Here is a 114,396-nt window from a genome sequence, read left to right on the forward strand (position 1 = left end):
GGCCTCGGCTACGCGATCCGTGAGGGTGGCCGCACCGTCGGCGCCGGCACGGTCACGAAGATCCTCAAGTAAGTCTCACGACTGCTTCCAGAACGCCCCCCGGCTCCGGCCGGGGGGCGTTCTGTCGTCGATGGCGATTCCTCCCGGCCGCCGCTGAGGCGCTCTCCGAGAAGTGGTCAGGCCGGCTTACGGATTGCGACACGTCCGCGATGATCCGCGCCGCTCGACGAGCCCTGTTCTCAGCGATCGCATAGGAATGACGAGGGAACGGCAACGACGAACCATCTGGGGAGATGGGCAGGAGGATGAGCAGGCGACACGTCGCGGATGGTCGCGACGCGGCGGCACGTCATGCTCGGCGGTCACGCCGCGCGGGGCGCGTTCCGCGAACCCTCGCCCTCACTCTGGCGGCGGTGCTGGCCGTGACGACGCTGCTCCCGACCGCCGCCGTCGCCGACGCCACGAGCGCCCCGTCGCCCACTCCGAGCGCAGCGGCGACCGCGACGCCGACGCCCACGCCGACTCCCGAACCCGCGCCCCCGCCGAGCGCTTCCGACCCGGCGCCCAGCCCGGCCCCGGCTCCCACCGCGACGGCGACTCCTGCGCCGGGTGACGACGCGGTCGACGAGCCCGTCGCGGACGGCCCAGGCGACGACGCCGCCGACGAACCGGTCGCCACCGACCCGCTGGAAGTCGGAGCGCCCGCGGACGATCCCGCGGAGGCCGAGGACGGTTCCGTGGAGAAGCTGGACACGACCTCTCCCGATCAAGTGGAGCCGCGTGCGCCGCCGCGCGTGGGAGCCCGTCTGCTCGCCGACATCGGCATCCTCGCGGCTGGTGTGCCCGACGCTCCCGTCGAGGTGTGGACGGAGACGTTTGAGCAGGGGCTGAACACCACGACCCCGAGCGGCTTGACGGGCTACGCGAGCGGTCGCTACACCGGGTCGACCGGATGGACCACCGGAACCAACTGCACCGGCGTGCTCGTGAACTACTCCGCGCCGGTGGCGAACAGCTCGTTCTGCCCTTACGTGGCGATCATCGGCGGCGTCGGCGGAAACGACACGACCGGACCGCGCGAGACGCGTCGCATGGCCGATGTCCTCGGGCAGGTGTCCGCGGGCGTCACATCGGGGACGTCCGGTGCTCCGGCGGTGGGGTCCACCAACACGACGCGCGGCAACCACGCCCTGACCAACGCTCCGTACGCCACCATCGCGGGCGGCAGCGTGGTCCTGCAGCACGCGCCGGGCAATACCATCGGCGTCTCTGCGCCGACGTCTCGCTACTACACGATGCGCCTGGATGCGGTCGGCGACGAATGCGGCACGAACAACGCGAACCTCACCCCTTCGCTCGTTTCCGGTGCCACCACGTTCTCGCCGTTCCCCGCCGCGATCGTCCCGTGCGCGGACGGCGGCTATTACGCCAGCACGCCCGCGCTCACCGCTCCGGGCGGCATCCTTGATCCGGCCCTCACCACCTCCGCCCGCGCGGCGACGTACACGGGCATCGCACCTGTGCTCATGACCCCCGCGCAGATCGCGGCCGCGCAGGTGCGCGTCACGAACGCCGGCACGTCGGCCTCGGGCAACGCCTTCGCGATCGACAACCTGCGGGTGCTCGATGTCACCCCCGCGCTGGATGCGGCCTTCAGCCCCTCCCCGGCCACGGCGACCGTGCCCACGACGCTGACCTACACGATCACCAACCGCAGCGACCTCCTCGCGAAGTCCGACTGGGGCTTCTCAGCGACGCTCCCGTCCGGTCTCGTCGTGGCCCCCACGCCGTCGATCGGGGGAACCTGCGTCAACGTGACCGGCACGGCCTTCGCGGTGACCGCGGCATCCGGCAGCTCCTCGATCACCGCGGTGGGCGGCGACCTCGCGGCCGGAGCCACGAGCTGCACGATCACGGTCAACGTCCTGGCCGCGGCTCCCGGCACCTTCTCGAGCGGCACCGTCACCGCTACGGGTCTCGTCGCCTCGGCGGCCGCGAGCCTGACCGTGGTGCCCCCGAGCACCCTCACGGTCCGCAAGAACATCACGTCGCGCACGGCAACCACCGACCAGTTCACCCTCTCGGTCCGCAGCGGGACGACGGTGCTGGGAACCGCCACCACGAGCGGCACCGCGAACGGCCTCCAGTCGGCACAGGCCGGGCCCGTGGTCGTCCAGCCCAACGGGGTGTACACGATCCACGAGACCATCACCTCCGGCGCGGGTCTCGGTTACGGGGCGACGTACGAGTGCCTGCGCGGCACGACCGTCGTGGCCGGGGGCAATTCGCCCGCGGGCAGCCTCACCATGCCGTCCGAGCAGGGCGCCGAGGTCGTCTGCACCTTCACGAACACGCCTCAGGCGACTCGCCTGGCGTGCGACGTGAACCACTACTACTCGGTGTCGCCGGCGGGCGGGCTCGTCCAGGGCGACGCCGTCACGGGGGCCACCGCGTCCGTCGGCACCTGGGGGTCCGCGACATCGGCCAACGCCCTCGGCGTCGGCTCAGGCGGCACGTCGGCGTACGCGTTGGACCGGACCACCGACGGCACCGGTGTGACCTCGATACTCAAGTGGACTCCGTCCGGGGGCTTCCAGACGCTCACCGGGACGGGCTACACGACGGTCGCGGCGGGCACTACCATCGCGGGCAGCATCGTCGCGGGCGCCGTCGAGCCCTCGACCGGTCGTTATCTCTTCGGCAAGTTCGTCAACTCGCAGTTCTACGTCTGGAGCTTCACCGAGACGAACCCCACGAACCTCCGCTACGCGTTCCTGGGCTCCTTCCCGACCGGCGCGACGCCGAACGGCAACGGCGACATGGGCTTCGACGCGCGGGGCAACCTGTACGTGGTCGGCGCCTCGACGACCAACAACGTCTCAAGCGCGGCGATCTTCACCGTCACGGCGGAGAGCCTCGCGGCCGCCAACGGCACCACGCTCGCCGTCAATACCTCCACGACGAAGACGCTCGGCAACCTCGACGCCACCCCGGCGTTCGGCAACGTCAACGGCATCGCCTTCTCCCCGCGCGGCACGGTCTACCTCTCCAGCAGCACCAGCGTCTACGAGTTCGACGCGACGACCTGGACGAGGGTCCCGGGCACCCCCCGCGCGACGGTGGACTCGACGGACCTCGCGGGCTGCAGCTCGCCGGCGACCGCGACCGTGCTCAAGAACGTGGTCGGCCGGGCGGCGGCGGCCGACCAGTTCGCCCTGACGCTCACCAACGACACGACGGTGGTCGCGACGGCGACCACCTCTGGCTCGGTGACCGGACGGCAGGCCGCGCAGATCGGCCCGGTCCCCGTGCCCGTCGGCACGACGCTCACGTTCGGCGAGACGATGGCCGCGGGCTCGACCTCCGCGCTGACCGCCTACACCTCCGTCTACGAGTGCTGGGCGGACGGGGTGCGGCTGAGCACGGGCGCGGCCGTGAACGGCTCCGTGACCATGCCGAACCGGCTGAGCGTCAACGTCGTGTGCACCTACTTCAACTCGCCGCGCCCGGCATCCACCATCACCGTGACCAAACAGGTGCTCGACCCCGCGACGGGCACACCCCAGCCGGCTGCCGGCTGGACGCTCGGCGTCACCGGCAGCGCCACGGCCGGAACGGTGAGCGTCTTGCCCGGCGATTCATCGCAGCAGGTCACGAACGCGTCGGGCACGGCGACGTGGACGGCGCTGTTCGGCACGCTCGCGTCCCGTGCGACCCTCGTCGTCTCCGAGGTGCAGCAGACCGGCTTCGTCTTCGTCAGCGGCGCCTGCACCGTCAACGGCGCCGGGGTCCCGGCGACCTTCAGCACGGTGGGCACGGTGATCAGCGCGAGTATCACCAACGTCGCGTCGGCCTCCACCGTGGCCTGCACGATCGTGAACCGCGCCGCGGCCACGCTGACACTGGTGAAGCGGGTCGATCTGGGTTCGGCGCTGCCGACGGACTGGACCCTCACTGCCGGAGCCCCGGCGGGCGCGCTCCCCGGGCCGACCGGAATGAGCGGAACGGCGGCGACGACCTCCGTCACCGTCACCCCGGGTGTGCCCTACCGCCTGTCGGAGTCGGGCGGCACCACCCTCTACGTGCAGAACGGCCCGTGGCAGTGCGTCTCGTCGACCGGAAATCCCGTGACCGTCACCGGCGCAAGCGACGTCACGCTCACGCAGGGGTCGCAGGTCACGTGCACGGTGGCCAATGCGACGGCCCGCATCACGCTGTTGGTGTCGGTAGCCGATCCGCAGCCGGGGTTCCAGGCGTCCACATGGACGGTCACCGCCACCCCCGGCGGTTTCGCCGGCGGCACGCTTCCGACGGCGTCCCGACCCGGAACCGACCCCGCCGGCAATCAGTCGGCGGCCGTGATCGACGTCCGGCCGGGTCAGTCGTACACGCTGACCGAAGCGCCCGCGGCGGTCGGCAGCCGGCTCGCCTACGCCCAGCAGCTGCAACGCCAGGTGGGTGCCGGGTGGGTCGATGTCTCGTCGGCGACCATCACCGCCCCCGCCGCGGGGCAGACGGCGGTCTACCGATTCGTCAACACCCGCGTGCAGCCGACCGTTCTCCCCCTCACCGGCGGACTAGGAGCCGACGGCTTCCTGTTCGCGGGCGGTGGGGTCCTCGCCCTCGCCCTCGTCCTCGCCGTGCTCCACGGGCGACGCACCAGAAGGAGCACAGCATGATCCCCCTTCGCTCCCTCCACGGCCCGCCCGGCCGCGGAGGGCCTCCGACCCCCCACCGAACCCCCATCCCCACCACACACACAAACACCTCTTCACGAACGGGAGCACCCCTCATGTCCACCTCATTCCCTAGGCGCGCAGGTGCCGTCGTCGGCGTGCTCACGCTCGCCCTCGTCGGTGCCTTCGCGGCTGCCGTGCCCGCCACCGCGGTCACGCTGCCCGGAAACATCGACCCCGATCAGGCCCGCAGCCTGACCGTCCACAAGTACGAGCTCAGCCCGACCAGCCCGCAGGCCGGTGGCACCGGTCAGCTCATCCCTGGCGGAATCCCGGGTGCCGTGCCCATCGAGGGCGTGGAGTTCACCGCGACGCTCGTCCCGTCCGTCAATCTGCTGACTCCGGCGGGTTGGAGCACCGCCTCGAGCCTGACCCCGGCCTCCGCCCAGTCTCAGGCGACCGGTGCCTCCTTCACAGTGACCACGAACGCAGCAGGTGAGGGAACCTTCCCGGCGAACATGCCGCTCGGTCTGTACCTCGTGACGGAGACCGCTGCACCAGCGACCGTCACGGACCGGACCGCCCCCTTCCTGGTCACGTTGCCGTTCCCGACGGGGCCGACCGGGAGTCCCTCGAACCAGTGGATCTACGACGTCCACGTCTACCCGAAGAACTCGGTGACCGCGCTGGTCAAGACCCGCGTGGTTCCCGCGCCGAATACGGCCGAGGCGCGCAACCCCGACCTCGTCCGCTGGTCGATTCGTGCCAGCATCCCCACCCTCGCCGGGACCCCGCTCAGCCAATTCACCGTGTCCGACAGGATCGACACGGGGCTCCAGTTCGTCGCCACCCCGCCTGCGGGAGTGACGCCGACCAGTGTGACCGTCACGAATGCGGTCGGCGCCGCGCAGGTCTTCGTCGACGGCACCGACTACTCCCTCACGACCACGGGCAACACCCAGACGCTGACCTTCACCCCCGCCGGACGTACGCGCTTGTCGAGCCTGGGTGGCGGCACCGTCGACTTCACTGTGCTGACGCGCGCGGTGAGCGTTCCCGCGGGCGGTCAGATCACGAACACGGCAACCAGCGTCGTCAACGGCGCGACCGAGACGGTCTCGGCAGTCACCCCGATCGGTGAGCTCACCGTGTTCGCCTACGCGCCGACTGCCGGAGGTGTGAAGACGCCGCTCGCCGGTGCCGTGTTCCAGGCCTTCGCGAATGAAGCGGATGCCCGTGCGTTCACCAACCCGCTGACGGTCAACGGCGTGGACCGCTGGACGACCGACGCGAACGGCATCGCCAACATCCCGGCGCTTGTGCCGGGTGTCTACTGGGGCCGGGAGATCGTTCCTCCGGCCGGCTACCAGGTTCCCTCCATCGGCCCCACCTCCGTTCAGGTCGTCGCGGGACCGACGTCGCGGACGCAGCCGATTCAGAACTACATCGAGATTCCGCACACCCAGGTCCCGGCATGGGCGCTGCCTCTCACCGGTGGTGACGGCGCCCTGTGGTTCGGCATCGGCGGTGGCGCGCTCGTGGTCGTCGCGATCGGCGCCGCGGTACTCGTTGCACGCCGTCGCGCGGGCGCAGACCGCGTAACCGTGTGACGATCGACAAGTGAACGAAGCGAAGGCGGGGCGTCGGCGCGACGCCTCGCCTTCGCGCACTTCCGGGGCGGCGTCCGACCTCGACTCCCTGAGCCGCCGGGAACAGCGTCGAAGGCGGCGCTGGCGATGGTCGATCACGCCCTCGATCATCGCCCTGCTGTGCGTGGCTGGGGCGGGCCTGTTGATCTACCCCTCGGCCGCGGCATGGTTCAGCCAGCTCGAGCAGTCCCAGCGCATCGGTGAGCTGTCGGATGAGATCGTCGACCTCGGTGCGCAGACCTTGCGCGAGCGGCTCGCCGAGGCCAGGGAATACAACTCCGACCTCTCCGGCGCCGGCGCCGCCGTCGCCGCCAACGAGCGACTCCCGCTCGCGGACGACCCCGATCAGCGGGGAACGTACGACTACTCCACCGTCCTGCGCGGCGACTCCGAGGGCTTGATGGCCCGGCTCAAGATCCCGGCCATCCAGGCCGACCTCCCGATCTACCACGGCACCGGCACGGACGTGCTGGAGCACGGTGTCGGCCACCTCGAGGGCACCGCTCTGCCCGTGGGCGGCGCATCCACCCATTCAGTGCTCACGGCCCATCGCGGTCTCGCTACCGCGGAGCTCTTCACCCACCTCGACCGCGTGCAGGTCGGCGACACGTTCACCATCGAGGTGTTCGGAGAGGTGCTCGTCTACGCCGTCACCGACACCCGGGTCGTCGATCCCGCCGACACGGAGTCGCTGCAGCCGGTCACGGGCAAGGACCTGGTGACGCTGGTGACCTGCACGCCGCTCGGCGTCAACAGCCACCGCATCCTCGTGACGGGGGAGCGCGTCATCCCGACCCCCGCGGAGGACCTCGCCGACGCCGGCAAGCGTCCCGAGATCCCCACCTTCCCCTGGTGGATCGTGTGGATCGCAGGCGTGCTGGCGGTCGTGACCGTCTACATCTGGCTGTCGGGTCGCCCGCCCCGCGCCATCCGCAGAGCGACGGCCTCCGTGCCGGCCGCGTCGCCGGCCGACGGCGCCACGCCCGCGCCGGACGATGGAGAGCAGCCACGGCCCGACTCCGCGCCGGACGGTCCGCGACCGGGTGGCGCCCAGCCGCCGGGATAGTGTGACCTCGTGACCCCCGCCGCACGTGTCCTCGGCACCCTGGCCATCCTCCTCTCGCTGGCGGCCGCCGCGGTGCCGCTGGCTTCGGGAGCGCTGTTCGTCCTGGACGGTGAGGCGCCCTCCTTCGCGGACGGGGCGGTCAACATCGGCGGAGTGCTCGCGCTCGTCGGCCTCGTGGCGGGCGGCGTCGGCGTCTTCCTCAGCCGCCCCCGGCCTTCCGCCGTCGCGGTCGTCGGGACGATGATCGCCGCGTTCGCGCTCCTCGGCTTCGTCGTCGCCTTCGTCATCACGAGTCTCTGACCCGCCGGCTTGCAACCGCGCGCCGCAGCGGCGCGCCGCAGCCGCGCGCCGCAGCCGCGCGCCGTGACCCCGGCCGCTCGGCGTTCGCCCAGCACCCCCGTCGGTAGGATCGCCGCATGGTGAACACGGCGGATGAGACGAGCGAGCGTCGGTCCGGCCGATCAGCGGGGGAGCGCCCGCGTCGCTGGCCCTGGGTCCTCGGGGGAGTGCTCGGCCTCCTCACCGCCGGCGTCGTCGTCGCCGGTGTGCTCGGCACGGTGCTCGCCCGCGAGGCCTTCGAGGTGCGCGACGACCTCGTGGCCGCCCGCGCGAGCATCGAGACGCTCGGCGATGCCGTGAAGACGAAGGATGCCGCGGCGATCCAGATCTCGGCCGACGAGCTCACCGCGCGCACGTCCCGGGCGGCCGACATCGTCGCCGGCCCCGTCTGGGATCTCGCGGCGGCCGTTCCCCAGGTCGGAGCGAACATCGACGCGGTCCAGCGCGTCACCCTGTCGGCGAAGACCCTCGTGGACGGCGCGCTCGACCCCGGGCTGCAGATCATGTCCGCGATCAACGTGGAGAACCTCGCTCTCGAGGGCGGCGGAATCGACCTCGAGCCGTTCCGCGGCGCCGCGGGGTCGCTGCCCGCCATCGCCGACGCGTTCGCCGCGGCGAAGGCGCAGACCGACCCGATCGACGTCGACGCACTGCTGCCCGCGGTCGCGGAGCCCGTGTCGCAGGTGCGCACCGTCATCGATCAGACCGCGCCGACGCTCGACGTCGTCAACCGGTACCTGCCGACGCTGCTCGGCATGGCGGGCGCGGACGGGCCGCGCACCTACCTGCTCGTCTTCCAGAACAACGCCGAGATCCGTGCGACGGGCGGAAACCCCGCCGCGAGCATCATCATGACCGTCGACAACGGCCGCTTCACCCTCGCGGATCAGACGAGCTCGGCCACCTTCAAGGCCACCGGCACCGCCGGTGTGACCTTCACGACCCTGCCGCCCGAGACGCTGTCGCTCTACCCGGAGACCCTGACCCGCTATTCGCAGGACTACTCCATGACGCCGGACTTCCCGACGACGGCGCAGCTGTTCCAGGACCTCTTCAACGCCAGCTACGGCGACCGGTTCGACGGGGTCATCTCGATCGACCCGGTCGTGCTGTCCAACATGCTCGCGGTCGCGGGTCCCGTCACCGTGGACGGCGAGGAGATCAACGCCGACAACGCGGTGCGACTCCTGCTGAGCGACGCGTACGAGCGCTTCCCGCGCGGGCGCGACTCCGACGCCTTCTTCGCCGCCGTCTCGCAGGCGGTGTTCGAGCACCTCACCGCCGGGAAGTGGGATCCGGCGAAGATGCTCGACGCGCTGACCGAGTCCGCACGCCAGCAGCGCGTGTACCTCGCCTTCACCGACCCGACCGCGCAGGCGCTCGCCGTGGAGCTCAACGTCGACGGCGCGCTGCCGGAGGACACCGCGAAGACGAGCCAGCTGGGCATCTATCTGAACGACTGGGGCGTCGGCAAGATGGAGTACCACCTCGCCACGGTGATGGATGCGCGCTGCGACGCGGACGCCCGCACGATGAGCGTCAGCCAGACGATGACCAATTCGATCCCCGACAGCATCCAGAGCCCCTACACGCTGAGCGTCAAGACCGAGTGGTACGGGATGCCGAACACCACGATGCTCATCGACACCCTCTTCTTCGCGCCGCCCGGGGCCACCATCGTCTCCGTCGACCCCGGCGACGGAGACGTGCCCGGACTCGACCGCGCCGGCACCGAGAAGGGCAGCACGGCTGTGAGCAAACTCGTGGCACTCGCCCAGGACGAGACCCGCACCGTCTCGTACACGGTCCAGTTCCCCGCGGGCGAGCTCGGACCGCTCGATCTGCGGCACACGCCGACGGCCTCGGCCACGCCGGTCAACATCGACGCCTCGTGCGCCGCGATGTTCCCCTCCTCCTGAACCGCTCGCTTCCGTCGGCTGCAGGCGCGCATTGTCGTCGACACGACGATCCGGGCATGATGGCCTCAGACGCCCACCCGGGGCCGGAAGGAGTTGTGATGGGTATCGAGGATCTCGTCAATCAGGGCAAGCAGTTCCTGGACCAGAACAAGGACAAGATCGACGGAGCGCTCAAGAGCGACAAGGCCGAGGAGGTCAGCGACAGGGTGCTGGACGCCGCTGCCGAGTTCGTCAAGAAGGTCGCTCCCGACAGCGTCGACGAGAAGGTCGACGGCGTCCGCGACAGCATCGACAAGTCGATCGGCAACCAGTAGCCGACTCCGACCGTTCGGACGACCCGGGAGCACACGCCCCCGGGTCGTTCCGCGTCCGGGGGAGTGGACCGTCGCGGATGTCGCGACACGCCCGAGTTTGCGACACGCCCGGGGTGCACGTAGACTAACGAGGTTCCACATTCCGGTGGTCCTTGTGCTGCACAAGCGCGAGAGCGACCGGTCACTGTCAGGGCAGTGCATAGGCGGCGCGTAGCGCAGGGTCCTAGGCCGCGGGCAGCAGAACAACACATCCACACTCCCATCCCCTTCGCCGGGGAAGCGCACGCGTGCGCGGGAGGGGAGCCGGATGCCGCGGCATCCGGTTTGACATAAGAACAGCGGTGCAGCAGCGCCCGTGAGAACGGGCCGAAGTGCCATGGCGCGAGAGCGCCACCGTGCGTCCAATGCCCCTGGGACCTCCAGGACGGTAAGACGCGAGAAAGAGAGTGAGCAGACAATGGCGGGACAGAAGATCCGCATTCGCCTGAAGTCGTACGACCACGAAGTCATCGACTCGTCGGCGCGCAAGATCGTCGACACCGTGACCCGTGCGGGCGCGACGGTCGTGGGCCCCGTGCCCCTTCCGACCGAGAAGAACGTGATCGCCGTGATCCGTTCCCCCCACAAGTACAAGGACAGCCGCGAGCACTTCGAGATGCGCACCCACAAGCGCCTCATCGACATCATCGACCCGACGCCCAAGGCCGTCGACTCGCTGATGCGTCTCGACCTCCCGGCCGACGTCAACATCGAGATCAAGCTCTGAGGATCGACATGGCTGACATCAACTCCAAGGTTTCCAAGGGACTGCTGGGCACCAAGCTCGGCATGACCCAGGTCTGGAACGAGCAGGGCAAGCTCGTCCCCGTCACCGTCATCGAGATCGCGCCGAACCTGGTCACCCAGGTGCGCACGCCCGAGAAGGACGGCTACAACGCCGTCCAGATCGCGTACGGCCAGATCGACCCCCGCAAGGTGAACAAGCCGCAGACGGCCCACTTCGAGGCCGCCGGCGTGACCCCGCGTCGCCACCTCACGGAGATCCGCACCGCGGATGCTGCTGACTACTCACTCGGTCAGGAGCTCACCGTGGACGGCGTCTTCGAGGCCGGCCAGCTGGTCGACGTCGTCGGCACCAGCAAGGGCAAGGGCTTCGCCGGTGTCATGAAGCGTCACAACTTCAAGGGCGTCTCCGCTTCGCACGGTTCGCACCGCAACCACCGCAAGCCCGGCTCCATCGGCGCGTCCTCGACCCCGAGCCGCGTCTTCAAGGGAATGCGCATGGCCGGCCGTATGGGTGGCGAGCGCGTGACCGTCCTCAACCTCACGGTGCACGCCGTCGACGCCGAGAGGGGTCTGCTGCTCGTCAAGGGCGCCGTCCCCGGCGCGCGCGGCCGCATCGTCTACGTCCGCAACGCAGTGAAGGGTGCCTGAACTCATGGCTGACTCGACCCTCGCGCTCGACGTCCTGAAGGCCGACGGCCAGAAGGTCGGCTCCGTGGAGCTGCCCGCCGCCATCTTCGACGTCAAGACGAACATCCCCCTCATCCACCAGGTCGTCGTCGCGCAGCGCGCGGCGGCTCGCCAGGGAACCCACTCGACCAAGCGTCGCGGTGAGGTCTCCGGCGCCGGCCGCAAGCCCTTCAAGCAGAAGGGCACCGGTAACGCCCGTCAGGGCTCGATCCGTGCGCCGCACATGACCGGCGGTGGCATCGTCCACGGGCCCAAGCCGCGCGACTACTCGCAGCGCACGCCCAAGAAGATGATCTCCGCAGCGCTCCTCGGCGCGCTGAGCGACCGCGCCCGCGGCTCGCGTCTGCACGTCGTGGACTCGTTCGCGATCGAGGGTGCGCCCTCGACCCGCGCCGCCGCCGCCGTGCTGGCGGCGCTCGCGCCGACCAAGAACGTGCTGGTCGTCATCTCGCGTGACGACGACCTCAGCGCGCTGAGCGTCCGCAACCTCGCGTACGTGCACGTGCTGTATTCCGACCAGCTCAACGCCTACGACGTGCTCGTCTCCGACGACATCGTCTTCACCAAGCCCGCCTTCGACTCGTTCGTCGCCTCCAAGGCCGGCGCTTCGACGGAGCTCGGCACGAGCACCGAGGAGGTCTCGGCATGACCGGTATCAATGCAACCGACCAGAGCGGTCGCTCGCTGCAGGTGAACAAGGACCCGCGCGACATCATCCTGAAGCCGGTCGTCTCCGAGAAGAGCTACGGGCTCATCGACGAGGGCAAGTACACGTTCCTCGTGGACCCCCGCGCCTCCAAGACCGAGATCAAGCTCGCCATCGAGAAGATCTTCGGCGTCAAGGTCGCGTCGGTGAACACCATCAACCGCGTGGGCAAGACCCGTCGCACCCGCTTCGGCACCGGCAAGCGCAAGGACACCAAGCGCGCCATCGTGAGCCTGAAGTCGGGCACCATCGACATCTTCACGGCAGTCGGCTGACGGTCGGGATAGAGGACTAGAGAACATGGCTATTCGCAAGTACAAGCCCACGACCCCGGGTCGCCGCGGCTCGTCGGTGGCAGACTTCGCCGAGATCACCCGATCGACGCCCGAGAAGTCGCTGCTGCGCCCGCTCGCCAAGACCGGTGGTCGCAACAACCAGGGCCGCATCACCACCCGCCACATCGGCGGCGGTCACAAGCGCCAGTACCGTCTCATCGACTTCCGTCGCAACGACAAGGACGGCATCGACGCGAAGGTCGCTCACATCGAGTACGACCCGAACCGCACCGCGCGCATCGCGCTGCTGCACTACGCGGACGGCGAGAAGCGCTACATCATCGCGCCGAACAAGCTGTCGCAGGGTGACGTCGTCGAGTCCGGTGCCGGCGCCGACATCAAGCCCGGCAACAACCTGCCGCTGCGCAACATCCCCACCGGTACGGTCATCCACGCCATCGAGCTCCGCCCCGGCGGCGGCGCGAAGATGGCCCGGTCGGCAGGCACCTCCGTGCGCCTCGTCGCCAAGGACGGCCCCTACGCCCAGCTGCGTCTGCCCTCGGGCGAGATCCGCAACGTCGATGCGCGCTGCCGCGCGACCATCGGCGAGGTCGGCAACGCCGAGCAGTCGAACATCAACTGGGGCAAGGCCGGCCGCAACCGCTGGAAGGGAATCCGCCCGACCGTGCGCGGTGTCGCGATGAACCCGGTCGACCACCCCCACGGTGGTGGTGAGGGCAAGACCTCCGGTGGTCGTCACCCCGTTTCCCCTTGGGGCCAGGCTGAGGGTCGCACCCGCCACGCCAACAAGGAGAGCGACAAGTACATCGTCCGCCGTCGCAACGCCGGCAAGAAGCGCAAGTAGGAGTAGAGGAAGATGCCTCGTAGCCTTAAGAAGGGCCCCTTCGTCGACGAGCACCTGCTTCGCAAGGTCGTCGTCCAGAACGAAGCCGGTTCCAAGAACGTCATCAAGACCTGGTCCCGTCGCTCGATGATCGTGCCGGCCATGCTCGGCCACACGATCGCCGTGCACGACGGTCGCAAGCACATCCCCGTGTTCGTGACCGAGACCATGGTCGGTCACAAACTGGGCGAGTTCGCGCCCACCCGCACCTTCCGCGGCCACGTGAAGGACGACAAGAAGGGCCGTCGCCGCTGACGCGGCGGCAGAGGAGAGAGAAATGGTGGAGTCCATCGCACGCGTGCGACACATCCGCGTGACCCCTCAGAAGGCTCGTCGTGTCGTTGCGCTCATCAAGGGCAAGCAGGCCGAAGAGGCCCTCGCCATCCTGAAGTTCGCGCCCCAGAGCGCGAGCGAGCCGATCTACAAGCTCGTGGCAGCAGCCATGGCGAACGCCCGCGTCACCGCGGACAAGACGAACGAGTTCCTGGATGACCAGGACCTCTACGTGAAGAACGCCTACGTGGACGAGGGCACGACGCTCAAGCGCTTCCAGCCCCGCGCCCAGGGTCGCGCATTCCAGATCAAGAAGCGCACGAGCCACATCACGGTCGTGCTCGCAACCCCCGAGGTCGCCGACGCGGCCCCGGCCGCCCAGAAGAAGGCGAGCAAGTAATGGGCCAGAAGGTAAACCCGTACGGCTTCCGCCTCGGCATCACCACCGACCACGTGTCGCGCTGGTTCTCCGACTCGACGAAGCCCGGACAGCGCTACGCCGACTACGTCGCCGAGGACATCCGTATCCGCAAGCTGCTGCAGTCGAACCTCGACCGCGCCGGCGTCAGCAACATCGAGATCGAGCGCACGCGTGACCGCGTCCGCGTCGACATCCACACCGCCCGCCCGGGCATCGTGATCGGTCGCCGCGGCGCCGAGGCCGAGCGCATCCGCGCCGACCTCGAGAAGCTCACCGGCAAGCAGATCCAGCTGAACATTCTCGAGGTCAAGAACCCCGAGGCCGATGCTCAGCTCGTCGCGCAGGGTGTCGCCGAGCAGCTCTCCGCACGTGTGGCCTTCCGCCGCGCGATGCGCAAGGGTCTGCAGGGTGCACAGCGCGCCGGCGCCAAGGGCGTCCGCATCCAGGTCTCCGGCCGCCTCGGCGGCGCGGAGATGAGCCGCTCCGAGTTCTACCGCGAGGGTCGCGTGCCGCTGCACACGCTCCGCGCGAACATCGACTACGGCTTCTACGAGGCGAAGACCACCTTCGGCCGCATCGGCGTGAAGGTCTGGATCTACAAGGGCGACCTCACCAACAAGGAGCTCGCTCGCGAGCAGGCCAACGCACCGAAGGCACCCCGTGGTCGCGACGACCGCGGTGGCGACCGTCGTCGTGGTCCCCGCAACGATGCCCCCGTGGCAGAAGGAGCGTCGGCGTAATGCTCATCCCCCGCAAGGTCAAGTACCGCAAGCAGCACCACCCGGGTCGCTCGGGCCAGGCCACCGGCGGCACCAAGGTGTCGTTCGGCGAGTTCGGCATCCAGGCGCTCACGCCCGCTTACGTGACGAACCGTCAGATCGAGTCCGCGCGTATCGCCATGACGCGTCACATCAAGCGTGGTGGAAAGGTGTGGATCAACATCTACCCCGACCGTCCGCTCACGAAGAAGCCCGCTGAGACCCGCATGGGATCCGGTAAGGGTTCGCCGGAGTGGTGGGTCGCCAACGTCAAGCCGGGTCGCGTCCTGTTCGAGGTCGCCGGTGTCAACGAGGAGCTCGCTCGCGAGGCCCTGACCCGTGCCATTCACAAGCTGCCGCTCAAGGCACGCATCATCAAGCGCGAGGAGGGCGACGCGTAATGGCGATCGGCACCAAGCAGCTCGCTCCGAGCGAGCTCGACACGTTCGAAGACCAGCGCCTCGTCGAGGAGCTGCGCAAGGCCAAGGAGGAGCTGTTCAACCTGCGCTTCCAGTCGGCCACCGGCCAGCTCGAGAGCCACGGCCGCATCCGCGCCGTGAAGCGCGACATCGCGCGGCTCTACACCGTCATCCGTGAGCGCGAGCTCGGCATCCGTGCCACGCCCGCTCCCGTGGAGGCGGCGACCAAGGCGAAGAAGACGAAGGCCAAGAAGGCGGATGCCGCCGACGAGGCCGTGAAGGAAGAGGCCGAGTGATGGCTGAGACCACTGAGAAGAAGGCCGCCCCCAAGAAGGCGGCCCCCAAGAAGACCGCCGCCGCCGAGGTCGAGACCCCCGTGGTCGAGGTCGCCGGACACGAGGGTGCCGAGCACGACGTGCGCGACGCCGACGCCCGTGGCTACCGCAAGTCGCGTCGCGGCTATGTCGTGAGCGACAAGATGGACAAGACGATCGTCGTCGAGGTCGAGGACCGCGTGAAGCACCCCCTCTACGGCAAGGTCATCCGTCGCACCTCCAAGGTGAAGGCGCACGACGAGGCCAACTCGGCCGGCATCGGCGACCTGGTCCTCATCAACGAGACCCGTCCGCTGAGCGCCACCAAGCGCTGGCGCCTGGTCGAGATCCTCGAGAAGGCCAAGTAGGCCTCCGGCCCGCTTGGAACCCAAGGAGTAAAAAGTGATCCAGCAGGAATCCCGCGTCAAGGTCGCGGACAACACCGGTGCGAAGGAGCTGCTCACCATCCGTGTGCTCGGCGGCTCGCAGCGTCGGTACGCCGGTCTGGGCGACACCATCGTCGCCACCGTCAAGGACGCGATCCCGGGCGGCAACGTCAAGAAGGGCGATGTGGTCAAGGCCGTCATCGTCCGCACCGTCAAGGAGACCCGTCGTCCCGACGGCTCGTACATCAAGTTCGACGAGAACGCCGCCGTCATCCTGAAGAGCGACGGGGAGCCCCGCGGCACCCGCATCTTCGGGCCGGTCGGCCGTGAGCTTCGCGACAAGAAGTTCATGAAGATCGTCTCGCTCGCACCGGAGGTCATCTGATCATGGCGAAGATCAAGAAGGGCGACCTGGTTCAGGTCATCTCGGGCGCCAAGCCCGAGCGCGGCGGAGACCGCGGCAAGCAGGGCAAGGTCCTCGAGGTCCTCGTCGAGCAGAACCGCGTGATCGTCGAAGGCGTGAACTACGTCACGAAGCACAACCGCGTCGGCCAGACCCAGCGCGGCACCAAGACGGGCGGCATCGAGACCTTCGAGGCCCCCATCCACATCTCCAACGTCGCCGTCGTCGACCCCTCGACCAAGAAGCCGACCCGCGTCGGCCGCCGGGTCGAGGAGCAGGTCAAGGACGGCGTCAAGCGCACCGTCCGCGTGCGCTTCGCGAAGAAGTCAGGCAAGGACCTCTGATGAGCACCGCAACTGCCGCGCAGGCTGGCAAGACCCAGCCGCGCCTGAAGCAGAAGTACAACACCGAGATCAAGAAGGCCCTGCAGGAGGAGTTCGGCTACGCGAACGTCATGCAGACGCCCGGACTGGTCAAGGTCGTCGTGAACACCGGCGTCGGCGAGGCGGCTCGCGACAGCAAGGTGATCGATGGCGCGGTCGACGACCTCACCAAGATCACCGGCCAGAAGCCGATCGTGACCAAGGCCCGCAAGTCCATCGCCCAGTTCAAGCTGCGCGAGGGTCAGGCCATCGGCGCGCACGTCACCCTCCGCGGTGACCGTGCGTGGGAGTTCATCGACCGTCTCGTCTCGCTGGCCCTGCCCCGCATCCGCGACTTCCGCGGTCTGTCGGGCGCCCAGTTCGACGGCAACGGCAACTACACGTTCGGCCTGCAGGAGCAGTCGGTCTTCCACGAGATCGACCAGGACAAGATCGATCGCGTCCGCGGCTTCGACATCACCGTCGTCACCACCGCGAAGACGGATGCCGAGGGCCGGGCGCTGCTGCGTCACCTGGGCTTCCCGTTCCGCACCGAGGATAACCAGTCCTGAAACCATCTGGTCCCGGAGACTCCGGGACCACCACCACAGGTCGACGCCCGCGTAACGGGCGCCGAAACCTGGTGAACGAAGGAAAAAACCCATGACAATGACAGACCCGGTCGCAGACATGCTGACCCGTCTGCGCAACGCGAACTCGGCGCACCACGACTCCGTCGCGCTGCCGAGCTCCAAGCTCAAGACCCACATCGCCGAGATCCTCAAGCAGGAGGGCTACATCTCGGAGTGGACCGTTGAGGACGCCCGCGTCGGCCAGACGCTGACCCTCACGCTCAAGTACGGCCCGAACCGCGAGCGGTCGATCGCCGGCATCAAGCGCGTCTCCAAGCCCGGCCTGCGCGTCTACGCACGCTCGACCGAGATCCCCACCGTCCTCGGTGGCCTCGGCGTTGCCATCCTGTCCACCTCCTCCGGTCTCCTCACCGACCGTCAGGCCGAGCAGAAGGGCGTGGGCGGAGAAGTTCTCGCCTACGTGTGGTGACCCCCGCATGTCTCGTATCGGACGTCTTCCCATCGACATCCCCGCCGAGGTGACCATCACGGTCGACGGCCAGGATGTCAACGTCAAGGGCCCCAAGGGCGAGCTGACGCTCACCGTGGCGCGCCCCATCGAGGTTCGCCTCGAGGAGAACCAGATCCTGGTCTCCCGCCCCGACGACGAGCGCGAGTCGCGTTCGCTGCACGGTCTGACCCGCACGCTGATCAGCAACAACATCGTGGGCGTCACCCAGGGCTACACCAAGGGCCTCGAGGTCGTCGGCACCGGCTACCGCGTCGCCCAGAAGGGCGGCTCGATCGAGTTCGCCCTCGGCTTCTCGCACCCCGTGCTCGTCGAGCCCCCCGCGGGCATCACGCTCACGGTCGAGGGCAACAACAAGGTGACCGTCAGCGGCATCGACAAGCAGGCCGTCGGCGAGGCGGCCGCCAACATCCGCAAGATCCGCAAGCCCGAGCCGTACAAGGGCAAGGGTGTGCGGTACGCCGGCGAGGTCGTTCGGCGCAAGGCCGGAAAGAGCGGTAAGTAATCATGGCTATCAAGAGCAAGTCCGACGCCCGCGCGCGTCGTCACGCCCGCCTTCGCAAGAAGGTCATCGGCACCCCCGAGCGTCCGCGCCTGGTGGTCAACCGCTCCGCCCGCCACATCTTCGTGCAGCTCGTCGACGACAGCAAGGGTCACACCGTGGCCTCCGCGTCGACGATGGAGGCAGACCTCCGCACGTTCGAGGGTGACAAGACGGCCAAGGCGCGCAAGGTCGGCGAGCTCGTCGCCGACCGCGCGAAGGCCGCAGGCGTCGTGGACGTCGTCTTCGACCGTGGTGGCAACCGCTACGCCGGTCGCGTCGCCGCCATCGCGGACGGCGCCCGTGAGGGAGGCCTGAACCTGTGAGTGACAACAAGGAGAACACCGTGACCGAGCAGCCCGTCGCTGCCGCCACCACCGAGGCTCCGGCCGAGGTCGTCGCCGAGCGCGAGCCCCGCCGGGGCGGGCGCGAGCGCAACCCCAACCGCGACCGCGGTGGACGCGACCGCGAGCAGAGCCAGTTCCTGGAGCGCGTCGTCACCATCAACCGCGTGTCCAAGGTCGTCAAGGGCGGTCGCCGCTTCAGCTTCACGGCGCTCGTCGTCGTGGGCGACGGCAACGGCGTCGTGGGCGTCGGATACGGAAAGGCCCGCGAGGTGCCCCTGGCCATCTCGAAGGGTGTCGAAGAGGCCAAGCGCAACTTCTTCCGCGTCCCGCGCGTCGGCGTCACCATCCCGCACCCCGTGCAGGGTGAGGCCGCTGCCGGCGTGGTGCTGCTGCGTCCGGCGTCCGCCGGTACCGGTGTCATCGCCGGTGGTCCGGTCCGCGCCGTGCTCGAGTGCGCCGGCATCCACGATGTCCTGTCCAAGTCGCTGGGCTCGTCGAACACGATCAACATCGTGCACGCGACGGTCGCCGCGCTGAAGCAGCTCGAGGAGCCTCGTGCGGTCGCCGCGCGTCGCGGACTCGAGTTCGACCAGGTCGCGCCCGCGCGTCTGGTCCGTGCCGAGGCCGACGCCCTGGCCGGCTCGAAGGCAGGTGCCTGATGGCCGCCCGTCTGAAAGTGACCCAGGTGAAGTCCAAGGTGAGCGAGAAGCAGAACCAGCGCGACACGCTGCGTTCGCTCGGTCTGAAGCGGATCGGCGACTCCGTCGTCCGTCCCGACGACGCGCAGACGCGCGGGTACGTCAAGACCGTCGCGCACCTCGTCAAGGTTGAGGAGATCGACTGATGGCTGAGAAGGCCGAGAAGAACGACGCCGTCGAGGCGGAGACCGTGAAGGCCCCCGCCAAGAAGACGGCCAAGGCAGCCGACAAGCCGGCCGCCAAGAAGGCGTCCTCCGCGAACGCCGCGGCGAACGCGTCGGAGAAGGGCGCTCCCAAGGCCGCCAAGAAGGCGGATGCTGCGGCATCCCGCCCCGGCGTCCTGAAGGTGCACCACCTCCGCCCCGTCCCCGGATCCAACACCGCCAAGACCCGCGTGGGTCGCGGTGAGGGCTCCAAGGGCAAGACGGCCGGCCGTGGCACCAAGGGCCAGAAGGCGCGCTACCAGGTCAAGGCCGGCTTCGAGGGTGGGCAGATGCCGCTGCACATGCGCACCCCGAAGCTCCGCGGGTTCAAGAACCCGTTCCGGGTCGAGTACCAGGTCGTCAACCTCGACAAGCTCTCCGAGCTGTACCCCGCCGGCGGAGAGGTCACCATCAGCGACCTCGTCGCCAAGGGCGCGGTGCGCAAGAACGAGAAGGTCAAGGTGCTGGGCACCGGCGACATCGCCGTGAAGCTCGACGTCTCCGTGGACAAGGTCTCCGGCTCCGCCGAGCAGAAGATCGTCGCCGCGGGCGGCACCGTCAAGTAGTTCCTCGCAGCAGGGGCCGGAGCATCGCTCCGGCCCCTGCTGGGTTACCCTGGATGCGGTGCGCCTCGGGCGTCCCGGCATCCCTTCTGGAGGCAGCCTCTTGTTCAGCGCCATCGCGCGGGTCTTCCGCACCCCTGATCTGCGGCGGAAGATCGCATTCACCCTGGCGATCATCGCCATCTATCGCCTCGGTGCGCACGTGCCGTCCCCGTTCGTGGACTTCCCGAACGTGCAGTCGTGCCTCGCAGCGAGCTCCGGAACCGAAGGACTCCTGTCCCTCGTCAACCTCTTCTCGGGCGGCGCGCTCCTGCAGCTGTCCATCTTCGCGCTCGGCGTGATGCCGTACATCACGGCCACGATCATCGTGCAGCTCCTGCGCGTCGTGATCCCGCACTTCGAGACGCTGTACAAGGAGGGTCAGTCCGGTCAGGCCCGGCTCACCCAGTACACCCGCTACCTCACGATCGCGCTGGCGCTCCTGCAGTCCACGACGCTGGTCACGGTCGCGCGCAGCGGTCAGCTGTTCGGCAACACCGGCATCCCGGAGTGCACGAACCTCCTCACGAACGACGTGTGGTGGGCGCAGCTGCTCATGATCATCACGATGACCGCCGGCACCGGCCTCATCATGTGGTTCGCCGAGCTCGTCACGGAGAAGGGCGTCGGCAACGGCATGTCGATCCTCATCTTCACGTCGATCGCCGCCGCGTTCCCCGCGTCGATGTGGGCCATCGCCCAGACCCAGGGCTTCGAGATCTTCCTGCTGGTCCTCGCCGTCGGCATCCTCGTCGTCGCCCTCGTGGTGTTCGTCGAGCAGTCGCAGCGGCGCGTTCCGGTGCAGTACGCCAAGCGCATGGTCGGACGCCGCACCTACGGCGGCACGAACACCTACATCCCGATCAAGGTGAACATGGCCGGCGTCGTGCCCGTCATCTTCGCCTCGTCGCTGCTGTACATCCCCGCCCTCATCGCGCAGTTCAACCAGCCGCAGGCAGGTCAGACCGCGCCGGAGTGGGTGGTGTGGATCACGAACTACCTCACCAAGGGCGACCACCCGCTGTACATGGTGCTGTACTTCCTCCTCATCGTCGGCTTCACCTACTTCTACGTGGCGATCACCTTCAACCCCGTCGAGGTCGCCGACAACATGAAGAAGTACGGCGGGTTCATCCCCGGCATCCGTGCTGGCCGCCCGACGGCCGAGTACCTCGACTACGTCCTGACGCGCATCACCCTGCCGGGCGCGATCTACCTCGGCCTCATCGCGCTCCTGCCGCTCATCGCGCTGGCCACCGTCGGCGCCAACCAGAACTTCCCGTTCGGCGGCGCCTCGATCCTGATCATCGTCGGTGTCGGTCTCGAGACGGTGAAGCAGATCGACGCGCAGCTCCAGCAGCGCCACTACGAAGGACTCCTGCGATGACGGCCCGTCTGCTGATCGTCGGCCCGCAGGGCTCCGGCAAGGGCACGCAGGGCGTCCGCGTCGCCGAGAGCTTCAGCGTCCCGGCCATCTCGACCGGCGACATGTTCCGCGCCGCCGTCGCGAGTGGATCCGAGCTCGGCACGCAGGTGCGCGAGATCATCCAGGCCGGCAACCTCGTGCCCGACCAGCTCACCAGCAAGGTCGTGCAGGAGAGGCTGTCGCAGGACGACGCGGCGCAGGGCTTCCTGCTCGACGGCTACCCGCGCAACCTGGGACAGGTCGAGGACCTCGACGCCTTCCTCTCCTCCCGTGACGAGAAGCTCGACGCAGTGCTCGAGCTCGTCGTCCCGCGCGACGAGAGCATCTCGCGTCTCACGCGCCGCGCGCAGGAGCAGGGTCGTACCGACGACACCGAAGAGGTCATCGCCAACCGTCTCGCGATCTACGAGCGGGAGACGGCACCGATCCTCGAGGTGTACTCCGCCCGCGGAGTCGTCGACACCATCGACGGCGTCGGCACGCTGGACGAGATCACCGATCGCATCGTCGCGGCGCTCCAGGCGCGCGGACTGACGCGTCCGGCCGCCGTCTGACGTGGCCTCGCTCCGTCGATCGATCTACAAGTCGCCCGCCCAGCTGCGGGCGATGGTGGAACCCGGTCTCATCACCGCAGCGGCGCTCAGCGCCGCCCGCGAGCTCATCGTGCCCGGCAGGACGACCGCGCAACTGGATGCCGCGGCATCCGCCGTCATCGTCGCCCGGGGTGCGAAGTCGAACTTCCAGATGGTGCGCGGCTACCGCCACACCGTCTGCACCTCGGTGAACGAGCAGGTGGTGCACGGCATCCCCGGACCGCGGGTGCTCCAGCCCGGTGACATCGTCTCCGTCGACGCCGGTGCGGAGTACCAGGGCTGGAACGGCGACTCCGCCCTCACCGTGGTCATCCCCGACGACTCGCGCCCCGACGTCGTCGCCGAGCGCGCCGAGCTCTCGCGGGTGACCGAGGGGTCGCTCTGGGCCGGCATCGCAGCACTGGCGACGGCACGTCGGCTCGGCGAGGTCGGCGCGGCCATCCAGGGCTACATCGAGGACACCGGACACGACTACGGCATCCTCCGGGAGTACGTCGGACACGGCATCGGCCGCAAGATGCACGAGGCGCCGTCGATCTTCAACTACCGGACGTCCGACCTCGGACCCGAGGTGCGCCCGGGGCTGGCGGTCGCCATCGAGCCCATGGTCGTCATCGGCGACCAGGCCACCCTCGTCGAGGACGACGACTGGACGGTCTCCACTGTGGACGGCACAGCGGGCTCACACTGGGAGCACAGCGTGGCCGTGCACGATAACGGTATCTGGGTGCTCACCGCGCCCGACGGTGGAGCAGCGGGTCTGGCGCCTTTCGGCGTGGTCCCGACTGCCATTCAGTAGAAGGCGGAAGAAGAAGATGGCAACGGCCGTGCGGAAGAAGAACTGGTTCGCGATCTGGATCACCATCGGCGTGGTGGTCGTGCTCGCGGCCGTGGGCGGAACGGTCGTGTGGATGAACTCCCTCGCCACCGGTCCCGGCACCACCCCGCAGGCGGCCAACATCAACACCGACACCGGCGCGATCGCGATCGGCGACGGGTCGGAGTCGATGGACACCTACGTGGACTTCATGTGCCCGGTCTGCGGGCAGTTCGAGTCGGTCTACGGACAGTCGATCCAGGGGCTCGTCGACGACGGCACCATCACGCTCAACGTGCACCCGATCTCGATCCTCGACCGCCAGTCGCAGGGCACGCAGTTCTCCACCCGCGCCGCCAGCGCGATGTACTGCGTGGCGGAGAACGATCCGTCCGCCGCGCTGCCGTTCCTGCAGGCCATGTTCGCCGGACAGCCGTCGGAGGGATCGACGGGACTCACCGATGACGAGATCGCAGCCGTCGCCGAGCAGGCGGGCGCGACCAACTCCGCGTCGTGCATCGCCGACGGCACGTACCGCAAGTACGTCGCATCGATGACGCCGAAGACGCCGGTGGCCCCCGGGTCGCAGGGCATCGGCACGCCGACCATCGCGATCAACGGCGAGACGATCGCCAACTCGTCGCTGCCGCAGCCCGACCAGCTGGCCACGCTCTTCCAGTAGGAGCCGGCGCGGGGGACCGCGACACGCCCGAGTTGCCGAGGCTGCGACTACCACGTACACTTGATCTTTGGTGCTTTGCGCCTGTTTCGGCGTGTCCGACGGCAATCCCGAGGAAGCCGGCACCACCCACCCCACCACCGCAGACCGACCGGTCTGCATGAGCGTTAGCGAGTGTATGGCGAAGAAAGACGGTGTCATCGAGATCGAAGGCGTGATCTCCGAGGCGCTGCCCAACGCGATGTTCCGCGTTGAGCTGAGCAACGGGCACAAGGTACTCGCCACGATCTCGGGCAAGATGCGGCAGAACTACATCCGCATCATCCCCGAGGACCGCGTCGTCGTGGAGCTCAGCCCCTACGACCTCACCCGCGGCCGCATCGTCTACCGCTACCGCTAGACCGGTCGAGAAGTAACGCCCCAGGCTCCGGCCTGCCCGGCGAAGACAGCGAACAGGAAAAAACATGAAGGTCAACCCGAGCGTCAAGCCGATCTGCGATCACTGCAAGGTGATCCGCCGCCACGGCAACGTCATGGTCATCTGCAAGTCCAACCCGCGCCACAAGCAGCGCCAGGGCTAGCGATTCCAACGGATGCCGCGGCTGCGGCATCCGTCATCCACAACTGAACACACCTCTACGGCAGCACCAGAACCTCGCAAGAGGGGACACCCCGGGCTGGAGGCCCGGGCACCGGCACTGCTCCACACCTCCACGACACTCCTAGGAGAGCCGCATGGCACGTCTCGCCGGCGTCGACATCCCGCGCGACAAGCGCGTGGTCATCGCCCTGACCTACATCTACGGCATCGGCCGTACCCGTTCCGAGGAGATCCTCACCGCGACCGGCGTCAGCCCGGACATCCGCGTGAAGGACCTCTCGGATGACCAGCTCATCGCCCTCCGCGACTTCATCGAAGCGACCTTCAAGGTCGAGGGCGACCTCCGCCGCGAGGTGGCCGCCGACATCCGCCGCAAGGTCGAGATCGGCTCCTACCAGGGCATCCGCCACCGCCGCGGCCTGCCCGTGCGCGGCCAGCGCACCAAGACCAACGCCCGCACGCGCAAGGGTCCCAAGCGCACCGTCGCCGGCAAGAAGAAGGCGCGCTAACGCGCGGCCAAGGTTCAGGAGAACACGCACATGGCACAGGCCAAGACCGCCGCGCGCAAGCCGCGCCGCAAGGAGAAGAAGAACATCGCCGTGGGCCAGGCCCACATCAAGTCGACGTTCAACAACACGATCGTCTCGATCACCGACCCGACCGGCGCTGTCATCAGCTGGGCGTCCTCGGGCGGCGTGGGCTTCAAGGGCTCGCGCAAGTCCACCCCGTACGCCGCCGGAATGGCCGCCGAGTCCGCTGCGCGTCAGGCGCAGGAGCACGGCGTCAAGAAGGTCGACGTCTTCGTCAAGGGTCCCGGCTCCGGCCGTGAGACCGCGATCCGCTCGCTGCAGGCCGCCGGCCTCGAGGTCGGCTCGATCAACGACGTGACGCCGCAGGCGCACAACGGCTGCCGTCCGCCGAAGCGCCGCCGCGTCTGACGAACCGTCGTCCGGCAGGCTCGGGGATCCGTCCCCGGGCCTGCCGAGACCGGTCCGCTGAGCCCGCCGCGGCTCGTCACGCTTCGCGGCTGCCGGACCACCGGCATCCGCTCGAGTAAGACTCAACACCTCATTCACCGCACGTGTCATATAGCGGGCACGTGATCGAAAGGAACACATAGTGCTCATCGCACAGCGTCCCACCCTGACCGAGGAAAAGGTCGGGGAGTTCCGCAGCCGCTTCATCATCGAGCCGCTCGAGCCCGGCTTCGGCTACACGATCGGCAACGCGCTCCGTCGCAGCCTCCTGTCGTCGATCCCCGGCGCCGCAGTGACGTCGATCCGCATCGACGGCGTCCTCCACGAGTTCAGCACCATTCCCGGTGTCAAGGAGGATGTCACCGAGATCATCCTCAACATCAAGCAGCTGGTCGTCTCCAGCGAGCGCGACGAGCCCATCACGGCGTACCTGCGCAAGACCGGATCGGGCGAGGTCACGGCCGCCGACATCTCGGCTCCCGCCGGCGTCGAGGTCCACAACCCCGAGCTCGTCATCGCGACGCTCAACGACACCGCGAAGTTCGAGCTCGAGCTGACGATCGAGCGTGGCCGCGGCTACGTCTCGGCGACCCAGAACCGCAACGAGTACGCCGAGGCCGGTCAGGTCCCGATCGACTCGATCTACTCGCCCGTCCTCAAGGTCTCGTACCGCGTGGAGGCGACGCGTGCCGGTGAGCGCACCGACTTCGACAAGCTCGTGCTGGACGTCGAGACGAAGAACTCGATCGCCCCGCGCGACGCCGTGGCCTCCGCCGGTCGCACGCTGACCGAGCTGTTCGGCCTCGCCCGCGAGCTGAACGTCGAGGCCGAGGGCATCGAGATCGGCCCCGCGCCGGTCGAGACCGTCCTGTCGAACGAGCTGTCGATGCCGATCGAGGACCTCGACCTGTCGGTGCGTTCGTACAACTGCCTCAAGCGCGAGGGCATCAACACCGTCAGCGAGCTCGTGGCCCTCTCCGAGACGCAGCTCATGAACATCCGCAACTTCGGTCAGAAGTCGGTCGACGAGGTGCGCGACAAGCTCATCTCGCTGGGCCTGTCGCTGAAGGACTCGGTTCCCGGGTTCGACGGCGCGCACTTCTACGGCGGCTACGACGACGAGACCGCCTGAGTTTCGGCTTCCGACCTTTAAGACACTGGAGTAACTGAGAATGCCTAAGCCCACCAAGGGTCCCCGCCTCGGCGGAGGTCCCGCCCACGAGCGCCTCATGCTGGCGAACCTCGCGGCCGCCCTCTTCACCCACAAGGCGATCACGACGACCGAGACGAAGGCCAAGCGCGTCCGTCCCCTCGCCGAGCGTCTCGTGACCTTCGCGAAGCGCGGCGACCTGCACGCCCGTCGTCGTGTGCTCTCGGTCATCGGCGACAAGTCCGTCGTGCACGAGCTCTTCACCGAGATCGCGCCGCTGGTCGCCGACCGCGAGGGCGGCTACACGCGCATCACGAAGATCGGCAACCGCAAGGGCGACAACGCTCCCATGGCCCGCATCGAGCTCGTCCTCGAGCCCGTGTCGCCGAAGCCGAAGTCGGCGAAGAAGTCCGCCGCCGCGTCTGCAGCGCCCGCCGCCGCTGACGAGACCGTCGAGGCCGAGCCCGCCGCCGACGAGACCGTCGAGGCGCCCGCCGCCGACGAGACCGTCGTCGACGAGACCGTCGCCGAGGAGACTCCCGCCACCGAGGCCCCCGAGGCCGAGGCCGCGACGGAGAAGTCCGCGTAACTCGGACACCCTGCGCACCGCGGAGCCCGCGACCCTTCGGGGTCGCGGGCTCCGCTGCGTTGTGGGCGGATGGTTTCAGGTGCTGAATCGCGGAGATGTGCGGGATCGCGGATGCTTCTGGGACGAAGCATCCGTGATCCTGCACATCTCCGACTTCGCGCTCCGCCGCGTGGCGCGTGCGGGCGTCGTGCACCCGTCAGCGCTCCACCTTCGAGTAAGCCCGCGGCCGCCGCGGCTACGCTGAACTCGTGCGGATCCGTCTCGACATCGCCTACGACGGGACCCATTTCCGCGGCTGGGCCCGGCAGCCCGGACTCCGCACGGTGCAGGGCACGCTCGAGGACGGCCTCGCCCGCATCGTCGGCGGCTCCGTCCGGCTGGTCGTCGCCGGACGGACGGATGCCGGGGTGCACGCCGCCGGACAGGTCGCCCACGTCGACCTCGACGACGAGCAGAGCGAGCGCGTGCTCGCCCGTCAGGGCCGGGGCGGGGCATCCGATCCTGTCGAGGCGCTCTCACGGCGGATCCAGGGGGTGCTCGGCGCGTACTCCGACGTCGCCGTCCTGCGCACGTCGCGCGCACCCGAGGGCTTCGACGCCCGCTTCTCCGCGGTCTGGCGGCGCTACTCCTATCGACTCGCCGACCAGGCGGCCGGGTACGACCCGCTCGAGCGTCACCGCACGACGACCGTGCGCGGGGAGCTGGACGTCGAGGTGATGGATGCCGCGGCCCGCTCGCTGCGCGGACTCCATGACTTCGCGGCCTACTGCAAGCCCCGTGACGAGGCGACCACCATCCGCACGCTGCTGGAGTTCGACTGGCATCGCGACCCCGAGGGGGTGCTGGTGGCCCATGTGCGGGCGGACGCCTTCTGCCACAGCATGGTGCGCGCCCTCGTCGGCGCGTGCGTGGCCGTGGGGGAGGGGCGCCTCGGACCGGACGACCTCGTCAGGATCCGGGATGCCGCAGCCCGTGTGCCGGAGGTCAAGGTGCTGGCCGCACGCGGACTCACGCTCGCCGAGGTCGGCTATCCCGCCGACGACCTGCTCGCCGTCCGCGCGGAGCAGACGAGGAACCGGCGCGACGGCGAGTGAGCCGACCGCGCGGCGGAGCATGCGTCGTGCGTCTGTCAAGACATCGTGGCGCCCACCTCGGAGTTCTAGGCTGGGCGTCGTGAAGGTCATCTCGTACAACCTCCGCAAGCACCGCGCCGCGGTCGAGCTCGAGGAGCTCGTGGAACGGCACGGGGCCGACGTCCTGTGCGTCCAGGAATGCGACACGACGGACATCCCCGAGCGGATCGGCGGTCTGGTGCTGGCCGATTCGACCAACCGCAACCGCCTGGGTCTCGCGGTCTACTACCGCGAGAACACGTACCGTGCGGTCGAGGTCCGGGCGCTGGCGCTCAAGAAATCGCTCCATGACTACGTGCTCAAGCCGGCGGAGGAGCGTCTCCTCGGCGTACGCCTCCACGACATCGACGACGGCCGCGAGGTGATCGTCGCCTCTTTCCACGCCGCCCCCCTCACGGCGCTGAACTCCCTCCGGCGCCACCAGATCCGCACGGCGCTCACCGAGCTCTCGGCTCTCGGCGAGGGTCTGCCGGCGCTGATGGTCGGCGACTACAACTACCCGGTCTTCAAGGAGAACCTCGGGCAGAAGGTGCGCGAGCAGGGCTACGAGCTGAGCCTGAGCGACGCCCGCACGTACACGCGCTACCGGTTCTTCCGCGGGCACTACGACTTCGCCACCTCGGTGGGGTTCACGATCGAACAGGTGCGGACCCTGCCGCAGGGCCTCAGCGATCATCTTCCGATCCTCGTGACGGCTCGTCTCCCCGGAGTGTCCGCCGCCGCAGACGCCGCGGGCAGCGCCGCCTGACGCCCGAGCGTCCCGCGGGCCGGACCGGGCCTCCACAGCGGGCTCAGAGGCGGCCGACCTAGCGTCGAGGGCATGACGCCGCCCCCGGACGAGCCGACTCAGCCGCCGCAGACGACCCCACCGCCGCAGATGCTCGGTTCCGCCGGCGAAGAGACCTTCTCGGCGACGCTCGCCGAGATGCGCGCGCTGCGCGACGAGCTCCAGCGCTTCCTCCTCGAGTACCAGTTCGCACTCAAGGAGGTGGAGACGAAGATCGCCATCCTCCGCGACGAGTTCCTCCACATGCACGACTACAACCCGATCGAGCACGTCTCCAGTCGAGTGAAGACGGCGGACAGCCTGGTGGAGAAGGTCACCAGGAAGGGCGTGGATCCGGACTTCCCCTCCATCCGCGCGCACATCCACGACGTCGCCGGCATCCGCGTCACGGTCAGCTTCGTGGCCGACGCGTACCTGCTGTTCGACCTGCTCACGGCGCAGGACGACGTGACCGTGCGCGTGGTCAAGGACTACATCGCCGAACCGAAGGAGAACGGCTACAAGAGCCTGCACGTGATCATCGACGTGCCGGTGTTCCTCTCCACGGGCCGCGTGGACATCCCCGTCGAGGTGCAGTTCCGTACGATCGCCATGGACTTCTGGGCGAGCCTCGAGCACAAGATCTACTACAAGTTCGACCGCCAGGTGCCGAGCACCCTTCTCGAGAGCCTGAAGGATGCCGCGGACACCGCCGCCGAACTCGACGAGCGGATGGAGCGGCTCCATCGTGAGGTGCGTGCACCCGTTCCGGTCGCGGCCCGACAGCTGGACGCGTGACGTCTCGGCGACATCCGGCGACACTCCGCACGCCATCCCGCGACAGGCCTGGCCCCACGTCGCGCCGAGCATCCCGCCAGGAGCCCGCAGCAGCGGAGGAGACCGCCGGGCCGTCCTAGGCTGTGCCTGATCGGCGCTCGCGGGATGCGCCCGACCGCACCGGGAGGCGCACCATGGCTCGTACTGTCCGCCGCACGTCGGCGCTCGGCGCCGTGGTCGTCGCCGCCGCCCTCGCGCTCGCCGGCTGCAGCACCCCGCCATGGCTCGAGCCCGGAGCATCCTCCTCCGCCGCCCCCGACCCGGTCACCAGCCCGAGCGCGACCGCGACCGAGGCGCCCCAGCCGACGCCGAACGACCTGTCCACGGGCGCCACCGCGCGCAGCCTCACCGCCGGTCCGCTCAGCGTCTCGCTGAACTACTGGTCGAGCCTCGCGATGGACAAGTGGACGCCGGGCGTGCTCAAGCCCGTCAGCCTCTCGCTCATCAGCTCGATCACCCCGAATGACGGTCAGAAGGTGTACCTGCAGCGCGCCACGATGACCGCCACGCCCGGTTCCCCGACCGAGACGTACGATCCGCTGACCGCGCAGGTCGATGCGGCGACGACGTCGCCCGGCTATCTGGTGCTCGACCCGTACAGCTACTCCCAGACCTTCACCGTGGGGCCGACCCCGGAGGGGGCCACCTTCGTCACGCTCGAGTTCTCGTACGAATTCCTCGTGCAGACGACGCCGACGTCCACCGACTACGCGAAGCAGACCGCCACGGACACCCTGACGGTCGCCGTCACGCCGTAGCCGGCGCGGGGCCGACCCGCACCCAGCGGTCGCCTCCCTGCAGCTGCGCGTCCTCCACGGCTGCCGCGGCGCGCGCGGCGAGTGCGGTGTAGGAGTCGACCGCCGCGTCGACGGCGATGACTCCCGCGCTCGCGGTGATGCCGAGGGTCACCGGTGCGTCGTCCTCCCGCGCGGACGTCTCGTTGAGCACCGTCCGCACGAGCTCGCGGACCGCCGCGAAGGACTGCGACACCAGGACGGTCACGTGTCCCGGCGCCACCCGGCAGATGTCGGCGTCGGCGGGGAAGGTGGCCGACACGATGCGCTCGAAGCGGGCGACCGTCGAGGCGTGGGCCGCCTCTCCCGTGGCGTCGCGGAGATCCTCGTCGTCGTCGAGGCGGATGTCGATGAACGACCACGTCTGCTCATGCCGGATGGCCGCGCGCCGGAGTCGCTCCTGCGTGAGGGACCTCATGACCGGCACCGGAAGCAGCGTGTCGAGCGCCTTCAGGACGTCGCTCGCACCGGCACGCCGGTCGGCCACGAAGAGCAGGCTCACCGTCACGCAGATGACGTAGACGGTCATGATCATGACGAACGCACGGACGAAGAGGACCTCGGATGCTGCGCTCGTGCCGGCGGCGCTTCCGGCGAGCCCCACCGTGGCCACCAGGAGGATGGCGCACGAGGCGACGACCAGCGGCAGGCTGTGACGAGAGGCGCGGGCGCCGTCGCGGATCGACTCGATCGCGCCCAGGGCGGCGCCCAGAGCCGCCCCGAGCACGAGCACCCGGAAGACGAGCGAGCCGTACGGGCCCTGGGTCGTGGCGAGGAGGGCGAGGAACGACCCGACGGACTGCAGCACGCCGATCCAGGCGTGCGGGCGCAGTCTCGCCGTCGCGCGGAGGCCCGACCACACCAGCGCCGGCACGCCGCACAGCAGACCGAACGACACCGGGTGACGGAGCACGTCGATGCCCATCGCCACCGAGGCGAGCGATCCGTACGACCCGAGGAGCGCGAGGATCATCGCGAGTGTCCAGATCAGCGTCGCCCGACTAGGCCGCGCGAGCAGACCCATCCAGATCATCAGCGCGACGCACACCGTCACCACCGTGGTCTGGCCGATGATGAGCCCGTTCGGGGGAGCGACGACAGCGACCTCGCCCACGCCCATGAGGATGTCAGGAGACACGGGATCCGCCTTCCGCCGAGGCGCCGGCGCTCAGCCCGGACGCGAAGGAGCCTGCGCCGTCGACCGCCGGAGAGTCGTCCAGCGGCAGCCGCACCGTCACCGTGGTGCCACGTCCGGGGGAGCTCTCCACCACGACGGTGCCGCCGTGCTGCGTCACGAGCGATTGCACGATGCCCATGCCGAGCCCCGTGCCGACGATGGTGCTCTGCTCGGCGGCGGCGGAGCGGAAGTAGGGCTCGAACACGCGCGCCACCTCGTCCTGCTCCATGCCGATGCCGGTGTCGGTGATGCGCAGGACGGCGAACTCCGGCGCGGACGCTCCTGCCCGATCGATCGCAGCCTCAGAGATGTGGACGTCCACGAGCACGCGGCCGCCCTTGGGGGTGTACTTGATCGCATTGCTGAGGAGGTTGTCCCCGACCTGACGGAGGCGGAACGCGTCGCCCCGGACGATGACGCCCTCCGACGCGGCGAAGTCGACCACGACACCGGCGCCCAGCGCCGTCGGGGCCAGCGACTCCACCGACTCCGCCACGACCTCGGCGAGGTCAGTGCTCGTCACCGCCGACTCGGTCATGCGCGCCTGCCGGCCGGATTGGAGGATCTGGTTCGCGAGCCTCATCATGCGCTCGGCGGCGGAGTTGATCGCCTCGATGCGCTCGCGCACCTTCGGGTCGAGCGACTCGTCCTCGAGCACGAGGTCCGAGTAGCCCAGGACCGTGGTCAGGGGATTGCGCAGCTCGTGCGACACCCGGGTGGCCAGGCTGTCGCGTGCGCGCTCGGCGCTCACCATCGGAGTGATGTCGTGGACGACGAGGAGCGACTCCCCGGCGGCGAGGTCGCGGTCATCAGGCAGGCGGAGCGCCGTCTGCGACAGCGCGCGCCACGAGCCGTCGGCGGTGAACAGCCAGGTGCGCAGGTCCTCGAACTGCTCACCGGACCGCGAGCGGACGAGCGGCCGGTCGGCACGCGCGAGCGGTCGCCCCTGATAGTCGTCGTACTCCACGGAGCGGGCGACGAGCTCGGGGTCGAGCGGCGCGACGTCGTAGAGCTGGCGATAGGTGAGGTTCGCCTCGACGATGTCCCCCTCGGCGGACAGACGCACCACACCGACGTCGATGGAGCCGAGCACGCGCGACACCTCGCGCTCCTGGCGCTTCGAGCGCCCGAGCGTCTCGGAGAGCCGGTTCGCCTCGCGCCGCAGCAGACGTTTGAACGCCCGCGTCTGCCGCGAGGCGCTGTGCGTGCTGATCGCGATGAACGTGAGCGACAGCGTGACGACGACGAGGCGGAGCGTCCCTGCCGCGTTCTCCTCGCGCTGCGCCTCCTCGATCAGCACCATCACGCCGATGCCGCCGAGGCCGATCCCCGTGGCCCACAGCGGGAAGTACGTCGCGATCCAGATCACCGGGAACACCCATAGGAAGGCGAAGTCGACCGACGTCTCCCGGGTCATGATGCCGACCGCCAGGATGTCCAGGAAGGGGATGCTGAGCACGGTCACCGGCGGGAACCGCTGCCAGGGCACAGCCAGGGCGATGCCGGTGAGCACGACGACGAGGGACACGCCCACCGTGAACGTCCACAGATCGACGGTCTCGGGCGACACGGACTGCACAAGGAGGACGACCACCACGACGACGATCGCGAGCAGGAGCTGCGACAGCCAGATCGAGGTGGTCCTCGTGGCGACCGGGTGGGTGGAGGCGCCGATGTCGGGCACGGTCACATCCCTTCGAAGGACGCCGCGCGGCGCGCGGTGGCGCGGGCGGCACGGGCGAAGCGGCGCAGGTCCGCAGATTCTGTGATGTCGAGCACCTCGATCTTCACTTCCGGTGGGTCCGTCGGTCCGGCCGGGGGCAGCATCCGCTCGTACGCGGTCTGCAGTCGCTCGCGGATGGCATCGGTGTCGGCGCCGGAGCCGAAGCGCAGCGACACCAGCACGCCCGCGGTCACCTCGCCGACCACGCTTCCGGTCGGCATCGACGCGGTCGTGGCGCGGGAGAGGGCCGACGAGACGCTGTGCGCCCATGCGCGCCCGAACGCCGTGCGGTGCAGGGCCAGATCCGGCACCGTCACCGACAGGGCCGACACCTCCCCGCGCTGCTGCAGCAGCGCATCGACCCAGTCCGCGAGCGTGTCGGCGTTGACGGTGTCCTTGTCGTCGACGCCCGCTTCGCTGCGGATGATCATGACCGTGCCGACGGCGGTCACTCCGATGGCCAGGGCGGACACGAGCGAGCTGGGTCCGGACGAGAGGTAGAGCTGCACCGCGTCGGAATCCGGACCGAGAAGCAGCGGGCCCGCGATGCGGGCCAGCGCGTAGGCGCCGTACACACCCGAAGCGATGCCGATCAGCCGCGCCCCCAGGGGCGGAAGGGGGCCGCGCGCGCAGGTCCAGACGGTGACGGCGGTGAACGCGGCCAGCGTGAGGAGCTTCGCGACCTGCCCGGCTTCGGCGGAGACGAGGAGAGTGGTGAGGCCCACTCCCACCGAGATGATGAGGAAGACCGCCGCATGGTGATGGCGGCGGCCGGCGGCCCGGCGCACGCCCGCCGCCAGCAGGCCGACAGCGAGCGGCATCGAGATGTCGCCGATGATGAGGGGGATGAGATTCCCGGCCTCGTCGCCCGCGAGCGCGTACGCGAGTGTCGAGAGCGTCGCGCAGCACGCGGCGAGGACGGCGAAGTTCGACAGCGTCAGCCAGCTCTGCTGGTCGCCGCGGCGGCGCTCCGCGAGGATCGCCACTCCCACCGCGACGCAGCAGACGATCGTCAACGTGACGGTGTACAGCGTGACCATCGGCCGCTCCTGCACGTCGGTCGAGCCTCGGACCCGAGGGTTGCGCGAATCTTGAGGATTCGTTGAGTTCATCTCCGCCAAGCAGGGGTGCTTTGCGGAGGTCAGCATACCAAGCTGGGTCTTACCGGCCAGGGAGTGGATTCGCCGCCCGAAGGCCGACGGGGATTCCCCCGGGACCCCCGCTGACGAAAGCCGAGAAATGACCGACACCCCTTACCGCCGCAACGAGATCGCCCTGCGATCCGCGACCGTCGGTCCCGTGACGCCGCCCCTGGAGGACCTGCTCTCGCACGCCTTCCCCGCCGACTTCGACTCGGTCTTCGAGGGCTCGTCGACGCAGCGCTCCACCATCGGATGCATCATCCCCGCTTACAACGAGGAGGAGTCGATCGCGCAGGTGATCGAGGGCCTGCTCACGCAGACGCGCATCCCCGACGTCATCCACGTGGTCGTCAACAACACGAGCGACCAGACGGTCGCGCTCGCCTCGCAGTACGCCGGTCCGCACGAGATCACCACCGAGCTCGGCGAGCAGTTCACCGAGGTGTTCGTGCACGACATCGGCAAGAACCCCGACAAGAAGGTCGGCGCCCTCAACTACGGCTACTCGCTCGTCGAGGGCTACGACTACCTGCTCGGGGTCGACGGCGACACCATCGCCGAGGCCCGCGCGGTGGAGTACCTCGAGACGGAGATCATCAACGACAGCCGCATCGGCGGCATCTCGGCGATCTACTCGATCGACAACAAGCCCTTCAAGGGCCTCGCCTCGTTCCTCATCAGCGGACAGCGCTCGCAGTTCGCCGCCTTCAACCTCCAGAACCTGCTGCGCGGCAGGAACATGGCGGTGCTCGGCGGTCAGTTCTCGATCTTCTCCACTCACGCTCTGCGCGAGGTCATGGAGCAGAACCACCAGACGACCCCCTGGGTCAAGGACAGCGAGGTCGAGGACTCGCTGCTGTCGCTGCAGATCAAGAGCGCCGGCTACCTCACCAAGATCAGCCCGTTCGCCCGCGCCGACGTGGGCGGCATGACCACGCTCAGCGGTCTCGACGCGCAGCAGGTCAAGTGGACCTACGGCGCCATCGAGCTCATGTGGCCCGGCCAGCGCGGCGACACCAAGGGCCAGCCGCTGCACCCGAACCTGCGCATCCGGTGGTTCGAGAACTTCGGCATGCTCACCAACCTCTTCGTCCGCATCGCGTTCCTGCTGCTGCTGGCCGGGTCGCTGTCGCTCAACGCCTTCGTGTTCTCGCCGTGGTGGCTGATCCCGATCGGCATGGCCGTTCTGCTCAACCTGCGGATGGCGCTGACCATGCAGTCGCGGACCCGCAAGGACGTCCTGTTCGCCGTCCTGATCGTGCCGGCCGAGATCTACATGTGGATCCGGCTGTCGCACTTCGCCCGCGCCTGGACCCGCTTCCTCTCCAAGAAGAAGGTCGACAACTGGGCCATGCAGGCGAAGGCGGAGAAGGGCGGTGGCTTCGGCCACTGGACTCCCGCGATCGTCACGCTCGCGGTGCTCGTCGCCGTGGCGGTCATCTGGATGATGCTCGGCCCGGTGGTGCAGTCCAGCATCCTGTGGGTCGGCTGGCCCATCGTCGGCGTCGTCACGGTCCTTCAGACCCTGATGATGTTCACCAAGCTCTTCCGTCGTCAGCACGGATACAAGGTCTGAGTTCGGGGGGACTCAGAACGCTCACGTCACGCGGTTCCTCACCTGGGGAGGTGGAGCCGGACGGTCAGGCAGAGGGAGCCGACTGATCGGACGTGAGACGGTAACCGACGCCCCGCACGGTCTCGATGAATCGAGGCTGTGCGGGGCTGTCGCCGATCTTGCGGCGAAGGTTCGTCATGTGCGCCTCGATCGCCCGCTTGTCGGCCTCGCCGACGAAGTAGGTCGTCACGTACGACTCGCCGCGCAGCACCAGCGTGAGATCAGCCTTGCTGCGCACCCGCCGGCGCGACTCCATGAGGGCCGCGAGCAGGTCGAACTCCGTCCGCGTGAGGTCGACCTCGGCGCCGTCGATCAGCACGATGCGGCTGTCGAGGTCGAGGCGGAGGTTGCGGTGCGCGAGCCAGGAGCCCTCGGCGTCAAGCTGCGTCGTGGCGACCGCTCCCGCGTCCCGCTGCACGAGCACGCCGGAGCCCGTCGCCATCGGCACGGTCGCGCCCGACGGCGCGGAGGCGAGGATCGGGATCTGCGTCGGCTCGGTGGATGCCGCGGGCACGCGCACCTCGGCGGTGGAGGCCACCTGCGGACGTGCGCCGGGGAAGGAGGGGCCGGCGCTCTCCTGGGTCCGCACGGGTGTCTGCGCCGTCGCGGACCGCGGGCGGCGGAGCATCGCCTCGACGCGAGCGCGGAACTCCCGAGGGCGGAACGGCTTGGTGATGTACTCGTCCGCTCCGGCGCTCAGCCCGAGGACGACGTCCGCCTCTTCGCCCATCGCGGTGATCATGATGATGTAGGTGTCGCTCTGGGCGCGGATGCGCCGCGCGGCCTCGATCCCGTCGAGGCCGGGCATGTTCACGTCGAGCGTGGTGATGAGCGGCTGGTAGGACAGCACCGCCTGGATGCCGTCGATGCCGTTGCCGACCGAGACGGTCGAGAAACCGGCCGCCTCGAGGACGTCCACCAGCAGGTGGCGGAGGTCGGCGTCGTCCTCCACGATCACGGCCGTGCGACCTGCAGGCGTCGTCTCGGTCATGGGAATGCTCCAATCGAACTGTCAAGGGGCCGGTGCGGCATCTGTCGAACCCCTCGGGCGAGCGGGATGGAGTGCTGGATTCGCATCCTCCCACACCGCGCGCGACGCCTCTTCGATGGTCCGGCGTGACACGTGCCGTCGATCCTCGGCCGCGAGAAGACGTGGCGCGTGAGGGATGTCAGCTGGCGCGTGAGCGGCGGTTCGTCACCGCACCTCGCGCGTGAGGCTCACGGCCGACTCCGGCCACCACGTGCCCGCCGCCGGACCGCCGTTGCACGTCCCGTCGCTCTCGCCGGCACTTTGACCCACAGGTTCGTGTCGACCACATCATCGCCGACGGTTCCGCCCCGCTCGCCGACGAGGCGGTCGGGCGGATTGCACCACTGCCCGTCCGACCCGCGGCCGTTGCGCGAGGTGTCGATGACGGCGTGCGCACCCGGAAGCAGCCCGGCGAGACGGTGCGCGTAGTCGATCTCCCGGTCGGTGGCGTTGTAGTTCGAGACGTTGGTGACGAAGCCGCGCACGCCCTCGACACCGGCCCCCCGCAGGAGGTCCGCCATCTGCTGCGCGGGCAGCCAGTTCGAGTGGCCGCCGTCCAGGTAGATGTAGGTGCCCGGCGAGGCGAGTGCATCGGCTGCGGCGCGCAGCTGGGAGAAGCGCGCGGCCTCGTTGCCGCACTCGGGTGCGAGGGCGAGGCTGTCGGGTTCCAAGATGAGGATCGCGCGTCCCCCGCCGTCGGCGCGGAGCTCGTCGCCGATCTCGGCGGTCCATTCGGGATACTCGACGGGGCTGAGGCCACCCGCGGAGAAGCTGCCGCAATCGCGCTCGGGAAGACCGTAGACGACAATCGTCGTCGTGGCGTTCTGGGCGTGGGCCTCGTCGAGAAGGGCACGCACGCGCGGCCCGACGGAGCCGATCGGGTAGGCCTCGGGCGTCAGCCAGACCGCTGTGGGCTGCAGCGCGAGGTAGGCCGCGGCCGCGTTCTCCGCGGATCCCTCGGCCGTCGAGTCCGCCGCGTGGACGGCCGCCGTGTCGGTGTCGACGGCGAGGCGGATCCCCGGCGTCGGAGCCTGGTCGGCGGGGGAGAAGGTCAGCGCGATCACGATCACTCCTGCCACGGCGAGCGTCAGCACGCTTCCCACGATCGCCGTGACGAGCACGGTGAGCCGCGAAGGCGATCGCTCCCAGCGCCTCTCCGCACCCGCCGACGGGCGGGTTCCCCTCGCGCTGGGGCGCTTCTCTGCCACGGCCCGACTCTACCCAGCGCCTCCGGAAGCCAGTGGGCGCAGCATCCGACTCAGCTGCGTGCGGGAAGAACCGCGGGGTCGCTCTGCCGCCACTTCTCGACGGTCTGCACGAGCCAGAACGCGCTGAACAGGGCGAGCGCAGCGGACTCCGCGAACAGCAGCGACGGGGCGGCGGCATCGCCGGCTCCGACGGCCGAGACGACGTAGACCACGAGCACGAGGAGGAGAAGGCCGGCGATCAGCGAGTAGGCCACGCGGTAGCGCCGTCGCGGCGGAGAGAGACGCGACGGGAACGAGTTGCGGATCGCCACCAGCGCGAACAGGGCGAAGAAGACGACCGTGGCGACGAAGTGCCCCTGCGCGAGGAAGGCGTCTCGGGCGGCGAGCCAGCAGACGGCGACGACGACGAGCACCCCTGCGGATCCGATGAGGCTGACGCGCACGCCGGCGGCGGGAACCTGGCCCCTGACGATGAGGATGAGGGCCGTCAGTACGACGAGCGCGCCGACGATGAGGTAGGTGATGACGCCGTCGGCGGCGGCCTCGATCGCCTCGGGAGGAAGGCAGCGCGACGCGCACGCGACGTCCACTCCCGGGATCGTCCCGGGCACCACGGTGGTGGGAACGAGGGCGATGAGCGGGCCGAAGACGGCGGCGCCGTCGAGCAGGGCGCGATCCACGCCGCGGCCCGACAGCACGAGCAGAGCGAGGGACACCGCGATGAGCGCGCCGACGAAGGCGTTGCGCGCGGGCGTGTAGTAGTAGTCGCTCAGTGCGGTGAGCCACCCGACCCGACCCGCAGCCACCAGTACGGCGACGAAGATGACGACGACGGTCGCCACGACGCCGAGCCGAAGATAGCGGTAGGTCCTCTCGGGAGACGTCGAGGACGCAGCCGCCATTTCCTCAGGGTAATGCGAAGAAGCGACATCGCGTCGGACATGGGGCGACGATCCGGTCGTCGAGATCGATGGCACCGCTCCCGTGGGCGCGCGATTGTCCTACCCTGGGTCGCGTGGAGCGATATATCGTCGTCAGCGCCCTGGGGGCCCCGGTGCGGATCGACGTGTCCGCGCTCGACGAAGACGCGGTGACAGCCGTTCGCGATGCCTGGGCCGACGCGACGATCCCCGGCGACGGCGAGGGGGCGCCCACGGTCACGGCGAGCGCCACCGCCTCCACGACGGAGATGCTCAGCGACCTGTCTCAGAGGGTCACGCTCGCCGCCATCGACAACGCCCGCGCGCGCCGGTGGATGCTGCATGCGGCGGGTCTCGCGCGCGAGGACGGTCGGGTCGCCGCGCTCATCGGCCCGTCCGGCCGCGGGAAGACCACCGCATCCCGCACACTCGGACGCCGCTTCGGCTACGTCTCGGACGAGACGGTCGCCGTCGACGATGACGGCACCGTCCACCCGTATCGCAAGCCGCTGTCGATCATCGAGAACGGCGTGCCGCATCCGAAGGCGCAGCGGGCCCCGCACACCCTCGGTCTCGGCGACCTCCCCGATGTGACGCTGCGGCTCGGCGCGATCGTGCTGCTGGAGCGTCGGCCTGATGGACCCGATGAGCCCGAGGTGGAGGACGTCGACCTGGGCGACGCCCTCGCCGAGCTCGTCGCGCAGACGAGCTTCCTCGCGGCCCTCCCGCGCCCGCTGCAGACGGTTGCGAGTCACGCGGCGGCCGTCGGCGGGATCCGGCGGGTGACGTATCGCGAAGCCGAGACGCTCGACCGGGCGATCCGCACGATCCTCGACGCCGCGCATCCGGGGCCCGCTCCCGTCGCCGTCGCGCCGGCGCCGCTCCCGGAACCCGTGGACCGGGCGCCGGGCGCGCGGTACACGCGCACGGACGCCGTGGATGCGGTGCAGCTCGACGATCCGGATCGGCTCGTCGTGCTGCACACCGACGAGGCCGGACAGGGCGTCGTCCGCGTGCTGTCGGGCCTCGCCCCCGCGATCTGGCGTGCCGCCGCGGACGCCACCCTCGAGGAGCTGGTCTACGCCGCCGTCGAGAGGTACGGGGAGCCGGAGGGGATGGATGCCGCGGCCGCCGTGTCGACGGCGGTGGAGGACCTTCTGGCCGAGGGGGTGCTCCGCCGCGCCGACGCCGTGCGCTGGGCCGTGGCCGATGACGTCGCCTGGGTGGACGAGCCCGACCGGTCCGTGGTGCTGCGCCTGTCTGCGGAGGCGGCTGAGCCGGTGACGCTCGAGGGCTCGGCAGCCGTGATCTGGGACGCCCTCGTCGCCGGCGGTCCGTCGGGAGACGACGTCGCGGCGATCACATCGCGGACGGCGGAGGCCGCCGGGGTGGATGCGCCCGATGACATCGCGGCCGACGTCGCGGACTTCCTCGCCCACCTGCTCGACGGCGGCTTCATCGAGGCGCGGCCGATCTCCTGACGTCTCAGCTCCGGGCTGATCGCAGGCCGGGTCGGCCCGATCGTCTGAGTGGCGCGCTCACAGGCCTGCCCACCGTGGGATCGGCCAGATGACGGCAGCCGCCCTGCCGACCAGACCATCGCGGGCGGCCCACCGCCAGCATCCGTCGTCCGCCTCCGGCGCGCGGCAGAACGCAGCGGAATCCGACGAGTTACCCCTGTTGTCGCCGAGCACGAGATAGGAGTCGGCGGGCACCACCACCTCGTCGAAGCAGCGGGGCGAGCGGGTCTCGGTCGTGCAGTCGAGCGAGCCGGGGAGGAACGGAAGGTCGTTGCTGACGTAGTCCTCCACGAGGGCTTCGCCGTCGACCACCACGGCCCCGTCGGCGGAGCAGCAGGCCACCGTCTGGCCGGGGAGGCCGATGATGCGCTTGACGAGGGTGTGCGGGCCGGTCGGTCCGAACCCCGTCACCTCGCCGATCCATCGTGCAGCGTCTTTCAGGGGGCCGCCGGAGGGCTGCTCGCCGCCGTCCCAGGCGGCCCCGGCGTCGAAGACGACCACATCACCTGTGCCCGGCGTCGCTCCGACGTATGCCAGCCGGTTCACGAGGATACGGTCGCCGCTCTGCAGCGTCTCGTTCATCGAGGCGGACGGCACGGCGTAGGGCTTCGCGACGAAGGTGAGGATGAGTCCGAACACCGCGAAGGCGGCGAGAAGGTGGAACCACGCACTGCCGCCGATGCGCCTCCACAGAGGTCGGGGCGCGGCATCCGTCACGTTCCGAGGGTATCGACGCGGCGTGTCGAGGACGCCCGCCGGTCCCTTACGCGCCACCGGGCGTCCCCCACGCGCCGAATCCCGACAGATCCCCGTGCGAAGCGGTCCGACCCCTGGTGCGCGGAGTGCCGACGGCTATAGTCAAGGTGTCGTCGACCGGTGAGAGGTCGTGGCGAGAGGTTTGGGGACCGATCGTCGCGATGCCGGCAGGCGCGCGATTACGTGACTGGGGAGTCGTATGGTCAATTCTGCTGTGCAGGAGAGCGCCCTTTCGAAGGGGGCGGGTCTCGTGGATCTCGTCGTCGAGGACGGAAGCGCCATCGTGCTGCGCAACCATTCCTTGCACGACCTCACCGTGCTGGTGTCGTTCGTGACGAACGCCCGCGGACGGAGTCCGGAAGATGCGCGCGCCCGCGTGGAGAGCGCCACGGGCGGCGGTCCGAACGGTGAGGGCTCCGTGCCGCGGATCTCGTCGGACGACGACGAGCGCGATGCATACCGCACCGTCTGGCGCGACGAATTTGGGATGCGCACGGCGATCTCGGGCGACTATATCTGCACGCGCTTCGGCAGCGTGACGGTGGAACTCTCCGGCGGGTCGCAGTTCGCGTTCCCCGTCGGCGTCGGACCGACGACCGTCGTGGCCGGTGTGGCGGCCCTCGGCCTCGGCACCGATGATGACGTCGCGCTGTCGCCGATCTCCGACGGCCCCGTCGCGGTCATCCCCGCGGCGATCGAGCCCTTCTCGCACTGAGGCCTCCGTCAGCGATCGCGCCGGTGGGCGCGGATCGCGCGGACGGCGCGAGGCAGCGAGCGGATGCCGCGGCCCCAGCGGGCCACGCGTGCGACGGTCATCGACCGCAGGTCGGTGCCGACATGGGGGAGCGCGAGTCGGAGGTCCGCGGCGCTCGGCCAGACGGCGGCGCGAAGGATCTGCCACCGCTCGGGGACGGATGCACGCCGGAAGGCGGAGATCCAGAAGTAGGCCCCGGAGTGGGCATCGACGCGTTCGCGCCAGGCACGGAGCTGGGCGGGGTCGACGGCTGAGGCGTCGTCACCGGGGGAGATTCCGAGGGACGACAGCACGGGGGCGAGCGTCTGCGCGCTGCCCGTGAGGCGTGCGAGCTCGGCGATGTCCTCCCGCTCGCCCGATGTCAGGTCGATGCGCAGGAGGTTCGCGAGCTCCTGCTCGTGACGCTGCTGGCGGTCCGTTCCGCGCATCGAGTGGAGCGCGAGGATGAGGAACGAGCCGGTCCTGTCGGGGACGGCGCAGTCGCGATGCGCGAAGTCCATCAGGGTGCGCCGCGACCAGAGGGGGTCGAACGTGACCTCGGGTGGTGCCAGCATCCCGGGATAGAAGCGGTGGACGTCGATGTCGCAAGGCCAGCGGTCGTGGAGGAACGTGCGGGAGTGCTTAGCCATGTGGCGCCCGAGAACTGTGGAGTCTCGTTCGCGCCAGCCGGCGCTCATCACCGCCTCGCACAGCTCGTCGAACGCGGCGGGGTCGACGAGGACGTCGATGTCGCCTGACGTCCGAGGCGGACGGAGTCCGTGGCGATGCAGCGCGGGGCCTTTGATGAGGAGTGCGCGGATGCCCGCACGATCGGCGGCGGCTTGCAGCCACGCATGACCCAGTTCGACGGCGGCGGCGAGGGACAGCTCCGCGACGGGCGTCGCGGTGCCTCCCGCGGATCGGACGTCGACGACGCCGGCCCCGTCGGGCATCCGGCTCAGAGCGTGCCCGTGCGAGGCGGGACCGTGATCGACGTGGTGACCCGGAGCGAACGACCTGCGACGGTGAGCACAGCGGCGACCGGGAACACGACGCTCTCCGCGTCCGTCGCGGCCGAGCCGACACCTACGGTCCCGAACTCGACCGGGAGGGTGACCGTCTCGTGGGCTGCGACGTCGAGGACGGAGGTGGTCGTGAATGTCGTCGCCGGGAAGCCGTGCCGTCCGATGACCGGGGCGCTGCGGTAGGCGACCGTGCGGGCGGATGCCGCCACGCGCTCGCCGTTCCAGCGCTCTACGGCGAAGCCGCGCGCTGCACCGACGCCCGGAGCGGACGTCACAGGACGGGATACGGTCACCTGGAGGAGGGCTATCTCCTTCACGATGGGCCGTGACCCGTTGGTGAGCACGAGCTCGAGCGGCATGACGACGCCACCGGGCGTGCTCGCAATGCCGTGGTCCCCGTCGCCCATCGTCCAGTGAAGGATCGGACGGTGCACGGCCGTTGACCGCACGCGGCTCTTCACGAGCCGCGTGGCTCCGCCCAGAAGCGAGCGCGTCAAGGACACCTGACCGCGTCGGTCCGCATCGAGTTCGAGCATCGGCAATCCAGCTCCTGGGGTGAGTGAACCCCCTCACTCTCTCCCGAACCCTCCGAAAGGCGTCCGCCCGCGGCGGGGATCGTCGCGTCGGTGTCGCGAAACGAACCAAAAGGGCCCTCGTCGACGCGATCCTGGGGAGATCGGGTGACGAGGGCCGCGCCTCGAGGAGTGACCGGGATGCTGGGGACACCGCCGGTGCGGGCTGGAACGCCTACCGCGAGGAGTTGGGGGGTGGGTGGTTCAGAGGATGCCGGCGCCCACGGGGACGGAGATGAGGGCCGGAGCGGTCAGAGTGCGTCCACCGACCGTGATCGTGGTCGTGACGGAGAACGTCGTGAGAGCCCCGATGTTGACCAGGCTCGTCCGGTCACCCGCGATCCCGAACTCGACCGGAATGTTCAGGGACGCACCGGACAGCAGCGACACGGGAACGGTCGAGGAGAAGGTCGTCACGGGATATCCGACATTGTTCGTGTAGTTGATCGTGCGCGTGCCCGACGTGCTTCCGTTGAAGGTGCGGACGCCGAAGCCCTTGACCCGGCCGAGCGCCACGTTGACGCCAGATGCCTGCTGGACGACGATCGTCACGGATGCGGACTCACCGCTGATCGGTCCGCTGCCGTTCGCGAGCGTGAGCGTCGTCGGGACGGTGATCGCCACTGCCGCCGTGACGGTGGAGGCGCTGCCGACGACTCCCACCGAGAGGAGCGTTGTCTGCGCTGTCCAGGATGCCGACAGGTTGCCGATGGAGGCCACCGCCATCGGCACGGCGGCGGAGGCGACGATGACCGGAACCGACCACGCGGCGCCCTTCATCACGGAGCGGCGGCTGAGCCCGCGGGCGGGGTCGGCAGGGTTGCGGGTGTCGAGGTCGGTCATTCCAGCTCCAGGTTCGGGAAGAGTGAGTGGGTTGTGCAGTCACTTTGTCCCGAATCCCGCGGATCGGTCGATCGTCCTGGCGTCGATCAACACGGCGGTGGCGCGGAATTCACCTGTCGCTCTCAACCCGTCGCGTCGGGGCGGATACGTCGTCGCGCCGGGTGTGATCGCCGGAACCGTCGTGGTCGCGTGGCGTATCGGTGCCTGTCGCGACCCGAGCGGTCAGCGCGAGCGCAGCTCCGCCGGCGACTTCGCGCCGTGCGCCTGGAACGCCCGACGCATCGCCGCGGTGTTGCTGAACCCGGAGTGCCGGGCGATCTCCGTGATCGAGAGGGCGTCGTACTGCGTGTCGCCGAGCAGCGACTGCGCGAGCTCGAGGCGCAGTGCACGGAGCGCGGCCGCCGGCGACGTCCCCTCGCGGGCGAAGAGGCGCTGCAGATTACGCATCGACATGTGAAGGTCGCGCGCGAGGTCCTCCACGCCGTAGTCCGGATCGGCGCGGTTCAGCAGCAGCAGCATGCGCGCCCGATGGCTGGGCCGCCCGGACTGCAACGATGGCGGCTCGGTCTCGACTCGCTCCAGGAGCACCCCGTAGGCCATCTCCACCAGAAGTCGTTCCACCAGGTACGACGACACTCTGGTCTGCACCTCAGCGCGGCGGGCGACGGAGCTGGCGAACGTCAGCATCCCGTGGTTGAGCGGGGTGCCCGCGAGCGCGAAGGGCGTCGGCGCCTCCGGCACGCTCGCGTCGACGACATTGTCGGTGTCCAGCCACACCACGGTCGCGCGGGCGTCTTCGGTCCAGTGGATCTCCGCCTCGTGCGTGCTGTGGATGAGGACGCCGACGGCGGACTCATCCGCGTGGAGCAGGTCTGGGCTCAGCGCGACGCGACCCTCCGTCGCGAAGATCATGACCGTGGTGCGGGCGACATCCGTGCGCGGTGACCAGTGCCAGCGCGGACTGCGCGGACGGTGGGCGCTGACGATGGCCGACCGGTACTCCTGCACCGTGAGCAGCCCGCTGGCCGGCGCGTCCATATTCAGACACGCTGCCATTGCTCGTCGTAGTGCTCCGTTGGGCATGTTGTCCGATCGAATGTCTGGGAACGGGCGACCGCGCCCCGTCGCGGCGATCTGGGAGAAGTCTATGACTTTGTCGCGAAAAGCAAGGACCGCTGTCGCGCGGTTCGCATCCGGATCGAATTGTGCCAATCTTGCGCTCCCGTCGCGGGGCCCTTGTGGATCGGGCTTCTAACGTGGAGTCATCGCCCGGTGAACCCGAAGCACCGGGCGACGTCGCCGCCGAGGGATCGGCGGTCGGCAACGGGCCTCGCGCGTGCCCTGCAGCGCGCGCGGGGCCTCTTCCGGCTACTGGGGAGCTGACGGAGGGGGCCGGTCCGCACTGGGAACACAGCACGGGGCCGGCGCGATCAGATCGCGCCGGCCCCGACTGGTTCGGTCGTGACGCCCGCGTTTAGGGGCGACCCATGCCGTAGTAGGTCCATCCCGCGGCGCGCCAGGCCTCGGCATCGAGGCAGTTGCGGCCGTCGACGACGATCCGTCCTGCGGCAAGGGTGGCTGCATGCTCCGGAGAGAGCTCGCGGCGGTACTCGTCCCACTCGGTCACCACGATGACGGCGTCCGCCGCCCGGAGCGCCTCGTCGCGGTCCTCCACGTACGTCAGCTGCGGGTGGACCCGCTGTGCGTTCGCGATGGCCTCGGGATCGGTGACGGCGACGTGGGCGCCGAGTCCATGGAGCTTCACGGCCACATCGAGGGCGGGCGAGTCACGGATGTCGTCGCTGTGCGGCTTGAACGCTGCGCCGAGCACGGTGATGTTCTTCTTGAACGCCGAACCGCCGAGGGCCTCCACGACGAGCTCCACGGCTCGATCCCTGCGACGGAGGTTGATGGCGTCGATCTCGCGGAGGAACGCGACGGACTCGCCGCGGCCGAGTTCTTCGGCTCGAGCGGAGAAGGCGCGGATGTCCTTCGGGAGGCACCCGCCCCCGAAACCGATGCCGGCCCCGAGGAAGCGCCGCCCGATGCGGGCGTCGTGACCGATCGCCTCCGCCAACTGCGTCACGTCAGCGCCGGTCACCTCGGCGATCTCCGCCATCGCGTTGATGAACGAGATCTTGGTGGCCAGGAAGGCGTTGGCAGCCACTTTGACCAGCTCGGCGGTCGCGAGGTCGGTGACGATGAAGGGCGTGCCCTTACCGACGGCGGGGTGGTAAACCTCGCGCAGGACGTCTGCTGCGCGTTCACCGCCTGCGCCGCCGGGCACGCCGGCCACCAGCCGGTCGGGGTCGATCGTGTCCTGAACCGCCCACCCCTCGCGCAGGAATTCCGGGTTCCAGACGAGGGTCGCGCCAGTGGCCTCGACGCGAGGCGCGAGCCCGGCTGCGGTGCCGACCGGCACCGTCGACTTGCCTGCGACGACGTCGCCTTCGCGCAAGTAGGGGAGAAGGCCGTCGACCGCCGCGTTGACGTACGTCAGGTCGGCTGCGTAGCCACCCGCCTGCTGCGGCGTTCCGACGCCGATGAAGTGCACCGAGGCATCCTCCGCCGCCGCCATGTCGGTAGTGAAGCGCAGGCGTCCCGACTCGATACCTGCAGCGAGGATCTCCTGCAGCCCGGGCTCGAAGAACGGCGCCTCACCCTTGGACAGCGACTCGATCTTGCGAGTGTCGACGTCGATTCCGACGACGTCGTGGCCGATGGATGCCATGGCCGCGGCGTGCACTGCACCCAGGTAGCCGCAGCCGATCACAGATAAACGCATAGGACTTCCTTCGTTCGGGTCCGTGGTCAAAGGGGAGCGAGGTCGACACGCGCCCGCCGACGGATGGCACCCCGCGAGCGTGTCACATGAGTAAGGCGCTGGAGAAATTCCTCCACGCGTGCGTCCCACGAATGGTGCGCCGCGACGGATTCACGCTGTGCGCGTATGCGAGGCTCATCATCGCTCGTCGCCCGTGCGAGGGCGGCTCGCAATGCCGCAGGCAGTGCGCTTTGATCAGTGAAGATGTGGACGTCGGACCCAGACGATTGCAGCGCGGCCGCGTCCCCCGAGGGCGTGCAGACCACGCTCAGACCCAGTGCGGCGTACTCGTAGATCTTGAGCGGTGAGTGGTACATCTCACTACTGGAGGACTTGGTGTGCCCCGCGAACCCGACGTGCCACCTGGCGATCCGCTCGACGGCCTCCGAATGACTCAGACGTCCGAGGAACGCGATGTTCTCCCAGCCTTCCTCTCGACATAGAGACTGGAGTCGTTCGAGGTCTCCGCCCTCGCCGACGATCTCGACCGAAATCCGAGAACCCGTCTCCCGCAAGATCTGTGCCTCACAAGCCTTGACGGCCGCAAAGAAGACATCGAGATGCTGCCAGGCGACGACTGATCCCACGAAGCCGATCACGACTTGGCCAGGAACGCGTGGGGTTCGCGGCACGCGGGTGAGTGACTTCCTCACACCATTAGGGAGCACGAGAATCTTGGAGGGCTCGACCGCGGCGAAACGGACGATCTCTTCCGCAAGGGGCTGGCTCACTGAGACGACGAGATCAGCGCGCCGAAGAACGTGACGCTCGATAGATGCCGCCAGCTTCTCGGCGCGGAGAACTTTACGGTCGTGCGCAGTCTCCCGGGAGAGGATCCCATTGGCTTCCACCACTCGGATCGTGGAACGCTTCCAGCGGTGAAAGCTCGTCAGGCTTTGGAGGACTGCCGCGCGTTCGTAGATGAAGTGCGGGCGCGGGCTGCGCGCCGTCCGGACGAACGTGCAACAGCCTGACCACAGACCGGCGGTGACGCGGACCGCGTCGGCGACGCGGACCTTCGCAGCGGACACCCCGCCGTAGTCCGATTGGCGCACTCTGGCGAACCGACCCAGGAAGGGTAGGGAGGACGCCAGAGTAAGGGTGACGTCGATCCCGGCGGTTTCCAACGCTTCGACGAAGTTGACTATGTGTGTACGTGGCCCAGGGGTGTTGCTGTCCGACCCGATCGAGATACGGAAGCCGCCGACTAAGTAGTCGGCGCGCCCACCGGCCGTCAAACCGCTGTCCGCTTCCGCACAGGTGACACTCTCATCGTTGAAGCCCGATGCACGAGGCCCGCTGTCAGGTCCCCCGGCATCGATGAGATCGCTATGCCACCTTCCGAGACGACGCGCGCGATCTGGTGCTGGTGGTCATCGACGTGCTCCCCGGAGCGCCGACTTCTCGGCACGACGATCGGATAGATGCCCGCGTCGAGGAGCTGCAGAATGGTCCCCACGCCCGAGTGGGTGATGACGACATCAGCGTCTACCGCGGCTGAATGAAACTCCGACGCACTCATCTCCGACCGGACCTCGCCCGGAAGGTCATGCCGGTCGGTGACACCGACCTGCCATACGGTCCGATCATCAGCAAGTCCCGTGGCGAGGACAGCGTCGATCATCGCGTCGAACCGGAAGCCCTCGATGGTCCCTAGGGTGACGAACAGGCGAGGACTGATCGCCTCGGGGCGTGCGACATGAGCCTCGAAATCGTTGAGGACGCCGGGAATAACGCGCCATCGGCGATCCGACCAGGCGGCGTGCTGCGTGTGGAGATCCGCCGCCCGCAGTGCCTTGAGAATCTTTCCTGACTGCGACGGCCCGTCCACACGGGAGACACTCTCGATGTATGTCGACTCGATGCCCGCCATCCGTGCTGCGGGGAGAACGGCGACGGCGAGGGCGGCGCCGGTGCTGACGGCTTGGTCGAATCTTTCCGCGCGCAACAGACGCCGTATTTGTCTGTAGACGGAGAATGTGGTTCGTGAATCGCGTGGTCGGATGTACGGCACATGCAGGACATTCCGACCTTCGAGCAGAGACTCGCTCTGCGGCGTGCGGAACGTGACCCATAGTGAATCTTCTGCGGGCTCGAAACGATCGGACAGCCTCACCAGCTGCGCCAGGTGGCCCCCGGTCGAGGCGGCGAACAGCATTCTGCGGCTCATGTGGCCACTTCCTTCCGGCCCCAGCGCGGATTGCTCGCGCTGAAGAGATCGATGGGAAAAGCCTCGAGGAGCGGATCGCCGGACCATTCGAGTGCAGGAGAAGCCTGCATTCGTATCGCTGCTTCCGCGTCGTCCGCCAGAGCGGGTAGGTCTTGCCCGACCCCGGAGAAATAGTCCTCGTACTTGAAAAGCGACTCACTCCGTGGACGAAGCATGACGGTCGGAACCCCGAAGGAATGAGCCACGATCAGACCGTGAAGTGAGGAGGCGACGACCAGGTCGCTCCAGCGGATGCGGGCGAGAATCTCGTCGAGGGGACCGCGCGGATCCACCACCCGAGGGTCGCTCTCGTTGAAATACGGAAGATCGTTGAGGTTGGGAACGATTGCCACGGGCGGCGACTCGGTCCGGTGCGCAAGCAACTCATCGTCCCGCCACAGACGCCGGACGAGGAGCCCAGGATCACCGAAGACCGGTGGGACGTGTATACCGCGTTGTTGCAGGAATTGCCGGGTTCGTGGGCCGCGCACGGCCCGTACGTCGAGATCGGAGAACGTGTGCAAGCGCGGGTCCATCTTGCCGTTCACGCCGGTGCCCCACACGGTCGCCCCCGTGCGTGCGAAATGCATGATCGAGCCGATGGCAAGCAGATCGTTCGAGGGATTGGCGAGGGTGTCGACGCCGAGCAGCCGAGCTGACCTGGAAACGACCTCGGGGCCGAGCAGATCGCCGAAGTTGTTCACTCGCGGTCCCAATCGCAGGATCTTGCCGAGCGGGCCCGGCAGGATCCGCTTCCGAGGATTCCAATGGACGATGCGACCGCGGCTCACGACAGCGACCCGCCAGAGCTTGGTGCGGACATTCGATGCCCGGTCAGCTTCTTGAACTTGCTGCTTCGCTGCAGGCGTGCACGGTAGCCGTTCGCCGATATCAGGATCTTCCGCGCCATGCTCGGCGACTCTGGAAGCCTGTCCCATTCGATATTGAAGAGAGGTGAGCGATCGGCTAGACGCGGAAGGCCGACCTGGGTCTGCACCGTGTTGCTCGCGTGCATGGCCCTGATCCATGAAGGTGGGCGGCGGACATTGACGACCTTCTCGGTCTTCTTGACGAGGTGGTGCTGGCGGAAGTAGACGCACCGGAAGGCCCCGTCCGCTGGCGGCCGCTCAATCAGAGACATGAAGGGGTTGGAATGCCAATAACCGGTGAACAGGGCGCCGTCGCAGGCCCGCAGCCCCCAGGGGAAGTTGATGAAGACACGATCTTGACCGGCATACTCCGACTGGACAGCTTCGATGAAGTCGATCGCGAGCGCATCGTCGTTGTCCACTCGGGTCGTAATGAGCGGTCGCGCTCCGGTGTATCGGCGATCGCGGAGGAGTGCTCCCATCGTCGCGTTCGTCATTCCTGACACGAAGACAGGCTCCACAAGCGGTCCGTAAGACGCCATCCGCTCCTTGAACCAGCGGGGGCTTTCGTCGTCGCAGAAAATGAGCCACCTGAATGCCTTTGTCGACTGACTCTTCAGTGAGGGCAGCGAGAAGGTCTCGAACTCCGCCAGCCGACGCTCAAGCCAGGCGTCCTCGAGACGTCTCCCGGCCGGACCGTACTCCGGCGTCGTCAAGATGTTGAATTTCGTGAGTACCAGGTGGTCGAACTCCGCAGCCACAATCCCCGCCCGTTCACATCGGCTCCACACATCAGCAAAACGATGAAAGCCTATGGGGGGTATGTTTCACATAGGCTACGGGAGCAGCCGCGGTCAACACGATGGCGCTGAATGCGCCTTAGATGTCGCGGCGTAGTCCACCTCCGATCTCGGCTTCGCAGGAAGCCTTCAGCGCTCGGTATGATCGTCGCTCGTGCGGTTCTGAACCCGCACCTGGGAGCCGTCGCGAATGGGTGAATTGCAACTGTCGGCACCGGAGGAACGGCCCTCCGTTGTCGTCCTACAGTCCGTGAGCGCCCCGTCGCGCGGCATCGACTTCATCTCGGAACTAGAGCGCCACGCGACTGTCGAGACCTGCTTCCGTTACTTCTCCTGGCCGCGAGCGCTCCTTGCCGAGTACGACGTACTTCATATGCACTGGCCGGAATATTGGATCCGCAATACGAACGTCTGGAAGCGTTCGGCCCAGTACGTCCTGTTCCCTCTGCTTCTCGTGAGGCTGCGCCTCCGAAGAGCGGCTGTCGTACGGACGATGCACAATGTGGCCCCTCACGAGGGTGGCTCGCGCCTCGAGTCTCTCTATCTTCGGTGGTTGGACCAGATAACAACGCTGCGGATAAAATTGATTCCGTCCACGGTCGCCCCCGAGGGTGCAACTTTCGCGACTATCCCCCACGGCGACTTTCGAGCATTTGCAGAACTGGTCGCACCGGACACGACCCGTGTCGACGGTCGTGTCCTGTTTTTCGGCCACATACGCGCCTACAAGGCTGTACCTCAGCTGCTCGAGGCGTTCTCGGCGATCTCGGACCCGACTCTGTCACTGCATGTGGCCGGCGGGGTCAAGGATGCCGAACTGCGCGCACAGATCGAATCGCTCGCATCGTCGGATCGACGCATCGCCACGACGCTCGCCTTCGTCGAGGATGAGGATCTCGCACGAGAGGTCGCGGAGTCGACACTCGTCGCGCTGCCGTACTCGGAAATGAACAATTCCGGTGCTGTCTTCGTTGCGCTGTCCCTGAGACGCCCCGTTCTCGTGCCTCGATCCGAGGCAACGGACGAGCTCGCCAGAGAGGTGGGGGAGGAATGGGTCATCCGGTTCGACGGTTCGTTGAACAGGGAGGTCCTGGCGCGTGCGACGTCTGCGGCGCGGGATCTTCTCTTATCGCCATCAAACGCACCGCGTCTGCACGAGCGCGACTGGGCGCGCCTCGACGAGCTTCACTATCGGGCATATGTCGCCGCCATGGCGCTGGTCCGTCCCTCTCGGAAGGAATCCAGTTGAGCGGCCTCATCTTCACCATCGCCCAGAACGGGTACGACACAGCGTTCCTGCAGTGCATCGCTTCTCAGCGAGCGTACGCGCGCCGTATCGGCGTCGAATTCGTCGCTGTCACCAAGCCTTCTCGTGTGGAGGACACGGCGCTCAGCGCATGGCTGAAGTTGCCTTTGGCTCAAGCTGGGCTTGAGTCTGGATACGACTGGGTGATGTACATCGACGCGGATTGCCAGGTGAGTGGGCTCGCTCCGGACTTCAGGGACGATCGGGACCCGAGCGGCAGCGTCTTCATGGCGGACGGGCGAAGCGGCCGGGTCAATTCCGGTGTCATCATGTGTCGGAATACACAGGCCGCCCGCGCTTTCCTCAGCCTCGTCATCGATAGCGCGACGAGCGTAGTTCCTCCGGAGGACCGGCTGCATCTCAAATATGAGAATGGGAACGTGATCTACATAGATCGCATCCATGGAGGCGTGTCTCCTCTCCCGCAGGAATGGAACAACGCATCCGACCCGGGGCTCAAGGATTACGTCCGTCACTACACGGGAGATATGCGACCGTTGCTGAAGCGCACCCTGTGGCGGGAACTGCAGTATCGGGTACTCAAGCGGTTCCGCTCACGCCAGCTGTCGAAGTTCCAGAGTCAACCCGAAAGTAGAGGCGAGGAATTCGTGACCGCGTTGATGCGGCTCCGCGACGAGGTGCTCGAAGCGCATCCCGAGATCACGCTAGCTGTGAGCCACAGGCGCTGACGATGGGCCGCATGCTGCCGACCTGGGGTTTCTTTTCGATTGCGGCCGTGGCGACGGTGGCCGTCACCTGGCTGACCCTGGTGATCTCGAATCAGCCGGGTTTGAGCGCTTTCACCCTGGTCCCGCTTGCCGCGGCAGCGTGCATCGCACTCCTCCTTGTGCCCACCGACGCGCTACTGGCGATCGCCCTGGTCGTCTATCTGTTCATTCCCCGGACAGTACTGTCCCTCAACGAACTGCTGAGCACAGTCACTCCATCGCTCGTGGTGGTGGTGGTTTGGGCGATCCGAACGGTGACCGGAAAAGATCGATCTCGCCTGGCCGCCGTCGGAGGGGGCACTCAGAGCCTCGTTGCCCTGTCAGTGCTGTGGCTTGTCGTGAGTTTGGTGACTCACCGCGCACAGGAGAGCATGATCGCCTGGTCGTTGGACTTCTGCATCCTTCTGCTTCTTCTCATCGTCGTCCCCGCGAGCCCGAAGGCTCGGTCGAATCTGGAGAAGGCGTTTCTCTGGTCCTCGGTCGTCATGGTGGTGCTCTGCGCCGTCGAGTTCGCGGCGGGAGCGAACATCCTCCTCGATCCGCTCTATAGAGCGCTGGGTCTCCCGGAGGTGCAGCACTGGTCCGTGTATCGCGCGACCGGCACGCTCGGACATCCGCTTTACGCCGGCCTCTTCTTCTCCATGGCATTCGGTCTGGCGCTCGGCAAACGATTCGAGGTGGGAGACAACAGGTATCTCTGGTTCGCGGCGGCGAACATACTCGGGGTACTTCTCACGGTGTCGCGCAACAGCCTCGGCGCCATTGCGGTGGCTGTCGCTGTCATCGTCATTCCGAGCGTCTTTTCGCGATCGACGGCCTTGCGCAGCGGCAGCAAGGTGTTGATCGCCGCTGCGGTCGCCGTCGCTGCGCTCGCCGTGACGCAGGCCCCGGTGTTCCAAGATCGCCTGACTTCCGACGAGGCACAAGGGTCCACAAACGCGCGGGATTACATTCTCGGAGTCGCTCTGCAGGCCGCTGCTGACCATTCTTGGCTGGGCGCCGGACCTTCGACGTCAATCGTCGCGGCGGCTCCCTTCAACCCTCGCGGCGCGATCATGGAGAGTGCTTACCTGCAGACACTGATCAGCTTGGGCGTGCCGGGTCTGATCCTCCTCGGTCTTCTCATCGCCGGCGGTACGATCCGGGCGATTCGGACGCATTCGTACGGGCCGCTCGGACTCCTGGCCGCCTACGCATTTTCGGTCGCATTCTTCAACATCCTCGAATCGAGCAGACCGTCGCTTCTTCTTGGGGGCGTTGCGCTGATGCTCACATGGCAGAGCGCTAAACCGGCTTCGCCATCGATGCTTCCGATTTCCGCGGAACTACAGGGATCGCGGCCCGCCACGTTGATCACATGACGGACGACTCGGAGTTTCGCCGACGGGCGGTTTCCGGCGCGGGGTGGGTTGCTGCCGACAAGTGGAGCAATCGAATCATGGGGCTTCTGGTCCTGGTGGTCCTCGGGCGACTTCTGTCACCGCAGGACTTTGGTCTCGTGGCAGTGGCGACCGCATTCATGGCCTTCGCCGCCGTTTTCGTGGAGCAGGGACTGGGGCGATCGCTGGTGCAGAAGGACGACTTGTCGTCCATCTACCCCAACACCACGCTGTGGGCCTCCCTCGCGACTTCCGGAGTCGTCGCGGCGGTGATCATCGCTCTGGCACCACTGATCGCCTCGGTTTACGGCGCTGGGGACGAGTTGACCCCCGTGATCCAATGGCTCGCCGTGGGGTTGGTCATCAACGCATTGTCGTCGACGCCGGCAGCGCTCTTGGAGCGAGAATTCAAGTTCAAGTCTTTGGCGATACGCCGCTTTGCCGGGACGATGGCGGGTGGTGTCGCCGCCGTCGTCGCAGCTCTCCTCGGCCTCGGCGTGTGGAGCCTTGTCATCCAGTCTTTGACAACGGGCATCGTGGGGCTCGCAACTCTGTGGACGGCGAGCACATGGCGTCCGGAATTCGAGTTCAGCTTCTCGAAGCTGAAAGAACTGTGGGGCACCGGCACGAGCATCATCGGCATGGAACTGATCGGCCTGCTGAATTCGCAGGCGGATCGCTTGCTCATCGGAGCCTTCTTGGGCCCGACCACGCTCGGCTATTACTTCATGGCCATCCGCATCGTCTCGATCATCGTCGAACTCTTCTCGTCCGTGTTCTCGGGAATATCGCTGACGACTTTCTCCCGCCTACAGAACGACCGACCGCGACTCCTGGCGTGGTTCTACAAATTGACGAGCATGAGCAGTACCACGGCGATTCCGATCTTCGCTGTGGCCGGTACCACCGCCCCTGTGGTTCTGCCGTTCGTCTTCGGGGCCCAGTGGGCGCCGAGCGTCATCTTGATGCAGATCCTCTGCTTCCTTGGAGCTCTCAATGCGGTGGCGTACTTCGACCGATCCGTGTTGATCGCGGTCGGCAAGGCGCGGGCGGCACTCCTCCTCACGCTGGGTCAAGCCATCCTTGGACTCGTGTTGGTCGTGATCGCGCTGCCGTGGGGAGTCGTCTTCGTCGCGATCGCGGTCACATTGCGGCAGTATGCCTACTGGCCGATGAGGCTCGCCATCTTGAAGCGCAACGTCGGAGTCGAGCCGTGGAGATACTTCCTCCAATGGCTGCGCCCATTCGGTCTGTCCGTCCTCGCGGTGGGGCTGTCTTTGCTCATGGCGCTTTATCTGCCGCAGTTGAGTCAAAATGCGCCGATTGTCTTCGTGGCGGCGAATGTGTTGATCGTCGCGATAATCTTCCTCGCGGGCATTTGGGTGCTGAATCGCAGCTTCTTCAGTGACCTCATGAAGATCGTTCGACGAAAGATGTAAGGCGCATCGTGCGATCGGCGACCGGACCGCGGAGGTTCTCCATGAACAGAAGACGACCCGTCCGCGGGAACGCGATCGCAATGGCATTCGCCGTAGCGCTCTCCGTGTTTTATTGCTCCGTCCTGCAGTCGGGGGATCCGGCTGAGGCGAGGTGGGATGTGGCGACGAAAGGCGCGTCAGGCTCGTGGAATCGCGTGGTTGCCGCCGCGACCGTGTCCTCCGGCACATACGAGGAGTCCTCCTCTGCCATCGCCAAGGTCGGCGACTGGGTGACGGCGAAGCACTCCTCCGATTCCGCCGGCGCCAGCGCCAACGCCAAAGCCAGAGGTAATTACGCAGAGTTGTCGTTCAGTGGTGACTCGGTGGAATGGATCGGACGATCAGGTCCATCGCTGGGTATCGCGGAAGTGTTCGTCGACGGCGTGATGATGAAGCAGGTCGACCTCTACTCAAGTCAGCAGACCTTTCAGACGGTGCTGTTCCGCGCTGGAGGCCTCGGTGCGGGTGCGCACGTGATCCGCATCGTTCGCACGGGCACCCACTCCGCAGGCTCGACGGGCAACGACATCTCGCTCGATGCGTTCCGAGTCGTGGACAACGCCGCGCCGGCGGCGCCGCGGAATGTGTCGGTGACTCCTGCGCGAGACAGCCTCCTCGTGAAGTGGGACTCGTCTTCGGAGCCGGACGTCGTCGGGTACCGTCTCTATCGAGCACTCGAGGACGGCCCATTCTCGCTCGTCAGCGGCACAGATTCGCTGGTGGCGACAAGCTTTCTGGATATCGGCCTCACATATGGGGCGCGATATCGATATGCGGTCACCGCCATCGATTCCAGCGGCAATCAGTCGTCGCGCGGCAAGCTGCCCTCGGCGGTCCAACCGCCTCCCGTCACACCCCCGTTCCGGGCCTCCAGCTGCCCCACAACCGGAACAAAGGTATCGACTCTCGAGCAGCTGCGCACCGCCGTCGCCGGCGCACGACCAGGCACGGTCATCCTGCTGGCTCCTGGAACGTATCGAGGCGGGATCACGGTCACATCAAGCGGCACCACCGACAATCCGATCTGGATCTGCGGTCCTCGAACTGCCGTGCTCGACAATCAAAATGTCCAATCCAAGAACGGAGTGCATCTGGATGGCGCAGACAACGTTCACATCGCCGGCATCTCCATCCAGAACTTCCGGAAGGGCGTCGTGATCTCCGGATCTAACGGGTCGTCAGTCGCTGACGTCTCGATCGCGTCGATCGGTGAGGAAGCGATCAAAATTCGCTACTCGTCGACCGACACGGCTGTCCTTTACAACGTCATTCGCCAAACCGGACTGGCGATCCCCATGTACGGAGAGGGCATCTACCTCGGCACCTCCCCGAAAGACTGGTGCGCTGTTAACAACTGCGAGCCCGACCGCAGTGACCGGGCCATCGTCGTCGGAAACGACATCGCCCGCACCACCGCTGACCCCATCGAAGCCAAGCCGGGGACGTCGGGCGGCGTGATCCGTGGCAATACAATCGATGCGGACGGAGTATCCGAAGTCACGACGATCATCGCGGTCAAGGGAAACGACTACATCGTCGTCGACAACGTCGCTCGAAACGGTGTGGGTCCGTCGGGGTTCTACGCGAGCGAGACCGAAGTCGCGGGTTGGGGCCAGAACAACATCTTCGCGCGGAACACCGTGGCTCTCCGCAGCGCAGGCGTAGCGATCTATGTGAAGACAGGTGCCAACAATGTGGTCGATTGCTCGAACACCCCTGCGGGTCAGGGCGTGGAGCGGTCGAATGTTGTCTGTCAGAAGTAGCCAACGCGGTGCGCCTGATGCGTCTGCGGGAACACTGCTGCCGTCATGGGCTGCGGAATGGGTGGGGCGAATCGGCGGGCGATCGGCCTCCCGGAGGAGGCGCCATGTCTTGCGCCGCTTGATCGCGGTTGCTCTGGTGGCGGCGGTTGCTGCAGGCCTCGCTGCCTGTGTACCCGAAAAGACGCCACTCGAGAGCTACCTGGCCGGTAAGAATTATCTGAGGGGGGTCAACCTCTACACACTCGTCTTGCAACGAGACGCGGCGCCTGGAACGACAACCGCGGATCCGCAGGCGTCCTATGACTATCTCGCCGCTCGGGGCATGTCGGTCGTTCGACTGGGAGTTCCGTGGCAGCAGCTTCAACCCATCGCGCCAGGGCAATCCGCAACCGATGCTCTGAGCAAGCCCGTCTCGGTTGATTATCTCGATCTCCTGGAATCGCAGGTCGACATGGCGGACAAGGCTGGCATGCGCGTCATCCTCGATCTGCACAACGGCTGCACCTACCCCTGGGGCCCGGGGGCCTACGTGTCGGGTTCCGTCGTCTGCGGGGACGGCATCAGCCCTTCCGACGTAAGGAAGATCTGGCTGGCCATATCAGACCGCTTCCGCGATGACGACCGCGTCGCCGCCTACAACCTCTTCAACGAGCCTCGCGCTCGAATAGGGGTGGACGTTTACTTCGACTATGTGCAGGTGGTGATAGATGCGCTCCGCAGTGCTGGGGACGATCACGCCATCTGGATCGACTCGGTGCCAGGCGGAGCTCCTGGAGGATTCGCGCGCATTGCCGCGGACGGATCGCCCTTGCACGACCCGGCCGACGCTTTGGTCTATTCGCAGCACTTCTACCGTCAGAATGGTGAAAGCCGTGCTCGTCTACTGGAGAGAGTGAGTGACTTCGGTCTCTGGTGTCAGCGGAATGCCGTCCATTGCTCCATCGGGGAAATCGGCTGGAAGGCCAGCGCTCCTAGCGGCACGGCAGATGTCTTCACAGCCGTGTACGAGCTGGCCGATTCCTTCGAGATGGACGTGATGTATTTCAACGCCAGCTCCGTCCCGAATTCAGGCGATATGGCTGCCTACTTTGCTTCCGCCGGATCCACCGCCATCGACTCCAGTGGTCCGCAGGCGAAGGTCATCGAGCAGTTCCTCGATTGAACCTGCCTGTCAGTTAACAATGACGGCGCAGCATGTCGTCAGCCCCGACTCTGATGGCAGGTTGTCTATTGGCCTCAGGCAGCCGAATTGCCGGGGCGCAGTACGGCTCTACCGGTCTTGAGCACGATGAGCACGTCGCCCGCCAGTGACCAGTTCTCGACGTAGGAGAGGTCCAGGCGCACCGAGTCCTCCCACGAGAGCGTGGAGCGGCCGCCCACCTGCCAGGCGCCGGTGATGCCGGGCTTGGCGAGGAAGCGGCGGTGCACGTGGTCGGCGTACTTCTCGACCTCGCTGGCGAGCGGGGGACGGGGGCCGACGAGCGACATCGAGCCACCGATGACGTTGAACAGCTGGGGCAGCTCGTCGAGGCTGAACTTGCGCATGACGCGGCCGATCGGCGTGACGCGCGGGTCGTTGGTCATCTTGAAGAGGATCTCGTTGCCCGCGTCGCGCTGCTCGGCCAGCAGACCGGGGAGCAGTGCCTCCGCATCCGGGACCATCGTGCGGAACTTGAGCATGGTGAACTCACGTCCCTTGAGACCGACACGCTTCTGGCGGAAGAAGATCGGGCCCTCACTGCTGAGCCGGATGGCGACGGCCAGGAACACGAAGACGGGGCTGAGCACGATCACGCCGAGAAGGCTCGCGGACAGGTCGGTGATGCGCTTGAGGAACAGCTGACCCTTGCTGAACCGGGGCGTCTCCACGTGGATGAGAGGGAGGCCCGCGACCGGGCGCGTGTGCAGGCGCGGTCCGGCGATGTCGACGATGCTCGGTGCGAGCACGAGGTGCTGACGGCCGGCCTCGAGCTGCCACGAGATCTGCTTGACCTTGAACGGGGGGAGCTCATCGGTGCTCGTGACGACCACGGTGTCGGCTCCGACGACGCGCATCGCTGCGCTGATGTCGTTCACGGTGCCCATGACGGGGATGCCGGTGTCGCCGATCGTCGCGCCGACCTGGCCGGTCGGAATGCAGGCGCCGACCACGTGATAGCCGGCACCGGGCGTGCGGGCGAGCTCGTGCGCTATGCGCTCGACCGACTGCTCCGAGCCGATGAGCAGCACCCGCGAGGAGTAGTCGCCGGTGCGCCGGCGACGCAGGAGCCAGTGGCGCCAGAGCGACCGCTCCGCCATGAGGAGCAGGATGCCGGTGGGCAGTGAGATCAGCAGGTAGCCGCGGGCGACATCGAACTGCAGCAGGAAGCTGGCGATGATGACGACGCTGAAGACGACGAAGCTCGAGTTCGCGACGCGGACGTACTCCATCGACCCGGTGCCGACGACGCGGGGACTGCGGGTGTCGGCCATCGACAGGCCCGCCATCCACAGGACGACGAGGAGCGCGGAGAACATCCAGTAGGAGACGTCGGTGAGTCGCGAGTCTGCGGCCATGGCGACCTTCGCGGCGCCCACGCCGAGCCACAGCACCTGCGTGCCGTAGACGACGAGCACCAGCACGAGGAGATCGCTGAAGAGCAGCCGGCGCGCGTACCCCGCGGTCCAGCCGCGGAATCCCGATCGGGGAGTCCGGTCGAACTGCGCGACGGCGGGTGTGGACTGGGGGTCTTCCGCGGGCGGAGCGCTCGAGGCGCGTGGGCGTGTCGGCAGAAGACCGGCCGGACGCGTCACGCGCTCCGGTGTGTGCCGTTCCGGGCCCGCTTCGCGTTCGCCCGGGATCTGCACGTCGAGTTCGACTTTCACGTGGCCCCTTTTCCGGCGATGTCACGCCAGGCCCGCAGTGCGAGGTTCACCACGCACCTGCGAGGTCGGCTGTGAACTCCCTTGGATCGTGACGCTACCCGCCGATACAGCACCGTATTGAGCGGGGAGGTTACGTTGGCGTTAATTGATCTCGGGGTCGTCGCACGGTGGATCTCGGGCCTCATCGGGTGGTGGATCACGCGCGTGAGGAGCGGTCGGCGTCGCTCACCGGCGCGCATGGCGCGTGAGGGTGTGGACATGTCGTTCCGGGGATGAATTCGTCAGCGTCCCGCGGGCATCAGAGCCACGGCACGGCGCAGTAGACCCACGACCGCCTCCGTGGCGGGCACCAGCTGGGCTCCCGAGAGCTCGTACACCTCGGTGCTCTGCCGGTAGGGGTCGATCACGTCGAGATCGGTCGGAGCCTCGGGCGGGGGCACGATGCCGCGGAAGGACGACGCGAGGGAGACGACCGACCGCAGGGCCGCATCCACGGACAGCGCCCCGTCGACCTCGTCGCGAAGCTCTTCGTCGGTGATCTCGGCGGCGATGCGCGCGAGCTCCCGGACCGTGAAGGCCTTACGCGTGGCCGCCGGGGTGAGCTCCACGATCGATCGGCGGTGATCGCGGGCCATCGCCAGCACCAGATCCGCCTCGGTCAGGTCGGCGGCCTGCAGCTGACGGGCGCGGTGGGCCGCGGCATCCGTCACCCCCGCGCGCTGCGCGACGGCCTGAGCCTCGTCGGGCATGCCGGCGCCGACGAGCGCGCCGGTGCCGGCGCTGCGCACGGACACGTCGAGGAAGGAGCTGAGCTCGCGACGCAGCAGCTGCTCAGCCAGCGGCGATCGGCAGATGTTGCCGGTGCACACCGTCAGGATCTGGAACGTCACCTCACACGCCTCGCGAGCTCTTGACGGGCTCGACCGGGGTGCTCGAGGAGTCCGCGGAACCTGCCGGCGCGAAGAGTTCGGATGCCCCGACCTCCGCATCGGTCGCAGGCCCCGAGGTCGCCTGGTCCTCTCGTTCCCGACGCAGCTGGGCGCGCGTGGTGCCCTTGGAGCGGATGTCGTTGTTCGCGCTGTAGGTGTAGCTGCCGTAGCCGTAGCTGTCGGGTCCCTTGGAAGGGAGCATCGTGACGATGACGCCGAGCAGGTTGCTGCCGATGCCGTTCAGGGTCTTGACGGCGGCCTCCAGCTGCGGGCGCTTTGTGCTGCCCGAGGCGGCGATGAGGATCACGCCGCTGGTGTACTTCGACACCACGGCGGCGTCGGTCACGAGCAGGAGCGGGGGAGCGTCCACCAGCACGTAGTCGAACGCCTCGGTCAGCTCCGCGAGCGTGCGCTGCATGGCGTGGCTGCCGAGCAGCTCGGCGGGGTTGGGAGGTACGCGGCCCGAGGGCAGGACGAAGAGCTTGCCCCGGCCCCAGCGCTGCAGGACGTCGACGAGCTCGGCGTTGCCGATCAGCACGTCGGTGAGACCGGATCCGCCCTCGACGCCCATGTAGTCGGCGACGCGGGGGAGGCGCAGATCGCCGTCGACCAGCGCCACGCGGGCGCCCGTCTCGGCCAGCGCGATGGCGAGGTTCGCGGTGGTGGTCGACTTGCCCTCACCCGGTCCGGCGCTGGTGATGACGAACGACCGCGAGCCGGCGCCGGCGTCCACTCCGACGAACTGGAGGTTCGTGCGCAGCGTGCGGAACGACTCCGCCCGCGGATTCATCGGGTCGGCGTGGACGATCAGCGGGCGCTTCTTGGCGTCCGCGTCGAAGGCGATCCCGCCCAGGAGAGGCTTGTCGGTGACCACCTCGATGTCGTGGATCGAGTGGATGCGCGTGTCGAGCACGGTGCGCAGCACCGCGAACGCCATGCCGAGCGCGAGGCCGAGCAGCGCGCCGAGGGCGACGCTGAGCGGGAAGTTCGGGCTCGACGTCGAGGTCGGCACGAGCGCCGGCTCGATGGTCTCGATGCGGACGAGGCTGGCGGCGTCGCCCTCGGGCTTCTCGAGCCGGTTCACGACGACGTCGGCGAAGTTCTTGCCGACGGAATTGGCGATGGCGGCCGCCTGCTCCGGATTCGGATCGGTGACCGTCGCGGAGATGATGACGGTGTTCGCGGGAACGGATGCCGACACCTGACGCGCGAGCTGCGCCGAGGTGGTGTCGAGGTCGAGCTCGTCGATGACGCGGTCGAGGACGGCGGCGCTGTCGACGACGTCGACGAAGCTCGTCACCGCTTGGCGGGCGTAGTTCGTGCCCTGCGCGAGCTCGCCGACCACGGCGCTGTCGCTCGCACGGACCGACACGTAGAGCTGTGTCGTGGCCTGGTACTCCGGCGTCTTGAGCAGTGCCCAGCCGAAGCCAGCCGCCGCCCCGAGGACGGTCAGGGCCACGATGAAGATCCAGTTGCGGTGAAGGATTCTGACGTAATCGCGCAGTTCCAAGAAGCTGTTCCCCTCGAGCGGCGCCTGGTGCGCGACCACCCGAAGGCCGCGTATCCGGAGCGCACGGTGCTCGTTGCCCGAATTCTATAGTTGTCGTCGAGCGGGCGTTCAACCCGCCGCCGCCCGCCGAGATCCGCCCGACCGATTGGCTTGACGTGACCTCCCTCTCCGAGCTGTTCGCTGACGACCCCGCAGCAGCCGCACCCGTCGACGGCACGCGAAGCGACCAGATCGCCCGCCTGCGCGACGTCGTGGGAGGTCCGGCGAGCTCGGCGGAGGTGCCCCGGCCGACGTCGAAGACCTCGTCCGCCGGAGCCTCCGCGCTCGCCGCGGTGGTCGGCGAGCGGGCTCCCGCGCTGCAGCCCGCCAGAGCGGCCGGATCGTCGGACGCGCCCGCGGCGGATTCCGCCTCGAGCCGCTTCGGTGAGATGCGCCAGATGGTCGGCCTCGACCGCATCGGGGCCGTCACGGCCATCGTGTCCGTCCTCGCGGTGGTCGGCGTCGTCTCCGGGGCGACCGCGCTGCAGGCCACGTCGGGAGACGTGCGCGAGGCCCAGCAGAGCCTGCGCGCCGAGGAGGCAGACCTCCGCAACCACGTCTCCGCCCTGGAGACCGCGCAGACGCGGTTCGAAGATGCGGTGCAGGATGCTGCGGCCTTGGCCGAAGAGGCCGACACCACGCTCACCGCGCTCACCGGGAAGAGCGACGAGACGGCCCGCGTGACGGCGACCGGCGCTCTCGGCCAGCTGCGGTCGAGCGTCTCCGCGCAGAAGGCGGCGTCCACGCCTCAGTACGTCTCGGCGTCGCTGCCCTCCGGCGAGCTCACGGAGGTCGCCACGGCGCTGGACCGGGTGCGCGCCACCGCCGGTCAGGTCGAGGTCGCGATCGACGACACGCGTTCGGCCCGCGCCGCCGTCGAGCAGTCGCGCGCGGTCTTCATCGACGCGCTGTCCGGTTTCGGTGGGACCCTGCCGACGACGGCCGCCACGATCGTCGCCGAGAACACCGCCGCCGAGGCCGCCTACCGCGACGGCGTGACCGCCGCGCTGGTGGCCGTCGCCGCCGAGCAGCAGGCCGGCGGGTCGGGACTGGCCGCGATGATGACGTACGCGAGCGCCGTCGACAGCCTGCGTGCGGACAACGACCGGGCGATCGCCGAGATCGAGGCGCGCGACGACGGTCGATCGGACGACGGCGGGATCTTCGTCCCCTACACACCGCCGTCCTCCGGTGGGGGATCGCCTGCCCAGCCGACGACTCCGCCCGCCACGGACCCGCCGGCCGACCCGGGCACCGGGGGAGGGGCGCCGACCGAGCCTCCCGTCGACCCGCCCGTCGAGCCCGAGCCGACGCCCACGGACCCGCAGCCAGAGCCCACCCAGCCCGAGGCGCCGGTCGGCGGCTGACGCATCCCTCCAGGATTTGGGCGCGGCATCCTGATGCCGTAGTCTTGACCTTTGGTGTCCGGCTCTGCTGACCCGGCCCGCGAACGTGAGCCCTCCACTGGCGTGTTCCGCCGTGCTTCTGCACGGAGAACCACCCCGGAGCGGGATTCACGAACCTCTCCGTTCGATTCAAGAAAGCAGCACTACTGTGACGCGCACTTTCACCCCCAAGGCTGGCGAAGTCCAGCGCGAGTGGCTCATCATCGACGCGACCGACGTCGTCCTGGGCCGTCTCGCCACCCACGCCGCGGCGCTCCTGCGCGGCAAGCACAAGGCGACCTTCGCCAACCACATCGACTCGGGCGACTTCGTCGTGATCATCAACGCCGACAAGGTGGTGCTGACCGGTCAGAAGGCCGAGAAGAAGAAGGCGTACCGCCACTCCGGCTACCCGGGTGGTCTGAAGTCGGTCACGTACACCGAGCTGCTCGAGAAGAACCCCGAGCGCGCCGTGGAGAAGGCCGTCCGCGGCATGCTCCCGAAGAACAGCCTGGGTGCCGCCCAGCTGCGCAAGCTCAAGGTGTACCGGGGTGCCGAGCACCCCCACGCGGCCCAGGTGCCGTCGACGTACATCATCGACCAGGTCGCCCAGTAAGCGCCGCTCAGACATCTAAGGACACACTCGTGGCGAACATCTCCGACTCCATCGACAGCGCCGGCACCGCCGACGCGCTCCAGAACTACTCGACCGAGACTCCGGCCGACGAGACCGCCGAGGCCACCGCGCCCCGCCCGGTGCTCAGCGTCCCCGGTGCCGCGGTGGGCCGTCGCAAGCAGGCCATCGCCCGCGTGCGCCTCGTCCCCGGCTCCGGCACCATCACCGTCAACGGTCGCGAGTTCGAGGACTACTTCCCGAACAAGCTGCACCAGCAGCTGATCACCGACCCGTTCACGGTGCTCAACCTGACCGGCTCGTACGACGTCATCGTCCGCATCTCCGGCGGCGGCCCCTCGGGCCAGGCCGGTGCCCTGCGCCTCGGCATCGCCCGCGCGCTGAACGAGATCGACGCCGAGAACAACCGTCCGACCCTGAAGAAGGCCGGCTTCCTGTCGCGTGACGCCCGCGTCATCGAGCGCAAGAAGGCGGGTCTCAAGAAGGCCCGCAAGGCTCCTCAGTACTCGAAGCGCTGATCGGCACCGCTCCGATGCCGCTTTTCGGCACGGACGGGGTGCGGGGGCTGGCCAACGGCCCCCTCACCGCCGACCTCGCTCTCTCCCTGGCCCAGGCGACCGCCGTCGTCCTGGGCCAGGGCCGTACGGCCGACGCGCGTCGCGCCGCAGGCAAGCGCCTCACCGCCGTCGTCGCGCGGGATCCGCGCGTCTCGGGTGAGTTCCTCGCCGCCGCGGTCGCTGCCGGACTCGCGTCATCCGGCGTCGACGTGCTCGAAGCCGGTGTCCTGCCGACCCCTGCCGCGGCGTTCCTCATCTCCGACATGGACGCCGATTTCGGTGTGATGGTCTCGGCCTCGCACAACCCGGCCCCCGACAACGGCATCAAGATCTTCGCGCGGGGCGGCGTCAAGCTCCCCGACCTCGTCGAGCAGCGCATCGAAGCGGCCATGTCCGGCCCGAAGTTGCAGCCCACCGGCGCGGGTGTCGGTCGCATCCGGCGCTTCTCGGACGCCGAGGACCGCTACGTCATCCACCTGCTCGGCTCCCTGCCGCACCGGCTCGACGGCATCCACGTCGTGCTCGACTGCGCGCACGGCGCGGCCTCCGGGGTGTCGCCCGAGACCTTCCGCGACGCCGGCGCCCGGGTGACCCTGATCGGGGCCGACCCCGACGGCATGAACATCAACGACGGCGTGGGCTCCACCCATCTCGACCAGCTCGCCAGCAAGGTGCGGGAGGTCGGCGCCGACCTCGGCATCGCGCACGACGGCGATGCCGACCGCTGCCTGGCCGTCGACGCCGACGGCACGGTCGTCGACGGCGACCAGATCATGGCCATCCTCGCGGTGGCGATGAAGGAGCGCGGCCACCTCGTCAAGGACACGCTCGTCGCCACGGTGATGAGCAACCTCGGCCTGCACAAGGCGATGGCCGAGCACGGCATCACGGTCGAGCAGACGTCGGTCGGCGACCGCTACGTGCTGGAGCGCATGGACCAGGGCGGCTTCTCCCTCGGCGGCGAGCAGTCCGGCCACGTCATCATGAGCGAGTACGCGACAACCGGTGACGGGCTGCTGACCGGACTCCACCTCGTCGCCGAGATGGCCCGCCAGCGCAAGACGCTCGCCGAGCTCGCGTCGATCATGACGGTGTTCCCGCAGGTGCTGATCAACGTCAAGGGCGTGGACCGCACGCGCGCCACCACCGATGAGGGCGTCGCGGAGGCCGTCGCGGAGGCGACGGCCGAGCTCGGCGCCTCCGGACGCGTGCTCCTGCGCCCGTCGGGCACGGAGCAGCTCGTGCGCGTCATGGTCGAGGCCGCCGACGAGCACACGGCCCATCGCCTCGGCGAGCAGCTCGCCGACGTCGTCCGCGAGCGTCTCGCGCTCTAGCGGTTCCCCCTCAGGCGCCGCACGGTGGCGCTTCTTTGGCATGCCACCCACCGACGCCACCTTCCCGCCCCCGCGCGGATCGTAACGCGACAAGACTCGCGCGTTCCGCGACGGGCGGCGCGGACCCTGAACGGCGCTCGCCCTACAGTCAGGATCTGAGGTCGACGAAGGGGGAAATCGGCCGTGGAACTGAGGACGTATCTGCGCATCCTGCGCGCGCACTGGCTCGGACTGATCCTGCTGGTGGCCGTCGGCGTCGTGAGCGCCTTCGGCTGGACGCTGCTCCAGCCGAAGGTCTACAGCGCCGACGCGAGCGGGATCGTCGCGCCCGTGCGCTCGGAGCTGTCGGGCAACGACGCCGGCTCCGCGCTGGTGGCCGAGAACCTGGCGAAGTCGAAGGTCGGCTCCTATCTCGACCTCGGCTCGTGGCGGGCCGTCGCCGAGCACGCCATCGACGAGCTGGGCCTCACCGCCAGCCCGGAGTCGCTGGTCAATCGCGTGCAGGTGAGCAACCCGACCGACACCGTGAACATCAAGGTCGTGGCATCCGCATCATCACCGGAGGGCGCCCGCGATCTCGCGCAGGCCTGGATCCGCGCGATGGCCACCGAGGTCGAGAACCTCGAGACGAGCGGCGGCGCGAGCCTCGCGACGGTGCAGCTGGTTCCCGGGGACTCCGCCCGCCTGCCATCATCGCCGAGCTCGCCGAACGTGCGGATCGCCCTGGCGCTCGGTGCCCTGGCCGGTCTCGTGCTCGGCATCGCCTACGCGGTGCTCCGCTACACCCTCGACCGTCGCATCCGCTCCGCCGACGCAGTGGAGAAGGAGACGGGACTCTCCGTCGTCGGCACCATCCCCGACGAGAAGTCCTTCACCGCCGACAACCGCCTGCTGCCCGTCGACGGCATCTCGAGCGGATCGCACGCCGACCTGTTCGGCGTCTCGGAGGCGATGCGCGAGCTGCGCACCAACCTCCAGTTCATGGACGTCGACAACCCGCCGCGGGTCATCGTCGTCACGAGCCCGCTCCCCGGCGACGGCAAGTCGACCACGAGCGCGAACCTGGCCATCACGCTCGCCGCCAACGGTTCGAAGGTCGTGCTGATCGACGGCGACCTCCGCCGCCCGATGGTCGCGACGATCTTCCGCCTCGTCGACGGCGTGGGCGTCACCGACGTGCTGGCCGGACGGGCGACCGTCGAGGACGTCGCCCAGCGCGTGGGCCGAAAGGGCAACCTGCTGGTGCTCGGCGCCGGCAAGCTGCCGCCGAACCCCAGCGAGGTGCTCGGCTCCGAGCGCATGAAGAACCTGCTGCGGACGCTCGCGAAGGACTACACGGTCATCGTGGACGCGCCGCCGCTGATCCCGGTGACGGATGCCGCGGTGCTCAGTCACAGCGCGGACGGCGCCATCATCATTACGAGCGTGGGCAAGACGACGTTCGAGGCCCTCACCAAGGCGCTGCAGAACCTCGAGCGCGCCGGCTCGCGGGCGCTGGGCGTCGTGCTCAACCGCGTGCCGCGCAAGGGCCGCGGCGGCTACCACGACTACCGCTACGCCGGGGACTACTACCGCTCCAAGGGCGGCGAGGACGGGTTCGACATCGACCTCACCGAGGACACCGCGGGGACCATGGTCTCCGCCGGCGCGCCGGGCGCAGCATCCACCCCTTCTTCGTCGTCCGCGACGCGGCCCGCATCAGGACCGACGGGCTCGCCCGCGACCGGCAGCGCCAGCCCGACGGTCGTCTCGACCGGCACCGCCAGCCCGACGGTCGTCTCGACCGACCCCACGCGCCGCTCGCGCAGAAGCAAGAGGTGACGTGATGCTGCGCGAAGAGGGAACAGTGCTCACCGGCCGCCGGGTCGCGCGCTCGGCGACGGTCGCCGTGTTCGGCACCGCCCGGATCCGTCACAGCTTCGTGCCCGAGGGGGAGGCGCCGCTCCGGCTGGACGCCGGGCCCGAGGCCGTCGGGCTGCACGCGGTGCGCACCGGAGCGGTCATCGCCGAGACGGCCGTCGGCCCGCGGCGGTTCCTGGCGGGCGACGCCTTCGCCGCCGCCGACCGCACGCCGCCGCTCGCGCTCCGCGGCGACGTCGAGGTGCTGTCGCTCCTCGTGCCCCGCGACGCCTTCGCCGGTGTGGAGACGCCGCGCGGCGGAGAGGTGCGGGTGATCACGAAGGACAACCCGCTGCTCGCGCCCACGATGGACTTCATCGGTCGCGCGGGTCGTGCGCAGAGCGATGAGATCTCGGGGTTCACGGCCTACTACTTCGAGCGGCTGCTGCAGGAGATGATGATCGGCCTGCTCGTCAGCGCGTCGGCCTCCACGCCCGTGCCGCAGGGTCCGGGCACGTTCCTGCAGGCCGTGGCGGCGATCACCGCCCAGCGCGCCGATCCGGCCCTCTCGCCGCGGAGCGTCGCCCGCCACCTCAACCTCTCGCTGCGCCAGCTGCAGCGCGCCTTCCAGGCGAGGTCCACGACTGTGGAGCGCGAGATCCGCCGCGCGCGTGTGCAGCACGCGGTCGCCCTGCTCCGCGACCGCTCCTACGACTCGCTGAGCGTGGAGCAGATCGGGCAGTACTCCGGGTTCGCCGGCGGCTCGAGCCTCGCGAGGGCGATGGCGGCCGAAGGGTTCGAGTCGCCCGCCCGCGTGCGTCGCACCTCCCGCGCCCACTGACACCCGGTCCGAGGCCGCGACTCCTGCGCCATCGAGCGCCAGGTGTGGTGCTTCACGGCGCCGTCCGGCGACACGATTCCCCGCGCCGCCCTCCGCCGGCCGGAGCGCGCCATGATGGAGACGGCAGATCGCACCCGAACGGCGATCGTCCATCGTGGCCCGGAGCAGTCATCCGGGTCGTCACGCTCGGACGTCGTGACCCGAAGGATCGACGCGCGGAGCGGACCGCGGGGGCAGCTGGGGCTGATTCGCGACAGGCAACATGGGGGAACCCTTCATCGGAGACCGCCGTGGTGTTGCCGGCGATGAACCCGTGGGGACGGTGCCGCGAATGAACCCTTTGGGAGGGATCATGACCGAGAACCTGGACCATGAGAACGGCGACCGGAACGTCATCCGTCGCGTCCGCAAGAGCGCCGCGTGGTCGGCGTCCGTCATCGCGACGGCGATCGGCGCATCGTCCGTCGGCGAGCTCGACGGCAGGCGTCAGTCGAGCGTCTCGAGGTAGCGCAGCAGCACGCCCTCGCGGAGGGCCCAGGGACTCACCTCGAGCTCGTCGACGTCGAGCGCCTTCATCGTCGCGTGCAGAACGACCGCGCCGCCCACGACCTGGAACGTGCGCTCGGGGGTGATGCCCGGCAGCTGCTGCCGCGCGTCGGCGGGCATCGCCGCCATCCGCGGGATCCAGTCCTTGAGCGCCGCGCGCGTCAGGATGAGGCGCTCGCTCTCGCCCCATCCCGGGGCGGAGGTGCCCGCCAGGCGCGCCAGCGAGCGGATCGTCTTGGACGATCCCACGACGTGATCCGGTGCGGTGCGGCCGGACATCGCCTCGAGCACCGGCGCGAGCCGGGCGCGGACGTGCGCCCGCAAGTCGCCCATCTGCTGCTCGGTGGGCGGGTCGTCGGGGAGGAAGCCGACGGTCACCCGGCCGGCGCCCAGCGGCAGGGAGAGTGCCACGTCGGGCAGCTCGTCGGCGCCGGCAGCGACCTCGAGCGATCCTCCGCCGATGTCGAGCATGAGGATCTCGCCGGCCGACCATCCGAACCACCGCCGGATCGCGAGGAAGGTGAACCGCGCCTCGCCTGGTCCGTCGAGCACCTGCAGCGGCACGCCCGTGACGGCCTCGACGCGCGCGATGACCTCCGCGCCGTTCGTCGCCTCGCGCAGGGCCGACGTCGCGATCGTCAGGAACGCCGCGACGTGCTCGCGCTCGGCGACCCGCCGCGCGTCGTCGACGGCCGCCTCCAGCGCCCGCACGCCCTCCTCGCTCAGTGAGCCGTCGGGCTCCAGGAAGCGCATGAGACGCAGGATGCTGCGGTGCGAGGTGGTCGCGACCGGCATCGCGCCGGGGCTCGCTTCGGCGACCAGGAGGTTGACGGTGTTGGAACCGATGTCGAGGACTCCCAGGCGCACGCGTCGAGACTACTGGTCGGCCAGGGTGGCGCAGGGCGTGACCGCGGCCTTGACGAACGCCGCGGTCTGGTAAGCGTACTGGTAGATCCAGCCGATCGGGGAGATGGGGTCGTCGACGCCGACCACGGTGCTCTCGCCGGGGAAGCATCGCCCGAAGGTGTAGCGGGTGCGCGCCACGTGCGGGGTGAAGGTGATGACGGCGGCGGTCGAGAGCCCCTCCTCCCGGGCGTACTCGGTGAGCATCGCCGCCTCGCCCTTGGTCGTGAACGGCTCGGGATGCCGGCAGACGACCCCGTCCTGCGCGCACAGCTTCTTCGCGGCCCACTGCGGGCCCGCGGCGGGGATGGAGACGAGGATGCGGTCGGACACGCCGTCGGCGCGCAGCTGCTCGGCCATCTGCGCGCGGGCCTTCGTGATGGGGCCGATGATGAAGATCACGTCGGCCCGGTCGGGGCGCTGCTCGGCCGGGAAGGCGTACACGGGGAGGCCGGCCGCGACGACGGCCAGCACGGACAGGACGGCAGCGGTGATCACTGCCCACCACTCGCGCCTCGAACGCATCGGCCCGCCTTCCCCTGGTCTTCGAGCGGGCGCCGGCGGCCGTCGGGCCCGATGGTACCCCGCCGTGCTCGCGGCTCGCTGTGACGCGACGGCACGGAACCGCGGCATCCGCTCGGTTACGATGGCGCCATGCCAGCCGACGAGGCCGTCACGGCCGCCCCGCCCTCCGCGCTCTACCGTGCGCTCGACCGCGAGGACTGGGCCCGGCTGGCTCCGGAGATGGAGCAGCCCCTCACCGCCGCCGAGGTGGTGCAGCTGCGCGGGCTCGGAGACCGGCTCGACCTGCAGGAGGTGCAGGAGGTCTATCTGCCGCTGAGCCGGCTGCTCAGCCTGTATGCGCGCGCGACGAAGAGCCTCGGCGCGTCCACCAGCACCTTCCTGCACGAGCCCGACACGACGACGCCCTTCCTCATCGGCATCGCCGGGTCGGTGGCCGTGGGCAAGTCGACCATCGCGCGTCTGCTGCGCGAGCTGCTCAGCCGCTGGTCGGACACCCCGCGGGTTGAGCTGGTGACCACCGACGGCTTCCTCTACCCCAACGAGGAGCTGGAGCGCCGCGGACTCATGGCCCGCAAGGGGTTCCCGGAGTCGTACGACCGCCGCGCGCTGCTGGAGTTCCTCACCGACCTCAAGAGCGGCGCCCCTGTGGCCCGCGCCCCCTTCTACTCGCACCTGCGCTACGACATCGTGCCCGACGCCGTGGTCACCGTCCGCCGGCCCGATGTCGTCATCGTCGAGGGACTGAACGTGCTGGCGCCCCCGCCGAGCGCGAACGAGGTCTCCGTCAGCGAGCTGTTCGACTTCTCCATCTACGTGGATGCCGCACCCGACGACATCGCGCAGTGGTACGTGGACCGCTTCATGGCCCTGAAGAACGGCGCCTTCGCCAACCCGTCCTCCTACTTCAACGCCTTCGCCGAGATGAACGACGAGGAGGCGCACGAGACGGCCCTCGGCTACTGGTCGAGCATCAACCTGCCGAACCTCGTCGAGAACGTGCTGCCCACCCGCCACCGGGCGACGCTCATCCTCCAGAAGTCCGCCCAGCACACCGTCGACCGCGTGCTCCTGCGCAAGCTCTGAGGCGGCGCGACCCGCGGCATCCGTTTCGTTCAGGCTCCTCGCATACCCTCCCTCGTAGCATGGAGGTCATGTGCGGAATCGTCGGATACGTGGGTCCTCGTCCCAGTGAGCCCATCCTCGTGGCGGGACTCGCCCGGCTGGAATACCGCGGATACGACTCCGCCGGCGTCGCCGTCATCGACCACGACGGCGGCCTCGGCATGCGCAAGCGCGCGGGCAAGCTCAAGGTGCTGCGCGACGACCTCGCCGCCCACCCGCTGCCCGCGGGGACGACCGGCATCGGCCACACGCGGTGGGCCACGCACGGCGGCCCGACCGATGGCAACGCGCACCCGCACCTCGCCGACGACGACAAGCTGGCGCTGATCCACAACGGCATCATCGAGAACTTCGCCGAGATCAAGGCCGAGTTGCTCTCGGAGGGCTACACCTTCCGCAGCGAGACCGACACCGAGGCCGCGGCCATCCTGCTCGGCCGCGAGTACCACGCCGCCGGCGGCGACCTGCAGGCCGCGTTCCGCGCGGTCGTCGTGCGCCTCGAGGGCGCCTTCACCCTGCTCGCCATGCACCAGGACCACCCCGGCCTCGTCGTGGGCGCCCGCCGCAACTCACCGCTGGTGATCGGCCTCGGCGAGGGCGAGAACTTCCTCGGCTCCGACGTCGCGGCGTTCGTCGAGCACACGCGCAACGCGCTCGCCATCGGCCAGGACCAGATCGTCGCGATCACGCCCGAGGGCGTCACCGTCACCGACTTCGACGGCGACGACGTCGAGGTCGAGCCGTTCGAGGTGCTGTGGGATGCCGCAGCCGCCGACAAGGGCGGATGGTCGAGCTTCATGGCCAAGGAGATCAGCGAGGAGCCCGAGGCCGTCGCGAACACCATCCGCGGCCGCATCCACGAGGGCCAGGTCGAGATCCCCGAGCTGGACGGTCTCGACGACCTGTTCGCCGGCATCAACCGCGTCATCATCGTCGCCTGCGGCACCGCCGCGTATGCCGGCCAGGTCGGCAAGTACGCGATCGAGCAGTGGGCGCGCATCCCCGTCGACGTCGAGCTCGCACACGAGTTCCGCTACCGCGACCCCGTGATCGGCGACGACACGCTCGTCGTGTCGATCAGCCAGTCGGGCGAGACGATGGACACGCTCATGGCCGTCAAGTACGCCCACGAGCGCGGCGCGAAGACCCTCTCGATCTGCAACACCCAGGGCGCGACGATCCCGCGCGAATCCGACGCGATCGTCTACACGCACGCCGGCCCCGAGGTCGCCGTCGCCTCCACCAAGGCGTTCGTCGCGCAGATCACCGCGCTGTACCTCCTCGGCCTGCACGTCGGCCGGGTGCGCGGCACCCTCGGCGCCGTCGAGGCGGAACAGCACGTCCGCGAGCTCGAGTCGATCCCGGCGAAGATCCGCCGCATCATTGACGAGGAGCAGGGGCGCATCGAGCAGCTGGCGCACTGGATGGCCGACACCCGCTCGGTGCTCTTCCTCGGACGCCACGTCGGGTTCCCCATCGCGATGGAGGGGGCGCTCAAGCTCAAGGAGCTGGCCTACATCCACGCGGAGGGCTTCGCCGCCGGCGAGCTCAAGCACGGACCGATCGCGCTGATCGAGGCCGGCCAGCCCGTCTTCGTCATCGTTCCGTCGCCGCGCGAGTCCGCCGAGCTGCACAAGAAGGTCGTCTCGAACATCGAGGAGATCCGCGCCCGCGGCGCGCGCGTCATCGCGATCGCCGAGGAGGGCGACGCCGCGGTGCTGCCGCACGCCGACGAAGTGCTGCGCATCCCGCTCGCCGGACCCCTCTTCGAGCCGCTGCTGGCCGTCATCCCGCTGCACATCTACGCCATGGGGCTGTCGATGGCGAAGGGTCTCGACGTCGACCAGCCGCGCAACCTGGCGAAGTCCGTCACCGTCGAGTAGAGCGCGCCGTTCCGCGGCGCGGGCTGACCGCGAAACAGCACTCGGCCGGCGAGACGAAGGGTTTCGCCCTAGGTCTCGCCGACCGGGTGCAGTCTCGCGGTGGGCCCGCACCGGTGGCCGACGGTGCGGGATAAAGTGGCGGGTGCCCCGGGGAGGGGCCGGAGGGGAGCGGCGATGATCGTCGGCATCGGCGTGGACCTGGTCGACATCCCGCGGTTCGAGCGGTCCCTCGAGCGAACTCCGCGACTGCTGGAGCGCCTCTTCACGCCGGGCGAGCGCGTGCTCGCTCCGCGCTCGCTCGCCGCGCGCTACGCCGCGAAGGAGGCGCTCATCAAGGCGCTCGGCGGCTCGGACGGCGTGCACTGGACCGAGATCGAGATCACCCCCGAGCCGTCCGGTCGCCCCTGGTTCACCCTGACCGGCTCCACCGCCGAGGTCGTGGCCGCGCGCGGCATCACGTCGCTCCACCTGTCGATGTCGCACGACGCCGGGCTCGCGACCGCCTACGTCGTCGCGGAGTCGGAGCCGCAGTCGAAGGCGCAGCCGGGGACGACGGATGCCGCGGCCGCCGCTCCGCTCGACGCGCAGGTCGCCGCGTGAGCCGGCTGCCCACGGGCTCGATGCGCGAGGCCACGATCGACGTCGGTGCGATCACCGCGAACGTGCGGCACCTGCGCCGCCTGACGGAGTCCGAGGTCATCGCCGTCGTCAAGGCCGACGGCTACGGCCACGGCGCCGTGCGCTCGGCGGTGGCCGCCGTCGACGGCGGTGCGTCGCGCATCGGCGTCGCAGACGTCGAGGAGGCCCTGCTGCTGCGCAAGGGCGGCATCCGCGCGCCCATCGTGGCGTGGCTGCACGCCCCGGGTGCGTCCTTCGTCGAGGCGGCCGCGGGGCACATCGAGCTCGGCATCTCCTCGTTCGACCAGCTGCTGGCGGCGGCCGCCGCCGCATCCGCCGAGCGCCCCGTCGGCGTGCATCTCAAGCTCGAGACCGGCCTCGGCCGCAACGGCATCGCCCCCGAGGACTTCGCGCGGGTCTGCGCCGAGGCCGCACGGCTCGAGCGCATCGGCAAGCTCCGGGTGATCGGCGTCTTCAGCCACCTCTCCAACACGAGCCGCGAAGAGGACCGCGCGCAGCTGCGGGCGTTCCAGGACGGCCTCGGCGTCGCCGCGGCCGCCGGACTCGCGCCGCAGCTCCGGCACCTCGCGGCGACCCACGCCGCGATCGACCTCCCCGAGACGCGGCTCGGCTGCGTGCGGCTCGGCATCGGCATCTACGGGCTGTCGCCGATCGCCGGGCGCTCCTCGGCCGACCTCGGACTCCGCCCCGCCATGACGCTCCGCGCGGCGGTCGCCGCCGTCCGCCGCGTCGGCCCCGGGCACGGCGTCTCCTACGGCTTCGACCACCGCACCGCGCACGAGACGACGCTCGCGCTCGTGCCTCTCGGCTACGCCGACGGCGTGCCGCGGCAGGCGTCCGGAGCCGGACCCGTCTCGATCCGCGGTCAGCGCTTCCGCGTCGCGGGTCGCGTCGCCATGGATCAGATCGTCGTCGACGTCGGCGACCTCCCCGTCGCGGTCGGCGACGAGGCCGTGCTGTTCGGCGACCCGACCCTCGGGGTGCCGTCCGCGACCGACTGGGCGGATGCCGCGGCCACGATCAACTACGAGATCGTCACGCGCATCGGACCGCGCGTCACCCGTCGCCAGGTGTCGGCGTGAGCGGTCTCGATCCGGTCGCCGGCCGACGCGAGGTGTCGTCGCCGGGGGCGATGGAGACCTTCGGCGAGGAGATCGGACGGATGCTGCGCGGGGGCGACCTCGTCGTCCTGACCGGCCCGCTGGGCGCCGGAAAGACCACCCTCACCCGTGGGATCGCGGCCGGCGTCGGCGTGCGCGGGCCCGTGCAGAGCCCGACGTTCGTCATCGCCCGCACCCATCCCTCGCTCATCGGCGGACCGAGCCTCGTGCACGTCGATGCCTACCGGCTGGGCTCGCCCGCCGAACTCGACGACCTCGACATCGACGTGGAGCGCAGCGTCGTGGTTGTCGAGTGGGGTCGCGGCATGGTCGACGGCCTGCGCGACGAGTGGTGGGAGATCGAGCTCGAGCGTCCGGTCGGCGGCCGTGGTGCGGACACGATGTGCGGAGACATCTCCGCGCGCACGCTGGAGCTCGACGCCGACGCCCCGAGGATCGTGACGGTCAGCCGACGGCCGTGAGCCGCGGCATCCGCTCGTCCCTCGCCTCGGCCATCGCCTCGAGGACGGCCGTCGGGTCCTCGATGTGGGCGAAGTGGCCGGCGTCGTCCAGCCGGTGCTCGGCGAAATCGGGGATGTCGGCGGCGAAGGCGGCGGCGTCGGAGTCGGCGCTGAAGACGTCGTAGCTGCCGCGGACCGAGCGGACCGCACCCGTGATCCGGCTCCAAACCCGCGTGTCGTAGCGTGCGGCCAGCTTCGCCGCACGGACGAAGGAGTGCGGACGGATCTCGTCGGCGAGGGCGTCGGCGACGCTCGAGTGGACGAAGCGCGGGTTCGCGAAGAGCGGGGAGGCCAGCCGGCGCAGCAGCCCGGCGCGCCGCAGCGTGCGCAGGAGTCCGCGGCCGTCCGCGGGCAGCGCCGCGAGGAACCGCATGGCCAGCAGCATGCCGCCGAAGCCGGGGAGGCGGCGTCCGTCCCGCAGCGGGTGACGCACCGCGTCGGTCACGCTGCGACCGGTGGGGGAGACGAGCGCGACCGACAGCGTCGCGCCCGGTTCCCGCGCGGCGATGTCGAGGGCGACGAAGCCGCCGAGCGAGTGGCCGGCGACGTGCCAGGAGGTGTAGCCCAGCGCACGGATGGCGGTCACGACGGCCGCGGAGAGCTCGCCGATCCCGGCATCCTCCGGCAGCGGCCGGCTCTCGCCCCAGCCGGGAAGGTCGGGGACGACGAGGTCGACCACGGGGCGGGAGGACGCGTCGGATGCTGCGATCAGCGGCGTCCAGGTGGTCCAGGATCCCGCGGCTCCGTGGAGCAGCACGGTGGCCGGTGCGCCCGCCTTCCGTCCGGCGCGGACGACCACCGGACCGGTGGCCGTCTCGACCGTCACGCGGCGCAGGCCGATCGCGCGCTCGCTCAGCAGGAGCGCGGCGGAGCGGCGTGCCGGTCGGCGGGCGGACATGTGGCGGGTCACGTCACTTGTTCGTCGCGATCGGCCGCCTGGTTTGCCGGCGTCCCGCTGTTCCGCCCGCCGCCCTCCGCGCCGGGGGAGCGGGGCGGCGACCGCCGGCGTGTCCCGACTACCCTGAGAGGGTGTTCCTCGGCATCGACACCTCCCTCGGCACGGCCGTCGCGCTCGTCGACGCCGACGGGTTCGTCGTCGCCGAGGCGTCGAGCGACGACCCGCTGGGCCACGCCGAGGTGATCGGCGATCTGCTGGCCTCCGTCACCTCGGGTCGGCGCATCACGCACGTGGTCTCTGGCATGGGTCCCGGTCCTTTCACCGGCCTGCGCGTCGGGATCGCCGCCGCGCGCGCGTTCGCCCTGGGCCGCGGCATCCCCGTCGTCCCCGTGCCGAGCCACGACGCCGTCGCGCTGCAGGTGCTCCTGGCCGACGCCGTCGAGAGTCGCGAGACACCGCGGTTCGCGGTGGTGACCGACGCCCGGCGGCGGGAGTTCGCGTACTCCGTCTACGAGGGGCTCGACGACGACGGCCTTCCCGTCCGTGCGGGCGGTCCGCTCCTCTCGCCGCGCGACGAGACCGACGCGCGCCTCGCCGAGTCAGGAGCGTTCCGCGTCGACGCGGCGACGGTGCCCGCCGCGCTGCTCGCGACCGCGGCCGCCCGTGCTGTCGCCGCCGGTCGCACACTCGCCGGAGCGGAGCCGCTGTACCTGCGCTCGCCGGATGTGACCATGCCCCGCGGCCCGAAGCGGGTGACCGCATGAGCCTGCGCGAGGCGACCGTCGCCGACCTCGACGGGATCATGGCCATCGAGCGGGCGTCTTTCCTGGGTGACGCGTGGTCAGCGGCGGTCATGGAGGCCGACATCGCGTCCCCGCACACCTGGTACGTCGTGTGGGAGGAGGGTGCCGGCATCCGCGGCTACGCCGGCCTGCGCGCGCCCTCGGGCTCCGCGGACGCCGACGTGCAGACCATCGCGCTCGCCGCCGATGCCCGCGGCCGCGGACAGGGCCGGACGCTTTTGCGCGCCCTGCTCTCGGAGGCCACCCGGCGCGGCGCGCGCGAGGTGTTCCTCGACGTGCGCGACGACAACACCGCCGCGCAGTCGCTGTACGTCTCCGAGGGCTTCGTGCCGATCGGTCGCCGCCCGAACTACTACCCGGCCGACGGCGGGGTCGACGCGATCGTCATGAAGCTCGACCTGCGCGGGTGGGTCGCGCATCACGCGAAAACGGATGCCGCGGCCCCGGGTCAGGAGTGGTGCACGTGAGCGCGGCCGAGCCCCTGGTGCTGGGCATCGAGACGAGCTGCGACGAGACCGGCATCGGCATCGTCCGCGGCCGCACGCTGCTGTCGAACACCATCGCGAGCAGCATGGACGAGCACGCGCGCTTCGGCGGCGTGGTGCCCGAGGTCGCCGCGCGCGCCCACCTGGAGGCGCTGCAGCCCGCCGTCGACGCCGCGCTGGCCGAGGCGGGCGTCTCCCCCGCCGACCTCGACGCCGTGGCCGTCACGAGCGGGCCGGGACTCGCGGGTGCGCTGATGGTCGGCATCGGCGCCGCGAAGGCGCTCGCCGTCTCGCTCGACCGACCGCTGTACGCCGTCAACCACCTCGTCGGGCACATCGCCGCCGACCTGCTCGACGACGGCGCACCGCCGCTGGAGTATCCGACCGTCGCGCTGCTGGTCAGCGGAGGGCACACCTCGCTCCTGCTCGTCCGCGACCTGACCTCCGACGTCGAGCTGCTCGGCGAGACGGTCGACGACGCCGCCGGCGAGGCGTTCGACAAGGTCGCCCGGCTCCTCGGACTGCCGTACCCCGGCGGGCCGGAGATCGATCGCGCCGCCGACGGAGCCGCCGGGCCCGCGGGCGACCCCACCGCCATCCGCTTCCCGCGGGGCCTGTCCCGCGCGTCCGACATGGCCGCCCACCGGTACGACTTCTCGTTCTCGGGGCTCAAGACCGCGGTCGCGCGCTGGGTGGAGCAGCAGGACACCGACATCCCGATCGCCGACGTCGCGGCATCCTTCCGCGAAGCGGTCGTCGACGTCCTGATCACGAAGGCCCTCGACGCCTGCTCCCGCTTCGAGGTGCCGCGGCTGCTGCTGGGCGGCGGCGTCGTCGCGAACCGCAGGCTGCGCGACGTCGCCACCGAGCGCGCGGCGGCCGCGGGTGTGACCCTGCGGATCCCGCCGCTCACGCTCTGCACCGACAACGGCGCGATGATCGCCGGGCTCGCGGCAGAGCTCATCGCCTCCGGTCGCCGCCCGTCGACGCTCGCGTTCGGGGCCGACTCGACCCTTCCGGTGACCGAGATCCAGGTCGCGGAGCGGTCGTGACCGACGATCGGGATGCTGCGGCCGCCCCGTCGGGGTCCGATGAGCCTCGCGGCGAGACGCCTCCGATCTTCCGCGCTCCGCCTCCGCCGGTCGTCCCGCGGGCTCCTCTGACGGCGCCCGTCGTGGAGGCGCCGTCGCCCGATGTGGCGCCGGCCGGCGAGGACCTCGTGCTGCCCGGAGCGCATCGCGGCGGCTTCACGCGGCTGCCGACCGCCCCCGTCGGGATCGCGACGCCGGTCGTTCCCCTCGAGGACGTCGCTCCCCGCGTGGAGTGGGCGCCGCGGCCGCCGGTGTCACGCGGACTCTCGGCGTGGGCGCTCGCCTTCGCCGTCCCCGGCCTCGCCTTCTCATTGATCGTGGGCTGGGGGTTCCCGATCGGACTCGTCGCCGTCGTGGTGGGCGTGATCGCGCTGCGGCGTCCGGCAGAGAGCCGCGGCACCGCGATCTGGGCGATCTGCCTCGGCGCACTCTCCGTGCTCTACAGCGCGGGCTGGCTCATCTGGGCGGCCCAGCGCCTCGCCGTGCTCGGCTGACGCGCCGCGCCGAGTCAGACGCGGTCGGCCAGCAACGTGAGCCGCTTCGAGCCGATGCGCGTCACGATGAGCGTCGCCGAGGCGTCGCCGCGCAGCTTCAGCGACGTCCGCAGACGGGCGGGATCGATGTCCACCCCCCGCTTCTTGATCTCCAGCACGCCCACCCCGCGCTCGCGGAGAGCCCGTGACAGCGCCTTCACGTCGGACGGCAGCTCCTCGCGCACGCGGAACGTCGACACGAACGGGCTCGTCAGCGGGGTGTCGGAGGTCAGGTAGGCGATGCCGTCGGCGAGCATCCCGGCATCGAGGGCGCGCGCGACGTCGCCGATGAGGCGCGCCCGGATCACTGCACCGTCCGGCTCGTGCACGAACGCGCCGAGCGACCGCACCGGCTCGTCGTCGGCGTCGTCGGCGGCGGTCAGCTCGTGGGCGACGTCTCCGCGCATCATGAGCGCCGCCCGCCGCACGCCGGGCCTGGCGAGCGCCCCCGACCAGAGCACGAGCTCGATCGTGGCGCCGTCGGCGCTGACCCACTGCGCCTCGACGCCGTCGGGGATCGTGTCCCGGTCGAAGCCCGGCCCGAGCTTGATGCCGGTCGGTACGCGGGCCGCGAGGGAAAATGCCCAGTCCAGCGGCGGGGTGTGATCCTCCGCGCGCAGGCGGCTGGTCTCGGAGTGTCCGGCCGTGCGCCGCGCGGGATCGAGCCAGACGGCATCGACCGGGAGAGCGGATGCCGCACCCGGCGCGTGATCCTCGGCACGGCCGGCGCGCACCGACGCGTCCTCGCCGAACGGTGCGAGGTTGTAGGCCGCGATCGCGGCCGTGATCTCGTCGGCGTCCACGGCGGTGACGCGGAGCCCGAGACCGGCGAACCCCATCGCGTCGCCGCCGATCCCGCAGCCGAGGTCGGCGACGGACGGCATGCCGGCATCGCGGAACCGCGCCGCGTGGCGTGCCGCCACCGAGAGCCGCGTGGCCTGCTCGAGTCCGGCGCGGGTGAACAGCATCCGCGCGGCGAAGTCGCCGAACTTCGACTTCGCCTTCTCGCGCAGCCGCGCCTGGCCGACGACCGCCGAGACCAGTGCGGGGGAGTGGCCGTCCGCCCGCAGCCGCGAGACGGCGCGGGCGACGTCGGCCGTGGAGGCGATGGCGGGCTGGGCGTCCAGCAGCCGCAGGCCTTCGGGCGTGAGGAGGGCGCTGAGCTCTGCCGAATCCATCCGGCCAGCCTACGGCGCACCCCCGGAGCATCCCGCCCGGGGTCCGGGCTGACTGCAGGCCGTAACCCCTAAAGGGCCGGGGGGCGTCCCCGCAAACCCCCTGCCGCAGCTTCCCATTGTCCGGAGTCCTCCCCGATGCGATCTTCGGAGCCCCGCTCGTAGCGTGAGGCCAACATCACACACCGGGGTCTGTCCCCGAGATTGGGAAAGAAACCATGGCGGACAACACCAGCGTCGCTGGCTCCTACAACACCGGCGTGTGGGGCTCGGGCAACGAGGACAACACGACCAACAACGCGAACCTGAACCTCGGCATCGCGGACTCCTTCAACGCGGACAACTCGACGAACGACAGCGGCAACAGCGCCGTGGGCATCGCCGACTCCTACAACGAGGACAACTCGGTCAACGACAGCGGCAACACCACGACCGACATCACCGACTCGTGGAACACCGACTCCAACGACGTCGTCACCGACACCTCCGACTCGTTCAACGACAACTCGGACAACAGCGACAACTCGGACAACAGCGACAACTCGGACAACAGCGACAATTCCGACAACAGCGACAACTCGGACAACTCCGACAACAGCGACAACTCGGACAACTCCGACAACAGCGACAACTCGGACAACTCCGCGACCGACAACAGCGACAACTCCGTCAACGACTCCTACAACGACAACTCCGTCGACATCACGGAGGACTCGTACAACTCCTGGACCGACGACAACTCGGTCACGGTCGGCGTCCGCGACTACAACACGGGCCTCGGCAACCTCAGCATCGGGGGCGGCGCGGCAGGCACCGGCACCGGCGACGTCTGGGTCAACAACCAGAACACCATCATCGATCAGTCGGTCAACGGCGCCGGCGACGGCGGCTTCGCCGGCGGCGGGTCGGCGGTCGTGGCCTCGGGTGAGGACTCGATGGCGGCCGGCGACGGCATCAGCATCGTCAACACGATGGACTCGTCCGAGACCATCACGGCGACCGGCGGCAGCGTCAACATCGGCAATGAGACGACGATCACCACCGTCACCGACTCGTACAACGAGTACACCGAGACCAACGAGTGGACCGACAACTCCGTCGACACCACGGTCACCGACTCGTACAACGACAACTCGAGCGACTGGAGTGCGACGGACTCGTTCAACGACAGCTCCGCCGACTGGAGCGCGGCCGACTCGTTCAACGACAACTCGACCGACTACAGCGCGATGGACTCGTTCAACGACGAGAGCAGCCAGCTCTGGACGACGGACATCAACGCCGACGTCGACGTCATCATCGACAGCCAGAACGCCGCCGTCGTCGACGGCTCCGACTTCGCTGGCTGACACAGACCGCCCGGCCGCCGCCGCCTCGTGGCGGCCGGGCACCCATCCGCCCGCGCCGGACGGATGACCACACTTCCCCCACCCTCTCCCAGAAAGCGACGGCCATGGCCACCTTCGACGCCACAGACGACTCGTTCAACACCCGCGTGCGCGACTCGTTCAACACCACCAACACCACCAACAACGCCACCCTCGGCGCCGACCTGGACAACGTCGGCAACACCGACGACTCGACCAACAACAGCGGCAACTCCGCCTGGTCGATCGACGGCAGCGGCAACACCGACAACTCGACCAACGACAGCGGCAACGTCGACTGGTCGATCGACGGCAGCGGCAACACCGATTCGAACGACACCACCACCACCACGACCGGGTCGGGCAACGACAACAGCGACAACTCGGACAACTCCGACAACAGCGACAACTCGGACAATTCCGACAACAGCGACAACTCGGACAATTCCGACAACAGCGACAACTCGGACAACTCCGACAACAGCGACAACTCGGACAACTCCGACAACTCGGTCACGGACAACAGCGACAACTCCGTCAACGACTCGTACAACGACAACAGCCTCGGCGTCATCAGCGGCTCGTACAACAGCAGCATGGACGACCACTCGGTGACCGTCGGCGTCCGCGACTACAACACGGGCATGGGCGACCTCGACCTCGGCGGCGCCGGCGGCGGTGGCGGAGACGTCTGGGTCAACAACCAGAACACGATCGTCGACCAGTCGGTCAACGGCGCCGGCGACGGCGACTTCTCCGGCGGCGGCTCGGCGGTCGTGGCCTCGGGCGACGGTTCGATGGCGGCGGGCGAGGGCATCTCGATCACGCAGGTGCGCGACTCCTCCACCACGATCTCGGCCGACGGCGGCGACGTGAACCTCAACAACGACACGCGCATCACCACCATCGACGGCTCGTACAACACCTCGACGGTCGAGACCACGTGGACCGACAACTCCGTCGACACCAGCATCGCCGACTCGTACAACGACAACTCCGACAGCTACACCGCGGCGGACTCGTTCAACGACAGCTCGGAGAGCTACACGTCGACCGACTCGTTCAACGACAACTCGGACAGCTACAGCGCCGCCGACTCGTTCAACGACTTGTCGGTCACGCACGACGAGAGCAACTGGAACATCGACGCCGACGTGATCTGGGGCAGCGACGACTCCGTCATCGTGCAGGACGCGACGGTGGACGTCGACCCCGGCGACTGGGCAAGCTGAGGATCCGTATCCCGACCGGCACCGAATAGCGATCAGGACCTGACGGCCCTGGGTGGGAGACCGCCCGGGGTCGTCGGCCGTCGAACGAGAGGTCGACCATGACCCCCACCATCCGTACGACCGAGGATGCCGCGGCCGACGTGGTCGCAGCCCGTCCGGCCGCCGATCTGCTCGCGCTGGTGGAGCGCACGGCCGGCCTGTCGGACTCCGTCGGACGCTCGGACCTGGTCTCCCGGCTTTCCGAGACCCGTCAGCGGCTGATCGACCCCTATGTGCGGGTGATCATCGTCGGGCAGTTCAAGCAGGGCAAGAGCAAACTCGTCAACGCGCTGGTGAACGCACCCGCCTGCCCCGTGGACGACGACATCGCCACCAGCGTGCCGACTTCCGTCTCATACGGGGAAGAGCCGGAGGCGTTCGCCCTGATCCGCCGGGACGAGGGCACCGAGCCGTCGATCGAGCGGCGGCCGATCGCGCTGGACGACCTCGCCGAGTTCGTCTCCGAGAAGGGCCAGGGGGGCAAGGACCTCGAGGTCGTGGGTGCCGAGGTGAAGATCCCGCGCGCGCTGCTGAAGGGCGGACTCCGGCTCGTCGACTCCCCGGGCGTGGGCGGCGTCGAATCGACCCGCTCCGTCAGCACGCTCGCGGCCCTGTCGACCGCGCACGCCGTGCTGCTCGTCTCCGACGCCTCGCAGGAGTACACCGAGCCGGAGGTGCAGTTCCTGCGTCACGCGCTGCGCGTGTCTCCCAATGTGGCCGCCGTGCTGTCGAAGACCGACATCTACCCCGAGTGGCGTCAGATCGAGCAGATCGACCGGTCGCATCTCGGCGACGTCGGCCGCATCCCGATGTTCGCGGTCTCCAGCGACCTGCGGATGATGGCCGCCCAGGAGCAGGACCGCGAGCTCAACGAGGAGTCCGGCTTCCCGGCCCTCGTCGCCCACCTCCGTCGCGACGTGCTCGGGCGGGCGGAGGCCGTGCACCAGCGCGCCGCCGTGCACGACCTCGTCTCGGTGGTCGATCAGCTGGGCATGGCCGTGAAGACCGAGCTGCGTGCGCTGCAGCATCCGGAGGACACCCCGGTCATGATCGCCCGCCTGGAGGACGCCAAGGCCCGTGCGGACGAATTCCGCAGCCGTTCCTCGCGCTGGCAGGTCACGCTCTCCGACGGCATCGCCGACCTCATCTCCGACACCGAGCACGACCTGCGCGACCGGCTCCGCAAGGTGCAGCGCGAGGCCGAGCAGTCGATCGACGAGGGTGACCCGGGTCCGATCTGGGATCAGATCGCGGAGTGGCTCGACCTGCGCGTGTCCGCCGCGGTCTCGGAGACGTTCGTCTGGACCAACGAGCGCTCGCGCTGGCTGTCCGAGCGGGTCGCCGACGAATTCGTCAGCGGCGAGTCGGAGCTGCCCTTCATCGACGTCGGCGACACCGACGGCATCCTCGATCCCGTCGAGCACCTCCAGGGCATGGAGGAGGGACGCCTCGGCGCGGCCGAGAAGATCTACATCGGCGTCCGCGGCTCTTACGGCGGCGTGCTGATGGCCGGTCTCGCGACGAGCCTCGTCGGACTCAGCCTCATCAACCCGCTGTCGCTGCTCGTCGGCGTGCTGGTCGGCCGCCGGGCCTACCGGGAGGACATGTCCTCCCGGCTGTCGCGGCGCCAGGCCGAGGCGAAGATGCTCGTCCGCAGGCACATCGAGGACGTCGTGTTCCAGGTCGGCAAACAGCTCAAGGACCGGCTCCGTCTTGTGCAGCGCGTCTCGCGCGACCACTTCGGCGCCATCGCCGATCAGCTGCACCGGTCGCTCTCGGAGTCGGTGCTCGCGGCCAAGCAGGGGGCGACGGTCTACGCCAGTGACCGCGACGGCCGGATCGCCCAGCTGCAGACGCAGCTCGGGCGCATCGAGGCGCTCCGCCGGCAGATACCCGCACCCCTCGAGATGCAGCCCGTCCCCGGCGAGGCCGACGCACGCGCGGCGGCGGGGACGACGCGATGACCTGCGGTCGGCGCATGTGGGGGCTTCGCCGATGAGCCGCGGGGCGTCGGGCGAGGTCGGCCTGCTGGTCGACCTCGCCCGCGACGTCTACGCCGACGACGCGGCCGCGACCGATGTCCTCCAGGCGGCGCGCGCCCGCCTGCGCGAGCCGTTGCGCCTCGCCGTCGCCGGAATGGTCAAGGCCGGCAAGTCCACACTGCTCAACGCCCTCATCGGCGAGCAGATCGCCCCGACCGACGCGGGGGAGTGCACGCGCACCGTCACCTGGTACCGGTACGCCAAGACCGCACGCGTCACCGCCCACCTCGTGGGCGGCGGCGAGGTGCGCCTGCCGGTGCGACGGTCGGCGGGGGCCCTCGTGCTCGACCTCGACGGACGCACGGCCGACGACGTGTCGCGCATCGATGTGGAGTGGCCGTCGGAGAACCTCCGCGGCACCGTCCTCATCGACACCCCGGGCATCGCCTCGCTGTCCGAGCGCGTCTCCGCCCGGTCGACGCGCTTCCTGACGCCGTCGGATGCCCCGTCCGAGGCCGACGCGATCCTCTACCTGCTCCGGCACATCCACGCCTCGGACGTGTCGTTCCTCGAGGCGTTCCACGACACCGCCGCCGGCGCCGCGCAGACCGTCAACGCGGTCGCCCTGCTGTCCCGTGCCGACGAGATCGGCGCCGGCCGTATCGACTCGCTCCTGTCGGCCGCGCGGATCGCGGGGCGGTATCGCGCCGACGGCGAGCTCCGCTCCATCGCGCTGGAGTGCATCCCCGTCGCGGGCCTTCTCGCCGAGGCCGCGCGCACGCTGCGCGAGAACGAGTTCGCCGCGCTGCGGGAGCTCGCCGACCTCGACCGCGGCATCCGCGACCGCATGCTCATCTCCGTGGACCGCTTCACGCGCCCCACGACGGACTGCTCCCTCTCCCCGGCGCAGCGCCGCGCCCTGCTCGTCCGATTCGGGATCTTCGGCATCCGCCTCGCCACGGCCCTCATACGCGGCGGAGCCCGGACATCGTCGGACCTCTCGGAGCGCCTGGTGCAGCAGAGCGGCCTGGTCGACGTGCAGCGCTTCGTGGCCGAGCAGTTCCGTGCGCGTGCCGGCGCGCTGAAGGCGCGCACCACGCTCGACACGCTGGAGCGTCTCATCCGCGACCGGCCCCGCCCGGGGGCCGCCTCCGTGCACGCCGGCATCGAGCGCATCCGCTCCTCCAGCCACGATCTCCGCGAGCTCGACCTGCTGGCACTGCTGCGCACGGGCGGCCCCACGCTCCTGCCGGAGGACGCCGCCGAGGCCGAGCGGATCGTCGGGGGTGCGGGCACGGCATCGCTGTCGCGCCTCGGGCTGGGGGAGTCGGCGCGGCCGTCCGACATCGACGACCGGATCCGGACGCTCCTCGGCCACTGGCGCGCGCTCAGCGAGAGCCCTCTCAGCGACCGACGGACGGTCGAGACGTGCCACGTCGTCCTCCGCAGCCTGGAGGGGGTCGCTGCTCAGCGGGCGTTCGACGGGACGAGCCGGTCCGACGATGAGGGACCGGTCACCCGGGAGTCAGATGCCGGCGCCGGCGGAGGGCGCGACCGGGCCCCGGCGGATGTCGTGCTTGCGGGCCGTCCAGGCCAGAGCGGGCGGTAGCGCGCTCACGAGCAGTCCGAGCGTGGCCAGCGCGAGCTGGACGAGCATGATCTGCTCCAGGGGCGCACCGCGCTCGCCGAACGCGACGATCTCCCGCGCCAGCAGGAAGACGCCGCCCGAGAACATGAGGGAGCCGAATTGCCACCACCGCACGTTCGGCCGGCGCGCGGCGAACGACACCTGCAGCATGATCTGCAGCAGGATCACCACGACGGCCGGAGTGAAGACGGTCCAGAACAGGATGTCGGCGGCCGTCGTGTACGTCGCCTCCTGGCGCGTGCCGTCGACGGCGCGCACGAGGTCCGCGATGGCGGGCAGCTGCGCCTGCCGGATGACGAACATGTAGATGACGCCGGCGGCGCCGGCGGCGAGGCTCGCGATCCAGAGGATGCGGCTGAGGGCGACCAGGAACGGCGGCCGCACCTTCACCAGGACAGGCGGCGCCTCCTTGTCGGCCAGCGACGGACGCTGCGGCATCCCCGCCGCACCCGTCGCGTCCGCACCGGAAGACGCGCGAAGGTGCTCGAGTGAGGTGCCGGTGTCGGAGGTCACGCTCTCCTGGACCGGTGCGGCCGCAGCATCCGCCGCCGGGATCTCGGGGGTCGGCGTCTGCGCGCCGGATCTCCTCGGCTTGAGGGGCGACCGCACGCTCAGTACTCCTCGCCCGCCGCGGCGGTGTCGGGGAGCATCGCGTCATCGGAGGCGTAGTCGTCGGACTCGGTGCTGACGTCGGCCTCCGTGTACTGGGCGGCGGCGTCGGCGTACGGGTCCTCGACGGGAGCGGCCTCGGCGAACTCCTCGGCCGGTGCGGCCTCCTCGGCGGGGGCCTCCTCGGCGGGGGAGTCATCGAGCGGCGTCTCCTCGACGATCATCGCGGCGTCCGCGTCGGCCGCGACGACGGTGGTGGATTCGTCGGTGAAGGACCCGTCGACATCCACGGTCGTGGAGCCGTCGTTGAAGGAGTCGTCCGTGTCGACGGTGGTGGACTCGTCGTTGTTCGAGCCCTCGGTGTCGACGGTGGTCGATCCGTCGTTGTAGGAGCCGTCCGTGTCGATCGTGGTGGAGCCGTCGGTCGTCGTGTCCGTGTCGGTGTCCTCGTCGAACGAGTCGTCGATGATGGTGACGTCGGTGTCGTTGCCCATGTTGACGTCGTCTCCGGCGTTGATGGTCGTCGACTCGTCCTTCGTCTGGTCGATGTCGACCGAGCCGCCGGCGGCGATCGTGTCGTCGCCCGAGGCGACGACCGCGTCGTTGTCGAAGTTCTGCGTGACGTCGCCCTCGGCCCAGATGTTCTGGTTCACCGACTGGTCGACGATCGTGTCGCGGTCATCGACCGTCTGGAAGTGGTTGGTGATGTTCTTGATCTCGCGGACGACCGCGTTGGGCTCCTGGCCGGGCCCGCGTCCGCCGCCTCCGCCGCCGTTCCCGCCCGAGCCGCCGCCGTCCACGTGGACCACCTTCGTCACGCCGACCGGGACCTGCACGACGCTGGTGCGCTCGATGATGACGGGCGCGACGCTCTGCACGTCGTGGGCGGAGACGTTGTTCAGACCGCACCGCGACAGCGCGGCCTGCGGGTCGTCCTCGAACTCCGCGGCCGCCACCGGATCTTTCAGCAGGCTCAGGATGAATTCGATCAGGGCGTCGGCGACTGTAGCGAGCGTCATGCTCATGCTCGGCTCCTCTTCGTAGGGCGTCTGTTCAACGTAGAACGTCGGCGTGGGGGGCGCGTCGGGGTATATCCCCATCGACGCCGGGACCGATAGGGGGGTCTCACCCCGGAAGTGGGGGATGTGCCGGCGCTCACGCGGTCGCCCGGTCCTGCGCGCCGCCGTCGTCGGCGGATTCGTCGAGCGCGACGCGGAGCTTGGCGATGAGGTCGGAGCGGTTCGTGGCACCGAGCCGGCGGCGGATGCGGGCGATGTGGTGCTCCGCCGTACGCGGGCTGATGAAGATCGCGGTGCCGATCTCGGCGTACGTCTTCCCCTGCACGACGAGGGCGGCCACCTCCAGCTCGCGGCTGCTGAGCTCGCTGTGGGAGCGCGCCTTCGACGGGGATGCCGGAGCCTCCTCCATCGCGGTCGGGCGCACCTCCTCGTGCGGGTGCAGTCGCCGGGCGACGGCCAGAAGACGGGAGATCGTGCGGCGCTCGTCGGTGAGTCCGGCGCCGTGGCCGGCCAGACGCGCCCCGTCCCAGGCCAGTCCGACCCCGGACAGGCCGAGCGCGGCATCCTCCACCGCATCGGCGTCGACCGTGCCGGCCAGCACCGACGTCCACACCCGGCCCGCCTGGGCCATGGTCGCGGCGAGGCGGTTGTGGGCGGCGGCCTCGACGAGCGCCCGCGCGTGCGGACGCAGCTGGGCGGGGCTGTCGAGCAGAATCGCGCGCTGGACGCCTGCCCAGTGCAGGTGGGCCGACCACAGCGGCGGCGAGCCGAGCCGGGTCATACTCGCCAGCGCCTCGCTGAAGTGCGGCTGCACGCGGTCGATCTCGCCGACGCGCACCGCCGTGACGACGAATTCGCCGAGGGGCAGGATGCTGTACAGGTCGAACTGGGCGCGGAGCAGGCTCTCGCGCGCGCCTCGCCACGCCGTCGTCAGCGCGGTGGCGTCGTGGTACCGGCGCGCGATGGCCACGGTCAGCGCGTCGAGCAGGAGACGCTCGCGCGGGGCGAGGCTCCGCGCGTCGGGGAGGATGCCGGCCAGCGTCGACTCCACGTCTCCCGCGCGCTCCTGCTGCAGCGCGACCCAGGCCTTCCACAGCAGCAGCCGCCGCTGCGCCCACGCGCCGCCGTGTCCGGCGCCCACCGCCGCCTCCAGCACCGAGTGGGCGACGTCGGGCTCGCCCAGGTTCAGGGCCGCCAGCGCGGCCAGGACGGCGGGGAGCTCGGGGGTCGGGCCGCTCGCGCCCGAGGCGGAGTACATCTCGGAGGCGCGCACGAGGTCGTGCAGCGCGGCCTGCCCCGATCCGGTCAGCGACTGGGTGAGGCCGCGGCTGAGGAGGTCGGTCGCAACCGAGAGGGTGGACGGGATGGTGCGCCCCGGCGCCGCCCCGGCGTGCTGCAGTCCGCGCTCGCGGTCGGCGACGGCGATGGCCGCGACGCTCGCGTGAGCCGAGGTGAGGGCGCTGCGCGGAACGGCGCTGCGGTACACCTCGTCGCTCATGGGGAGCAGGCCGCGCGCGGCCCAGATCGATGCGGACAGGTCGATCGCGGCATCCCGGTCGGCATGCCCCTCGGGAACCTCCACGGAGTCCAGCGCGGCGCCGGCCGCGTCGATCGCCCCGAGGGCCCAGGCGGCGGACGCCACCCGGACGGCGACCACCGTCTCGTCGGCACCGGACTCCTCGGCGCTGCGATACAGCTCCCGCGCGCGCACCGGATCGGTCGTCAGCATCTCGTCGCCGCGGTGGAGGAGCGCCGCCGCCAGCCGGGGATCGCGGACGCCGGCGGGAAGGCGCAGCGATGCGTCGGCGGTGGTGTCCTCGGTGAAGGCGCGGATGAGACGCTCCACCGAGAGCGTCGACAGCACCGCATCGCGCACCAGGGGCATCGGGCTGCCGTTGGCGAGGAGGAACCCCTCGGCGTACGCGGCCAGGACGAGCGCCGGCTCGGCGTCGGGAGCGGGCTCGCCCTCGGACGCGAGGCAGACCGCCTCGACGAAGGCGCGGACGGCGGGTGTGCTCGAGCGCAGGCGATGGGCGACGACATCCTGCAGGGCGTCGGCGGTCTCGGGATGCCGCGGGTCGTCGCAGCGCTCGCCGTCGTGGACGGCCAGCGCCTCGGCGACGAGCCAGGCCGCGCCGCCGGTGGTGGTGAGGATGTCGCGCAGGCAGGCCGTGGTCAGGCTGGTGCCGCGCTCCTCGAGGTGCGCGGTCACGTCGGCGCGCGACACGTGGCCGAGCACGAGCGCGGGCTGCGACTGCTCGAGGATGCGGGTGACGGCTTCGGCGGGTGCGCCGGGGAGGAGGGGGCGACAGGCCACCAGCAGGCCCGCGTCGACGTCGGCGGCGCGGTCGGCCACCGCGGCCAGGAGTGCGGGGTCGAGCAGGTGCGCATCGTCCACCAGCAGCACGTCGTTCTGGGGCAGTCCGGGCACGTCCACGGCGGAGGTGAGGCGCACGACGGCCGTTCCGCCGGCCGCGATCCTCTGGCGCAGGCGGCGCAGCAGTCGCGATTTGCCCGAGCCGGCAGGTCCGATGATGAGCGCGCGGTGCGGTGCGCCGCCGGTGGCGAGCACCTCCGCGTGGGTGCGGGCGAGGATCGGCAGGAGGGCGGGCGGTTCGGCCGGGGAGAGGTGGCCCGACACCCGGGGGGCGGCGTTCATCGGGTCGCCTCCTCTGCCGGCGCCGGGGTGGCGGCTGCCGCTTCGTCCTCGCCGCCGAAGAGCACGACGGGGGTGTCCGCCGGCTGCAGGAGCGGTGTGGCGCTGTCGGAGGGGGACGGGACTCCGGCGGCGGGTGTGGCGGCCGGCGTCGACGACGCGGGCGGAGTCTCGGTGACGGCGTCCGCACCGTCGGGCAGCGATCCCGACAGCACCGAGATGGTGATGCCGCCGGCCAGCACGAGGGCGCCGGCGATGACGGATGCCGCAGCCGGCCCCCGTCCGAGCCATCCGCGGCGCGCGGGGCGGGGTGCGGGCGTCTCCGCGGCGGAGGCGGCGACGCCTGCGTTGCTCGAGGCCGCGTCGGTGCGGGATGGCGCCGGCGCGGCATCCGTCATCGCGGCGGCTCCCGCGGTGCTCGGCACCCATCTCCTCCGCGGCTTCCGCTGCGGCACGACGGGCGGCGCCGGCTGCGGCGCCTCGTCGAACGCGTCGTCCTCCTCCGGCTCGTCGACCCGGAAGGACGCCGCAGCCGCCATCGCCGCTCCGAGCGCGATGATCGCCTTCGGGTCGGCGTCGACGGCGATGGGCCGGTCGAATCTCTCCGAGAGCAGCTGCGCCACACGGGGGATGCGCGAGGACCCGCCCGTAAGCAGGATCGCGTGGAGGTCGTCGCCGTCGGTGTCGAGATCGGCGGCCGTCATCGCCTCGCCGAGCACGTCGGCCGTCTTCCCGATGGACTCCTCGATCATGTCCTCGAACTCGGAGCGCGTCAGGCGCACGGTGGTGCGTCCGCCGCCGATCAGGATCGGGACGACGGCCTCGGAGTCGAACGAGAGCGATTCCTTCGCGTCGATGCACTCGCGGCGCATGGCGGCCCACGCCACCCGGCTCTCGTCGTCGATCCTCATCGCCTCGGGCCCGATCCCGGCCGCGGCCACCGCGTGGCGCAGCACCAGATCGTCGAAGTCGGATCCTCCCAGCGTCGCGATGCCGGCGGGTGCGCCGGCGACGGCCAGCACCCCGTCGTGCGTCTTGCGCAGCACTACGGCGTCGAAGGTGCCGCCGCCGAGGTCGTAGACCGCCAGGAAGCGCCCGGGCGGCACCGGCCGGGACGCCTCGTAGCGGCGCGCGGCGGCCTCCGGCTCGGTGAGCAGCAGCACGTCCTTCCACCCCGCACGCGCCAGAGCACCGCGGACGGCGTCGATGCGATGCCCGCGCCACTCGACGGGGACGGTCACGGCCACGCCGCTGGGCGCAGCGCCCTCCCGCTCGGAGACGACGTCGATGACCCAGGTGACGACCTCGGCGAAGGCGTCCTCCGGTGCGAAGCGCCGATCGCCGGCCAGGATCGGGACGTCATCGCCGATTCGCCGCTTGAACTCCCGGATCACGCGCTCCGGCTGGGCGATGGCCCGCCGCGCCGCGGCGTCGCCGAACAGCAACTCGCCGTCCGCGACGAACACCGCGCTCGGCGCGCTGTCGCTGTGGCGCCCCAGGGGGAACGACACGGGCTCAGCATCCTCCGCCGCCCGCAGCACGGCCGCAGCGGTGCGGCTCGTGCCGACATCGACGGCAAGGTAGTACGACGTGCTCATCCGTGATCAACCCCAGAAGATCAGGTGCGGGGCCTCGTGCCGATCATGCCCAGTCATCGTGCCGCCCCGCACGAGTCCTATTCGGGTCCAGTGAAATATCGGATTGGCCCCACCGCAAGGGGATGGACGGATCAGATCCCGTAACTGGCACTCGCGTTGCGGGAGTGCCAGCGCTTCCCTAGACTGGTGTTAGCACTCGCCATGGGTGGGTGCTAACAAGTCTTCCGTTCCGAAGCGTTGAGAAAGAAGAGGTAGACCGTGTCGGTTTCCATCAAGCCGCTCGAAGACCGCATCGTCATCCAGCAGGTCGAGGCTGAGCAGACCACCTCCAGTGGTCTCGTCATCCCCGACACCGCCAAGGAGAAGCCCCAGGAGGGCGAGGTCGTGGCCGTCGGTCCCGGCCGCATCGACGACAACGGCAACCGCGTCCCGCTCGACGTCGCCGTCGGCGACCGCGTGATCTACAGCAAGTACGGCGGCACCGAGGTCAAGTTCGGCGCCGACGACTACCTCGTGCTGTCGGCACGCGACGTGCTCGCGGTCGTCGTCCGCTGAGACGCCCCCGAATGACGGAAGGCCCGGATGCTTCGGCATCCGGGCCTTCCTCGTTCCATCGAGAGGGCTTCCCGATCACACGCTCCCTGCCCTCCGCCCACAGGGCCACGCGGGTCGGTGTGGACCTGCCCGCCCTGCGGAGGCCGGTCCTAGGCTGGAACGATGAGCTCTCGCGTGCCCTCCGCCCCCACAGCGGCGTCGCCCGCCGACACGGCTCGCGAGCGCACCCTCGGCGGCCTCTACGCCCTGGCGGCGTACCTCCTCTGGGGCTTCCTGCCCCTCTACTTCCTGCTGCTCGTGCCGACCGGCCCGTGGGAGCTGGTCGCCTGGCGCATCCTGTTCTCCCTGGTCTTCTGCGTCCTCCTCCTCGCCGTCACGCGCGGGTGGCATCGGTTCGGGGTCATCCTCCGCAATCCGCGGCTCATGGGGTGGACGGCGCTGGCCGGCGCCTTCATCTACGTCAACTGGCAGGTCTTCATCCTCGGCACCCTGTCGGGTCATGTGATCGAGACGAGCCTCGGCTACTTCGTCAACCCCGTGGTCACCGTGCTCTTCGGAGTGCTGTTCCTGCGCGAGCGTCTGAGGATCACCCAGTGGGTCGCCATCGGGCTGGCCGTCGTGGCGATCGCCGTGATCGTCTTCGGCTACGGGCAATTCCCCTGGATCGCCCTGTCGCTCGCCTTCTCCTTCGGTCTCTACGGGCTCGTCAAGAAGCGGATCGGCCCCTCGGTCGACGCCGTCAGCGGTCTCACGCTCGAGACGGTGTGGCTCATCCCTGTCGCCGTGGTGCAGCTCCTCATCGTCTCCGCCGGCGCCGGGCTGACGATCGGCACCGCGGGGCCGGGACACACCGTTCTGCTGCTCCTCGTGGGCGTCGTCACGGCCGTGCCGCTGCTGCTCTTCGCGTCGGGTGCCCGCCGCGTGCCGCTGACGGTGATCGGGCTGCTGCAGTTCGCCGCGCCCATCCTGCAGTTCATCACCGGCGCCTGGCTGCTGGGCGAGACGATGACCCCCGAGCGCTGGTTCGGTTTCGGCCTGGTGTGGCTCGCGCTGATCGTGCTGTCCGTCGACTCCGTCCTTCACGCCCGCCGTGCGCGCGGCGTCTCCGATGTCGCCGCATTCACCTGATCGGACGCGAAATCACGGGCTTGGATAACGATTGGGTCGCGTAACACATCGTTAACCACTCGCAACACTCGCGAGACAGGCGCCGGGCTAGGTTGGGGGGCACTGGGCCGGCGCCCGAGCCGCGCCCGCGTTCATACACAGCAAGGAGCAACATGAACGTCTTCTCCCGTACCCGCACCGGAAAGATCCTCGGCGTCATCGCCGTGGCCGGCGCGAGCGCTCTCGTCCTCGCCGGCTGCGCCGGCGGCGGTGGAGGCGGCACAGAGTCGTCCGCCTCGTCGGGACCCACCGAGGACCTCACCCTCAAGATCGGCACCGTCCTGCCCCAGACCGGCAGCCTCGCCTTCCTCGGCCCGCCCGAGGAGGCCGGTGTCGGACTCGCCGTCACCGAGGTCAACGAGGCGGCCAAGGGCATCACCATCGACGCGACCTTCGGCGACTCCGGCGATGCCGACAACAAGGCCTTCGAGACCACGGTCCCGAAGCTGCAGTCGGCGGGCGTCTCGGCGATGATCGGCGCCGCGGCATCCGGCGTCACCAAGCTCTTCCTCGACAGCAACGTCAGCGCCGGCATCATCACGTTCTCCCCGGCCAACACGTCGCCCGACTTCACCACGTGGGACGACAACAACCTCTACTGGCGCACCGCCCCCAGCGACCTGCTGCAGGGCGAGGTGCTCGCGAACCTCATCGCGGAGGACGGTCACAAGAACATCGGCATCATCTACCAGAACGACGCCTACGGCACCGGTCTCTACGGTGTCGTCAAGGAGGTCTTCGAGGGCACCGGCGGTAAGGTCGTCGCGGACGCGTCGTACAACGACGGTGACTCCTCGTTCGACGCCCAGGTCGCGACCATCACGGCCGCCAAGCCCGACGCGGTCGTCCTGATCACGTTCGACCAGTTCGCGACCATCGCGCCGCTGCTGTCGAACGCCGGCATCGCCCCCGCTGACTACTACCTGGTCGACGGAAACCTCAAGAACTGGGGCACCGACGTCGCCGTTCCGCTCGAGGGTGCCAAGGGAACGCTCCCCGGCCCGAAGCTGTCGGACGACTTCCAGGAGCGCCTGAACGAGAACTGGACCGCCGCGGGCAACGCCGAGCTGGCGGACTACTCCTACTCGGGCGAGTCCTACGACGCGGTCGTCCTGCTGGCGCTCGCGTCGCTTGCCGCAAAGTCGACCACCGCGACGGACATCGCCGCGAAGCTGCAGGAGGTCTCCGGCGGCTCGGGCGACGGCGAGAAGTGCACCACGTTCGCCGACTGCGCCGACATCATCAACGGCGGCGGCGTCGCGGACTACGACGGCTACTCCGGCCCGGTGACGTTCGACGAGAACGGCGACCCGACCGAGGCCACGATCGGCATCTACCAGTACGGCGCCGACAACAACTACTCGCGCATCAACTGATACGCGTGTGACGCGAGGGCCCCGGAGCGATCCGGGGCCCTTTCGCTTGTGCCGGCTGCGCGGCCGCAAGCGGTGACCCGCGCAACGTGCGGTGCCCGTGCGGAACCGGAGGAGATGTGGTGATCCGGAGGAGCGTGCTGCAGCATCCGTCCTCCGGTTCGGCAGATCTCCTCGCGATCGCGCGGCACGGACCGCGCCTGCGCCGAGTACGCACGAAGAAGGGGACCGGATGCCGCGGCATCCGGTCCCCTCTTTTCTTAAGGTCAGCCCTCGTCGGCGCCGAGGGTGCCGAGGTACAGGCCGATGACCTTGGGGTCGTTCAGGAGCTCGCGGCCGGTGCCCTCGTAGGCGTCGCGGCCCTGATCCAGCACGTAGCCGCGGTCGCAGATCTGCAGGCAGCGGCGGGCGTTCTGCTCGACCATGATCGTCGTCACGCCGGCCTTGTTGATGTCGGAGACGCGGATGAAAGCGTCGTCCTGACGGACGGGGGAGAGGCCGGCCGACGGCTCGTCGAGGAGCACGACCGACGGGTCCATCATCAGCGCCCGCGACATGGCCACCATCTGGCGCTCTCCGCCGGAGAGCGAGCCCGCGCGCTGCTTGAGGCGCTTGCCCAGCTCCGCGAAGATGCTGCTGACGAACTCGAGGCGCTCCTTGTAGATCTTGGGGTTCTGGTAGAGCCCCATCTGCAGGTTCTCCTCGATCGACAGCGAGGGGAAGACGTTGTTCGTCTGCGGGACGAACGCGACTCCGCGTTGCACGAGCTTGTCTGCCTTGAGCCCGACGATGCTGTCGCCGTTGACGGTGATGTCGCCGCCGCGCACCTTGACCAGGCCGAAGATCGCCTTCAGCAGCGTCGACTTGCCGGCGCCGTTCGGGCCGATGATGCCGATCAGCTCGCCCTTGCGGGCGACGAGGTTGGTGCTGTTGAGGATGTTGACGCCGGGCAGGTAGCCCGCCACGAGGTCTTTCACCTCGACGACGACCCGGTCGCTCTTGCCCTCGGCGAGCGCGCTGGCGCCCGAGACCGCGGTGGAATCGCCCCTCATCGCTTGCCCTCCTCGGCCTCCTCGATGGAGACCTCGCGTTCTTCCTTGATCTCTTCCAGCAGCTGCACCGCGGAGGTGTCGAGTTCGCCGGCCACGCGGCCGGTGACGACGCCGAGGTCGACGTCCTGGTGGCTGCCGAGGTAGGCGTCGATGACCGCCTGGTCGTTCATGACCGTGTCGGGCGGGCCCTCGGCCACGACCCGGCCCTCGGCCATCACCACGACCCAGTCGGCGATGTGGCGCACCATGTGCATGTCGTGCTCCACGAACAGCACCGTCATGCCGAGGTCCTTGAGGTCGAGGATGTGGTCCAGCAGCGACTGCGTCAGCGCCGGATTCACCCCGGCCATCGGCTCGTCGAGCATGACGAGGGCGGGGTCGCTCATGAGCGCCCGCGCCATCTCGAGCAGCTTGCGCTGACCGCCGGAGAGGGATGCCGCGAAGTCGGCCTCCTTGGCGTCGAGCTTGAAGCGGGTCAGAAGGTCACGCGCCTTGTCCTCGTTCGCCTTCTCCTGCTTGCGCCAGATGGCGGGGAAGAAGCTCTGCCAGAACTTCTCGCCGCTCTGGTTCGGAGCACCGAGCTTCATGTTCTCGAGCACCGTGAGCAGCGACAGCGCCTTGGTCAGCTGGAACGTGCGCACCTGTCCCATGCGGGCCACCTTGAAGGCGGGGATGCCGGCGAGGTTCTTGCCGTCGTACGACCAGGTGCCCGAGTTGGGCTTGTCGAAGCCGCACAGCAGGTTGAACAGCGTGGTCTTGCCGGCGCCGTTCGGCCCGATGAGGGCCGTGATGGCGTTGCGTGGGATCTCGAGGTGCTCCACGTCGACGGCGGTCAGGCCGCCGAATCGGCGGGTGACGTTGTCGACGACCATGATCGGGTCGTTCTTGGCGACGCCGGGCACGTTCTCGCCCTTGGCGAGCCCCGTCGTCTTGGGTCGTGCGACGCTGCCTGTCGTGGGCGCCGGCTCCGCCGCCACCCCATCGACCGGCACGTTCGTTGGCTCGTTACTTGACAAAGGTCATCTCCCTCTTGTCGCCGAGGATGCCCTGCGGTCGGAAGATCACCAGGAGCATGAGTGCCACGCCGACCAGGATGAACCGGAGCGTTCCGGCCTGGATGTCGGACATGGGAAGGTAGCCGGCCGAGGCGAGCTCGGGCAGCAGGTTGCCCAGCAGCGCCATCACCATCCAGAAGATGATCGCGCCCAGCGAGGGGCCGAAGATCGTCGCGGCACCGCCCAGCAGCAGGATCGTCCAGATGAAGAAGGTGAGCGACGTGGTGTAGCTGGACGGGACCACAGCGGAGGGGAGCACGTAGACGATGCCGCCCATCGCGCCGATCACCCCGCCCACGACCAGTGACTGCATCTTGTAGGCGAAGACGTTCTTGCCGAGGGAGCGCACGGCGTCCTCGTCCTCGCGGATGCCCTTCAGCACGCGGCCCCACGGGCTGCGCATCAGCGCCCACACCACGAAGATGGCCAGCGCGAGCATCAGGATGCCGAACACGCGCATCCAGAGCTCCTGCTCGTTGTACGTGAAGGGTCCGAAGCCGTAGGTGCCCACGGGGAACGGGTTCGACGACCGGAACCCGTCGTGGTATCCGCCGAGGCCGTCCGCCGAGTTGGTGAACTCGTCGAACACCTGAGTCGTGAAGAGCAGTCGCACGATCTCCGCAGCGGCGATCGTCACGATGGCGAGATAGTCGGCGCGCAGACGAAGCGTCGGGATGCCGAGCGCGACGGCGAACACCGCGGCCAGCAGCAGGCCGATGATCATCCCGAGCCACCACGGCAGGCCGAAGCTGAGGACGGAGATGGCGTAGCCGTAGCCGCCGAGGGCCATGAATCCGGCCATGCCGAAGTTCAGCAGTCCCGTGAAGCCGAAGTGCACGGCCAGACCCGTCGCCGCGAGCGCGTACGCGATCGTGACAGGGCTCAGCAGAGCAGCGAGTGTGTTTCCGAGGATGGCGCCCCAATCCATGGCGGCTACCCCAATCTCTCTTTGCGACCGAGCAGGCCCTGCGGTCTGATCAGCAGGATGAGGATCAGCACGACCAGCGCTCCGGCGTACTTCAGGTCGGACGGGATGAACAGCGTGGAGGTCTCCACGACGATCCCGACGATGATCGAGCCGACGAGGGCGCCGAACGCCGTTCCCAGTCCGCCGAGCGTGATGGCGGCGAAGATCAGCAACAGCATCTGCGTGCCCATGTCCCACCGCACGCCGGGCCGGAAGTAGGCCCACAGGATGCCGGACAGGGCAGCGAGCACTCCGGCGAGCACCCACACGATGCGGATGACGCGGTCGACATTGATGCCGGATGCCGCGGCGAGCTGCGGGTTGTCGCTGATCGCGCGCGTGGCCTTGCCGATGCGGGTGCCCAGCAGGAAGTACGCGACGCCGAGGATGACGACGATGCTCACGCCCATGCTGATGAGGTCGATGTACGACAGCGAGATCGGCCCGAACTGCAGGGGAGTGGGGCTCGCGCCCGGGAGCTGGAAGGTCGATCCGCCGATCAGGTACTGGTAGAAGTAGCGCAGCGCCAGCGACAGGCCGATGCTGACGATCATCAGCTGCACCGTTCCGAGCCCTCTTCGCCTGAGAGGGCGCCAGAGACCCGCATCGAGGGCGAGCCCGAGGATGCCGCCGCCCAGGAGCGCGACGATGAGGCCGGCCCACAGGGGCAGCTGCCAGAAGGTGGTCGCCATGAGGGCGACGAGCGCGCCCCACGTCACCATCTCGCCGTGCGCGAAGTTCGACAGGCCGGTCGTGCCGTAGATGAGCGCGGCGCCCATCGCCGCCAGCGCCAGCAGCAGGCCGAAGTTCAGGCCGTTGATGATGCGGGAGAAGAGCTGATCGGCGAACGACTGCGTCTGCCTCTCGCCCTCGCCGAGGAAGAGGTTCACGATCTTCGACCCGGTCAGGCCGAACTCCACCTCCTGCGAGGCCGAGTCGCCGGCGACGATGACGCCTTCGGGGAGCGTGGACTCGTCGACGGTCAGCGTGTAGGTCGCCTTCTCGGGGACGTACAGGCGCCACTTGCCCTCCGCGTCGGTGATGGTCTCGGCGTCGAAGCCGCCGCCGTCGACCGTCAGCTTCACATCGGGCACGGGCTTGTCGTCGAAGGTGATGACGCCCGCGAAGTAGAAGTCGGTCTTCTCCTGGTCGCCGCCGGGCGTGTCGGGAGCTGCGGCGTAGGCGGCCAGCGGCGAGCCCACGGCCATGAGCGCCACGGCAAAGGCGGCCACCAGGAGCACGAACCACCTCAACGGGCGTCGTGCGGTCGCGATCGTGGAACCCACGGAACCTCCAGTTAGTCACCACTGCAGACCGGAGCCTCGGTGGACATCGGCCTTGATGAACGGTACGAGCGTAATGTGTCGGTTCTGTTTCGCGTACCGGCCGATTCCGAGACGTGATCGAATCGGAACTCCGGCCCACCATACGGGGGATCGAGTCCCGCTCCGGCCTCGCGCCCGCGTCGTGTACGCGCGCACGCGGGAACAAAAGCGCGGCCTGCCCGCTTAGAATCGGTGTCGGAGCCGGCGGACCCGTGTCGCTGCGCACCGGCCGTCGTCGTCCACGAGCAACGCGCCGCGCGCGCAGGAGAACCCATATGGAGCACAACGACCCGTTCGGCATCGTCGGACTCACCTACGACGACGTCCTCCTCCTGCCGGGTCACACCGACGTCATCCCCAGCGAGGCCGACACCTCTTCGCGTGTCACCCGCCGCATCACGGTCGCGACGCCGCTGCTCTCCAGCGCGATGGACACCGTGACCGAGGCCCGCATGGCGATCGCGATCGCTCGCGAGGGCGGGCTCGGCATCCTGCATCGCAACCTCTCCATCGAGGAGCAGGCCTCCATGGTCGACCGCGTGAAGCGCAGCGAGTCGGGCATGATCTCCAACCCGATCACCACCACCCCCGACGCGACCATCGACGAGGTCGAGGCGCTGTGCGGTCAGTTCCGCATCTCGGGCCTGCCCGTCGTCGACGAGTCGGGCCGCCTGGTCGGCATCGTGACGAACCGCGACACGCGTTTCGTCTCGGGCTTCGAGCGCTCGACCACGCGCGTGAAGGATGTCATGACGAGCGAGGGCCTCGTCACCGCCCCCGTCGGCATCGGCGCGAACGACGTCATCGCCCTCTTCGCCAAGCACCGCGTCGAGAAGCTGCCGCTGATCCACCCCGACGGCACGCTCGCCGGCCTCATCACGGTCAAGGACTTCGACAAGAGCGAGAAGTACCCCCTCGCGACGAAGGACGACCACGGCCGCCTGCGCGTCGGCGCGGCGATCGGCTTCTTCGGCGACGCGTGGGAGCGCGCCGAGGCGCTGCGCGACGCAGGCGTGGACGTCCTCGTCGTCGACACCGCCAACGGCCAGTCCGCGGGCGTCATCGACATCGTCCGCCGCCTCAAGGCCGACCCCTCGTTCGAGCACATCGACGTCATCGGCGGCAACGTCGCGACCCGCGAGGGGGCGCAGGCGCTCATCGACGCCGGTGTGGACGCCGTCAAGGTCGGCGTCGGCCCCGGCTCCATCTGCACGACCCGCGTCGTCGCCGGCGTGGGCGTCCCCCAGGTGACGGCCGTCTACGAGGCGTCGCTCGCGGCGCGCGAGGCGGGCATCCCGGTCATCGCCGACGGCGGACTGCAGTACTCGGGCGACATCGCCAAGGCGCTCGTCGCCGGCGCGGACAGCGTCATGCTCGGATCCCTCCTGGCCGGCACCGACGAGTCGCCGGGCGAGATCGTCTTCCAGGGCGGCAAGCAGTTCAAGCAGTACCGCGGGATGGGCTCGCTCGGCGCGCTGCAGACCCGCGGCAAGAAGACGTCGTACTCGAAGGACCGCTACTTCCAGGCCGACGTTCCCACCGACGACAAGCTCATCCCCGAGGGCATCGAAGGCCAGGTCGCCTACCGCGGCCCGGTCGCGGCCGTCGCGTACCAGCTCGTCGGAGGCCTGCGGCAGTCGATGTTCTACGTCGGCGCCCGCACGATCGACGAGCTCAAGGCCAAGGGCAAGTTCGTCCGGATCACCGCCGCCGGGCTCAAGGAGTCGCACCCGCACGACGTGCAGATCGTCGTCGAGGCGCCGAACTACAAGAAGTAGGACGTTCGAGAGGGGCGGATGCTGCCCACATCCGCCCCTCTCGTCTGCTCCGGCAGTCGCACACTACGGTGGGCGCATGGCAGAGCCGACCGCGCCGCGCTTCTACGATCGGGCCCGCGTCGCGGGGTACACCGACGGGGTGTTCGCCATCGCGGCGACGCTTCTCGTCCTCGACCTCACGACCACGGCCATTGGCGAGCCGACCGGCGACGCCGAGCTGTGGGCTGCTCTGGGCGCCATGTGGCCCAGCTTCCTCAGTTTCTGCGTCAGCTTCGTGCTCCTCAGCGGGCTGTGGGTCATCCACCTCGGGCAGTTCCGCAGCATCGCCCGGGTGGACCTCCCGCTGCTCTGGCTGAACAGCATCCGCCTGCTGTTCGTGGTGCTAATCCCGTTCACGACCAGCCTTGTTTCCCAGTACTCCGATTTCTACGCGGGCCGCATGCTGCTTCCGATCAACTTCTTCTTCGCTGCGCTGCTGGGCTTCGCGTCGTGGGCCTGGGCGGCTGCGCGATCGGGCCATCTGTTGGCCGACGACGCCCGCGCGAATGCGCGGGCGGAGAACGCCGGTGGGCTTGCGGCCGTCCTGTGCGGCTTCGTGGCGATGATCATCTCGCCATGGGTCGGTTCCTGGGCATTCGTGGCGTACGCGCTCAACGGCCCGCTCACCGTTCTCCTGAAGCGCCGCGGCGCGGCGCGGGTGGCGCGTGCGCCTTCGGCGCCGCGCTGACGGCGACGTCACAGGCCGAGCGGCACGCACACCTCGCGACGTCGCCGCCGGGCCTCGGCGCCGCGGTCAGCGGAGACGGAAGGCGGGGTCGGCCTGAGCCGACGGGTCCTGCGCGAGGTCGGCCAGCACGGCGCCGACGCCGGGCGCGAATTTGAAGCCCTGCCCGGAGAATCCGGCGCCCACGACGATGCGCCCGACGCGGTCGAGCACGAACGCCTCGTCGGGGGTCGACGTGTAGGTGCAGCTGATCGGGTCGGCCGTCGTGGGATCGAGTCCCGGCATCCATTCCGCCACATAGTCCGCCAGCGCGGCCGCGTGCGCGTCCGTGCGGAACGGACGCGCGTCGGGGTCGACCTCGTCGCCCACCAGGTGGAAGCCGACCTTGACGCCTTCGCCCGGCCCCGGCATGCCGTAGACGTTGGCCGGCCAGGATCCGGGGGAGACGAAGTGGTTGAACGACGGCCACGCGGTGGACGGATGCCGCGGCGCGAAGTGCGCCGGACTCTCCTCCGTGACGCGCAGGGGCGGCAGGGCGATGCCGGGAAGCATCCGCGGCGTCCACGCGCCCACCGTCACGACGGCGACCGCGGCACGAATGACCCCGGCCGCGGTCCGGATGCGGACGCCGTCGGTATCCTGTGACACGTCCCCGACGGGCGTCTCCCAGCGCACCTCGCCGCCGGCCGCGGTGATGCGCTGCTCGAGCGTCCGCAGCGCGACCGCCGCGCGCACCACGCCGGCGTCGGGGGAGTGCAGCACCGTGCCGTCGAAGCGCATGCCCGTCCATCGCCGCGACGCCTCGGCGGGATCGAGGAGCTCCGCCGGGATGCCGCGGCTCTCCAGTCCCGCGTGGATGTCGGCCAGTCCGCCGCCCGTGCCGCCGAGGGCGGCGCCCGAGCCGTGCGAGACGAGGCCGTGCAGGCGCAGCAGCGGCTCGCCGTCGGGCTCGCCGAGAGCGTCCCAGCCCTCGCGCGCCCGGGCGAGGAGGTCGAGGTAGTGCGGGTCGACGTAGGCGTTGTTGAAGTTGCGCGTCGCGCCGTGGGACGCGCCGCGCGTGTGCCCGCGGGCGAAGCGCTCCAGGACGAGCGGGCGCTCGCCGCGCCGGGTCAGCGCCCACGCCGCTGAGAGGCCCATGATGCCGCCGCCGACCACGACCACCCGCGTCTTCTCGTCCACACCCCGATCCTCCCAGCCGGCAGATGCCGCGGCGACTTCTCGCGACCGAGGAGGAGCCTCTCGGACCGCCCGGGTAGGCTGGAAGGGTGAGCATGGACATCGAACTGGGCCGCGCGAAGCGCGCTCGCCGCGCGTACACGTTCGACGACATCGCCGTGGTGCCCTCGCGGCGCACACGCAACCCGGAGGACGTCTCGACCGCCTGGACGATCGACGCCTTCTCGTTCGACATCCCGGTCCTGGGCGCGCCGATGGACTCCGTCGTGAGCCCGCGCACGGCTATCATGCTCGGACAGCTCGGCGGCCTCGGCGTGCTCGACCTCGAGGGCCTCTGGACCCGCTACGACGACCCCGAGCCGCTGCTGGCGGAGATCGCCTCGCTCGACACGAAGACCGCCACCGGCCGCATGCAGGAGCTCTACGCCCAGCCGATCCGGCCCGAGCTCGTCACCGCCCGCCTGGCCGAGGTGCGCGAGGCCGGCGTCACGGTCGCCGGCGCGCTCACCCCGCAGCGCACGCAGGAGCTGTACGAGACCGTCGTCGCCGCCGGCGTCGACCTCTTCGTCATCCGCGGCACGACCGTGTCGGCCGAGCACGTGTCGTCGGTCGACCAGCCGCTGAACCTCAAGAAGTTCATCTACGACCTCGACGTGCCGGTGATCGTCGGCGGCGCCTCGACCTACACCGCCGCGCTCCACCTCATGCGCACGGGCGCGGCCGGCGTGCTCGTCGGCTTCGGCGGCGGGGCGGCCTCGACCACGCGCGCGGTGCTCGGACTCCACGCGCCGATGGCCACAGCCGTCGCCGACGTCGCCGGCGCGCGCCGCGATTACCTCGACGAGTCGGGCGGACGCTACGTCCACGTCATCGCCGACGGCGGCGTGGGCACCTCCGGCGACATCGTGAAGGCGCTCGCGATGGGCGCGGATGCCGTCATGCTCGGCGTCGCGCTGGCCCGCGCGACCGACGCCCCCGGCCGCGGCTACCACTGGGGCCCCGAGGCCCACCACGCCAAGCTGCCCCGCGGCCGTCGGGTGAAGGTCGACCAGATCACCGACCTCGAGTCCGTCCTCTACGGCCCCGCGCCCGTCGCCGACGGCACCGCCAACCTCATTGGGGCGCTCAAGAAGTCGATGGCGACCACGGGCTACTCCGATCTCAAGGAGTTCCAGCGCGTCGAGGTCGTCGTGGCGCCCTACAGCCTCGAATGACGGGCCCCGCGGCCGGCGCGCCGCCCACCGAGGTGCCCGACGTCTTCCCGCCCACGCTGCGGGAGGTGCTGCTGCGGCCGCGCTGGATCGCGATGCTGCTGCTCTGCCTCGTCGTCGCCGGCGTCTTCGCCTGGCTCGGGCAGTGGCAGCTCGGTCGTGCGCTGACGTCCAACCCGCTCCCGCCCGGGGCGACCGAGCAGGTTCTGCCCATCGCCGACGTCGTCGAGCCGGGGGAGTACCTCGACGGGCCGCTCGTGGGGCAGCGGGTGACCGTCACCGGAACCTGGGTCGCAGAGGACTTCCTCATCGTCTCCTCCCGCTTCAACGACGGGCAGGAGGGCTACTGGGTGACCGGGCAGCTGCGGGTCGCCGACACCGCAGCCCCGACCTCCCTCGCCGTCTCCATCGGCTGGGCTCCGACGGAGGACGCCGCGCGCGCCGCGGTCGATCAGCTCGACGCCGAGGCGCTCAGCGGCGCGACGGCGCCCTTCGCCGTCACCGGGCGGCTCATCTCCGACGAGGGGCCCGCCGTCCCGCGCGCGAACGTCGACCCGCAGACCATGACGCGCATGTCGCCGGCCGCGCTCCTCAGCCGCTGGCACGACATCGACGGACTCCAGGTCTACCGCCCCTACCTGGCGGCCGAGGTCGCGCCGCCGTCGCTGCAGGACATCGCCTCTCCCGCGCCCGACGAGGGTTCCTCGGTGAACTGGCTCAACATCTTCTACGCCGCCGAGTGGGCCGTGTTCGCCGGCTTCGCCTTCTACCTCTGGTACCGCCTGGCACGCGACGCCTGGGAGAGGGAGGTCGAGGAGATGGAGGATGCTGCGGCCGCAGCATCCGGTCCTCCTCCGCCGGTCGACGCCACGAGCACTCCGGACGAGGGCCCCGAGGCCCGCGACTAGACTGGGGGGCATGCCCGCCGCCCCTCGACTCGCGTCGTTCCCGGCCATCCGCAGCGCCCTGAAGTTCTACCAGATCTGCTCGGTCATCACCGGCGTCGGCCTGCTGCTGCTGTGCGCCGAGATGATCCTCAAGTACACCCCGCTGCGCGTGGAGCTCTTCCTCGGCGGCTCGGGCGGATTCCTCTGGTTCGCACCCGTCATCGACGGCGCGGAGGGTCTCGTCTCGACCGGTGACGGCTTCAACCTGTCGCTCGGCATCCTCGTGGCCCACGGCTGGTTCTACGTGGTCTACCTCTTCGCGTGCTTCCGCGTGTGGAGCCTGATGCGCTGGCACTTCGTGCGCTTCCTGCTGCTGGCCACCGGCGGCGTCGTGCCGCTGGCCTCCTTCTTCCTCGAGGTGCGCGTCGCCCGCGACGTGCGCCGGTATCTCGCCGAGCGAGAGGCCCGAGAAGCGTCCCCGACCCCCCTCGCCACGGAAGGCACCCGGTGACCGAACAGACCGAGACCGATCAGCGACCCGTCCTGGTCGTCGACTTCGGTGCGCAGTACGCGCAGCTCATCGCCCGTCGCGTCCGCGAGGCCGGCGTCTACAGCGAGATCGTGCCGCACACCTTCACGGCGGAGGAGATCGCGGCCAAGAACCCCGTCGGCATCATCCTGTCGGGCGGGCCGTCGTCGGTGTACGAGCCGGGGGCCCCCTCCCTCGACGAGGGCGTGTTCGAGCTCGGCGTGCCCACGCTGGGCATCTGCTACGGCTTCCAGGTGATGGCCCAGGCCCTCGGCGGCGAGGTCGCCAACACCGGCCTGCGCGAGTACGGGGCGACGGATGCCGCGCTCGCCGGCGACGGCGGTGTGCTGCTCGGCGGCCAGCCGCCCGCGCAGAACGTGTGGATGAGCCACGGAGACCAGGTCTCGCGCGCACCCGAGGGCTTCGACGTGCTGGCGTCCACGACGGCGACGCCGGTGGCGGCCTTCGGGTCGGACGAGCGCCGCATGTACGGCGTGCAGTGGCATCCCGAGGTCAAGCACACCGACCACGGGCAGCAGGTCATCGAGAACTTCCTGCACCGCGCGGCGGGCCTCCCGGCCGACTGGAACAGCGGCAACGTCATCGCCGAGCAGGTCGACCGCATCCGCGCCCAGATCGGCGCCGGCCGGGTGATCTCGGCGCTGTCGGGCGGCGTCGACTCGGCGGTCTCGACCGCCCTCGTGCACAAGGCCGTCGGTGACCAGCTCACGGCGATCTTCGTCGACCACGGCCTGCTGCGGAAGGGCGAGCGCGAGCAGGTCGAGCAGGACTACGTGGCCTCCACCGGCGTCCGCCTCATCACCGTCGACGCGCGCGAGAAGTTCCTCTCCGCGCTCGAGGGCGTCAGCGACCCCGAGCAGAAGCGCAAGATCATCGGGCGCGAGTTCATCCGCGCATTCGAGGCCGCCGAGCGCGACCTGATGGCCGAGGCCGCCGCCGACGGCGAGCCCATCCGCTTCCTCGTGCAGGGCACGCTGTACCCCGACGTCGTCGAGTCCGGTGGCGGAACCGGGGCGGCGAACATCAAGAGCCACCACAACGTGGGCGGTCTGCCGGAAGACCTGCAGTTCGCGCTGGTCGAGCCCCTGCGGACGCTCTTCAAGGACGAGGTGCGCGCCATCGGCCGCGAGCTCGGCCTCCCCGAGGCGATCGTCGGGCGTCAGCCGTTTCCGGGCCCCGGCCTCGGCATCCGGATCGTGGGTGAGGTCACCGCTGACCGTCTCGAGATTCTGCGCGAGGCCGACGCCATCGCCCGCGAGGAGCTGACCCGGGCCGGTGTCGACAATGAGATCTGGCAGTGCCCGGTCGTGCTGCTGGCCGATGTGCGCTCGGTGGGCGTGCAGGGCGATGGCCGCACCTACGGTCACCCGATCGTGCTCCGCCCGGTCTCGAGCGAAGACGCGATGACGGCGGACTGGACGCGCCTGCCCTACGACGTGCTGTCCAGGATCTCCAACCGCATCACGAACGAGGTGCGCGAGGTCAACCGCGTCGTGCTCGACGTGACGTCGAAGCCGCCGGGCACGATCGAGTGGGAGTAGGCGGGACGGTGGAGGGCTTCCCCGACGCCGTCTACGTGGTGCTGTCGAGCCGGCTCATCCCCGACCATGACGGCGGCTACACCTTCGCCACGCTCGCGCGCGCCCGCCAGATGGCCGCCGCCGGCGTGGACGACGGCCGTGGCCCCCTGCTGCTCACCGTCGATCCGGGCACGCCCGACGACCACGCGCGTCACCGGCGCATCTTCGCCGCGCGCGACCTGATCACCGGCGTCGACCGCATGCGCAACCTCTTCGATGAGGCGGCCGACCCCGCCGGCGGTGCGGCCGCGTGGCTGCGGGCCGTCGCCCACCCGGGAGGCGCGGATCCGGCGCTCGAGTATCGAGAGATCCCGGATGCCGCGGGCCGCCCGGTTCTGTCGCTGCCCGTCATCGCGGGGAACCCCGACTGGCACGTGAGCACGGCGCCCGTGGTGCTGCACGACGCGACCGGCCGACCGGTCGGCGCGGTGGACGGTTTCGGTGCGCTCTACCGCGCGTGGCTCGACCACGTGCTCGCGGGGCTCCGCGCCGGTGACCCGTCGCGTCAGGTCGTCGTGCTGTGCGAGTCGCGGCAGCTCGGCGAGCTCCTCGCCGGGTGGGAGGACCCCGGCGCGCGGGTGCTGCACACCGTCCACACGATCCACCTCGAGCCCCCGTTCACCCCGGAGGCGCCGGTGAACGCGCTGTGGTCGCGGTGGCTGGGCGTGGCCGATCGCTTCGACGCCGTGCTCTGGCCGACCTCGGCGCAGCGCGACGACGTCGCGGGGCGCTTCGGCGGGTCGGGTGTGCACCTGGTCGTCCCGCAGGGGGTGGATGCCGCGGCATCCGTCGTCCCTCCGGCGCACCGGGTGCCCGGTCGGGTCGTGATGCTCAACCGGCTCGCACCGGGCAAGCGCATCGACCACGCCGTGCGGGCGTTCGCGCGCGTGCGCGGGCGCGTGCCGGAGGCGACGCTGGAGGTGTTCGGTGAGGGCGCTGAGCGCGACCGGCTGCAATCGCTCATCGACGACCTCGGGCTCGGCGACGCGGTGCATCTGCGCGGCACGACCCACGAGCCTGACCGGGAGCTGGGCGAGGCGATGGTGTTCCTGTCGACCTCGGCCTACGAGGGGCAGGGGCTGTCGATCGCCGAGGCTCTCGCTCACGGCTGCCCGGTCGTCACCTACGACGTGCGGTACGGACCCCGCGAGGCGCTGAGCCGCGGCGGCGGCGTGCTGGTGCCCGACGGCGACGAGGATGCCCTCGCCGGCGCCCTCGTGCGGGTGCTGACCGACCCGGGCGAGCACGGCCGGCTCGCCGCGGAGGCCGTCGACTCGGCCCGTCGGCTCGATCCCGCGCTGGTGATGGGCGCGCTGGCTGATGCCGTCCGCACGGCGCTGAGCGCGCCGTCCCGCCGCGGCTGACGCGGCGGACGGGTCAGGCGCGAGCGGCGTCCGCCGGGATGCCGTGCCGACGAGCACAATGCAGGCAGATTCGAGGCCCGGCGGGGTCGGCGGTGGCTTCGGCGGCGTCTTTGGGCTGATCTGCCTGTGTTGTGCACGCCAGGGCCGCATGCCCGGGGGATCGCCAGGCGCAGGCGCAGGCTTCACCGGGCTACCGGTGCCCGCGCGAGCACAATCCAGGCAGGTTCGACCCCTGGCGGGGCCGGCGGTGGCTTCGGCGGCGTTTTCGGGCTGATCTGCCTGTGTTGTGCACGCCAGGGGCGGACGCCGGGGCGACCGCCGGGCGCAGACGCAGGCCCTACCGGGCTGGCCGGGTGTGTCGGGCCGGGGAGATGGAACCGGGCAGACGGGGAGACGTCGCGGGCAGTCCGCGCCGGGCGGGACAGGCCGGCGCCGGCCGGCGCGGCAGGGTGACGTCGGTCCGGCGGCGGCCGGGTCAGGCGCGAGCGGCGTCCGCCCGGACCGCGGCGACGATGTCGGCGGGGGACCCATGCCAGGGGGTGCCGTGACCGGGCAGCACCCACGCGGCGGACACCTCCGCGAGGCGGTCGAGGGAGGCCAGCGCCTCGGCGGGGTCGTCGGTGAAGGGCGCGGGCTGGGCGCCGGCACGGCCGGTCGTGACGTGTCGCGTCGTGAGGGCGTCGCCGACGAAGACGGCGTCGGCGACCGGGACGTGGACCGCGATGCTGCCCGGCGAGTGGCCGGGGAGGGAGATGATCCGCGGCGCGCCGGGGAGGTCGAGCACGTCGCCGTCGGCGACCTCGGTGACGGCCGTGAGCGGAGGTACGCGCCAGCCGCGCTTGCGCAGGGAGTAACCGAAGAAGCCGGCGGTCGGCGCGAGCCGCATCTTCGGCATCTCCGTCTTCGGCTTGTCGCCGCCCATCGCCCGGGCGGCGTCACCCGAATGGACGAACACGGGTACGCCCGCCTCGGAGCGCAGCCGCTCGGCGAAGCCCAGATGGTCACTGTCTCCGTGCGTGACGACGAGTCCCCGGATGTCGGCGAGTCCGCGCCCGATCGCCACCAGCTCCGCGAGCAGGTCGTTCCAGTGACCGGGCAGGCCCGCGTCGACGACCGTGATGCCGTCGTCGGTCACGACGAGGTAGGCGGCGACGATGTCGTTGCCGATGCGATGCAGGTGGTTGTCCAGCTTCATGGTGTCCTCCGGTTGATCATGGCTACGGTACGTAGCTATGATGGCTTATGTCAATAGCCATGAGGAGCGATCATGCCGACACCCGACCGCACGTCCCGTGCCGAGATCGTCGCGGCCGCGGCATCCGTCCTCGAAGCGGGCGGTGTGCCGGCGGTCACCATGCAGGCTGTCGCCGCTCGCGTGGGTGTCCGTGCGCCGTCGCTGTACAAACGGGTCCGCGACCGGGACGGACTCCTCCTGCTCGTGGCGGAGGATGCCGCGGATGACCTCACCGCGCGGCTCGCCGCCAGCGAGCGTGACCTGCCGGCCTACGCCCGGGCGTTCCGGGAGTTCGCCCGCGCACGGCCGGAGGGGTTCCGGCTGATCTTCGCCTCGTCCGACGCCGCCGAGGCGACCGAACGCGCGGCACGACCGGTCGTCGACGCCTGCGCGGCGATCGTCGGCGCCGAGGCGGCCCTCGACGCCGCACGGCTGTTCACCGCGTGGGCGGTCGGCTTCCTCACGATGGAGCTGCTCGGAGCCTTCCGCCTGGGAGGCGACGTCGACCAGGCATTCGCCTACGGCATCGCGCGGCTCCTCGACGGCCTGGCCGCCGACGCGTCTGACAAGGGCGCCGCCCGCTGAGCAGCGACAGGATGGGTCACCGCGCGCGGCCGGATTACGCCTCGGGCCAGGTGCGTCCCGCCCACGGGTTGTAGTCCGCGATCAGCTCCTCCTGCGCGGGGCGCTCGGCCTCGGGGATGTGCTGCAAATTCACCCGCACGCGGTACCAGAGCGAGCTCGAGCCGCGCATGCCGTCGACGAGGACGTCGGCGGGATGCAGCATCCCGGCCGCCTCCGGATGCGTCGCCCGCCACTGCTCCATCGCGTCGAGCGCCTCCGGCTTCGTCTTCGTGCGGGCGACCTCGATCAGCGGCATCGTCGACGCCCGGCGGCCGGAGCCGTCGCCCGCGCGCGGCGGCTTCTCGGCCGGTCCGAGCTTGGCGGCCAGCGCGAGCAGTCCGTCGAGCGTGCCGACGGCGTCGTCCATGCCCGCGTGCGGGTCGCCGATCTCGGCGTAACGGGCGGGCACGGTGAGCGCGGTGAACTCCTCGGGACGGCGGTCGCGCACCTCGTCCCAGTGCAGCGGCGTCGACACCCGGGCATCGGCGAGCGGCCGGATCGAGTACGCGGATGCCACGGTGCGGTCCTTCGCGTTCTGGTTGAAGTCGACGAACACGCTCTCGCCGCGCTCCTCCTTCCACCATCGCGCGGTGGCGAGCCCGGGAGCCCGGTTCTCCACCTCGCGGGCGAGGGTCTCTGCGGCGAGACGCACATCGGCGAACGTCCACTGCGGCGCGATGCGCACAAGGATGTGGAGGCCGCGCGAGCCGCTCGTCTTGGGCCAGCCGACGAGCCCCATATCGTCGAGCACCTCGCGTGCGACCATCGCGACGTCGACGATCTGCGACCAGCCGACGCCCGGCATGGGGTCGAGGTCGACGCGGAGCTCATCGGGATGATCGAGGTCCTCCGCACGCACGGGGTGCGGGTTGAGGTCGAGGCAGCCGAGGTTGACGACCCAGGCGAGGCCCGCGGCATCCCGGATCACCGTCTCCTCAGCCGACGTGCCCCGTGCGTACTGCAGGGTCGCCGTGTCGATGAAGTCGGGGTGGTTCTCGGGCACGCGCTTCTGGAAGAACGCCTCCTGCGAGATGCCCTTCACGAAGCGCTTGAGCACCATGGGGCGCCCGCCGGCTCCGCGCAGCGCGCCGTCGGCGACCGAGAGGAAGTACCGCACGACGTCGAGCTTCGTGATGCCGGGCTCGGGGAAGACGACCTTGTCGGGGCTGGAGACGCGCACCTCGTGCCCGTCGATCTCCAGGAACTCCTCTTTGCGCGCGGCCATCTGCCGAGGCTATCCACGACCGGCGACACGGGCGAGACCTTGACGTCGCAGCCGGGAACGCGGAACGGCCGCCCGGTGGACCGGGCGGTCGTTCTGGAATCGGATGCTGCG

115 protein-coding genes (1 of these 115 running past the window's edge) are annotated in these 114,396 nt (G+C 69.5%); 81 read left to right on the plus strand and 34 right to left on the minus strand.

Annotated elements, in window-relative coordinates; genetic code table 11:
• The 41 genes from tuf to ABC304_RS02925 form a co-directional block, all read left to right on the plus strand.
• Positions 1-72 carry the final stretch of an elongation factor Tu gene (gene tuf, locus ABC304_RS02725; protein ID WP_412928784.1) on the plus strand. It extends 1,122 nt beyond the left edge of the window, so only the last 72 of its 1,194 coding nucleotides appear in the window; its start codon lies off the left edge, out of view; it ends in the stop codon at positions 70-72.
• Between the two features lie 350 nt (positions 73-422).
• Entirely contained in the window at positions 423-4,679 is a 4,257-nt protein-coding gene (locus ABC304_RS02730) for a beta strand repeat-containing protein (protein WP_412928786.1), read from the plus strand.
• 113 nt (positions 4,680-4,792) lie between these two features.
• On the plus strand, positions 4,793-6,286 hold the full coding sequence (locus ABC304_RS02735; protein WP_412928788.1) for a SpaH/EbpB family LPXTG-anchored major pilin: 1,494 nt from the start codon (positions 4,793-4,795) through the stop codon (positions 6,284-6,286).
• 163 nt (positions 6,287-6,449) lie between these two features.
• Complete coding sequence (locus ABC304_RS02740) at positions 6,450-7,391, plus strand: class C sortase (RefSeq protein ID WP_412929050.1); 942 nt, start codon at positions 6,450-6,452, stop codon at positions 7,389-7,391.
• A gap of 9 nt (positions 7,392-7,400) precedes the next feature.
• Positions 7,401-7,691 (plus strand): hypothetical protein, encoded by a 291-nt coding sequence (locus ABC304_RS02745; RefSeq protein WP_412928789.1) that lies wholly within the window; start codon positions 7,401-7,403, stop codon positions 7,689-7,691.
• Between the two features lie 116 nt (positions 7,692-7,807).
• Positions 7,808-9,649, plus strand: coding sequence for a DUF4012 domain-containing protein (locus ABC304_RS02750; RefSeq protein WP_412928790.1), 1,842 nt, complete (start codon positions 7,808-7,810; stop codon positions 9,647-9,649).
• Positions 9,650-9,747: 98 nt separating this feature from the next.
• Positions 9,748-9,963: a hypothetical protein gene (locus ABC304_RS02755; protein ID WP_412928791.1), complete on the plus strand. Its 216-nt coding sequence runs from the start codon at positions 9,748-9,750 to the stop codon at positions 9,961-9,963.
• A 457-nt stretch (positions 9,964-10,420) separates the two neighbouring features.
• Entirely contained in the window at positions 10,421-10,729 is a 309-nt protein-coding gene (gene rpsJ, locus ABC304_RS02760; protein WP_018171443.1) for a 30S ribosomal protein S10, read from the plus strand.
• A gap of 8 nt (positions 10,730-10,737) precedes the next feature.
• A complete protein-coding gene (rplC, locus tag ABC304_RS02765; protein ID WP_412928793.1) occupies positions 10,738-11,397 on the plus strand; it encodes a 50S ribosomal protein L3 in 660 nt (219 codons plus the stop codon).
• A gap of 4 nt (positions 11,398-11,401) precedes the next feature.
• The gene (gene rplD, locus ABC304_RS02770) at positions 11,402-12,085 is read left to right on the plus strand and encodes a 50S ribosomal protein L4 (protein ID WP_412928794.1); all 684 of its coding nucleotides are present in this window, start codon (positions 11,402-11,404) and stop codon (positions 12,083-12,085) included.
• Positions 12,082-12,417: a 50S ribosomal protein L23 gene (rplW, locus tag ABC304_RS02775; RefSeq protein ID WP_412928795.1), complete on the plus strand. Its 336-nt coding sequence runs from the start codon at positions 12,082-12,084 to the stop codon at positions 12,415-12,417. Before rplD ends, rplW begins: the two co-directional genes overlap by 4 nt.
• Positions 12,418-12,442: 25 nt before the next feature.
• Positions 12,443-13,282, plus strand: coding sequence for a 50S ribosomal protein L2 (gene rplB, locus ABC304_RS02780; protein WP_127094620.1), 840 nt, complete (start codon positions 12,443-12,445; stop codon positions 13,280-13,282).
• Positions 13,283-13,294: 12 nt separating this feature from the next.
• Positions 13,295-13,576, plus strand: a complete 282-nt coding sequence (rpsS, locus tag ABC304_RS02785; protein WP_019181724.1) for a 30S ribosomal protein S19 — start codon at positions 13,295-13,297, stop codon at positions 13,574-13,576.
• Between the two features lie 22 nt (positions 13,577-13,598).
• The gene (gene rplV / locus ABC304_RS02790; protein WP_127094621.1) at positions 13,599-13,994 is read left to right on the plus strand and encodes a 50S ribosomal protein L22; all 396 of its coding nucleotides are present in this window, start codon (positions 13,599-13,601) and stop codon (positions 13,992-13,994) included.
• Complete coding sequence (gene rpsC, locus ABC304_RS02795) at positions 13,994-14,755, plus strand: 30S ribosomal protein S3 (RefSeq protein WP_127094622.1); 762 nt, start codon at positions 13,994-13,996, stop codon at positions 14,753-14,755. The genes rplV and rpsC overlap by 1 nt, the downstream gene beginning before the upstream one ends.
• A complete protein-coding gene (gene rplP / locus ABC304_RS02800; protein WP_018171451.1) occupies positions 14,755-15,174 on the plus strand; it encodes a 50S ribosomal protein L16 in 420 nt (139 codons plus the stop codon). The genes rpsC and rplP overlap by 1 nt, the downstream gene beginning before the upstream one ends.
• Positions 15,174-15,488 (plus strand): 50S ribosomal protein L29, encoded by a 315-nt coding sequence (gene rpmC / locus ABC304_RS02805; protein WP_127094623.1) that lies wholly within the window; start codon positions 15,174-15,176, stop codon positions 15,486-15,488. The genes rplP and rpmC overlap by 1 nt, the downstream gene beginning before the upstream one ends.
• On the plus strand, positions 15,488-15,874 hold the full coding sequence (gene rpsQ, locus ABC304_RS02810; protein ID WP_412928798.1) for a 30S ribosomal protein S17: 387 nt from the start codon (positions 15,488-15,490) through the stop codon (positions 15,872-15,874). The genes rpmC and rpsQ overlap by 1 nt, the downstream gene beginning before the upstream one ends.
• A 34-nt stretch (positions 15,875-15,908) precedes the next feature.
• Entirely contained in the window at positions 15,909-16,277 is a 369-nt protein-coding gene (gene rplN / locus ABC304_RS02815) for a 50S ribosomal protein L14 (protein ID WP_127094624.1), read from the plus strand.
• Positions 16,278-16,279: 2 nt separating this feature from the next.
• On the plus strand, positions 16,280-16,639 hold the full coding sequence (rplX, locus tag ABC304_RS02820; protein ID WP_127094625.1) for a 50S ribosomal protein L24: 360 nt from the start codon (positions 16,280-16,282) through the stop codon (positions 16,637-16,639).
• A complete protein-coding gene (gene rplE, locus ABC304_RS02825; RefSeq protein WP_412928800.1) occupies positions 16,639-17,229 on the plus strand; it encodes a 50S ribosomal protein L5 in 591 nt (196 codons plus the stop codon). The genes rplX and rplE overlap by 1 nt, the downstream gene beginning before the upstream one ends.
• Before the next feature lie 91 nt (positions 17,230-17,320).
• Positions 17,321-17,719, plus strand: coding sequence for a 30S ribosomal protein S8 (gene rpsH, locus ABC304_RS02830; RefSeq protein WP_412928802.1), 399 nt, complete (start codon positions 17,321-17,323; stop codon positions 17,717-17,719).
• 7 nt (positions 17,720-17,726) lie between these two features.
• Positions 17,727-18,263, plus strand: coding sequence for a 50S ribosomal protein L6 (gene rplF / locus ABC304_RS02835; protein ID WP_412928804.1), 537 nt, complete (start codon positions 17,727-17,729; stop codon positions 18,261-18,263).
• Positions 18,264-18,265: 2 nt separating this feature from the next.
• Complete coding sequence (rplR, locus tag ABC304_RS02840) at positions 18,266-18,625, plus strand: 50S ribosomal protein L18 (protein ID WP_412928805.1); 360 nt, start codon at positions 18,266-18,268, stop codon at positions 18,623-18,625.
• Positions 18,622-19,305 (plus strand): 30S ribosomal protein S5, encoded by a 684-nt coding sequence (gene rpsE / locus ABC304_RS02845; protein ID WP_127094630.1) that lies wholly within the window; start codon positions 18,622-18,624, stop codon positions 19,303-19,305. Before rplR ends, rpsE begins: the two co-directional genes overlap by 4 nt.
• Positions 19,305-19,490, plus strand: coding sequence for a 50S ribosomal protein L30 (gene rpmD, locus ABC304_RS02850; RefSeq protein WP_023954062.1), 186 nt, complete (start codon positions 19,305-19,307; stop codon positions 19,488-19,490). Before rpsE ends, rpmD begins: the two co-directional genes overlap by 1 nt.
• On the plus strand, positions 19,490-20,113 hold the full coding sequence (rplO, locus tag ABC304_RS02855; RefSeq protein WP_412928807.1) for a 50S ribosomal protein L15: 624 nt from the start codon (positions 19,490-19,492) through the stop codon (positions 20,111-20,113). The genes rpmD and rplO overlap by 1 nt, the downstream gene beginning before the upstream one ends.
• A gap of 100 nt (positions 20,114-20,213) precedes the next feature.
• Positions 20,214-21,536: a preprotein translocase subunit SecY gene (gene secY, locus ABC304_RS02860; RefSeq protein WP_412928809.1), complete on the plus strand. Its 1,323-nt coding sequence runs from the start codon at positions 20,214-20,216 to the stop codon at positions 21,534-21,536.
• A complete protein-coding gene (locus tag ABC304_RS02865) occupies positions 21,533-22,129 on the plus strand; it encodes an adenylate kinase (RefSeq protein WP_412928810.1) in 597 nt (198 codons plus the stop codon). The genes secY and ABC304_RS02865 overlap by 4 nt, the downstream gene beginning before the upstream one ends.
• A gap of 1 nt (position 22,130) precedes the next feature.
• The gene (gene map, locus ABC304_RS02870) at positions 22,131-22,967 is read left to right on the plus strand and encodes a type I methionyl aminopeptidase (protein WP_412928812.1); all 837 of its coding nucleotides are present in this window, start codon (positions 22,131-22,133) and stop codon (positions 22,965-22,967) included.
• A gap of 16 nt (positions 22,968-22,983) precedes the next feature.
• Positions 22,984-23,667, plus strand: a complete 684-nt coding sequence (locus tag ABC304_RS02875; protein ID WP_412928814.1) for a DsbA family protein — start codon at positions 22,984-22,986, stop codon at positions 23,665-23,667.
• Positions 23,668-23,842: 175 nt separating this feature from the next.
• Positions 23,843-24,064: a translation initiation factor IF-1 gene (infA, locus tag ABC304_RS02880; RefSeq protein ID WP_017201569.1), complete on the plus strand. Its 222-nt coding sequence runs from the start codon at positions 23,843-23,845 to the stop codon at positions 24,062-24,064.
• Between the two features lie 64 nt (positions 24,065-24,128).
• Positions 24,129-24,245 (plus strand): 50S ribosomal protein L36, encoded by a 117-nt coding sequence (rpmJ, locus tag ABC304_RS02885; protein WP_022893853.1) that lies wholly within the window; start codon positions 24,129-24,131, stop codon positions 24,243-24,245.
• 154 nt (positions 24,246-24,399) lie between these two features.
• On the plus strand, positions 24,400-24,774 hold the full coding sequence (gene rpsM, locus ABC304_RS02890) for a 30S ribosomal protein S13 (RefSeq protein ID WP_412928815.1): 375 nt from the start codon (positions 24,400-24,402) through the stop codon (positions 24,772-24,774).
• Between the two features lie 30 nt (positions 24,775-24,804).
• The gene (gene rpsK, locus ABC304_RS02895; protein ID WP_127094638.1) at positions 24,805-25,203 is read left to right on the plus strand and encodes a 30S ribosomal protein S11; all 399 of its coding nucleotides are present in this window, start codon (positions 24,805-24,807) and stop codon (positions 25,201-25,203) included.
• Positions 25,204-25,384: 181 nt separating this feature from the next.
• The gene (locus ABC304_RS02900) at positions 25,385-26,374 is read left to right on the plus strand and encodes a DNA-directed RNA polymerase subunit alpha (RefSeq protein WP_412928817.1); all 990 of its coding nucleotides are present in this window, start codon (positions 25,385-25,387) and stop codon (positions 26,372-26,374) included.
• Between the two features lie 40 nt (positions 26,375-26,414).
• Positions 26,415-26,981, plus strand: a complete 567-nt coding sequence (gene rplQ / locus ABC304_RS02905; RefSeq protein WP_412928819.1) for a 50S ribosomal protein L17 — start codon at positions 26,415-26,417, stop codon at positions 26,979-26,981.
• Between the two features lie 248 nt (positions 26,982-27,229).
• The gene (truA, locus tag ABC304_RS02910; protein ID WP_412928821.1) at positions 27,230-28,075 is read left to right on the plus strand and encodes a tRNA pseudouridine(38-40) synthase TruA; all 846 of its coding nucleotides are present in this window, start codon (positions 27,230-27,232) and stop codon (positions 28,073-28,075) included.
• A gap of 79 nt (positions 28,076-28,154) precedes the next feature.
• Positions 28,155-28,862 carry an endonuclease/exonuclease/phosphatase family protein gene (locus ABC304_RS02915; protein WP_412928823.1) on the plus strand — a complete coding sequence of 236 codons (708 nt, stop codon included), beginning with the start codon at positions 28,155-28,157 and terminating at the stop codon, positions 28,860-28,862.
• A 129-nt stretch (positions 28,863-28,991) separates the two neighbouring features.
• Complete coding sequence (locus tag ABC304_RS02920; RefSeq protein WP_412929051.1) at positions 28,992-29,678, plus strand: GTP pyrophosphokinase; 687 nt, start codon at positions 28,992-28,994, stop codon at positions 29,676-29,678.
• Positions 29,679-29,851: 173 nt separating this feature from the next.
• Positions 29,852-30,475: a hypothetical protein gene (locus ABC304_RS02925; RefSeq protein WP_412928824.1), complete on the plus strand. Its 624-nt coding sequence runs from the start codon at positions 29,852-29,854 to the stop codon at positions 30,473-30,475.
• Here ABC304_RS02925 and ABC304_RS02930 read toward each other — a convergent pair.
• Genes ABC304_RS02930 through ABC304_RS02940 form a run of 3 tightly spaced genes read right to left on the minus strand, consistent with a single transcriptional unit; the run spans position 30,465 to position 34,451 of the window.
• A complete protein-coding gene (locus tag ABC304_RS02930; protein ID WP_412928826.1) occupies positions 30,465-31,649 on the minus strand; it encodes a hypothetical protein in 1,185 nt (394 codons plus the stop codon). The two genes, ABC304_RS02925 and ABC304_RS02930, sit on opposite strands and share 11 nt — an antisense overlap.
• On the minus strand, positions 31,639-33,372 hold the full coding sequence (locus ABC304_RS02935) for a sensor histidine kinase (protein ID WP_412928828.1): 1,734 nt from the start codon (positions 33,370-33,372) through the stop codon (positions 31,639-31,641). The genes ABC304_RS02930 and ABC304_RS02935 overlap by 11 nt, the downstream gene beginning before the upstream one ends.
• A gap of 2 nt (positions 33,373-33,374) precedes the next feature.
• On the minus strand, positions 33,375-34,451 hold the full coding sequence (locus ABC304_RS02940; protein WP_412928830.1) for an ATP adenylyltransferase family protein: 1,077 nt from the start codon (positions 34,449-34,451) through the stop codon (positions 33,375-33,377).
• A gap of 199 nt (positions 34,452-34,650) precedes the next feature.
• On the opposite strand from ABC304_RS02940, the gene ABC304_RS02945 reads away from it, so the two are divergent.
• Positions 34,651-36,129, plus strand: coding sequence for a glycosyltransferase family 2 protein (locus ABC304_RS02945; RefSeq protein ID WP_412928832.1), 1,479 nt, complete (start codon positions 34,651-34,653; stop codon positions 36,127-36,129).
• Positions 36,130-36,193: 64 nt separating this feature from the next.
• Here the strand turns inward: ABC304_RS02945 and ABC304_RS02950 are convergent, their stop codons facing one another.
• The 3 genes from ABC304_RS02950 to ABC304_RS02960 form a co-directional block, all read right to left on the minus strand.
• Entirely contained in the window at positions 36,194-37,159 is a 966-nt protein-coding gene (locus tag ABC304_RS02950; protein ID WP_412928834.1) for a response regulator transcription factor, read from the minus strand.
• 227 nt (positions 37,160-37,386) lie between these two features.
• Positions 37,387-38,406 carry a glycoside hydrolase family 6 protein gene (locus ABC304_RS02955; RefSeq protein WP_412928836.1) on the minus strand — a complete coding sequence of 340 codons (1,020 nt, stop codon included), beginning with the start codon at positions 38,404-38,406 and terminating at the stop codon, positions 37,387-37,389.
• A gap of 50 nt (positions 38,407-38,456) precedes the next feature.
• Positions 38,457-39,308 (minus strand): hypothetical protein, encoded by an 852-nt coding sequence (locus tag ABC304_RS02960; protein WP_412928838.1) that lies wholly within the window; start codon positions 39,306-39,308, stop codon positions 38,457-38,459.
• 113 nt (positions 39,309-39,421) lie between these two features.
• Between ABC304_RS02960 and ABC304_RS02965 the strand changes: the two genes are divergently transcribed.
• Entirely contained in the window at positions 39,422-40,807 is a 1,386-nt protein-coding gene (locus ABC304_RS02965; protein ID WP_412928840.1) for a PqqD family peptide modification chaperone, read from the plus strand.
• 57 nt (positions 40,808-40,864) lie between these two features.
• Here ABC304_RS02965 and lepB read toward each other — a convergent pair whose 3' ends face one another.
• Complete coding sequence (gene lepB, locus ABC304_RS02970; RefSeq protein WP_412928842.1) at positions 40,865-41,563, minus strand: signal peptidase I; 699 nt, start codon at positions 41,561-41,563, stop codon at positions 40,865-40,867.
• Positions 41,564-41,801: 238 nt separating this feature from the next.
• Between lepB and ABC304_RS02975 the strand changes: the two genes are divergently transcribed.
• Positions 41,802-42,317 carry a hypothetical protein gene (locus ABC304_RS02975; protein ID WP_412928844.1) on the plus strand — a complete coding sequence of 172 codons (516 nt, stop codon included), beginning with the start codon at positions 41,802-41,804 and terminating at the stop codon, positions 42,315-42,317.
• Between the two features lie 8 nt (positions 42,318-42,325).
• Here ABC304_RS02975 and ABC304_RS02980 read toward each other — a convergent pair whose 3' ends face one another.
• The 9 genes from ABC304_RS02980 to ABC304_RS03020 form a co-directional block, all read right to left on the minus strand.
• A complete protein-coding gene (locus ABC304_RS02980) occupies positions 42,326-43,288 on the minus strand; it encodes a nucleotidyltransferase family protein (protein WP_412928846.1) in 963 nt (320 codons plus the stop codon).
• A gap of 5 nt (positions 43,289-43,293) precedes the next feature.
• The gene (locus ABC304_RS02985) at positions 43,294-43,896 is read right to left on the minus strand and encodes a hypothetical protein (RefSeq protein ID WP_412928848.1); all 603 of its coding nucleotides are present in this window, start codon (positions 43,894-43,896) and stop codon (positions 43,294-43,296) included.
• 240 nt (positions 43,897-44,136) lie between these two features.
• The gene (locus ABC304_RS02990) at positions 44,137-44,775 is read right to left on the minus strand and encodes a hypothetical protein (RefSeq protein WP_412928850.1); all 639 of its coding nucleotides are present in this window, start codon (positions 44,773-44,775) and stop codon (positions 44,137-44,139) included.
• A 222-nt stretch (positions 44,776-44,997) separates the two neighbouring features.
• A complete protein-coding gene (locus tag ABC304_RS02995) occupies positions 44,998-45,813 on the minus strand; it encodes an AraC family transcriptional regulator (RefSeq protein WP_412928852.1) in 816 nt (271 codons plus the stop codon).
• 436 nt (positions 45,814-46,249) lie between these two features.
• Positions 46,250-47,560 (minus strand): UDP-glucose dehydrogenase family protein, encoded by a 1,311-nt coding sequence (locus tag ABC304_RS03000; protein WP_412928853.1) that lies wholly within the window; start codon positions 47,558-47,560, stop codon positions 46,250-46,252.
• A gap of 26 nt (positions 47,561-47,586) precedes the next feature.
• Entirely contained in the window at positions 47,587-48,837 is a 1,251-nt protein-coding gene (locus tag ABC304_RS03005; RefSeq protein ID WP_412928854.1) for a glycosyltransferase, read from the minus strand.
• Entirely contained in the window at positions 48,834-49,769 is a 936-nt protein-coding gene (locus tag ABC304_RS03010; protein ID WP_412928856.1) for a glycosyltransferase, read from the minus strand. Before ABC304_RS03010 ends, ABC304_RS03005 begins: the two co-directional genes overlap by 4 nt.
• On the minus strand, positions 49,766-50,599 hold the full coding sequence (locus tag ABC304_RS03015) for a polysaccharide pyruvyl transferase family protein (protein WP_412928859.1): 834 nt from the start codon (positions 50,597-50,599) through the stop codon (positions 49,766-49,768). The genes ABC304_RS03010 and ABC304_RS03015 overlap by 4 nt, the downstream gene beginning before the upstream one ends.
• Positions 50,596-51,438, minus strand: coding sequence for a glycosyltransferase (locus tag ABC304_RS03020; RefSeq protein ID WP_412928860.1), 843 nt, complete (start codon positions 51,436-51,438; stop codon positions 50,596-50,598). Before ABC304_RS03020 ends, ABC304_RS03015 begins: the two co-directional genes overlap by 4 nt.
• 289 nt (positions 51,439-51,727) lie before the next feature.
• On the opposite strand from ABC304_RS03020, the gene ABC304_RS03025 reads away from it, so the two are divergent.
• The 6 genes from ABC304_RS03025 (at position 51,728) to ABC304_RS03050 (ending at position 59,293) form a co-directional block, all read left to right on the plus strand.
• Positions 51,728-52,726: a glycosyltransferase gene (locus tag ABC304_RS03025; RefSeq protein ID WP_412928862.1), complete on the plus strand. Its 999-nt coding sequence runs from the start codon at positions 51,728-51,730 to the stop codon at positions 52,724-52,726.
• On the plus strand, positions 52,723-53,472 hold the full coding sequence (locus ABC304_RS03030; protein ID WP_412928864.1) for a hypothetical protein: 750 nt from the start codon (positions 52,723-52,725) through the stop codon (positions 53,470-53,472). The genes ABC304_RS03025 and ABC304_RS03030 overlap by 4 nt, the downstream gene beginning before the upstream one ends.
• A gap of 2 nt (positions 53,473-53,474) precedes the next feature.
• On the plus strand, positions 53,475-54,872 hold the full coding sequence (locus tag ABC304_RS03035; RefSeq protein ID WP_412928865.1) for an O-antigen ligase family protein: 1,398 nt from the start codon (positions 53,475-53,477) through the stop codon (positions 54,870-54,872).
• Positions 54,869-56,329 carry a lipopolysaccharide biosynthesis protein gene (locus ABC304_RS03040; protein ID WP_412928866.1) on the plus strand — a complete coding sequence of 487 codons (1,461 nt, stop codon included), beginning with the start codon at positions 54,869-54,871 and terminating at the stop codon, positions 56,327-56,329. Before ABC304_RS03035 ends, ABC304_RS03040 begins: the two co-directional genes overlap by 4 nt.
• A gap of 80 nt (positions 56,330-56,409) precedes the next feature.
• Positions 56,410-58,131 carry a right-handed parallel beta-helix repeat-containing protein gene (locus tag ABC304_RS03045; RefSeq protein WP_412928868.1) on the plus strand — a complete coding sequence of 574 codons (1,722 nt, stop codon included), beginning with the start codon at positions 56,410-56,412 and terminating at the stop codon, positions 58,129-58,131.
• A 109-nt stretch (positions 58,132-58,240) separates the two neighbouring features.
• Positions 58,241-59,293: a glycoside hydrolase family 5 protein gene (locus ABC304_RS03050; protein WP_412928869.1), complete on the plus strand. Its 1,053-nt coding sequence runs from the start codon at positions 58,241-58,243 to the stop codon at positions 59,291-59,293.
• 74 nt (positions 59,294-59,367) lie between these two features.
• Here ABC304_RS03050 and ABC304_RS03055 read toward each other — a convergent pair whose 3' ends face one another.
• From ABC304_RS03055 to ABC304_RS03065, 3 genes are all read right to left on the minus strand, one after another.
• On the minus strand, positions 59,368-60,996 hold the full coding sequence (locus ABC304_RS03055; protein WP_412928870.1) for a sugar transferase: 1,629 nt from the start codon (positions 60,994-60,996) through the stop codon (positions 59,368-59,370).
• A gap of 281 nt (positions 60,997-61,277) precedes the next feature.
• The gene (locus tag ABC304_RS03060) at positions 61,278-61,886 is read right to left on the minus strand and encodes an arsenate reductase/protein-tyrosine-phosphatase family protein (RefSeq protein WP_412928872.1); all 609 of its coding nucleotides are present in this window, start codon (positions 61,884-61,886) and stop codon (positions 61,278-61,280) included.
• A 1-nt stretch (position 61,887) separates the two neighbouring features.
• On the minus strand, positions 61,888-63,474 hold the full coding sequence (locus ABC304_RS03065) for a tyrosine-protein kinase domain-containing protein (RefSeq protein WP_412928873.1): 1,587 nt from the start codon (positions 63,472-63,474) through the stop codon (positions 61,888-61,890).
• 116 nt (positions 63,475-63,590) lie between these two features.
• Between ABC304_RS03065 and ABC304_RS03070 the strand changes: the two genes are divergently transcribed.
• The 7 genes from ABC304_RS03070 (at position 63,591) to ABC304_RS03100 (ending at position 70,572) form a co-directional block, all read left to right on the plus strand.
• The gene (locus tag ABC304_RS03070; protein ID WP_412928874.1) at positions 63,591-64,841 is read left to right on the plus strand and encodes a hypothetical protein; all 1,251 of its coding nucleotides are present in this window, start codon (positions 63,591-63,593) and stop codon (positions 64,839-64,841) included.
• Between the two features lie 187 nt (positions 64,842-65,028).
• Positions 65,029-65,475 (plus strand): 50S ribosomal protein L13, encoded by a 447-nt coding sequence (gene rplM / locus ABC304_RS03075; protein WP_412928876.1) that lies wholly within the window; start codon positions 65,029-65,031, stop codon positions 65,473-65,475.
• Between the two features lie 29 nt (positions 65,476-65,504).
• Positions 65,505-66,011 (plus strand): 30S ribosomal protein S9, encoded by a 507-nt coding sequence (rpsI, locus tag ABC304_RS03080; RefSeq protein ID WP_412928877.1) that lies wholly within the window; start codon positions 65,505-65,507, stop codon positions 66,009-66,011.
• 14 nt (positions 66,012-66,025) lie between these two features.
• Entirely contained in the window at positions 66,026-67,384 is a 1,359-nt protein-coding gene (glmM, locus tag ABC304_RS03085) for a phosphoglucosamine mutase (RefSeq protein WP_412928878.1), read from the plus strand.
• 183 nt (positions 67,385-67,567) lie between these two features.
• Positions 67,568-69,205 (plus strand): tyrosine-protein kinase domain-containing protein, encoded by a 1,638-nt coding sequence (locus ABC304_RS03090; protein ID WP_412928879.1) that lies wholly within the window; start codon positions 67,568-67,570, stop codon positions 69,203-69,205.
• Between the two features lie 4 nt (positions 69,206-69,209).
• Positions 69,210-70,064 (plus strand): helix-turn-helix domain-containing protein, encoded by an 855-nt coding sequence (locus ABC304_RS03095; protein ID WP_412928881.1) that lies wholly within the window; start codon positions 69,210-69,212, stop codon positions 70,062-70,064.
• A gap of 352 nt (positions 70,065-70,416) precedes the next feature.
• Positions 70,417-70,572 (plus strand): hypothetical protein, encoded by a 156-nt coding sequence (locus ABC304_RS03100; RefSeq protein ID WP_412928882.1) that lies wholly within the window; start codon positions 70,417-70,419, stop codon positions 70,570-70,572.
• Here the strand turns inward: ABC304_RS03100 and ABC304_RS03105 are convergent.
• Positions 70,551-71,477 (minus strand): Ppx/GppA phosphatase family protein, encoded by a 927-nt coding sequence (locus tag ABC304_RS03105; RefSeq protein ID WP_412928883.1) that lies wholly within the window; start codon positions 71,475-71,477, stop codon positions 70,551-70,553. The two genes, ABC304_RS03100 and ABC304_RS03105, sit on opposite strands and share 22 nt — an antisense overlap.
• Positions 71,478-71,486: 9 nt before the next feature.
• The gene (locus ABC304_RS03110; protein WP_412928884.1) at positions 71,487-72,038 is read right to left on the minus strand and encodes a YdcF family protein; all 552 of its coding nucleotides are present in this window, start codon (positions 72,036-72,038) and stop codon (positions 71,487-71,489) included.
• 129 nt (positions 72,039-72,167) lie between these two features.
• Between ABC304_RS03110 and coaA the strand changes: the two genes are divergently transcribed.
• From coaA to tsaE, 5 genes are all read left to right on the plus strand, one after another.
• A complete protein-coding gene (gene coaA, locus ABC304_RS03115; RefSeq protein ID WP_412928885.1) occupies positions 72,168-73,121 on the plus strand; it encodes a type I pantothenate kinase in 954 nt (317 codons plus the stop codon).
• A gap of 68 nt (positions 73,122-73,189) precedes the next feature.
• A complete protein-coding gene (gene glmS, locus ABC304_RS03120; protein WP_412928887.1) occupies positions 73,190-75,043 on the plus strand; it encodes a glutamine--fructose-6-phosphate transaminase (isomerizing) in 1,854 nt (617 codons plus the stop codon).
• A gap of 174 nt (positions 75,044-75,217) precedes the next feature.
• The gene (locus tag ABC304_RS03125) at positions 75,218-75,643 is read left to right on the plus strand and encodes a holo-ACP synthase (RefSeq protein ID WP_412928889.1); all 426 of its coding nucleotides are present in this window, start codon (positions 75,218-75,220) and stop codon (positions 75,641-75,643) included.
• Positions 75,640-76,764 carry an alanine racemase gene (alr, locus tag ABC304_RS03130; RefSeq protein ID WP_412928890.1) on the plus strand — a complete coding sequence of 375 codons (1,125 nt, stop codon included), beginning with the start codon at positions 75,640-75,642 and terminating at the stop codon, positions 76,762-76,764. The genes ABC304_RS03125 and alr overlap by 4 nt, the downstream gene beginning before the upstream one ends.
• Entirely contained in the window at positions 76,761-77,264 is a 504-nt protein-coding gene (gene tsaE, locus ABC304_RS03135) for a tRNA (adenosine(37)-N6)-threonylcarbamoyltransferase complex ATPase subunit type 1 TsaE (protein WP_412928891.1), read from the plus strand. The genes alr and tsaE overlap by 4 nt, the downstream gene beginning before the upstream one ends.
• On the opposite strand, the gene ABC304_RS03140 is transcribed toward tsaE, so the two are convergent.
• The gene (locus tag ABC304_RS03140) at positions 77,248-78,213 is read right to left on the minus strand and encodes an alpha/beta fold hydrolase (protein WP_412928893.1); all 966 of its coding nucleotides are present in this window, start codon (positions 78,211-78,213) and stop codon (positions 77,248-77,250) included. The genes tsaE and ABC304_RS03140 overlap by 17 nt on opposite strands.
• Before the next feature lie 119 nt (positions 78,214-78,332).
• Between ABC304_RS03140 and tsaB the strand changes: the two genes are divergently transcribed.
• The 4 genes from tsaB to ABC304_RS03160 are packed head-to-tail and all read left to right on the plus strand — an operon-like array spanning position 78,333 to position 81,074.
• Positions 78,333-78,965 (plus strand): tRNA (adenosine(37)-N6)-threonylcarbamoyltransferase complex dimerization subunit type 1 TsaB, encoded by a 633-nt coding sequence (tsaB, locus tag ABC304_RS03145; RefSeq protein WP_412928894.1) that lies wholly within the window; start codon positions 78,333-78,335, stop codon positions 78,963-78,965.
• On the plus strand, positions 78,962-79,471 hold the full coding sequence (rimI, locus tag ABC304_RS03150; RefSeq protein WP_412928895.1) for a ribosomal protein S18-alanine N-acetyltransferase: 510 nt from the start codon (positions 78,962-78,964) through the stop codon (positions 79,469-79,471). Before tsaB ends, rimI begins: the two co-directional genes overlap by 4 nt.
• Positions 79,468-80,541 carry a tRNA (adenosine(37)-N6)-threonylcarbamoyltransferase complex transferase subunit TsaD gene (gene tsaD, locus ABC304_RS03155; protein WP_412928896.1) on the plus strand — a complete coding sequence of 358 codons (1,074 nt, stop codon included), beginning with the start codon at positions 79,468-79,470 and terminating at the stop codon, positions 80,539-80,541. Before rimI ends, tsaD begins: the two co-directional genes overlap by 4 nt.
• Positions 80,538-81,074 (plus strand): hypothetical protein, encoded by a 537-nt coding sequence (locus tag ABC304_RS03160; RefSeq protein ID WP_412928897.1) that lies wholly within the window; start codon positions 80,538-80,540, stop codon positions 81,072-81,074. Before tsaD ends, ABC304_RS03160 begins: the two co-directional genes overlap by 4 nt.
• Before the next feature lie 14 nt (positions 81,075-81,088).
• Here ABC304_RS03160 and ABC304_RS03165 read toward each other — a convergent pair whose 3' ends face one another.
• Positions 81,089-82,291 (minus strand): THUMP-like domain-containing protein, encoded by a 1,203-nt coding sequence (locus tag ABC304_RS03165; RefSeq protein WP_412928899.1) that lies wholly within the window; start codon positions 82,289-82,291, stop codon positions 81,089-81,091.
• A gap of 215 nt (positions 82,292-82,506) precedes the next feature.
• On the opposite strand from ABC304_RS03165, the gene ABC304_RS03170 reads away from it, so the two are divergent.
• The 4 genes from ABC304_RS03170 (at position 82,507) to ABC304_RS03185 (ending at position 88,517) form a co-directional block, all read left to right on the plus strand.
• Positions 82,507-83,637 (plus strand): hypothetical protein, encoded by a 1,131-nt coding sequence (locus tag ABC304_RS03170; protein WP_412928901.1) that lies wholly within the window; start codon positions 82,507-82,509, stop codon positions 83,635-83,637.
• Between the two features lie 104 nt (positions 83,638-83,741).
• Complete coding sequence (locus ABC304_RS03175) at positions 83,742-84,887, plus strand: hypothetical protein (RefSeq protein WP_412928902.1); 1,146 nt, start codon at positions 83,742-83,744, stop codon at positions 84,885-84,887.
• Between the two features lie 98 nt (positions 84,888-84,985).
• Positions 84,986-86,890: a dynamin family protein gene (locus ABC304_RS03180; RefSeq protein WP_412928904.1), complete on the plus strand. Its 1,905-nt coding sequence runs from the start codon at positions 84,986-84,988 to the stop codon at positions 86,888-86,890.
• 31 nt (positions 86,891-86,921) lie between these two features.
• The gene (locus ABC304_RS03185) at positions 86,922-88,517 is read left to right on the plus strand and encodes a dynamin family protein (RefSeq protein WP_412928905.1); all 1,596 of its coding nucleotides are present in this window, start codon (positions 86,922-86,924) and stop codon (positions 88,515-88,517) included.
• On the opposite strand, the gene ABC304_RS03190 is transcribed toward ABC304_RS03185, so the two are convergent.
• The 4 genes from ABC304_RS03190 to ABC304_RS03205 all read right to left on the minus strand — a co-directional run bounded on the left by ABC304_RS03190 (position 88,434) and on the right by ABC304_RS03205 (position 94,438).
• On the minus strand, positions 88,434-89,165 hold the full coding sequence (locus ABC304_RS03190) for a hypothetical protein (RefSeq protein ID WP_412928906.1): 732 nt from the start codon (positions 89,163-89,165) through the stop codon (positions 88,434-88,436). The two genes, ABC304_RS03185 and ABC304_RS03190, sit on opposite strands and share 84 nt — an antisense overlap.
• Before the next feature lie 2 nt (positions 89,166-89,167).
• Positions 89,168-90,190, minus strand: a complete 1,023-nt coding sequence (locus ABC304_RS03195; RefSeq protein WP_412928907.1) for an IniB N-terminal domain-containing protein — start codon at positions 90,188-90,190, stop codon at positions 89,168-89,170.
• Between the two features lie 130 nt (positions 90,191-90,320).
• Positions 90,321-92,843, minus strand: a complete 2,523-nt coding sequence (locus ABC304_RS03200; RefSeq protein WP_412928908.1) for a helix-turn-helix transcriptional regulator — start codon at positions 92,841-92,843, stop codon at positions 90,321-90,323.
• Positions 92,840-94,438: an Hsp70 family protein gene (locus ABC304_RS03205; RefSeq protein ID WP_412928909.1), complete on the minus strand. Its 1,599-nt coding sequence runs from the start codon at positions 94,436-94,438 to the stop codon at positions 92,840-92,842. Before ABC304_RS03205 ends, ABC304_RS03200 begins: the two co-directional genes overlap by 4 nt.
• Before the next feature lie 258 nt (positions 94,439-94,696).
• Here ABC304_RS03205 and groES point away from each other — a divergent pair, with 258 nt between their 5' ends.
• The 3 genes from groES to ABC304_RS03220 all read left to right on the plus strand — a co-directional run bounded on the left by groES (position 94,697) and on the right by ABC304_RS03220 (position 97,536).
• A complete protein-coding gene (gene groES / locus ABC304_RS03210; protein ID WP_412928910.1) occupies positions 94,697-94,993 on the plus strand; it encodes a co-chaperone GroES in 297 nt (98 codons plus the stop codon).
• Between the two features lie 162 nt (positions 94,994-95,155).
• Positions 95,156-96,121 (plus strand): EamA family transporter RarD, encoded by a 966-nt coding sequence (gene rarD, locus ABC304_RS03215; protein ID WP_412928912.1) that lies wholly within the window; start codon positions 95,156-95,158, stop codon positions 96,119-96,121.
• Between the two features lie 152 nt (positions 96,122-96,273).
• Positions 96,274-97,536 (plus strand): ABC transporter substrate-binding protein, encoded by a 1,263-nt coding sequence (locus ABC304_RS03220; RefSeq protein ID WP_412928913.1) that lies wholly within the window; start codon positions 96,274-96,276, stop codon positions 97,534-97,536.
• A 263-nt stretch (positions 97,537-97,799) separates the two neighbouring features.
• Here the strand turns inward: ABC304_RS03220 and ABC304_RS03225 are convergent, their stop codons facing one another.
• The 4 genes from ABC304_RS03225 to ABC304_RS03240 form a co-directional block, all read right to left on the minus strand.
• Positions 97,800-98,585 carry an ABC transporter ATP-binding protein gene (locus ABC304_RS03225; protein ID WP_412928914.1) on the minus strand — a complete coding sequence of 262 codons (786 nt, stop codon included), beginning with the start codon at positions 98,583-98,585 and terminating at the stop codon, positions 97,800-97,802.
• Complete coding sequence (locus tag ABC304_RS03230) at positions 98,582-99,457, minus strand: ABC transporter ATP-binding protein (RefSeq protein WP_412929053.1); 876 nt, start codon at positions 99,455-99,457, stop codon at positions 98,582-98,584. The genes ABC304_RS03225 and ABC304_RS03230 overlap by 4 nt, the downstream gene beginning before the upstream one ends.
• A gap of 133 nt (positions 99,458-99,590) precedes the next feature.
• Complete coding sequence (locus ABC304_RS03235; RefSeq protein ID WP_412928915.1) at positions 99,591-100,568, minus strand: branched-chain amino acid ABC transporter permease; 978 nt, start codon at positions 100,566-100,568, stop codon at positions 99,591-99,593.
• 5 nt (positions 100,569-100,573) lie between these two features.
• Positions 100,574-101,893: an ABC transporter permease subunit gene (locus tag ABC304_RS03240; RefSeq protein ID WP_412928916.1), complete on the minus strand. Its 1,320-nt coding sequence runs from the start codon at positions 101,891-101,893 to the stop codon at positions 100,574-100,576.
• 314 nt (positions 101,894-102,207) lie between these two features.
• Here ABC304_RS03240 and guaB point away from each other — a divergent pair, with 314 nt between their 5' ends.
• Positions 102,208-103,710: an IMP dehydrogenase gene (guaB, locus tag ABC304_RS03245; protein WP_412928917.1), complete on the plus strand. Its 1,503-nt coding sequence runs from the start codon at positions 102,208-102,210 to the stop codon at positions 103,708-103,710.
• A 76-nt stretch (positions 103,711-103,786) separates the two neighbouring features.
• The gene (locus ABC304_RS03250) at positions 103,787-104,437 is read left to right on the plus strand and encodes a TMEM175 family protein (RefSeq protein WP_412928918.1); all 651 of its coding nucleotides are present in this window, start codon (positions 103,787-103,789) and stop codon (positions 104,435-104,437) included.
• Positions 104,438-104,503: 66 nt separating this feature from the next.
• On the opposite strand, the gene ABC304_RS03255 is transcribed toward ABC304_RS03250, so the two are convergent.
• Positions 104,504-105,613, minus strand: a complete 1,110-nt coding sequence (locus ABC304_RS03255; RefSeq protein ID WP_412928919.1) for an FAD-dependent oxidoreductase — start codon at positions 105,611-105,613, stop codon at positions 104,504-104,506.
• A 92-nt stretch (positions 105,614-105,705) separates the two neighbouring features.
• Here ABC304_RS03255 and ABC304_RS03260 point away from each other — a divergent pair, with 92 nt between their 5' ends.
• From ABC304_RS03260 to ABC304_RS03280, 5 genes are read left to right on the plus strand one after another with little or no spacing between them, the layout of a single operon-like run.
• Positions 105,706-106,824: a GuaB3 family IMP dehydrogenase-related protein gene (locus ABC304_RS03260; protein WP_412929054.1), complete on the plus strand. Its 1,119-nt coding sequence runs from the start codon at positions 105,706-105,708 to the stop codon at positions 106,822-106,824.
• The gene (locus ABC304_RS03265) at positions 106,821-107,729 is read left to right on the plus strand and encodes an SURF1 family protein (protein WP_412928920.1); all 909 of its coding nucleotides are present in this window, start codon (positions 106,821-106,823) and stop codon (positions 107,727-107,729) included. Before ABC304_RS03260 ends, ABC304_RS03265 begins: the two co-directional genes overlap by 4 nt.
• Positions 107,730-107,739: 10 nt before the next feature.
• Positions 107,740-108,219: a DUF3817 domain-containing protein gene (locus ABC304_RS03270; RefSeq protein ID WP_127094708.1), complete on the plus strand. Its 480-nt coding sequence runs from the start codon at positions 107,740-107,742 to the stop codon at positions 108,217-108,219.
• Complete coding sequence (guaA, locus tag ABC304_RS03275; RefSeq protein ID WP_412928921.1) at positions 108,216-109,799, plus strand: glutamine-hydrolyzing GMP synthase; 1,584 nt, start codon at positions 108,216-108,218, stop codon at positions 109,797-109,799. Before ABC304_RS03270 ends, guaA begins: the two co-directional genes overlap by 4 nt.
• An 8-nt stretch (positions 109,800-109,807) precedes the next feature.
• A complete protein-coding gene (locus tag ABC304_RS03280; RefSeq protein ID WP_412928923.1) occupies positions 109,808-111,202 on the plus strand; it encodes a glycosyltransferase in 1,395 nt (464 codons plus the stop codon).
• Positions 111,203-111,677: 475 nt separating this feature from the next.
• Here the strand turns inward: ABC304_RS03280 and ABC304_RS03285 are convergent, their stop codons facing one another.
• A complete protein-coding gene (locus ABC304_RS03285) occupies positions 111,678-112,397 on the minus strand; it encodes an MBL fold metallo-hydrolase (protein ID WP_412928924.1) in 720 nt (239 codons plus the stop codon).
• 72 nt (positions 112,398-112,469) lie between these two features.
• Between ABC304_RS03285 and ABC304_RS03290 the strand changes: the two genes are divergently transcribed.
• Positions 112,470-113,021, plus strand: a complete 552-nt coding sequence (locus ABC304_RS03290) for a TetR/AcrR family transcriptional regulator (protein WP_412928927.1) — start codon at positions 112,470-112,472, stop codon at positions 113,019-113,021.
• A 34-nt stretch (positions 113,022-113,055) separates the two neighbouring features.
• Here ABC304_RS03290 and ligD read toward each other — a convergent pair whose 3' ends face one another.
• Complete coding sequence (gene ligD, locus ABC304_RS03295) at positions 113,056-114,285, minus strand: non-homologous end-joining DNA ligase (protein WP_412928928.1); 1,230 nt, start codon at positions 114,283-114,285, stop codon at positions 113,056-113,058.
• Between the last annotated feature and the right edge of the window lie 111 nt (positions 114,286-114,396).

Source organism: Microbacterium jepli, from assembly GCF_047237905.1.
Lineage (GTDB): Bacteria > Actinomycetota > Actinomycetes > Actinomycetales > Microbacteriaceae > Microbacterium.

Coding starts and splice junctions, on each gene's coding strand:
- ABC304_RS02960 (WP_412928838.1), bottom strand. CDS start 39,308: ATGGCGGCTGCGTCCTCGACGTCTCCCGAGAGGACCTACCGCTATCTT.
- rpsH (WP_412928802.1), top strand. CDS start 17,321: ATGACAATGACAGACCCGGTCGCAGACATGCTGACCCGTCTGCGCAAC.
- rpmD (WP_023954062.1), top strand. CDS start 19,305: ATGGCCGCCCGTCTGAAAGTGACCCAGGTGAAGTCCAAGGTGAGCGAG.
- ABC304_RS03205 (WP_412928909.1), bottom strand. CDS start 94,438: ATGAGCACGTCGTACTACCTTGCCGTCGATGTCGGCACGAGCCGCACC.
- rpmJ (WP_022893853.1), top strand. CDS start 24,129: ATGAAGGTCAACCCGAGCGTCAAGCCGATCTGCGATCACTGCAAGGTG.
- ABC304_RS03200 (WP_412928908.1), bottom strand. CDS start 92,843: ATGAACGCCGCCCCCCGGGTGTCGGGCCACCTCTCCCCGGCCGAACCG.
- rplE (WP_412928800.1), top strand. CDS start 16,639: ATGAGCACCGCAACTGCCGCGCAGGCTGGCAAGACCCAGCCGCGCCTG.
- ABC304_RS03195 (WP_412928907.1), bottom strand. CDS start 90,190: ATGAGCATGACGCTCGCTACAGTCGCCGACGCCCTGATCGAATTCATC.
- ABC304_RS02920 (WP_412929051.1), top strand. CDS start 28,992: ATGCTCGGTTCCGCCGGCGAAGAGACCTTCTCGGCGACGCTCGCCGAG.
- ABC304_RS03250 (WP_412928918.1), top strand. CDS start 103,787: ATGGCAGAGCCGACCGCGCCGCGCTTCTACGATCGGGCCCGCGTCGCG.
- rplV (WP_127094621.1), top strand. CDS start 13,599: ATGGTGGAGTCCATCGCACGCGTGCGACACATCCGCGTGACCCCTCAG.
- ABC304_RS03185 (WP_412928905.1), top strand. CDS start 86,922: ATGAGCCGCGGGGCGTCGGGCGAGGTCGGCCTGCTGGTCGACCTCGCC.
- ABC304_RS03260 (WP_412929054.1), top strand. CDS start 105,706: ATGGACATCGAACTGGGCCGCGCGAAGCGCGCTCGCCGCGCGTACACG.
- ABC304_RS03095 (WP_412928881.1), top strand. CDS start 69,210: ATGCTGCGCGAAGAGGGAACAGTGCTCACCGGCCGCCGGGTCGCGCGC.
- ABC304_RS02925 (WP_412928824.1), top strand. CDS start 29,852: ATGGCTCGTACTGTCCGCCGCACGTCGGCGCTCGGCGCCGTGGTCGTC.
- ligD (WP_412928928.1), bottom strand. CDS start 114,285: ATGGCCGCGCGCAAAGAGGAGTTCCTGGAGATCGACGGGCACGAGGTG.
- rplD (WP_412928794.1), top strand. CDS start 11,402: ATGGCTGACTCGACCCTCGCGCTCGACGTCCTGAAGGCCGACGGCCAG.
- ABC304_RS02995 (WP_412928852.1), bottom strand. CDS start 45,813: ATGGACGCGCCGGCCAGCGGGCTGCTCACGGTGCAGGAGTACCGGTCG.
- ABC304_RS03010 (WP_412928856.1), bottom strand. CDS start 49,769: ATGAGCCGCAGAATGCTGTTCGCCGCCTCGACCGGGGGCCACCTGGCG.
- ABC304_RS03285 (WP_412928924.1), bottom strand. CDS start 112,397: ATGAAGCTGGACAACCACCTGCATCGCATCGGCAACGACATCGTCGCC.
- ABC304_RS02735 (WP_412928788.1), top strand. CDS start 4,793: ATGTCCACCTCATTCCCTAGGCGCGCAGGTGCCGTCGTCGGCGTGCTC.
- glmM (WP_412928878.1), top strand. CDS start 66,026: ATGCCGCTTTTCGGCACGGACGGGGTGCGGGGGCTGGCCAACGGCCCC.
- rpsJ (WP_018171443.1), top strand. CDS start 10,421: ATGGCGGGACAGAAGATCCGCATTCGCCTGAAGTCGTACGACCACGAA.
- rpsQ (WP_412928798.1), top strand. CDS start 15,488: ATGGCTGAGACCACTGAGAAGAAGGCCGCCCCCAAGAAGGCGGCCCCC.
- ABC304_RS03165 (WP_412928899.1), bottom strand. CDS start 82,291: ATGGATTCGGCAGAGCTCAGCGCCCTCCTCACGCCCGAAGGCCTGCGG.
- ABC304_RS03220 (WP_412928913.1), top strand. CDS start 96,274: ATGAACGTCTTCTCCCGTACCCGCACCGGAAAGATCCTCGGCGTCATC.
- rpmC (WP_127094623.1), top strand. CDS start 15,174: ATGGCGATCGGCACCAAGCAGCTCGCTCCGAGCGAGCTCGACACGTTC.
- ABC304_RS02985 (WP_412928848.1), bottom strand. CDS start 43,896: ATGCTCGAACTCGATGCGGACCGACGCGGTCAGGTGTCCTTGACGCGC.
- ABC304_RS03175 (WP_412928902.1), top strand. CDS start 83,742: ATGGCCACCTTCGACGCCACAGACGACTCGTTCAACACCCGCGTGCGC.
- ABC304_RS02875 (WP_412928814.1), top strand. CDS start 22,984: ATGGCAACGGCCGTGCGGAAGAAGAACTGGTTCGCGATCTGGATCACC.
- rplF (WP_412928804.1), top strand. CDS start 17,727: ATGTCTCGTATCGGACGTCTTCCCATCGACATCCCCGCCGAGGTGACC.
- ABC304_RS03110 (WP_412928884.1), bottom strand. CDS start 72,038: ATGCGTTCGAGGCGCGAGTGGTGGGCAGTGATCACCGCTGCCGTCCTG.
- ABC304_RS03000 (WP_412928853.1), bottom strand. CDS start 47,560: ATGCGTTTATCTGTGATCGGCTGCGGCTACCTGGGTGCAGTGCACGCC.
- ABC304_RS03230 (WP_412929053.1), bottom strand. CDS start 99,457: ATGGTCGTCGACAACGTCACCCGCCGATTCGGCGGCCTGACCGCCGTC.
- ABC304_RS03235 (WP_412928915.1), bottom strand. CDS start 100,568: ATGGATTGGGGCGCCATCCTCGGAAACACACTCGCTGCTCTGCTGAGC.
- ABC304_RS02750 (WP_412928790.1), top strand. CDS start 7,808: ATGGTGAACACGGCGGATGAGACGAGCGAGCGTCGGTCCGGCCGATCA.
- ABC304_RS03265 (WP_412928920.1), top strand. CDS start 106,821: ATGACGGGCCCCGCGGCCGGCGCGCCGCCCACCGAGGTGCCCGACGTC.
- ABC304_RS03180 (WP_412928904.1), top strand. CDS start 84,986: ATGACCCCCACCATCCGTACGACCGAGGATGCCGCGGCCGACGTGGTC.
- ABC304_RS03270 (WP_127094708.1), top strand. CDS start 107,740: ATGCCCGCCGCCCCTCGACTCGCGTCGTTCCCGGCCATCCGCAGCGCC.
- rplC (WP_412928793.1), top strand. CDS start 10,738: ATGGCTGACATCAACTCCAAGGTTTCCAAGGGACTGCTGGGCACCAAG.
- rplO (WP_412928807.1), top strand. CDS start 19,490: ATGGCTGAGAAGGCCGAGAAGAACGACGCCGTCGAGGCGGAGACCGTG.
- ABC304_RS02940 (WP_412928830.1), bottom strand. CDS start 34,451: ATGGTCACGCTGTACACCGTCACGTTGACGATCGTCTGCTGCGTCGCG.
- ABC304_RS02980 (WP_412928846.1), bottom strand. CDS start 43,288: ATGCCCGACGGGGCCGGCGTCGTCGACGTCCGATCCGCGGGAGGCACC.
- ABC304_RS03125 (WP_412928889.1), top strand. CDS start 75,218: ATGATCGTCGGCATCGGCGTGGACCTGGTCGACATCCCGCGGTTCGAG.
- rplB (WP_127094620.1), top strand. CDS start 12,443: ATGGCTATTCGCAAGTACAAGCCCACGACCCCGGGTCGCCGCGGCTCG.
- ABC304_RS03170 (WP_412928901.1), top strand. CDS start 82,507: ATGGCGGACAACACCAGCGTCGCTGGCTCCTACAACACCGGCGTGTGG.
- ABC304_RS02975 (WP_412928844.1), top strand. CDS start 41,802: ATGGTCAATTCTGCTGTGCAGGAGAGCGCCCTTTCGAAGGGGGCGGGT.
- ABC304_RS03290 (WP_412928927.1), top strand. CDS start 112,470: ATGCCGACACCCGACCGCACGTCCCGTGCCGAGATCGTCGCGGCCGCG.
- rplQ (WP_412928819.1), top strand. CDS start 26,415: ATGCCTAAGCCCACCAAGGGTCCCCGCCTCGGCGGAGGTCCCGCCCAC.
- ABC304_RS03040 (WP_412928866.1), top strand. CDS start 54,869: ATGACGGACGACTCGGAGTTTCGCCGACGGGCGGTTTCCGGCGCGGGG.
- ABC304_RS02945 (WP_412928832.1), top strand. CDS start 34,651: ATGACCGACACCCCTTACCGCCGCAACGAGATCGCCCTGCGATCCGCG.
- rpsM (WP_412928815.1), top strand. CDS start 24,400: ATGGCACGTCTCGCCGGCGTCGACATCCCGCGCGACAAGCGCGTGGTC.
- guaB (WP_412928917.1), top strand. CDS start 102,208: ATGGAGCACAACGACCCGTTCGGCATCGTCGGACTCACCTACGACGAC.
- rplR (WP_412928805.1), top strand. CDS start 18,266: ATGGCTATCAAGAGCAAGTCCGACGCCCGCGCGCGTCGTCACGCCCGC.
- infA (WP_017201569.1), top strand. CDS start 23,843: ATGGCGAAGAAAGACGGTGTCATCGAGATCGAAGGCGTGATCTCCGAG.
- ABC304_RS03225 (WP_412928914.1), bottom strand. CDS start 98,585: ATGAGGGGCGATTCCACCGCGGTCTCGGGCGCCAGCGCGCTCGCCGAG.
- ABC304_RS03045 (WP_412928868.1), top strand. CDS start 56,410: ATGGCATTCGCCGTAGCGCTCTCCGTGTTTTATTGCTCCGTCCTGCAG.
- rarD (WP_412928912.1), top strand. CDS start 95,156: ATGAGCTCTCGCGTGCCCTCCGCCCCCACAGCGGCGTCGCCCGCCGAC.
- rimI (WP_412928895.1), top strand. CDS start 78,962: ATGAGCCTGCGCGAGGCGACCGTCGCCGACCTCGACGGGATCATGGCC.
- ABC304_RS02865 (WP_412928810.1), top strand. CDS start 21,533: ATGACGGCCCGTCTGCTGATCGTCGGCCCGCAGGGCTCCGGCAAGGGC.
- ABC304_RS02990 (WP_412928850.1), bottom strand. CDS start 44,775: ATGACCGACCTCGACACCCGCAACCCTGCCGACCCCGCCCGCGGGCTC.
- rpsS (WP_019181724.1), top strand. CDS start 13,295: ATGCCTCGTAGCCTTAAGAAGGGCCCCTTCGTCGACGAGCACCTGCTT.
- ABC304_RS02950 (WP_412928834.1), bottom strand. CDS start 37,159: ATGACCGAGACGACGCCTGCAGGTCGCACGGCCGTGATCGTGGAGGAC.
- rplP (WP_018171451.1), top strand. CDS start 14,755: ATGCTCATCCCCCGCAAGGTCAAGTACCGCAAGCAGCACCACCCGGGT.
- rplX (WP_127094625.1), top strand. CDS start 16,280: ATGGCGAAGATCAAGAAGGGCGACCTGGTTCAGGTCATCTCGGGCGCC.
- rpsC (WP_127094622.1), top strand. CDS start 13,994: ATGGGCCAGAAGGTAAACCCGTACGGCTTCCGCCTCGGCATCACCACC.
- ABC304_RS02755 (WP_412928791.1), top strand. CDS start 9,748: ATGGGTATCGAGGATCTCGTCAATCAGGGCAAGCAGTTCCTGGACCAG.
- glmS (WP_412928887.1), top strand. CDS start 73,190: ATGTGCGGAATCGTCGGATACGTGGGTCCTCGTCCCAGTGAGCCCATC.
- ABC304_RS03035 (WP_412928865.1), top strand. CDS start 53,475: ATGGGCCGCATGCTGCCGACCTGGGGTTTCTTTTCGATTGCGGCCGTG.
- ABC304_RS03100 (WP_412928882.1), top strand. CDS start 70,417: ATGACCGAGAACCTGGACCATGAGAACGGCGACCGGAACGTCATCCGT.
- rplW (WP_412928795.1), top strand. CDS start 12,082: ATGACCGGTATCAATGCAACCGACCAGAGCGGTCGCTCGCTGCAGGTG.
- coaA (WP_412928885.1), top strand. CDS start 72,168: ATGCCAGCCGACGAGGCCGTCACGGCCGCCCCGCCCTCCGCGCTCTAC.
- rpsK (WP_127094638.1), top strand. CDS start 24,805: ATGGCACAGGCCAAGACCGCCGCGCGCAAGCCGCGCCGCAAGGAGAAG.